We start from the raw sequence: 109,863 nt of genomic DNA, 5'->3' as shown, positions 1-109,863 counted from the left end.
CGCCATCGCCGCGGTCGCCGCGACGGGCCTCTTCGTGCTGCTCTCGCGCCTCTTCTTCCGCCGGCCCGCACCCGAGACCACCATCGGAGCGCTCGGCTCCGGGTACGTGAACGCCAACAACATCGGACTGCCCGTCGCGGTCTACGTGCTGGGGAGCGCATCCTATGTCGCCCCCGTGCTGCTGTTGCAGCTGATCGTCTTCGCGCCGATCGCACTGACGGTGCTCGACGTGACGTCGCGTGGCTCGGTCTCCGTGCGATCGATCCTCACCCAGCCGATCCGCAACCCGATGATCATCGCCTCGCTGCTCGGGATCCTCGTGGACGTGAGCGGTCTCGAGATCCCGGATGCGGTGTTCCAGCCGTTCGTGCTGCTCGGCGGCGCGGCCGTCCCCCTCGTGCTGATGGCGTTCGGGATGTCGCTGCGCGGCTCCCGGCCGCTGCGTGCCGACGAGGGACGGGCGGAGATCCTCACCGCATCCCTGCTCAAATCGGTGGTGATGCCACTCGTCGCCTACCTGGTCGCGTCCCTGGCATTCGGCCTCCACGGTCAGGCCCTCTTCGCCGCGGTCGCGCTCGCCGCCCTCCCGACCGCCCAGAACGTCTACAACTTCGCCGCCCGCTACGAGCGCGGCATCCCGATCGCCCGCGACACGGTGCTGCTCACGACCCTGCTCGCCGTACCCGCTCTGCTGCTCATCGCCGCAACCCTCGCGCCCTGACGCTCGGTCGCCGGCCGGCTGTGCGCGTCAGCGACCGGGACGCGCTGCGTCGAGGTCCCGGAGGTATTGGGCGTTGCCGCGAACGGCGGCCTCGTAGCGGAGGAGGTCCTCGGTACGGATCTCGTCGACGGCCAGCTCCATGAGGGCTGCGACCGCGGCGTCGCTGCGGCCGGCGGCGTGCAGGGAGAGGGCGTGCCACATCCGGACCGACTCCGACCGCGGGTAGAGCTCCACGGCGCGATCGAGGGCCGCCAGCGATTCGTCGTAGCGGCCGAGGTTGCGCAGGGTGCTGCCGTACTGCAGCAGGCAGCGGCGCAGGGTGTCTCCGGTGAGTCCCGCCCTCAGCGCCTGCTCGTAGTAGCCGAGAGCGGTCTCCTCCTCGCCGGCGGTGTCGTACGAGCCGCCGACGTCGTACAGGACGACGGCGTTGCCCGGATGCTCGGCGAGCACCCGCAGAAAGGCGTCGATCGTCGGCTGCATGTCGTCGCGATCGCGGCTCTCGAAGATGTCGCGCAGGCGCTGCTCGAGTTCTGGAGGCACGTGCCCGTCTTCTGACATCGTCACATTCGTCCTTTCGCCGGGAACCGCGAGGCACCACGATACCGGGGCGTACAGTCCCGGTCGACACCCGGAACACGAGAAGAGGAGCTGCCCATGTCCACGGACCAGTACCACGAGCCGCCGAACGAACTCAGCGAGGAGACCAGGACGTTCGCCCGGATGTGCGCGAGTCTCTCCGAGGAGGCCGAGGCGATCGGCTGGTACGAGCAGCGCATCGCGGTCGAGAAGGACGAGGTGGCGAAGGCGATCATGCGCGACTCGCTCGGTGAGGAGTACAAGCATTTCAGCATGGAACTCGAATTCCTGCTGCGCGCGAAGCCGCAGTGGCGCGAGACCGCGCAGGGCATCCTGTTCAAGGACGGCGACATCGTCGCGCACGGCGAAGCGGCCGAAGAGGCCGCGAGCGACTAGCGCTCGGGCTCGCCCGCGGCCCCGCTAGACCGCGGCGAGGAGCCGCCGGAGAGGGGCGGGTGCGACCGCGTCGGCTGCGGCGCGCAGCGCGAGCTCCCGACCGTACTGTTCTTTGCGCCCGGAGGTCGTGCCGAGAAAGCGGTGCAGTTGCTGCTCGGCCGGGCGCTCCCGCTGCGCGGGCTGCCGCTGGAACGTGCGGAACAGCCTCAGGTCCCCCTGCTCGTCCAGCACCTGCTCGGCCGCATCCAGCCCGAGGGCGCGGATGAGTTCGCCCTCGAGGTCGGGGTCGCAGATCTCGAAGGCGGATGCGCGCATCCCCGCCCGCTCGAAGAACCGCACCTCGCCCTGGTCGCAGAGTCCGTGCAGTTCGAGGTCCAGTCCGCGGGAACCGAGCGCTTCGACGTAGCGCCGGATGCTCATGGCCCCGCCCATCGGCAGCACGGCGACCCGCTCGTCGCCGAGGTCGCGGCCATTCGATTCGGCCAGTGCCTGGAGGGCGGCCCGGTCGCTGTCGCCCTCGACGAGAACGGCCGTCGTCACGACTCCCGCCTCGGTGAGTCCGCGTGCCTCCGCAGCGGCAGCCGTCGCCGCCGCTCCGCCGTTGAGCCAGGAGCGTGCGGCGCGCTCGAAGCGGAGCAGCGCCTCGGCCTGCTGCTCCCCGGCCCGGGTTCTGGACGTCTCCGTCACCTTGCCCATTCTGGCACCGGGATGCTCCGAGCGGCCGGTCAAGCCCTTTTGCGGCCCACGATTCACGCGTAGCGTCCGTGCCAAGCCGCACCACCGCGGATCGCACCCATCGTTAGAGGAGGATCCATGAAGCTCGTCATCTTCGTGGCCGGCGTCGCCGTCGGCTTCGTGCTCGGTTCCAAGGCCGGCCGCCAGGCCTACGACAAGTTCCGCAAACAGGTCACCGGATTCACCCAGTCGCCTCCGGTGCAGCAGGTCGCCAGCGACGTCAAGGACCTCGCCGGCAAGGCTGCTGCCGAAGCGGGCGATCGCGTCTCCGAGGTCATCGACAAGGCGAGCGACAAGCTCGACGAGGTCACCGGCAAGGGCAAGCCCGCCAGCCCGTCCTCCGCGAGCTAAGCGCCCTGCGGCGGGTCGGTCAGCAATCCGACCCGCTCCGAGAGGTACGCCGCGAAGTCGACCGTCCCTTCGGCCGTCGCACTCCACTTCACCAGTGTGCGGCCGTCGCGCAGGAGGAGCGGACCGGTCGATGCGCGCAGGCTCGCCGCATCCACGTCGATGGGTGCAGCGTCGTAGTTGACGGTCTCGCCGTGCTCGAAGTGACCCCGCTGCGCCGCCGCCCGGTACTCGCGCCGCGTTTCGGCCGAGAGCGACTGGTACGCCGGACGACCGGGCTCGGTCGCGCGGGTGATCGAGCCTGTGGCGAAGAGGTTCGACTCGCGATCGAGGAGCAGCACGCCCAGCCGCCACACGCGTCCGGCCGGCTCCAGCACCGCCTCGCGTGTGATCAGCATCCGCCGGTGCCGTGGCACGAAGACGGCGAGGGCCTCGTCACGCGCGCCCGCTGCATCCAGGCGCCGCACGGCCTCGGCCAGGGCTTCCCGGAGCTGTGCGACCGCCTGTTCATCGCCCGTTTGGTCCACGAAGCGAGAATACCCGCGCGCCGACGGGCCGCTGTGGGTGAGGATAGGAGGATGAAGACGCTGAAGCTCACGAACACCGATCTCGAAGTCTCGAACATCATCCTCGGCCTGATGAGGATCAGCCCGCTCACCGACGACGAGATCCGCGCGCTCGTCGGCGCCGCCCGCGACACGGGTATCAACTTCTTCGACCACGCCGACGTGTACGGCGAAGAGACCCACGGCTGCGAACGCCGCTTCGGTGACGCGATCACGTTCTCGCCCGCGGAACGCGAGCAGGTCGTCGTGCAGTCGAAAGTCGGACTCCGCTCGGGCTACTGGGACTTCTCGAAGGAGCACATCCTCACCTCTGTCGACGAGTCGCTCGCTGCCCTGAAGCTGGACTACCTCGACATCCTGCTCCTCCACCGTCCGGATGCGCTGGTCGAGCCCGACGAGGTCGCAGACGCCTTCGACGTCCTCTACAGCGCCGGCAAGGTGCGGCACTTCGGTGTCTCCAACCACATGCCCGCCCAGATCGAGCTGCTGAAGAAGTCGGTCACGTATCCACTCGTCGTCAACCAGGTGCAGCTCAGCATCACGCACGCACCGCTCATCGCCCAGGGAGTGGCCGCGAACATGGCCGGCCTCGGCCAGTCCGTCGACCGGGACAACGGGATCCTCGACTACAGCCGCCTGCACGACATCACTTTGCAGGCGTGGTCGCCGTTCCAGAAGGGCTTCTTCGACGGTCCCTTCCTCGGCGATCGCGAGAACTACGCCGAACTCAACGACGTCATCGACGAGCTGGCCGCCGCCTACAACGTGCCGACATCCGCGATCGCGGTCGCCTGGATCACCCGCCACCCCGCGAACATGCAGGTCGTGCTCGGCACCACGAAGGTCGAGCGCGTGCGCGAGTCGGCGGCAGGGTCGGAGGTGCCGCTGACGCGCGAGGAGTGGTACCGGCTGTTCACCGCGGCGGGCTACACGCTGCCGTAACCCGGCTTCACTGCGTCACCGGTGTCTGCTGATACAGCGCCAGGCGCCACCCCGAGTCGTCGTGGCGGTACACGCTCGACATTGTCGCGACGAACTCGGGGTCGCCGTTCCGCTGCGCCCGGGCCCGGTAGACGATCGCAGCCGCATCCGGCGCCACCCGCACCAGAGTGGGATGCTCGATCGTGAACGTGTCCCAGGTCGGAGCGGTCTTGAGGGAGTCGAGCACGGTCTGGCGGTCGAGCACGGTGCCTCCGGCGATGACCATCACCGCGTCTTCGGTCATGATGGCTCCGTAGAAGACGGCGCCGGTGCCCACGCAGAGCGTGTCCCAGCCCTCCCGTTCGAGTGCGAGCAACATCTGCAGGTCCCGTTCGCGGCTCATCTGGCGCCTCCGTCGACTCTGATCGTCTTTCCCGAGATGGTACGCCGTCGCATCCGTGCGAAAAGGGCGCGCCTGTAGACCGGTTGGAGCGATTCGGCAACCGGGTAGAGCGGCCGGTTGCCGCGGCGTAGGTTCGGGTCGTTGTCACACCGGCAACGGTGAAGCACGGTGAGAGGAGGATGCAGCCATGGGTGCATCGGACAAGATGGAGAACGCCGCGGAAGACGTCAAGGGCAAGATCAAGGAAGGCGTCGGCCGGGCGACCGGAGACGACGAGAAGGTCGCCGAAGGCAAGGCCGACCAGGCCAAGTCGGACCTCAAGCAGGCCGGCGAGAACGTCAAGGACGCCTTCAAGCACTGACGCTCGAAGCGCCGCATCAGAACATCGAGGGGTGGGACTCCACGGAGGGTCTCACCCCTTGGTCGTGCCCAGCCAGCCCCGCAGCTTCTCGAGCGGCCAGGTGGTCACGATCCGCTCATCCGGAACACCGTTGGCCACCGCGCGGGCGGCCCCGTACTGCAGAAAGTCGAGCTGTCCGGGAGCGTGAGCGTCGGTGTCGATGCTGAACAGGCATCCCGCTTCGAGCGCCAGCCCGATGAGATCGTCGGGCGGGTCCTGACGCTCCGGCCGCGAATTGATCTCGACGGCGACGTCGTTCTCGGCGCAGGCTGCGAACACGCGCTCGGCGTCGAACTCCGAGGGCGGACGTGTGCCCCGGCCGCCCTGAACCAGCCGTCCGGTGACGTGACCGAGCACGTTCGTCTGCGGGTCCCGGATGCCGCCGAGCATCCTCCGGGTCATGGTCGCGCGATCGGAGCGCAGTTTCGAGTGCACGCTGGCGACCACCACATCCAGTCTCGCCAGCAGCTCCGGCGTCTGGTCGAGGGTGCCGTCTTCGAGGATGTCGACCTCGATGCCCGTCAGCAGCTGCGGTGAGCCGTCGGTCGCGGCGTCGAGCTCGTCGATGATCCCGAGCTGCTCCGTGAGTCGTTCGGGGCTCAGCCCGTTCGCGACGCGCAGGCTCGGGGAGTGGTCGGTGATGGCCTGGTACTCGCGGCCGAGCGCCCGAGCCGCCTGTGCCATGAGCTCGATCGAGGTTCCGCCGTCCGACCAGTCGGTGTGGCTGTGGAGGTCGCCGCGCAGCTTCGCGAGCAGGGCTTCGCCGCCCTCGGCGAGGGGATTCGCACCGCGCGCACGCAGGTCGGCCAGATACTCCGGCACCTCGCCCCCGAGCGCCTGGGTGATCACGGTGTACGTGCGATCCCCGATCCCCTTGGTGCGCTTCAGACGGCCGTCGCCCGCCCGTTCGGCGAGCTCGTCCGCCGGGACCTCGCCGATGATCGCCGCGGCCCGCCGGAACGCCTGAACCTTGAAGGTCGGGGCGAGCTCCCGCTCCAGCCAGAAGGCGATCTCGTTGAGCGCGTCGACGGGGTTCATGAGCCCATCATGCCCCTCCCCTCCGGGGCCGCGAGGGTGCAGACTCGGAACATCATGAACGACATGACCGGCAAGACGGTCTTGGTCACCGGCGGCACGGGCGGCATCGGTCGCGCGACCGCACTCGGACTGAGCAGGCTGGGCGCCCGCGTCGGCATCACAGGACGCGACGACGCACGAACCCGGACGGCCGCGGAGGAGATCGCCCGCGCATCCGGCAATCCGGTCGACGCCTTCCCCGCCGACATGTCGTCGCAGGCCGAAGTGCGCCGCCTCGCTGCCGCGGTGCTCGACGCGTATCCGCGACTGGAGGTGCTGGTCAACAATGTGGGTGGATTCTGGGCGACGCGACGCCTCACCGCCGACGGCCTCGAGCACACGTTCGCCGTGAACCACCTCGCGGGATTCCTCCTCACCAACCTCCTGCTCGACCGGCTGAAGGCAAGTGCGCCCGCGCGTGTGGTGACGGTCTCATCCGGAGCGCAGCGCATGGGCGTCATCGATTTCGACGACCTCCAGGGCGAGCGGAACTGGTCGGGGCAACGGGCGTACAACCAGTCGAAGCTCGCCAACGTGGAGTTCACCTACGAGCTCGCCCGCCGACTGCAGGGTACGGGCGTCACGGCCAACACGCTTCATCCCGGTGTGGTGCGCACCTCCTTCGCCGCCGAAGACTCGTCCACGGTCTGGAAGGTCATGATCCCGCTGATGAGGCCCGTCATGAAGTCGCCCGAGAAGGGCGCGGCGACCTCGATCCACCTGGCCTCCTCGCCCGAGGTCGAGGGCGTCAGCGGGCGCTACTTCGTCAACCGCAAGCCGTCGGAGTCGAGCACGGCTTCGCGCGACGCGGCCGACGCAGCACGACTCTGGCGCGTGAGCGAAGCCCTCGTCGGGCTCGCACCCCGGAACGACGCACCCGGGGCGTAGGATGCCCAGCGTGACAGATGATCCCGCTCAGTCCTTCGACATCCTCACCACCCAGCTCCTCGAGGATCCCGACGACGACGTCGCGCTGACCAGCCGCGGCCTCCACGTGCACGGCAAGCTCTTCGCGTTCCTCGACGACGGCGACCTGGTCGTCGACCTCCCGCAGGGTCGAGCGGCCGACCTCGTCGAACGGGGGATCGCCGCACCCGCCAGCGACCCCGTGGTCGCGCCGAAGGGCGCGTGGGTCAGGATCGGCGACCCGGAGGACTGGCCCGAGCTCGCCTCCGAGTCCCATCAGTTCGTCGGCGAGCCCGCCGTCGGGCGCGAATCGTAAGCCGTAGGTCAGAGACCCGATCGCAGCAGAGCGAACGACGACGGCGCGAGCGTCAGCGTGGACGGGTCCACGATCTCGAGCCCGGGGTCGCTCGACAGTTCGAGCGTCCAGTCGGTGTGCGGCGCATCCGGCAGCTCGAAGTCGACACCGTTGTCGGCAGCGTTCAACAGGAAGGCGAACGCGGCCGAGCCTTCGAACATGAGCACGAACGCGATGGCCTTCGCGTCGGGTTCGTCCCAGTCCTCGTCGATGAACTCCTGGCCGTCCGTCCTCAGGATGCGCACCGTGCCCGGTCCGCCCACCTCCGGTGAGTGCCGGTACCAGTCGGGTCGAAGCGCGGGTTCGGCGAGACGCAGCCGGATGAGGGTCTGCGTGAAGTCGTGCAGCTCCTGGTCCGCGTGCGCCCAGTCGAACCACGAGATCTCGTTGTCCTGGGCGTAGGCATTGTTGTTGCCCCGCTGGGTGCGGCAGATCTCGTCGCCTCCCAGGATCATCGGCACGCCCGCCGAGAGCAGCACGGTCGCGAGGAAGTTCTTGCGCTGCCGGATGCGTCGCGCGAAGATCACCGGGTCGTCGGTCGGCCCCTCCAGCCCGTTGTTGCTCGACCGGTTGTCGGATTCGCCGTCGGCGTTGTCCTCGCCGTTCGCCTCGTTGTGCTTCTCGTCGTAGCTGGTGAGGTCGGCCAGGGTGAACCCGTCGTGGGCGGTGACGAAGTTCACGCTCGACAGCGGTGACCGCCGGGACTCCTCGTACACATCCGGGCTGCCGAGGATGCGCTGCGAGACCGTGCCGAGCATCCCCTCGGTGCCTCGCCAGAAGTCGCGCACATCGTCGCGGAACTTGCCGTTCCACTCCGACCAGTCGGCGGGGAAGCCACCCACCTGGTAGCCCGCCGTGTCCCAGGGCTCGGCGATCATCTTGATCGGCCCGAGCGTCGGGTCCTGCTGGATGAGCGTGAGGAACGCGCTGTGGATGCTCGCGTCGCCGCCCTGCCGAGTGAGGGTCGTCGCCAGGTCGAAGCGGAACCCGTCCACGTGCATCTCGGTCACCCAGTACCGCAGCGAGTCCATGATCAGCCCGAGCGCTGCCGGGTGGCTCACATTGACGCTGTTCCCGGTTCCGGTCGTGTCGAAGTAGTGTGCGAGGTCGTTCTCGACGAGCCGATAGTACGACTCGTTGTCGATTCCTTTGAAACTGAGGGTCGGCCCCTGGTCGTTCCCTTCAGCGGTGTGGTTGTAGACGACGTCGAGGATGACCTCGATGCCGGCTGCGTGCAGCGCCTTGACGAGACCCTTGAACTCGTCGACCTGAGATCCACGGTCGCCGGAGGCGGAGTACTCGTTGTGTGGTGCGAAGAAGCCGAGCGTGTTGTAGCCCCAGTAGTTGCGCAGCCCCTTCTCTTCGAGGTGCGCATCCTGTGCGAACTGGTGTACCGGCATGAGCTCGACCGCTGTGACACCGAGCGACGTCAAGTAGTCGATGGCGGCCGGATGCGCGAGCCCGGCATACGTGCCCCGCAGCTCCTCGGGCACTCCGGGCATCAGCTTGGTGAAGCCCTTGACGTGGGTCTCGTACACGACGGTCTCGGAGAGGCGGGTGCGAGGCGGACGGTCGTCGCCCCAGTCGAACGAGTTCGGATCGGTGACGACGCCGAGCATGACGTGACCGGCGCCGTCGGTGTCGTCGAGCGCATCCGGATCTCCGAGGTCGTGTCCGAAGACCGCCTGTCCCCAGTCGTACTCGCCGCCGATCGCTGTCGCGTGCGGGTCGAGCAGCACCTTGTTCACATTGAAGCGGAGACCGGCTGCCGGGTCCCAGGGCCCGTCGACCCGGAGGCCGTAGCGTGTACCGGGCACCATGTCCTCGACCAGCCCGTGGAAGACGTGCCCTGTGCGGTTGATGAGTTCGGTGCGGGTCTCGGTTCCGTCGTCAGCGAAGACGCTCACGAAGACTCTGTCGGCGCGCTCGGAGTAGATGGCGACGTTCGCGCCGCCTTCGACCAGGGAAACGCCGAGGGGGTACGGCTGGGACGAAGCCCACTCGCTCAGCACGGTGCCAGCAGCCGGGCCGTGGGCTCCTGGGCCGGCGACCGCCCCACCCCGGCCGACCGGCCGAGGCGGGCTCCCTCGAGTGCGACCCGGACACGTCCTGTGGTTCCCACTGCTCGTTCCCCTCTTGTTTCCCCTGATGCACCGCTTCGCCAACCTACCGAGCTCCCCATTCTCCCTCTAGCGGTTGACAGTGGGGTCATCCGTCGATATCGCGATCGTCGGTGGCCTCAGCGCAGGACGGCCGCTCCGGGTCCGTCGAGTCGCAGTGAGTCGCCCTCGAGGGTCGCGCCGAACGCCAGTACGAGTTCGCCGCCGGCAGGCACCACGTGCGTCCCCTCACCGAGCGCGGCGACCACGTGGAGACCCCCGCGGCTGAACCGGAAGACCCGGCTCCGGGCATCCGCGGACACCTCGACCGCCCGGGCGTCCGCATCGACCTCCCGGCGCACGGCGATCAGCTGCGTGTAGAAGTCGAGGATGCGCGCATTGCCCGGTCGCTCCGGCTCCGTCCAGTCGAGGTGGGAGCGCTCGAAGGTGGCCGGATCCTGCGGGTCGGGAACCGCATCCGGATCCCAGCCCATCCTCGCGAACTCGGCGATGCGGCCCCGCGCTGTCGCCTCGCCGAGCTCCTTCTCCGGATGCGAGGTGAAGAACTGCCAGGGTGTCGTCGCACCCCACTCCTCACCCATGAAGAGCATCGGCGTGAACGGTCCGAGCAGGATGATCGCGGCCGCTGCGGCCAGGGATCCGTCGCCGACGAGCGCGGACATGCGGTCGCCGGCGGCCCGGTTGCCGATCTGATCGTGGTCCTGCGCGAACGCGACCAGCCGCCGGAACGGAGTTCCGGGGTCGAGCGGCCGTCCGTGGTGGCGCTCGCGGAAGCTCGAGAACGTTCCGTCGTGGAACCAGCCGCGGTCGAACACCTTCACCAGCGACGACAGGCCCTCGAAGTCGGCGTAGTAGCCGGTGGTCTCGCCGGTCACGTTGACGTGCACCGCGTGGTGCACGTCGTCGTCCCACTGGCCGGCGAGGCCGTAGCCGTGCGTGGCGCGCGACCGGATGAGCTTCGGGTCGTTGAGGTCGCTCTCCGCGATGAGCGTGAGCGGCCGGCCGACGGCATCGCTCAGAGCGTCGACACTCTCCGCGAGCTCCTCGAGGATGTGCACGGCGCGACTGTCGTGCAGGGCGTGCACCGCATCCAGGCGCAGTCCGTCGACGTGCATATCGCGGAGCCAGAACACCGCGTTGTCGACGATGTAGCGGCGAACCTCGTCCGAGAGCGGGCCGTCGAGATTGAGCGCCTCGCCCCAGGGACCCGCCGCGAGGTCGCTCAGGTACGGACCGTACTTCGGCAGGTAGTTGCCGCTCGGGCCGAGGTGGTTGTAGACCACATCCTGGATCACCGCGAGACCGCGGGCATGGCAGGCGTCGACGAATCGCTGGTAAGCGGCCGGGCCGCCGTACGGCTCGTGCACGGCGAACCACAGCACGCCGTCGTAACCCCAGCCGTGCTCGCCGTTGAAGGCGTTGACGGGCAACGGCTCGACCGCATCCACCCCGAGGCGTACCAGCTGGTCGAGCCGCGCGATCGCCGAGTCGAGCGTGCCCTCGGGTGTGAAGGTGCCGACGTGCAGCTCGTAGATGACGGAGCCGGTCACCTCGCGTCCCGCCCAGTTCTGATCCGTCCATTCGAATGCGGTCGGGTCGTATTCGCGGCTCAGCTCGTGCACGCCGCGTGGTTGGCGCAACGAGCGGGGGTCCGGATACGGTCCGTCGCCGTCCACGAGAAAGCCGTAGTCGACCGGTGCCGTCGAATCGAGGGGCGCGGCAAGCGCCCACCAGCCGTCGGCCGCCCGGTCGAGCTCGATCTCGCGCCGCTCGGTCCGCCGGTCGGAGGTCACCAGCGTGACCCGCGACGCATTCGGTGCCCACACGGGGAAGCGGCGGTTCATCGCGCCACCAGCAGGGCGACCGGGTAGGTCTCGAAGAGGGCGGCGACGGGGATGGGGCCGCCGTCGAACACGCGGCCGGTCAGTTCGTCGCGCATCCCGCGCCCGCCGACGTCGACACTGGTGTCGCCCCAGCCGCCCGCCGCAGCCAGCCCGAGGGGGAGCCGGGTCGCCAGCGCGACGGCTCCGCCGCGGTCGAAGCCGATGAGGTGGTCGGCCCGTGCACCGGTCGCCGTGACGGGCGTGTAGCCCGTGAAGAGCCCAGGTCGATCGCGCCGCAGACGAAGCGCCCGGGAGACGACGAGCGGCTTGGCCGCACCGGATGCGTCCAGCTGCGGCTGCCAGCCGTCGTCGATCCTCCCGAGCACAGCCGCCGCTGCGGCGAAATCGACCGGCCGGCGGTTGTCGGGGTCGACGAGCGACCGGTCCCAGAGTTCGGTGCCCTGGTACACGTCGGGCGTGCCGGGAGACAGGAGCTGCAGCAGCTTGGCGCCGACGCCGTTGGACCACCCCGCCGGCTCGACCTCGGCGACCATCGCCTCGACCCGCTCGCGCACGTCGGGGTCGTCGAAGGCCGCTCCCACGAGGTCGACGAGCCGGCGTTCGAACTGCTGGTCGCCGTCGGTCCAGGCCGTCGAGTCGCCCGCTTCGCGCGCCGCTTTCAGCGCGTACTCGTTGAGCCGCACGCGCGATGCGGGCCACGCGCCGACGATCGCCTGCCACACCAGGTTCTCCAGGGGTCCGTCCCCGACGGTGATCGTCTCGCGCATCCCGGTGACGAAAGCCCTCCACCGTTCCGGGATCTCGGCCAGCGCGGAGATCCGGGCCCGTGTGTCCTCGCTGCGCTTGGTGTCGTGGGTCGTGAGAGTGGTCATGCTCTGCGGCGACCGGCGCATCCGGTCGTCTTGCACCTGGTGGAAACGCGCGGGCGTGACCGCGAACTCGCTCGGGTCGGCACCCACCTCGGTCAGGCTGGTCAGCCGCGTGTAGCGGTAGAAGGCGTTGTCCTCGACGCCTTTCGCCATGATCATCCCCGAGGTCTGCTGAAACCTCTGGGCGGCCGGATGCGCGGGATCGGCGAGTCGCTCGACCACGGCCCTCAGCGTGTCGCCCAGGTCGGGCCGTCGGTCGATCGCCGCTGCGCACGCCTCTTCCAGATACTCGCGCCCGAACGGCAGATAGCTGCGATAGACCGGCATCGCGGCGGCCAGCTCGGCCAGCGCATCCGCCGAGCCGTCGAGCTGCAGCTCGCGTTCGAGCCGTCGGATCTCGGAGTTCAGGATGCCGTCGGCCACCGCCCGCTTGCGCCGCCGCACCAGCTCGGGCCAGTGGTCTGTTTCGTCGTTCGTGTCGAGTTCCCGCGCGAGCTGCGTCAGCGACGACTCGCCGGCCGGGTCGACGAACACCCGGTCGAGCACGGCGAGCGCGTCGTACCCGGTGGTTCCGGCGACTGGCCACTCGGCGGGCATCCGTTCGTCGCCTTCGAGGATCTTCTCGACCCAGATCGGCCGGTCACCCGCCAGCTCGTGCAGCCGGATCAGGTAGGCGCCCGGGTCCTTCAGGCCGTCGGGGTGGTCGACGCGCAGCCCGTCGACGAGTCCCTGGCTCATCCAGCGGGCGATCTCGGCGTGCGAGGCGTCGAAGACCCGGCGCCGCTCCACCCGGATGGCGGCCAGGCTGCTGACGGCGAAGAACCGCCTGTAGTTGAGGTCGTGGTCGGCGCGACGCCACGAGACGAGCTCGTAGTGCTGGCGATCATGCACCTCGCGCGGGGTTCCCTCGCCCGTGCCTTCGGCGATCGGGAAGTGGTGGTCGTAGTAGTGGAGCTCACCGTCGACGGCGACGAGAGCATCCAGTTCGTCGGGTTGGTCTCCCAGCACGGGAAGGAGCACACGTCCGCCACCCGCTGCCCAGTCGATGTCGAAGAAGCCCTCGAAGCGGGAGTCGGTTCCGAGTCGGAGCACATCCCACCACCAGGCGTTGACCTTGGGGGTGGCGACACCGACATGGTTCGGCACGATGTCGACGAGCACGCCCATCCCGAGCCCCCGTGCGGCGCCGGTCAGGTCGGCGAGACCCTCGGGGCCTCCGCGCGCGGGATCGACGCGCGAGTGGTCGATGACGTCGTAGCCGTGCGCCGACCCCGGCTCGGCCTCGAGCAGCGGCGAGAGGTAGACCCAGTCGACGCCGAGACGGTGGAGGTACGGGAGCGTGCGTGCAGCATCCTGCAAGGTGAACTCTGCGGAGATCTGCAGTCGGTAGGTACTGGCGGGCACGTGACGAACCTACGAGAGCCCGGCCCGGAACGCGAGGGGTTGACACTGCCGATCCGCTCGCGGGCACCGCACCCGGCGTGGCGACGAGCCGGTCAGACGCTCGCGAGGCGCACCTTGTCTTTGCCGGAGTCCTTCGCCTCGTACATGGCGGCGTCGGCGATGCGGACGACATCGCTCGGCGTCGGTGGAACAGCGTCGTCGGGCAGGTGGACGGCGACGCCGATGCTCGCCGTGAGCACGCCGGCCGCGATCCCGGTCATGGGCGCTTTGACGGCCTCCCGGATGCGCTCCGCCACCGCAGTCGCGGCAGTCCCGTCGGTGTTCGCGCAGACGATGAGGAACTCGTCGCCGCCGAAACGGCCGACCAGGTCGTCCTGGCGCACGGACTCGCTCAGGCGGTGCGACACCTCCTGGAGCACCGCATCCCCGACCGTGTGGTCGAACTCGTCGTTGATCTCCTTGAAGCCGTCCAGGTCGACGAAGAGGACGGAGATCGGCTGCCGAAGGGATGCCGCCTCGCCGAGTGCGGTGGTGAGCCTGGTGCGAAGGAGCGCACGGTTCGCCAGCCCGGTGAGCGGGTCGTAGAGGGCGATCGCCTCCAGCTCGTTCTGCAACCGGATGCGCCGGAGCACCTGCGACGCCTGCCGGGCCAGCGCGTACTGCAACTCTGCCGCGGCCGGGTCGGGCTCCCGCGTTCGACCGAAGAAGCTGGTCACGGAACCGATCACCCGGTCGCCCTCCAGCAGCGGCACCAGCGTGAGCTCTTCGATCCGGGATGCGTCGAGGGCGGCGATCACGCGCTCGGATGCGGTCGGGTCGCTCACCGTGACACGAACCACCGTGTCGCGCAGCCGGACGCCGGCCAGCGCATCCCACACCTCGAACGGCTGCGATCCGCCGCTCAGGTGCAGCGCGCCGTCGGTCACGAGGTGCACGGCGACCTCGCTCGCCGAGAACGCGCCCTTCACGCTGTCGGCGAGCGCTTGGGCGAGCGCTTCCGGGGTCTCGCACCCCACGAACGCGGCGGATGCGGCCTGAAGCGAACGCGTGCGGGCCTCCGACGCTTCGGCCGCGCGCCGGGCTGCGAGAAGTTGACGTTCGTAGTCCTGGCGGCGGGTCGAGTCGAACACCGCGCTATCCGTGCCGATCGCCTCGCCGTCGGCGTTGCGAACGGTGGTCGAGTTGATGAGGGCCGCGAGCGGTTCGTCGTCGGCCCGGAGAAGGGTCAGCGCGATCTCGTGCACGGCGCCGTTCAGTTCGAGGGTGGGCAGGTAGCGCGTCTCGTAGAAGATCCGGCTGCCCGGGTCGAGCAGAGTCACGAACTGCCGGCCGATCAGCTCGTCGCGGGCGATGCCGGTCCAGGCGACGAAGGTGCCGTTGACGCGACTGATCCGGCCGTCGGGCGCGGTCGAGACGAGGCCGCACGGCGCTTCTTCGTAGAGCCGTTCGTGGTCTCGGCTCATCGCAGGTAGTCGAGGATCGTCGCGGCCAGTTCATCCGGCGCCGACAGGTTGGGGCAGTGTCCCGTCGCGGAGAGCTGCACGAAGTCGCTGCCGTCGATGTTCTCGTGCACGTACCGGCCGACGCCCTCGGGCGCGATGATGTCTTCGGAGCACTGGAGCACGAGGGTCGGTGTCATGACCTTCGCGAGGTCGCGGCGGTTGTCGGAGAGGAACGTCACCCTGGCGAACTGGCTCGCGATCACCGGGTCGATGCGGCAGAAGCTCGCGGTGAGCTCCTCGCCGAGTTCGGGTACTGCCGGATTGCCCATGATCTGCGGCGCCATGGCCTCCGACCAGCCCAGGTAGTTCGCGTCGAGTGCGTCGAGGAGCCCGTCGATGTCCGCCTGCGTGAAGCCGCCGCTGTAGCCGTCGTCGTCGAGGTAGCGCGGCGAGGGACCGACGAGGACGAGTGCGCCGAACAGGTCGGGGCGGCGGGCGGCCGCGAGCACGCCGATCATCGAGCTGACGGAGTGGCCCACGAAGACCGCGTCCTCGAGCCCGAGTTCTTCGAAGATCTCGATGACATCGCTCGCGTACCCGTGCAGGGAGTCGTACCGGCCCGCGTCGTACGCAGCCGGATCCGAGCCGCCTGCACCGACGTGGTCGAACAAAATGACCCGAAAATCGGATTCGAAGTGCGGCACGACCATGCGCCACATCTCCTGGCTGCAGCCGAAGCCGTGGGCGAAGACGACCGGCCGTGCATCGGCGTCGCCGCTGACGCGCACGTTGTTGCGGCGCAGAACGTCGACCTTGTCGAGGGGGGCAAGACTCATGAAGGCTCCTAGGACGGGGGTGGGCAAGCGCCCGGGGCCGGCTGATCGATTATCTCCGATCCGGCGATCCGGCGGGAGGGATAGAGACGGCGAGGCCTCCGGGTGTATACACCCGGAACGGGAAGGTTCAAGCCCCGTTGACCCCGATGCGGGTTCCGAGCACCATCGAACCCATGACTGGTGCACGAGAGCAACTTGCCGCCGATCTGCTGCAGGCAGTCCGGCGGCACGAGATCGTCCCCGTCGTGCAGCCCCAGATCGCCGTCGCGACGGGCGCCGTGGTGGGTGTCGAGTTCCTGAGCCGGTGGCGGCATCCGGAGCTCGGCCAGGTGCCGCCCGCGGTGTTCATCCCGCTCGCGGAGATGTCGGACGCCATCCATCAGCTCGGACGGCTGATGATCCGCGCGTGCTGCCGGTTCGGGGCGAGCTGGCAGAAGCGGGGGACCGACCTGGACGTCGCGGTCAACGTCGCGCCGTCACAACTCGCGACCACGTCCTTCTACGACGCTCTTCGCGACGAGATCGAGGAGTCGGGGGTCGATCCGCGCCGCCTGACGCTGGAGGTCACCGAGGCGACCGAGATCGACGACCCTGCGACCGTGGCGGCCCGGCTGGACGCCCTCAGGGAGCTGGGCATCGTCATCTCGATCGACGACTTCGGTACGGGACACTCGTCGGCCGGCCGCGCTGTCGAGCTCCACGCCACCGAGTTGAAGCTCGACCGCCGTCTCGTCGAGGCCGAGGGCGGGGACCGCGTCGTCGAGGCCGCCATCGTCTTTGCACACGAACGCGGGATGCGCACGGTCGGCGAGGGCGTCGAGACGCCCGAACAGCTGACGCGGCTGCGCGCTCTGGGCTGCGATCGCGCGCAGGGATACTTCATCGCCGAGCCCGTGTCCGAAGACGACTTCGAGCGGTGGATCGCTCAGAGGTTGTCGAGTCCGTCGAAGTCGGGGGCTGCGGGGGCTGCGGTCGACTCGCCCTCGCCGCCGACGTCGATCTGAGTCCACGCGACGGGCATCCCCGGCGAGAAGAGGATGTCGATGCCCGGGCCACCACGCAGCGGCGGGATGTTCACGTAACCCCCGCCGGCTTTCACGGCTTCGAGGATCTTCTCGCGCAACTCGGTCACGGGCTCCGGGAGGAAGTAGTCCTTGCCATCCACGGTGAGTCGGTTGACGATCATGGGATAAACGTACCCCGCCGACTGCGGGTATCCTGCATCCAGGCCGTCACTCCCGATGGCGCTCCCGAAAGGCTGATGTGGGCACTCTCTCTTACGACGGTGAGAACTTCGAACTCGACGACCGCGTGCTGACTCATCTGCAGATCGCGATCAGCACCAAGCTGCGCCGTGGCGAGAACTTCTTCCTGTCCTGGCAGGTTCCCGTCGAGCGCGGCAGCGGCCGCCACGCGATCTGGATCGACAACGGCGTGCCGATCCACTTCTACTACAGCGGCTCCCGGGCCATCTCCATCAACCGCGACTGGATCGAGTCGATGATCGTCTCGGCCGGCCGCGCCGCCGGGCTCGTGCTCACCGAGGAGGCCGAAGCCACCACGGCTTCGTGACGCTCGCACCCCTTGCCGGGAGGGCCTTCTCGACAGACGCGCGCCGAGGAAATTAGGCTTGATGGCGTGGCTGGGCGGAAAGAGCAGGGCGATTCCAAGGTGAACGCCGCCCGCTACCTCGTCGACAAGCTGACCGAGGAGCAGGGCGAGAAACCTCCGGAAGAGCCCGAAACCGACAACGCCGGCCAGAGCACGATGGAGGCGCGGGCCCAGTACGTCGAGATCACGATCCAGCAGGCCATCCGTCGCGGCGAATTCGACAACCTGCCGGGCGCCGGAAAGCCGCTCGACCTCGGCCGGCCGAACGATCCGGATTGGTGGATCCGGCGCAAGATCGAGCGCGAGCGTCTCACGGGCCTCGGCCCACCCGCCCTCACTCTGCGCACCGAAGACGCCGAGCTCGACGGCCGTCTCGATGCGATGGGCACCGAGCAACGCGTGCGTGAGATGCTCGAAGACTTCAACAGCCGTGTCATCCACGCGCGACGGCAGCTTCAGGGTGGTCCGCCGGTCGTGACACCCACGCGCGATGTCGAGCAGGAGCTGCAGAACTGGCGGGCACGCCGCGCCGAAAGGCAGCAGGCGAGAGAGGACGCGCGCCGGCGCGAAGCCGAGGAGCAGGCCTCCATGACGTGGCGCGAGCGTCGCCGCGCAAAGCGTCAGCGCTGAGTCAACCCGTTGCCCGAACGGGCGACCCCTGCGTAGCGTGTGCAGTCCGACGACGTGTGAAAGAGGACCATGAACCGTGCTGCGCTCATCTACAACCCGATCAAGGCGGACGTCGACCGGCTGAAAACGCTGGTGGCGTCGGCAGAGGACGCGCACGGGTGGTCCGAGACGCTCTGGCTCGAGACCACCGAAGAGGAGCCGGGCGGCAGCCAGGCGAGGAGCGCCGTCGACCAGGGGATCGACCTCGTCATCGCTGCGGGCGGCGATGGCACGGTGCGGGCGGTGGCCGAGACGCTGCGCGGGTCGGGCATCCCGTTGGCCCTGCTCCCCTCGGGAACCGGCAACCTGCTCGCCCGCAATCTGGATCTCACCCTCGACGACGCCGAGCACTCGATCACCACCGCGTTCACCGGCACCGACCGGCCGATCGACATGGGCGTGATCGAGACGCGCAACGGCGCGGCGAAGACCCGTCGGGCCGCCTACCTCGTGATGGCCGGACTCGGCCTCGACGCGAAGATGCTCGCCAACACCGACGACGAGCTCAAGGCCAAGGCGGGCTGGCTCGCCTACGTGAAGGCGATCGGCGCGGCGCTCCGCGACAAGAACGAGTTGCACATCCGGTACCAGCTCGACGGTGGCGCACAGCACTCGGTGCGCGCGCACACGATCATGATCGGCAATTGCGGATCGCTGCCCGCGAACATCCTGCTGCTCCCCGAGGCCTCCGTCGACGATGGGGAGTTCGACGTGGTCGTGTTGCGTCCCGAGGGCTTCTTCGGCTGGGTGCAGATCGTCGTGAAGGTGTTCTGGGAGAACGGCGTGCTGCGGCGCACGACCGCCGGCCGCAAGCTCATGGGCCTCACCAAGGAGGTGCGTGCGCTGAACTATCTGCGAGGCAGGGAACTCGTGCTGAAGCTCAGTCGCCCCGAAGCGGTCGAACTCGACGGCGACAGCTTCGGCACGGCCACCTCGATCCGAACGTGGGTCGACCCGGGGAGCCTCATCGTGCGTGTCCCCGAACTCTAGACTGTCAGCCAGGTCGTGCGGTTTCTGAGAGCAGGGAGGCAGGCAATGGGCGTCACGGGAATCGGCGGGCTCTTCGTACGCAGTCGCGATCCGGAGGCGCGGGCCGCTTGGTACCGCGAGCATCTGGGCATCGAAGCCGGCCACGATCACATCTGGCAGCAGGAGGCGGGCATGACGGTGTTCGCCCCCTTCCCTTCCGACAGTGACTATTTCGCGGCTGACCAGTCGTTCATGCTGAATCTCCGGGTCACCGAGCTGGACGCGCTCGCCGCGAAGCTGCAAGCGTCGGGCATCGCCGTGGAGCGCCGTCCCGAATGGGACACGGCCGACTACGGGCACTTCGCTCGCATCCACGACCCGGAGGGCCTGCCGATCGAGCTGTGGGAACCGCCGGTCTAACTTTGCGCCCGTCGGCGGAACGCGATCATGTTCATCCGGTTGCCGCAGCGCACACTGCAGAACCGTTTCGAGCCGTTGCGGGAGAGATCGAGCAGCAACCCGGTGCAGTCGTCGGCCTCGCAGACGCGCAGACGTCCGGTCTCGGAGGAGCGGATGACGTCGACGAGCGCCATCGACACCTCGACACGGATGCGCTCGGCGAGCGGCGCATCCTGAGCCGTCGCGTGCAGGTGCCAGTCGAACCCGTCGTGGCGGAGCAGGTAGGGGAGGGCGCCGGCCTCCCGGAGCATCGCGTTCACCTCGACGGCTGCGTCGTCCCGGTCGAGTGACCATACCCGGCGGATCCGTTCGCGCGTCTCCTGCACATCGCGTAGTTCGGCGAGATCGTGATCGACGCGCCCGGAGTAGCGCAGGTCGGCGATCATCGTGGCCAGTTGCTCCGGGGCAGCGAGTTCGTCCTCGCCGGTTCGGGATGCGCTGGGCACCGTGTTCCCGAGCGCGACGGCGAACTCCAACGCGTCCTCGGTGTCAGGGGCAAAATGCAAATTGACTCCTTACTCCCGACCAGACTAGCGTCAGGAGCAACAAGTCGAACACCCCTGACCTTGGATTCGCCATGAAGCGCAGCTCCACCACCCTCGGACTCGTCATCGCCGTGATCGCCGCGGCCACCTTCGGCATGTCGGGTGCCTTCGTGAAGCCGCTCCTCGAAGCAGGCTGGAGCCCCGCGGCCGCGGTGACGGTGCGAGCCCTCACGGGCGGTATCGTGCTCGCTCCGGTGGCGATCCTCGCGCTGCGCGGACGGTGGGCCGCCCTGTGGCGCGGACGCTGGCGCGTCGTGGGCATGGCCTTGATCGGTGTGGCGGGAACGCAGCTCGTCTACTTCGCCGCGATCGAGCGCATCCCCGTCGGCACGGGGATCCTCCTCGAGTACATGGCGCCCCTCCTGCTCGTCGCCGTGGCCTGGGTCGCCACGCGGCGCGCGCCGAAACCCGTCGTCCTCATCGGGGCGGTCGTCGCCGTCGCGGGCCTCGTCCTGGTCGTGTCACCCGGAGGCGCCGGGAGCCTCGACGCGCTCGGTCTGATCTTCGCGATCGTCGCAATGGTCGGATGCGCCGCCTACTACGTGATCGCCGCCCGCCCCAGCGACGGCCTCCCGCCGGTCGCGCTCGCCGCCTCCGGCCTGCTCATCGGCGGTCTCGTGCTCGCCGCGGTCGGCTTCACCGGACTCGTGCCGTTCCGCGTGAGCCTGAACGATGTGCAGCTCTTCGGCGACCCGGTTCCGTGGTGGATCCCCATCCTGGTGATCGGCGTCTTCGCAACCGCGATCGCCTACTCGGCGAGCATCACGGCCTCCGAGATGCTCGGTTCGCGGCTGGCCTCGTTCGCCGGTCTCCTCGAGGTCGTGGCCGCCACCTTCTACGCCTGGCTGCTGCTGGGCGAGAGCCTCACGGTTTTCCAGCTGCTGGGCGGAGCGCTCATCCTCGTCGGAATCGGTTTCGTGCGTTCGGAGAAGCGCGGGGTTCCGGATGCGCTCCCTCCGACCCGCGTGCTTGCCGGCGAGACCGTGCCCCGGGTCCCGGAGCGGGAAGCACGCTAGCTACGGCCGACCTCAGCGTTCGGAGACGGCACCCATCAGGTCGATGAAGTTCTTCGGGAGCTGAGCGGTCACGTCGTCGAAGTCGCTCCGAGGGACGGTCTCGCGGAGGGTGATCATCACCGCCCGGGAGCACGCTGCGGCCGTCTCCAGGTCTCCATCCGCGCGATCCGCGACTCGGCGAACGAATTCGTCGAGCTGGAACGACTCCGCGATCTCCTCGGCGTCGGCCAGGGGGGCCCGCAGCTCCTCGGGAAGGTTCTCGGCGAGGTCGCGCGCCTCCCGGCCGCTGATCCTCTCGGACAGCGTCAGCAACGTCGCCCGGATCAGCACCTCGACGTCTTCGCGACCGACATCGGCGCGTTGCCCGACCCGAACGACGAACAGCTCGTAGTCCATGATTGCCTCATCCCAGGGCGGGCCAGGCGCTCTGCCTATTCGACCTCGACCGTCCAGATCACGAGGCCGGTCGGCGAGATCCTGGTCGTCTCGACGTAGGTGGCGGATCGGCCGTTGTCGTCGGTGAGCTCAGCCTGCAGAGAGTATGCGCTGAGATCCCACTCACGCCCGTCGAACGGGCCTCCCTCGAGCAGCGCGATCCTGACGTCCATAGCTCAAACGGTACTCCTCGGCGCCGCTGTTCGGTGAGCGGATCTCACGGGCCAACGGTGGACAATCAGCGAAGTCGAGTTATTCTCATGATATGAGCGTCGACTATCAGAAGTCGTCGGTAGCGGCTGCCGTGGCTGTGACCGTGCTCCTGGTCGTGGGCGTCTTCCTGACCTTCGTGAGCGAGTCGCTGCCGGGCGACATGCTCGGGGCGGCGCTGTACATCGCCGGAGTCGGGATGCTCGTGGTCACAGCGATCAGTCTCCTGACGCTGGTCCTCATCCGCCGCTGACGTGCCCGGTGCCGTCGGCCGCCGGCGCTCTCGGATCCATCGCCGCGTACGGCTCCCGGATGGCCAGGAACTCGTCGAGATCGAGCGCCGCGGAGGTCTGGGCGAATGAGCGAGCGATGAGGGATCCGGGCTCGATCGAGCTGATCGCGACGACCATCGTCTGGTGGACGACCGCATCCGGGAGCGTGACGATGCCGGGAGCCGACGGACCCCCGCGCGAATAGAGCCATGAGCGCGGGACGATGCTCGCCCAGCGCCCGGTTCGCACCAGTGAATGGAGCGACGCGACGGAATCCGTCTCGACCTGTGGTTCGAGAACGATGCCGTGTTCGGCGAACGCCTGATCGATGAGCTTGCGGCTGTGCATCCGTTGATCGAGCAAGGCCAGGGGGAGACGGTGCGCTTCGACCCAGGGCATGGCCGCGTCCCCGTCGGCGACGAGCTCCTGGGGAACGATCACCACATAGTGCTCTTCGTAGAGCGGGACGGTCTCCAGTCCCCCGTGCTCTGCGGGTCCGCTCGCCATGATCGCGCCGTCGAGCTCGAAGTCGGTGAGCATCCGAGCCAGCTCATCGGAGGCCAGTCGTGTCTGGATGCGGATCCTGGCGAGGGGGTGGATGGCGGCGAACGCCTCGATCGGCAGGGATGCGGTCGTCGAGGCGGTCGGCGTCGCACCCAGCCGGAGTGTGCCGGTGATTCCCGATCTGACGGCCTTCACCTCTGCCTTGAATGCGTCGTGCTCCGAGAGGATGCGCTTCGCCCAGATCACGAGACGCTCGCCCTCGGGAGTCAGGCCCTGGAACGCGTGTCCTCGGTTGATGAGCGTGACGTTGAGTTCCTGCTCGAGCTTGTGGATCGCCGACGAGAGCGCCGGCTGGGAGACGTAGCAGGCGGCCGCGGCGCGGGCGAAGTGCTGCTCTCGGGCCAGAGCGACGAAGTACTCGAGTTGGCGGAAGAGCACCGGTGCCTCCTCTGCGCATGTCCGCTGACGAATTGTCAGCTATTTTCCCGCGGATCGCGCGCGAGGCCAAGGCATTGATCGACTCGGCTTATCGACTGGTCGAAGAGGGGTCTTGGACAGCCGGAGCCGCGGGCGCTCACCCTGGTAGACATGAACAGCACCGCTGAGACGATCACGAGCTCGCGCAAGTACGCGATCCTCGCGGTGTGCTGCATGGCGCTCCTCCTGGTTTCGATCGACAACACCATCGTGAACGTCGCGCTGCCGTCGATCGCGAAAGAACTCGACGCCTCCATCGAGACGCTGCAGTGGACCGTGGATGCGTACCTGCTCGTGCTCGCCGGCCTCCTCCTGCTCTCGGGCTCGCTCGCCGACCGGTTCGGTCGCAAGCGGATCTTCATGATCGGGCTGTCGGTCTTCGTCTTCGGCTCGGCGATGTGCGGTCTCACGGACTCGGAGGTCTGGTTGGTGGCGTTCCGGGTCGTGCAGGCGGTCGGCGGATCGATGATGACCCCGGTCGCGCTCGCCATCGTCACGAACGTGTTCACCGGGCATGCGGAGCGGGCCAAGGCGATCGGGTTCTGGTCGGCATCGAGCGGGATCGGCATCGCGCTGGGACCGCTGCTCGGCGGAATCCTCGTCGACACTCTCGGATGGCGCTCCATCTTCTGGGTGAACGTTCCGGTGGGGATCGCCGCGATCATCCTGACCGCTCGTCTGGTGCCCGAGACCCGCTCGGCGACGCCGCGCCCGTTCGACCCGATCGGACAGATCCTCGTGCTGGCGATCGTCGGGTCGGCCGCGTACGGGATCATCGAGGCGCCGGTGAACGGATGGGCGTCATCGGCCACGCTCGGCAGTGCGGCCATCACCACGGTCGGGCTCGCCGTGCTCATCCCTTACGAATTGCGCCGCGCTCAGCCGTTGGTGCAGGTGAAGCTGTTCACCGACCGTGCGTTCACGACCTCGTTCGTGACGGTGCTCCTCGCCCTCCTCGCGTTCGCGGGCCTCCTCTTCGCCGACACCCTCTACCTGCAGGACGACCGGGGTCTCAGCGCCTCGGCGGCAGGCTTGCTGACGCTGCCGCTCGCCGGCGCCACAGTGGTCGCCTCGCTGATCTCCGGGCGACTGGTCGCCCGTGGCAAGGCGCGCGCCACGCTGGTCGTCGCCGGTCTGGCGCTCACAGCGGCTCCCATCGCGCTCGCTGCCTTCGGGCCGGCGACGCCGCTCGGCTGGATCGTCATCCCGTTCATCGTCTTCGGCGCCGGGTACGGCCTGCTGAACGATCCGGTGAACGTCACCGCCGTGTCCCGGCTCCCGAACGAGCAGGCGGGTGTGGCCGCCAGTCTCGTCTCCACCTCACGGCAGCTGGGCTCGGTGCTCGGCGTCGCGATCGTGGGTTCGATCCTCGCTGGGAGCGGCTCCTCCGGAGTCGTCGCGTCGCCCAGCGGCTTCGGCGTCGCCGTGAGCGCTGTGCTCGCCTGCTGCGGTCTCGCGATCATCGGTGTCAACGCCGTCTCGACCCGTCCTCCTGCGGCGCAACATCCCGCGCGCCCAGCGCTCGTACTCACCTCGTCACAACACAAAGGGGATCTCTCATGACGACGCTGATCATCCACCGCGACCCTGAACTCGTCCGCTCGTCGAAGGCGGTCGAGAACCATCGCTCGACGAGCCACCCGCATCACCATCACGGCTGGTGGTGGAAGACCCTGCTGGCCGGGCTCGCTCTCTGGATCGTGACGATCGTGGTCACCGCGGTCACGAGCAACGTCAATCTCGTTCCGACGCTGATTCTGCTCGGCAGCTTTCTCGTCCCGTTCTGCGTCGTCCTCTTCGTGGTGGAGCGCGTTCAGGGCAACATCAGCACACTCCAACTCATCCTGGCGTTCTTCGTGGGCGGTATCTTCGGCGTACTCGGCGCATCCCTGCTCGAGGCGAGCCTGCAGCAGAGCATCTGGACCTACGGTCTGGTCGGCCTGATCGAGGAGTTCGTGAAAGGTGTGCTGCTCGTGATCATCGGGTGGCGTGTCGTGCCGAAGACCGCCGCCCAGGGCGCCCTGCTCGGTGCCACGATCGGGGCGGGCTTCGCCGCTTTCGAGTCGGCGGGATACGCGTTCAACGCCGCGATCACGGCGCACGGCATCAACCTGGTCTCTCTGCTGCAGACCGAGGTGATCCGTGCCATCCTCGCCCCGGTCGGTCACGTGCTGTGGACGGCCCTGCTCGGCGCCGTGATCTTCGGTGCGGCCAGGCTGCGCGACCGGTACCGCTGGTCGTGGTGGATCCCGGTCGCCTACCTCGGCGCCGCCCTGCTTCACGCCCTGTGGGATTCGATGAGCGGCCTCGCCTCGCTGGTCGCCGTCCTGGTGACGGGAAACGCGGTGCAGCAGCTGACACAGGACGGCTTCCTACTCGCCGGCACGGCCGCCGCGGTCGCCTCTCTCTCGACCGTGCTGTACATCGTCGGACTGGCGATCGTCTCGGTCGTCGGAATCGTCGCCCTGTGGCGCATCCTGCGGCACTACCAGCTGAAGCAGCGGGCCATCGGCGCCCACGCGTCCGCCATGAGCGGTGCCGAAACGGACTGACGGCGGTTCGGCTACGCCCGATCGAGGATGCGCCGGAGCGTGTGCACGAGTTCGCGTCCGCGGGCATCCGGCGAGGGCTGCAGATCGTTGGTGACGTATCCGAAGCCGACCTTGGCGGTCTCGTCGGCGAAGGCGACCTGGCCGCCCAGACCGTCGTGCCCGAACGAGGTGTCGGACAAGAAGGGCCGCGACTCCGAGTTCAGCATGAAGCCGGAGCCCCAGCGGTGCCACGGCCCGGGCTCGCCGAGAACGGTCATACCGCTGCTCTGCTCGGTGCGCATGTCGTGGATGATCTGTTCGTCGAGCAGGCGGACGGTCTCGTTGTCGGAGACGGTCGCACTCCAGATCGTCGCCAGCGCGCGAGCGGATGCGACACCGCCGGCGCCGGGCAGCTGACCCTGGCGGATGCGGGTCTCGTTGAAGCTGTCCTCGATGCGCGGCGAGATGGCGTTGCCCATCGTCATGCCCTGGTCGCCGTACGCGGCGAGGTCGTCGGCGTCGTCGGGCGAGACCTCGACGGGCACGGGGCCGGCGGCGTCCGGAGCGCTCGACGTGAGCTTCGCGACCCGGCCGAGCTGCGCATCCGGAACCCCGATCCAGGCGTCGGCCCCCAGAGGCCGGGCGATGCGTTCCGCGAAGAACTCGCCCACCGAGCGCCCGCTGGCGCGTCGGACGAGCTCCCCGGCCAGCCAGCCGAACGTCATCGGGTGGTAGACGTGAGCCGAACCCGGCGCGAAGAACGGCTTCTCGCGCGCCAGGAGATCGACCATCCGGTCCCAGTCGAGGATGTCGTCGGTGTCGAGGGATTCCCGGATGAGCGGAAGACCGGCGCGATGGGCGAGCAGCTGACGCACACGGAGGTCGTCCTTGCCGTGGCCGGTGAACTCCGGCCAGTACGTGCTCACCCGTTCGTCGAGGTCGAGCACGCCGTCGCGCACGAGTTCTCCGATGAGGATGCTGACGAGCCCCTTCGTGCAGGAGAAGATCACGGAGGGCGTGTCCGCCGTCCACGGTTCGCCGGTGCGCGCCCATCCGGACCACAGGTCGACGACAGGACGGCCGTCCACCCGGATGTGCAAACCGGCCCCGTGCCCGTGCGAGAGCGCCATCGTGTCGGCGAAGACGTCGGCGAGCGGCTCGAAGCCTGCTGCGACAGTTCCTTCAATGGTGGTGAGGGTCACTTCGAATCCTTTGCGGGAGTGGCGGACGGAGAGCGCTTGTCGGAGAGCGCCGGTCGGGGTGCAGCCGGCTAGATCGATTATCGGCGCTACGCCGAGAGGGTGATGTCGTCGAAGGATGCGAGTCTCACCCAGCCGGCCCGGCCCGACGCCGCGTGCGGTGCGGCAACGGGGGCGAACCGGTCCGCCGCAGCGAGCTGCTCGACGTCGAGTCCGGTGAGGGCCCCGATGTCGGCGATGGGCACCTGGTACGTCTTGTACGGGCCGAGAGGCGGCGGGTCGCCGGCGGCGAGGGCTCTTCTCGTCGCAAGGCCGACGTCGTCGAGCTCCGGCGTCTGATCCAGCACGTACCCGGTCGCCGCGAGCGCGACGGTGCCGTTCGCACGATGCTCGGTCCAGGCGGCGACCTTCCAGAACAGCCGTGGAATCCGGACGCCTCGATACGTCGGATCGTCGGCGGCCAGCACGGGCGCGGTGAACACGCTGATCTTCTGCTCGGAGGTGCGGGCGTAGCCGAGCACGTAGTCCTCGAGCCCCGCCCACAGCTCCTGCGACTGGTTGAAGACGGCGACCTGGGGCGCGCAGTTCGTGTAGACGAAGGTCGCAGCGTTGGCCGTGGCGGCGACGGCCGGATCGCCCCACACCGGGTCGCGACGACGCACTTGGTGACCGCGATCGAGATCGTTGCCGGCGTACAGCTCGGGACCGGCCTGCTCCGAGGCGGGGATTCGCGGGTCGAGGTGCCAGTCGTCCTCGCGCTCCACGTCGACCAGCGCCCCTCCGTCGATGTTCACGCCCGTCGAGACCGGGAGCCTCCGCGCCGGATCCTGCAGCACGGTGAAGTGCACGTACGGCAGCATCCGGACAGCCCGGGAATCGGTCGGTGCCGGAATCTCGACCGTGACGGGGAGGAACTCGGAGTCGAAGCCGGTGGATGCCATGCCACCCAGTGAAGCACCCGAAGGTGACGTAACGGTGACGTCGGCGGAGCGGTCTAGGCTGACCCACATCATGCGATTGCTGCTCATCCGCCACGGCCAGACCCCAGCGAATGTGCTCGGGCAACTCGACACCGACAAGCCCGGGCCGGGTCTCACCCGGCTCGGCGGGTTGCAAGCGGCTGCCGTGCCGGGCGCCCTCGACCAGGAGCACATCGGCGGGATCTACGCGACGACGCTCACCCGCACCCGGCTCACCGCCGAGCCGCTGGCGGAACGCCTCGGGCTCGACATCACCGTGCTCGACGGCCTTCGGGAGATCGAGGCGGGCGACATCGAGGACCGCTCCGACCCGGTGTCGGTGAAGACCTACGTGACGACGGCGTTGTCGTGGGCGCGAGGTGACCTCGACCCGCGCATGCCCGGCGCCTCGGACGGCCACGAGTTCTTCGACCGCTTCGACGCCTCGATCGAGGAGATCGTGGCGGCGGGCGCCGAGACGACGGCGGTGTTCAGTCACGGGATGGCGATCCGCTGCTGGGCGTCCGCCCGATCGGCGAACATCGACGGCAGCTACGCGGCGAGCCATCAGCTCGACAACACCGGCATGGTGGTCCTCGACAGCGATGAGCACGGACGCTGGCAGATGATCCAGTGGCACACTCCACCCATCGGCGGGCTCACCCTGCACGACGCCGCCGCGGTCGACCCGACCGGCGAATCGGTGCAGGCGGGCGGGCCGGATCCGTCCGAGTAGGCGATCCGGCGATCGGATGCATCCTGGCCGTCGTACCGGGCGGGTTCTGCGTCGGCGTCGCGCGGTGTAGCGTTCGGCGGGAGAGCGAGGCACCTGGCCAGCGAGGAGGGAAGCATCATGGAGGACCGCATCCCGGAGGACGGCGTCGACGACGACGATGCGATCGGTGAGGCCGACGCCGGCGAGACCCCCGGCTGGATCGACCCGGCCGACGGCGAGGTCGATTACGCCCTCAACGACCCGATCGCCGAAGCGGACTTCGCCGACGATCTCGTCACGAACGACGCGGTCGGCGGCGAGACCATCTGGCCGGGCGCCGGCGGCCCGGATGGAGCCGAGCCGCGCGAGACGTCGCCCATCCTCGACGAACACGAGCACGTGGTCGAGGACGACCCGGACGACGTGGTGCTGACGCAGGACGAAGCGGACGACGAGGGCATCTAGCCGTCTCAGTCCGCGGGTCGGTCGAGGCCGAGCTCGTTGCGCCAGTGGGCGAGGAACTCCGCCCCTGCAGTGTCGTGGATCGCATCCCCGATCGTGATCACCTCGTACGGCTTCTCGAGGATGCCGTCGGCGGGCCGCACATCCACGTGCGCCACGTCGTAACCGGCGCTGTGCACGAAGTCGGCCATCTTGTAGTCGCTGCGGGAGTCGCCGATCGAACGCCAGCGCCGGGGGAGCGGACCGCGCGCGGCGAAGTAGTCGAATGCGCGCTGCGCTCCGCGATCCTTGTCGAGCAGCACGGACTCGATATCGGTGGAGATGATGGTCGGATCGATGCGGAACGGCGTCTCGTCCGATGCGTCGAGGGCCGTTCGGTCGCCGTAGCGCAGGCCGATCCCCAGCCCGGCCAGCACGTCGAACGCGGCGTCCTGGAACCGGGTCTGCGCGTCGGAGTACGTCGCCGCATCCACGTCGGTGCGCTGCTCCACCGAGATCATCGCCTGCTTCGTCTCGTCGAAGAACATCGTGTCGGCGTACTTCTCGCGCACGAGTCTCCGGATGCTGTCGACCGCGTCATCGCCGAAGGCCACCGACTCGTCGACGGTCACCTCCCCCATCCCCTCGCCGGTGATCGGGGCCCAGGCGCCGCCCTTCTCGAACACGCCGAACATCCGCGCCCCGTGCTCGTCCAGCGCCTCACCGAGTCCGGCGTCGCAGAGCGGAGCGACCACCTGGTGACGGATGAAATCGCCGGACCGCCCGGTGATGAAAGCGATCGGGACCCCGGCCGCCGTCATCGCGACCAGGTCGGTGACGATGCTCCGGATGTTGATGGTGCGGGTGACCGGGCTGGCGATCGGCCCGTCGACGTCGAAGAGGAGTCCGAGATTGTGCACACCCCATTGTCGCGGAGTGCGGTGACCGAGTGAACCTCGGAGAGCTCTCAGCCTGACGCGCGGACTGTCAGGAAGCGCATACGAACGTGATTGAACGGGCATAGGAAGCGCCCCTAGCGTCTGCCCGGCGGCACCGCAGTTGCCGTATTCGTGAGCGTGAGGTCGGCATGAGTCTAGGAAGTTCCTTGAGGCGCGTTCGAGGGCGCACGTGGGTGATCGCGGCCGCGGTGGTCGTGGTCGTCGCGGGCGGCTCCATCTACTGGTTCGGCTTCGGGATCCACGCGGGTGCGCAGAGCGCGCAAGCCGCGACCCGGTCGGTCACCGCGAGCCTGCAGACCCTGCAGAAGACCGTGAGCGGCTCCGGCGCATTGACGCCGGCGGTGCAGGACGACGTCGACTTCGCCGCATCCGGAACAGTGACGGCGGTCGACGTCGTCGCCGGAACGACGGTCGCGGCGGGACAGACGATCGCGACACTGGACACGCTGACGGAGAACGCGAACCTGACGAGCGCGAAGGCCGCCCTCGCCTCCGCGAACGCCCAGCTCTCCTCAGCGCAGTCGGCGAGCGACGGAAGCAGTGCCGCTGTCGCCAAGATCACGGCCGACCAGGCGGCGGTCGCCGTCGCCCAGGCTTCGGTCGACGCTGCGCAGACCGCGTACAACGGAACGACCTTGACCTCCCCGATCGCGGGGCTCGTAACGGCCGTCAACCTCGCCGTCGGTGATGTGGTGACGGGCGGATCTTCGGGCGGCTCGAGCGGGTCGTCTGGCGGATCGGCATCGGCCGGCTCCGGATCGGCCGGCTCCGGATCGAGCGGGTTCGGCAGCACAGGCTCGGGCGGGTCGACGGGTTCCTCGGCCTCGACCTCCGCGGCGCAGTTCACGGTGGTCGGAACCGGTGCCTGGCAGGTCACCGTCTCGGTCGGCGCGACCGACCTGAAGAACATCGCCGTGAACCAGCAGGTGCAGCTGTCGAGCACCGAGAACCCGGCCTTCTTCGGGACGGTCGCCTCCATCGGCCTCCTGCCGACGGCGACGACCGGGGCGGCGACCTACCCGGTCGTCGTCGCCGTGACCGGGACTCCTGCCAACCTCTACGACGGCGTGACGGTCACGGCCGCCATCGTCTATCAACGCCGCACCGACGTGCTGACCGTGCCGAGTGCCGCGATCACCACGGCCGACGGGATCTCGACGGTGAACAAAGTCGTGAACGGCACGACGGTCAAGACCACGGTCACCGTCGGTGAGGTGAGCGGCAATCTCACCGAGATCACGAAGGGCCTCAGCGAAGGAGACACCGTCGCCGTCGCCACCTTCAACCCCGCCGGCGCGGGTGGAGCGACGGGCGGTACGCAGCGATTCGGGGGCGCGGGAGGCTTCCGCGGAGGCGCAGGCGGCGGCTTCGGCGGCGCAGGGGGCGGATTCGGTGGCGGCGCAGGGGGTGGCTTCGGCGGAGACGCCGGCGGCGGCTTCGGCGGAAACCGCGGAGGAACCAATGGCTGAGCCCGCGATCGAACTGGTCAACGCGCGCAAGGTCTATCGTTCCGGAAGCATCGAATTCGAAGCTCTCCGGGGGATCGACCTCTCCATCGACGTGGGCGAATACGTCGCCGTGATGGGCCCGTCCGGGTCGGGCAAGTCGACGATCATGAACATCCTCGGATGCCTCGACACGCTGACCGAAGGCCAGTACCGTCTCGGCGGCGACGACGTCGACGACCTGGACGAGATCGACCTGGCCGCCATTCGCAACGAACAGATCGGATTCGTGTTCCAGGGCTTCAACCTGATGCCGGCCCTGTCGGCGTGGCGCAACGTCGAGGTCCCCCTGATGTACGCCCGGGTGCCCAAGGAGGAACGGAGACAGCGCGCGCAGCGCGCACTCGAACGCGTGGGGCTGGGCGATCGCTTCGAGAATCGCCCCGGCGAGCTCTCGGGCGGGCAGCAGCAGCGCGTCGCCGTCGCACGAGCTCTCGTGGGCGAGCCGACGATCATCCTCGCCGACGAACCGACCGGAAACCTCGACTCCGCATCGACGTCGGATGTGCTCGCTCTGTTCGACGAACTGCATGCGGCCGGTCGCACCATCGTTCTCATCACCCACGAACTCGAGGTCGCGCAGCGAGCGAGACGGATCGTGTGGGTGCGCGACGGGGAGATCACACGCGACGAGGTGACGGCCGCGTGAACTGGTCGGAGACCTTCCGGATCAGCTGGTCGGCCGTTCGCTCCCACGGCTTGCGTTCGGCACTCACTGTTCTCGGCATCCTGATCGGCATCGCCGCGGTCATCTTGACGGTCGGCCTCGGCCTGGGGACGCAGAAGGATGTCAGCGCTCAGATCAGCTCGTTGGGAAGCAACCTGCTCATCGTGTCGCCGGGCAGCAGCACGTCGACGACGGGGGTGCGAGGGGGCTTCGGCACGAGTTCGACGCTGACGCTGGCCGACTCGCAGGCCCTCTCGTCCACCGTCAGCACGCCGGACATCAAAGCGATCGCGGCCGAGAAGTCGCAGCCGATGGCGCTCACCGCGAACACGACCAACTGGACGACGACAGTGACGGGTGTCACACCGGACTGGCTGTCGGTGCGTGCCCGAACGCTCACCTCCGGAAGCTTCGTCACCGCAGCGGACGACACCGACTCCGCATCGGTGGTCGTCCTGGGATCGCAGACCGCGACAGAGCTCTTCGGCTCCCAGAACGTCGTCGGCCAGACGGTCACCGCGAACGGCAAGACCCTGACGGTGATCGGAGTGCTCGCATCCGTCGGCTCGAACTCCTCGAGCACACTCGACGATGTCGCCCTCGTGCCGATGTCGACCGCTGCCGACGAACTGATCGGTGGCGCATCGAGTGCCAGCGTCTCGACGGTGTACATCGAGGCGAAGTCGAGCGCCCAGCTCTCCGCCGCCTACCAGGAGGCCGACTCCCTGCTGCTCAACCTGCACGGGATCTCCGACGCGGCCGACGCCGACTTCACGATCAGCAGCCAGGACGCCCTGGTGAGCACAGCCACCTCGGTCTATCGCACGCTGACCGTGCTCCTGACGGGAATCGCCGGGCTGTCGCTCCTCGTGGGCGGCATCGGAGTCATGAACATCATGCTCGTGTCCGTCACCGAGCGGACGAAGGAGATCGGTCTGCGAAAGGCACTCGGCGCCCCGCCGTGGGCCATCCGGCGACAGTTCCTCGCCGAGGCGGGCATCCTCGGCCTCACCGGCGGCGTGCTCGGTGCGCTCCTGGGCGTGGTGTCGGCCTGGGTTCTCCCGGGGCTGATCGGCAGTTCGGTGGTGATCTCTCCCGCAGCGGTCTGCGTCTCCATCGCCGTCGCGATCGCGATCGGGGTGACGTTCGGGGTCTATCCCGCCACACGCGCCGCGAGATTGGCTCCGATCGACGCGCTCCGCGCGGAGTGAGCGGGGCGGGCGGCATGAGAGCGACCCGGCGGGACAGCACAGGCATCGGGCAACGAGCAACAACGGAGAAGACCATGAAGAGAACCACATCACTCGGACGAGCGGGCGTGGTCGTCGCGGCACTGGCGGCGGGCGCGTTCCTGCTGACCGGATGCGCGGCGGCAGCAGCCCCGGCGGCCCCGGCGACCGGGTCCGCCACGTCCGCCCCGTCGCGTGGCCAGTCGGGCGCCGGAAGGGGGATCTCCGGACAGATCGCAGCGGTGGCGAACGGCACGCTTCAGGTGCAGGGCGGGTCCACACAGACGGCCGTGACGTACACCGACGCGACGAAGGTCACCCAGGCGGTCGGCGCCTCGGCCTCGGCCGTGACCGTCGGAGAGTGCGTCACCGGGATCACGCCACCGGGCTCAGCCGCCGCATCGAGCGTGCAGATCACTCCCGCGGTCAACGGAGCGTGCGCCGCGCGCGGTGGCTTCGGCGGCGGCTTCGGCGGCGGCGCGGGAGGGACCCGGGCCACCCGGGCGCCCGGCGCCACAGGCACCCGCCCCAGCGGTGGTTTCGGTGGCGGCGCCGGCAGGACGCGCCCCAGCGGTGCACCGGGCGGTGGAGCATTCACCCGTCCGGTCTCCGGCCTGGTCACCGCAGTGACGAGCACCGACGTCACTGTCTCGACGACAGCGCAGGGCGGGTCGGCGTCGACGGGCACGATCGCGCTCGACGGCAGCACGAAATTCACCGTCACCCGCCCCGCGACAGCGGCCGCTCTCGTCGTGAACGAGTGCATCTTCGCTTCCGGTACCGCGGACAGCTCCGGTGGCTTCGCCGCCACCAGCATCGCCGTGACCGACCCCGGAGCCAACGGGTGCGGGCTGGGCGGTCGTCCGGGTGCTGCGAATGGCTGAGCGCGACCGGGCCACTGGCCGCGAGCGCGAATCCCTCACCTCCAAGCAGCGTGGCAAGCGCAGACGCCGACGCAACGTGACGCTGGCGACCGCCTTGGTCGTCGCACTGTGCGCTGTCGGCGGCGGTGTCGCGTACGCGACGGCCATAGGGGCCGGCACGAACGACTTCCGAACGGCGAGAGCGACTGTCGGCGATGTCACCGAGGTGGTCGATCTCAGCGGAACGATCGCCTCGGTCAACCGTCGCGACGTGGCCTTCGAGGCCTCGGGAACGGTGGGTGCCATCGATGTCAGTGTCGGCCAGACGGTCGCTGCCGGCACCACGCTGGCGACTCTGGATCCTGCCAGCCTCGCGTCCGCTTCGGCAGCCGCCCAGGACAGGGTGACCACGGCGAAGCAGACCCTGGCGACCGATCTCGCGTCCCAGACGGCCGGAGCGACCGCCGCTTCGACCGAGTCGAGCTCGGCGTCGTCACGGTCGCAGACGTCGCCGGCCGGATCGTCGACCGCGTCCGCTGCGACCGCTGCGATTCAGGCCGCGGCCAAGGCCGTCACGGCCGCGCAGCAGAAGCTGATCGCGCAGTACGGCGTGGCATCCGGTTCGCTCACCGCCACCCAGGCGCTTGTGGCGGCATCCGATCCGACGTGCCAGCCGTTCATCAGCGCATCGTTGAGCGGCACAGCGTCCGGACCCGCTCCGACGCCGACCCCGACGCCGACCCCGACCCCGACGCCGACGCCCACCCCAACCCCGACCCCCACGTCGGATCCGCTCACTGCGGCCCAGCAAGCACTGTCCGCCTGCCAGACGGCGATCCATGGGGTCCTCGCCGGCCAGCAGGCGACGAACGCCGCGCAGCAGCAGTTGCAGACTCTCGCGACCGGCCTGAACAGTGCGGTCGCTGCCCTCAGCGGTGCACTCCAGGGTGCGACGGGCGGGTCGGCCTCGACGGGAGCAGGCGGGCCGGGCCGGTCCGGTTCGTCGGCCCCGTCAGCTCAGGCGCCGGGATCGAGCGGTTCCGCGGGCGCCGGCTCAGTCGCATCCGCCGCCACCATCGTCGCCGACGAAGCAGCGATCACCGCCGCCGATGCCCAGCTCAGTCTCGCCCAGAACGACGAGGCGCTCGGCAACCTGACGAGCCCGATCGCCGGGACCGTCGCCGCTGTCTCGATCACGCCAGGATCGAGCGTCTCGGCGGGTTCGACCAGCCAGGTGATCACGGTGATCGGCGACGGGGGCTACCTCGTGAACTCGACGGCGACCCTGACGAACGTCTCGAAATTGAAGGTGAAGCAGCCTGTTGCGATCTCGGTGGTCGGCTCCCCGAAAACGCTCACCGGCGAAGTGAGCTCGATCGGTCTGATGAACGTGTCGAGCACGACCTCGCCTGCGTACGACGTCACCGTAGCGATCACGGACACGAGCGCGAAACTGCTCAACGGCACGTCGGCCGCGCTGGCGGTCACGGCCGCCACCGCCACCTCCGTGCTGACGGTTCCGACGTCTGCGCTTCACAGCGTCGCGAGCAGGCACACCGTCGATGTTCTGAAGAACGGCAAGTCGGTGCCCACCATCGTCACGGTCGGCGCCGGCGGCGCCCAGCGAACGCAGATCACCTCGGGCCTGCGCAGCGGTGATGTCGTGATCCTCGCGGACCTCTCGTCCACGACCGGCATCACCAGCCCGACGACGTCGACGAGCACCGGCCTTTCGGGCCTCGGAGGGTCGGCCACCACCCGAGGCGGCAGAGCCGGCGGGTTCACCGGACGGTTCGGCGGGAGCGCCGGGGGCGGAGGAACACGAGGCGGCGCCGGGTAGGAGTCCACTGCCAGAAGTGATTGGATGAGCACGTGGAGCAGCCGTCGGAACCGCGTCGGGATCCCGGCTCGCCGCTGGAGCAGGAACATGGACCTGAACGGATCGCGTCGCAACCAGCATTCGACGTCGCCCATGCCATCCGGGGCGCATTCCGATCCGCAGGCCTTTCTCGCCGAGCTCGTCGACAGTGTGCAGCGTGCGATTCCGGCCGACCTCGCCGCCCGCGTTCTCACGGTCGAGCGCCGGCGTACTCTCGGTGACCGGATCGCCCGTCGGCCCGGCCAGATCGTCAGCCTGCGGCTCATGGGTGCGAGCGACGCCCTGATCTTGAGCTACGAACCGGGCATCGGGTGGACGCCCGAGGCTGCGCTCGTGCACGGCGTGGTGATCGTCTCGCCGCGGACGATGGCCCTCGGCGCCTGGCTGACGGCGTTCGCTGCGCGCATCGCATCCCTCGCCGCGCACGCCGCGCGGGACTCGGCGCAGTCCGCGCAGGCGCTGCAGGCGCTCGGGATCCTGCCCGCCGGTGCGGACATCCTGGTGCGGGAGGCGAATATCCACGGTGATCTCCGTGCGCTGGCCGCACGGCTCGGCGGTCGCCTGCCCGCGCTCGCCGTGACGTCCGTCGAACGGATCGGCGAGCTTCTCAGCGAGACGCTTCCCCGGGTGTCCGGCACCGGGGAACAGGAGGTGATCGTGCTCCGCACCGCGACCGTCTACCTGCCCGACACGATTCGCGCCTACCTGTCGATCCCTCCCGACTGGGCGGCCGCGCACGTGTTCGCCGACGGCATGGCGCCCGCGCAGGTGCTGGTGGCGCAGTTGAACGAGCTCGAACGCGCCGCTCGCCGGATGCGCGATGCGGCCGTCGAGCAGGATGCATCCGCCTTGCTGATCAACGGAAGGTTCCTCGCCGAGCGCTTTGCGACGCCGAGACTCGACCCTTCGTGACCGCGTCCTGTCAGCTCGTCTGCGACCGCGAACGATCGAGGTAGCTCGCCGACCGGGCCACCTGCTGCTCGAGGGCTTTGACCGTCGTCTCCATGCTGTCGATCGCCTTCGCACGGTAGCCGTCGATCGCATCCATCGTTGCGAAGACGTTGTCGAAGGCCCGCTGCAGCGTTTCGATGCTGACGGCGGGGGAGGTGGCCTGATCGTGCACCACGCCGGTCTGCTGCTTGAGCAGCTCACTCGTCCGGTCGATGAGGGAATTCGTCGTGTCGGTGAGCGCGCTGATCTGGTCGAGGACCAGGCGCTGGTTCTCGAGTGCCTGGGCCACGATCACGGCGGTGCGCAGGGCGGCGACCGTCGTCGTCTTCGCGCGCTGGACGCCCTTGATCAGCTCGAGATTGTTCTTGCGGATGACATCGAGCGCCAGGTAGCCCTGCACCGAGACAGCGATCTGCGTGGTGAGGTCCTGCCGGCGCTGACGGATCGGGAAGAGCGCGTCGGCGGTCAGCGCATCCGCGGCGGACGGGTCGGTCGGCCGCAGCTGATCGATGCGAGCGACGGTCGCCTCGTCGAGTGCCGCCGCGAGGGTGGCGTACTCGCCGAGCCGCTGCATCGTCGCCCAGAGGCCGGCGCGTTCCTGGTCGATCGAGGCGTTGTCCTTGAGCAGTTCGTCTTCGCCGGAGACCAGGGCGGCGATGATCGCGTCCAGTTGCTTCTGCGCCGACTGGTACCGCTCGAAGTAGTGCTTGAGCCTGCTCCCACCCGGGATGCGCGCGAGCAGGCGCTTCGGCCCGCTCAGGTTCGCTCGGCCAGGGTCCAGGTCGGTGATCGTCACCCGGAGCTCCTGCAGCGTGCGGGCGACCGTGGTCTGCGGATCCGACTGCGCCCCGCGTCCCCGTGCTGCGGCGAGGGACGATGCAGGCCGCTGCAGCATGCGGTTCGAGACCTGTGCCGCCGACCGGATCTCCTGTTCGCCCATCCGGGCGACATCGTCGACCTTTCGTGCGAACTCCGGGCTTCCCGGTTCCACGGCGGCGAGTTCGGCGACGAACTCGTTCGCCTTCTCCCGGATCTCCGCCCGCTTCTCCGGCGGAACCGCCACCATACCCACCGCCTGATCGCCCGGCACCTCCGGCACAGCGGGTGGCGGGGTGAGGACGATCTCGGTGTTCGCGGCCGAATCGGGCGGCGTCGGCGGCGGGTTCAAGTCGAGTCCGGACATCTGCATCTCCTCTCGGCGGGCGCAGCACCCTTTGGCTAAGAGTAGAACCATCGTCTCGGCAGCGCTCGTGGCACGCGTTCGCGGTGCATTTCGCGGCGGTCCCGCGCTACATTGTGTCGACCGAGTGAACGCGACGATGACGCGGAGCTGTGTGCGTCTGCGCAGAAAGGTGCGAGCGATGGTGACCCCGGCTGAGGCGGCACAGGTCTTGGCCGAGCGCGATCCGGTGATCGCGCGGCTCCTGCGCGAAGACGGCCCGCCGCACGTTCCGTTTCCGCCCGAGACCCCGTTCGCGGGACTGGTGCGCGGGATCACCTCCCAGCAGATCGGCGGGGCCGCCGCCACAGCGATCCATGGCCGCCTGATCGCGGCGCTCGGCGGGGACATCACGGCGGAACGGATGCTGACACTGTCGGACGAGACGTTGCGGACGGTCGGGCTCTCGGGCGCGAAAGTCCTGTCGCTGCGCGACCTCTCCCGCAAGGTCATCGCCGGCCAGGTCGAGCTGGCTCCGCGTGTGCTCGAGCACCAGACCGATCAGGAGATCGTGGAGCGGCTCAGCACCGTTCGCGGCATCGGACGGTGGTCGGCCGAGATGTTCCTGATCTTCCAGCTCAACCGGCTCGACGTCTGGCCGACGGGAGACCTCGCCGTCCGCAAAGGATTCGGGCTCGCCTGGGGCATCCCGACGCCGACAGCGAAGGAGCTCGAACCGCTCGGCGAGCCCTTCCGCCCGTATCGCACCGTCGCTGCGTGGTACTGCTGGGTCGCCGCGCGACTCTACGGGCGTTCCTCGGCCGGTCCGACGACAGCCTGATCGGCCGGTTGCTGCCCGGGTCTACCATGCGAGCAAGGCAAGACTTCCTCTCTTCCGGCGATCAGTGACGGGGGTGTCCGATGCCGCACGCAGTCGGCATGCAGTGGCGCAACACGGGCTGGTGGGTCGAGCCGTCCGATGCGAGGCAGGTGATGAGCCTGATCGGATGCATCGGCGCCTACAGCGCGCGCGCCCGGTTCGCGTGGCGAGGCCTGTCGAGCGCCGACTACGCCCTGCTGTCGTCCCTCCATCGCTGGGTCGGCCCGACAGCCACCGAGAGCATGATGCGGGCCGCCGAGGTCGAGTTGATCGCCGCTGCCCGGGAGTGGGGGCTCGGGCGCGGCCCGATGGGGCATGTCGACGATCTCCAGCTCCTGGCCGACCTTCAGCACTACGGCATCCGCACCCGGCTGATCGACTTCAGCAGCAATCCCATGACCGCCCTGTGGTTCGCCTGCCAGACTCCGAGCCGTGTCGGTGTCGCGAAGAGCGGCGTGCTGCTCGCCGTGAACCGCTCCGGATGGTCGGAGTACGCGACCGTCGCGAGTCCCGCCGCACTGACCCGCGGCGATGTCGATGATCCGACCGGCAACCGGCTCAAGCAGGCGTTGTCGGAGCAGCGCTGTTTCGTCGTGAACTCGTCGACGCCGAACGATCGCCTGCGCGCCCAGGAGGGCTTCTTCATCACCGGCCCGATCCCGGACGAGCCCGCTCCGCCGTTCACCGGTCTCGCGGTGGAGTACTCCGAAGGGGACCCGGCCCAGCTCAGCGCGTGGCTGAGCGACCCGCGAGGTCAGGGCAACCCGTCGAACATCCCGTTCGTCGCGGTCATCATCAGGGCGGGTCTGAAGCAGCGGCTCCGTCTCTACCTGGAGGGCACCTACAACCGGTCGGCGCGCATCCTCTTCCCCGATTTCGCCGGTTTCCGGGAGTTCGAGAACCTCGCGAGACCGCGGGAGGGCGTGGAGTGACGAAACGCCCTGCGCCATTCGCGACGCAGGGCGTTTTCGTTCTCGGAACCGGTCAGTGCGAGATGTTCACGTCCACGTCGACGTACCGCGGACGGTAGTTGTCGACATCGGCGTAGACATCGGCGGTGTCGAAGCTGTTGACGTTGTAGGTCACCAGCAGGGTGTTGCGATCGCCCAGCTCCGGATGCGCCTTCGCGTTGTAGGTGAACACGTTGCCGGAGGTCTCGGGTGTCGTGTAGAGCACCGTCTTGTTCAGGAACGGGCCGGTCAGCGCATCCGCCCGGTACATGACGACCTTCGCGCTCAGCGCCTCGGTGGTGTCACCGGTCACGAGCGTGTACTTGCCCTGGAACTTCGTGACACTGAATTCGTTTGCCACGCCGTCCATGATGCGCGCCGACGTCGACTCGTCGGTCGACCATCCGGTGCCCGTCCAGTACTGCCGCACGCCGGTCGTGAGCTGGCCGTTGCGCACGCGGGAGAGGTGGAGGTACTTGGTCGACTGCAGGTCCTCGACGCCGTAGACGTACGTGTAGCCGCCGTCTTCGTAGATGGCGGAGCCCCACTGCACGATTCCCGCCGGCCGCTGGGTGATGCCTTCGAGCCGCATGCTGGGCAGCGAGAACGAGGCGATCGCGGAGTTCTGGAACGCGAAGTCGAAGCCACCGGTTCCGGTCCTCGCGAATTCGAGCAGAGAGACCCGCAGGTGGTTGCCTTCGACGGTTCCGTCTCCGAACCAGTACCAGTTCTGGGCTTCGTCTCCACCGGGAACGCGCACCAGCGACTCCGGCGCCGTCGCTGTGCCGCCGTTGTACGTCGTCAGCGTTCCGTGGTTGTCGACGATGATCGAGTTGTGGATGAAGGGCGAGTCCGCCGGTCGCGAATGGTCGGCGTTCACCGTTCCGAGGAAGGTGTCGGAGTACAGCCAGGCCGTCTTGCCGCCGGGAAGCGCGACACTGTACGCCGAGTCGGCTCCGGTCCAGCGGCCGGCGGTGTCGCCGTAGGTGCCGAACTTCTGGGTCAGGGGCTGATCGACGGCTGCGCTGGTGGTGATGGTCTCGGCTCCGCCGTGGTGACCGTCGGGGTGGCCGGCCGGGCCCGCGGGCGCGGCGGAGGCCGCGAGAGGGGCCGTCGCGGCGAGCGCTGCGCCGAGGAGCAGGGCGGTCGCCGCGCGAACGCGGGCGCGATGGAACGTCATAGTTCTCCGATCGTGTCGAGCGGTCGTCCGGATGCCCGGACGGCGCTGTCCAAAGAGGAAATAGTGCTGATATCGTTACCAACGTGGGTCAAGCTACACCGATGTGGCCCTGCTGTACAGCAATCCGATAGCTGGATGCCGGCCGGTAGTAGGTTGAGTTCCGACCGAGTGGCCGGTCAGACGAGGAGCGAGCATGACCACGATTCCGCTGAACGGCGGCGCGGCCAGGCAGCCGACGATCAAAGAAGTGGCCGCCCTCGCAGGTGTGAGCCCCATGACCGTCTCGCGCACTCTCGCCGGCGGCAAGAACGTGCGGCCCGACGTGCAGGACCGTGTGTTCGAGGCGGTTCAGTCGCTCGGATACCACCGCAATGAGAACGCCAGAAGCCTCCGCCCCGGGCAAGCGAGCGGACTGGTCGGCGTGGCCATCACGAACCTCGGCAACCCGTACTACGGCAACTTCGCCCTGGGCGTGGAAGAGGTTGCCTCGTACTACGGCCGCCGCATCGTGCTCGGGAACACCGGGGAGGACGTCGGGCGCGAGCGTCAGCTGATCGCCGACTTCATCGGCCGGCAGGTCGAAGGACTGATCGTCGTTCCGTCCGGAGGCGACGACGCGCATCTTCAGTACGAGGCACTGCAGCACACCCCGCTGGTTCTGGCCTCGCGCACCGTGCCCGGGGTGCTGGCGGATGCGGTGGTGCTCGACGACATCGGCGGCGCCTACCGAGGTACGTCCGCCCTGCTCGACGCCGGCCACACGCGTGTGGCGTACCTGGGCAATGTGACGAGCGTCTTCACGGGGCAGCGCCGCTTCGAGGGCTACCAGCGCGCGCTGGAGGAGCGGAGCATCCCGATCGAACCCGAGCTGGTGCGCCGCGGGCAGCAGGATGCCGAGACGGCGAGTGCGGCGATGAGTGCCCTGCTCGACCTCGTCGAGCCGCCCACCGCGGTGTTCAGTGCCAACAACCGGAACTCGATCGGCGCCTTGCAGGCGATCGCCGCGCGCCTGCGAGCGGATCCGGATGCGATGCGGCCCTCGATCGTCAGCTTCGACGATTTCGAACTGGCCGAGCTGATGCCGGTGCCGGTCACCGTGGTCGACCACGACCCGCGCGAGCTCGGCAGGGAGGCCGCTCGCCTGCTTTTCGCCCGTCTGCTCAACGCTCCGGATGCTCCGCCGAACGAGGTCGAGATGCCGACGCTCCTGCGGGTCGCGCGCCCGTAGTCCCGCGCCGTCGCCATCGGGAGGCGACGCCTGAGCGATGAGCCGACTTGACGACTGGTCGCCGATGTGCGCTATGGTAACGATACCAACCACCACGATGTCGCCGACAGAAGGAGAGACGATGACCGCACTGTGCATCGACTTCGGCGGCACCGAGATCAAGCTGGGCGTGCTCGACGGGGGAGAGATCCTGGCCGCGAGCGCTCTGCCGAACACCGGGCGCGAATCCGATCTGGAGGCCGTGCGCGTCGCGGCCCAGGAGCTGGCCGACCGCGCCGCCGTCGGCTTCCACGGGGTCGGGATCGCGCTCCCCGGCGTCGTCGACCGCACGCGCGGCGCTCTCGTCGCCGCTCACGACAAGTACGACTGGGCCACCGGCCGCGATCTGCTCGCCTGGGCCACGGAGGCCTTCGGCGTGCCCGCTCTCGTCGAGAACGATGCGCGTGCCGCGCTCCTCGGCGAGACCACCTACGGCTGCGCATCCGGAGCCACCGACGCGGTGCTCGTCACCCTCGGAACCGGCATCGGAACCGCTGCGATGATCGACGGCGTGCTCCTGCGGGGCGCGCGCGACCACGCGGGCATCCTGGGCGGCCACATCACCGTCGACCTCGACGGGCCGGCATGCAACTGCGGCAACGTCGGCTGCGCTGAGGCCGTCGCGAGCACCTGGGCGTTGCAGCGCGACATCGCGGCGAACCCCGACCTGGCCGCGGCTCTGGCCGATGACGGGATCGCGGAGCGCGCCTCCCGTCCGGGTCTGAAGGAACTCTTCGAGCACGCCGACGACCCCCGCGTCGCGCCCGTCGTCGACCGCTACCTCCGTGCGTGGGCCGCCGCCATCGTCGGCCTTTGCCATGCATACGACCCGAGCGTCGTCATCGTCTCGGGAGGCGTGATGCGCTCGGCCGGCCTGGTGCTGCCGCGCCTCACCCAGCTCGTCCACGAGCACCTCTGGTCATCGTCTTACCGTCCGCCGCTGGTCACGCCGGCGGCGCCGGAGCACTCCGTGCTCCTCGGCCTGTCGGCCGCCGTCTCACGAAAGGACACTCCGTGACGTCATCCCCCTCGACCTACGACAAGCAGCCGTCCGTGCCGCTGCCACCCGGCAGCCGCGTGTGGCTGGGCGCCGAGGCGTGGCAGCAGCTCGACGAGGCCGCCCGGGCGGCAGCCGGCGACCGTGCGCCGATCGTGGCGGTCGACTGCTATCCCGGAGTGGACGTGGCGGGCGTCGTCGCGGAGCTGAGCGAGGCCCTTCCGGCGTATGCCGTCATCGACATGGAGGGCGCGGCGAAGCCGATCACGCAGATCGACCACCTCATCTGCCGCTCACTCACCGATGACCGCGTCTTCGGCGTGATGAGCCACTTCACTCTCGATGAGTTCTATGTCGAAGCCGAGCTGGACGCACTGGCCGAAGCGGTCGTGGCGACCGGACGACCGACCATCCTGGTCGGCTGGGGAGCGGCGCTCGTCCCGGTCGAGGCCGATGTGCTCGTGCTCGCCGATCTGGCGCGCTGGGAGATCCAGCAGCGGCAGCGCAAGGGTGCGACGAACTGGCACACCGACAACGGCGGCGAAGACAACCTGCGCAAGTACAAGCGCGGCTTCTTCGTCGAGTGGCGCACCGCCGACCGGCACAAGCGCACCCTGTTCGACCGCGTGGACTTCGTGCTCGACACGAACACGAGCATCCGGGAGGCCGGGCTCATCACCGGCGACGCGTTCCGGGGCGCTCTCGCCCGCGCCGCTGCGGCGCCGCTGCGTGTGGTGCCGTTCTTCGACCCCGGGGTCTGGGGTGGCCAGTGGATGAAGGAACGCCTCGACCTCGACCCTTCGGCCGACAACTACGCCTGGTGCTTCGACTGCGTGCCGGAGGAGAACTCGCTGCTGCTGGAGGCCGACGGCCGCGTCGTCGAGATCCCGGCGATGGACCTGGTGCTCACACAGCCGCGCGCCCTGCTCGGCGAGAAGACGTTCGCCCGCTTCGGGGCGGAGTTCCCCATCCGCTTCGACTTCCTCGACACGATGGAGGGCGGCAACCTCTCGCTGCAGGTGCATCCGCTCACCGATTACATCCTCGACACGTTCGGGATGCACTACACCCAGGACGAGAGCTACTACATCCTCGACGCCGAGCCGGATGCCCAGGTGTACCTCGGCCTCAAATCGGGCATCGACCCGGATGCGATGGTCGCGGCACTCGAGGCCGCGACCGACGGCGCGCATCCCTTCGTCGCCGAGGACTTCGTCAACACCTTCCCGGCGCGCAAGCACGACCACTTCTCGATTCCGGCGGGCACCGTGCACGCATCCGGTGCGAATGCGATGGTGCTGGAGATCTCGGCGACGCCGTTCATCTTCACCTTCAAGCTCTGGGACTGGGGACGGGTGGGCATCGACGGCATCCCGCGGCCGATCCATCTGGAGCACGGCCGCAAGAACATCCAGTGGAATCGCGACACCGAGTGGGTCGACGAGAATCTGATCGACCAGGTCGAGCTCGTGAGCGAGCAGAACGGTGTGCGCGAAGAGCGGACCGGCCTGCACAGCCTCGAGTTCATCGAGGTGCGGCGCCACTGGTTCGACACCGAAGCCCAGCTCGACACAGAGGGCACGGTCAACGTGCTGAATCTCGTGGAGGGCGACGTCGTGGAGGTGGTGAGCCCGACGAACGCGTTCGAGCCGTACCGCATCCACTACGCCGAGACCTTCATCGTGCCCGCATCCGTCGGGCCCTACCTGATCCGCCGCACCGCCGACTCGACCAGCGAGACATTCGCCACGGTCACCGCGTCGGTGCGGGGTACCCGCACCACCGACAACTGAACACAGTCCGCACCACAGCAGTACGAACAATCCGCGTCCTTGCAGGGCAAAAGAAATCCTGCTAGCTTTGCTGGCGGTATTGGTAACGATACCAAATCGAGCGGGGGCGCAGGTACGGTCAACCGGCCGTACCCGAACAAGGGAGTTCAGATGAACAGAAAACGCACCATCGGACTAGTCGCCTCCGTGCTCGCGACGGGTCTCCTGCTCGCCGGGTGCTCCGGCAGCGGCTCGAGCACGGCGACGACCGGGACCCTCAAGTTCTACACGGACAAGGCCGCGTGGAAGCCGCAGTTCCAGTCGCTCAACCCCACGTCGCAGAAAGACGTGAAGATCGGCCTCACCACCACCGGGTACTCGGACGAGAACCAGTACCAGGCGTTCGTGAAGCAGTCGTTCCGCACCCAGCAGAGCCCTGGCCTCTTCACCTGGGCGACAGGCGACTCGCTGAGCCAGCTGGTCGACCAGAAGCTCGTCGCCGACACCTCCTCCGTCTGGAAGCAGGCCATCGCCGACGGCAACGTGAGCAAGGATCTCGAGAAGTACTACACGTTCGACGGCAAGCAGTACTGCGTGCCGATGAACATCGCGTACTGGGTCATGTACTACAACAAGAAGATCTTCGACAAGTACGGCATCGAGAAGCCGACCACGTGGAAGGAGCTGATGGAAGACGCCGCGAAGCTCAAGAAGAACGGTGTGACGCCGTTCTACCAGACCAGCACGCTCTTCACGTTCCCGTGGTTCGAGACGCTGGTGGCCGGAACCGACCCCGCGCTCTACAACGGGCTGGCCGACGGCTCGGTCAAGTACACCGACCCGAAGATCGTGGCGATCATGAACGAGTGGCTCGACCAGGAGAAAAAGGGCTGGTTCAGCGACGCGGGCAGCAAGACCGACCCGGCGCAGATGCTGAAGCAGGGCGACATGGCCATGATCAACTTCGGCACCTTCTTCGGCGCTTCGCTCGACGGGGTCGGGATGAAGGCCGGCAGCGACTACGACTACTTCATCATCCCGTCGGTCGACCCGAGTCTCTCCAAGACTCCGGTACCCGTCGAGACCGGGCCGATGTGCGTGGCGCAGAGCTCGAAGCAGAAGGACCTCGGACTCGCTTACTCCAAGTGGTGGATGACCGCGCCCGCTCAGACCGCGTGGAACAACGCGCGCGGCGACGTGCCGTTCAACCCGAAGGCCGAGGTGAAGGACTCCGAACTCAAGAAGCTCGGCGAAGACGTCGCCGGTGGCGACTACCAGCTGGTGACGCGCTACTTCGAAGCAGCGCCGACCCCCATCCTGAATGTGGCGCTGGAGGAGTTCGGGGCGTTCTCCGCCAACCCGGGCGACCCGCTGCCGTATCTGCAGAAGATCCAGGATGCCGCTGACAAGTACTGGGCAAGCAAGAAGTAGTGAAAGCCAAGAAACAGCAGTACCGCTGGGCCGCCCGGGGTTTCGTCACCCCGGGCGTGCTCCTGGTGGCGGTCCTCCTCTACCTGCCCCTGCTCTGGACCGTGTTCCTGAGCTTCACCGACTACAACGGCCTCGGCGATCCCACGTGGGCCGGCTTCTCCAACTACCTGGAGATGTTCGAAGACCCCGACTTCCTCAACTCGCTGTTCAACACCCTGCTCTGGGTGGCCGGAACGCTGATCATCCCGGTCGGCCTCGGGCTCACGCTCGCGCTGCTCACCTGGAACCTCAAGGGCGGGGTGTGGTTGCGGCTTCCGTTCCTCATCCCGTACGCCATCTCCGGAATCGGGGTCGGCCTCATCTGGTCGTTCGTGCTGCAGAGCGACGGCGCGCTCGATCAGGCCCTGCACTTCTTCGGGATGGGCGACACACCACGGTGGCTGCTGGATGCTCCGCTGAACACGGTCGTGATGATCATCGCCGCCGCGTGGCAGGGTGTCGGGGTCAATGCGCTCCTCTTCACGATCGGGCTGCAGTCCATTCCCAAGGAGCCGCTCGAGGCCGCACGTCTCGACGGCGCACGGGGGTTCCGGCTCTTCGGCAGCATGCTCTGGCCGATGCTGCGCCCCCTGACCACCGTGGTCATCGGGTTGTCGATCGTCGCCAGCCTGAAGACCTTCGACATCGTGCTCGGCATGACGAAGGGCGGCCCGGGCCGGGTGTCCGAGACACTCGCCCTCACCATGTACAACGACACGTTCGTGAACAGCCAGTACGGGCTCGGGTCGGCGATCGCGGTGTTCCTCACCGTCGTGACGCTGCTCGCGAGCATCCTGTACCTGCGTCAGCAGCTGTCGAAGAAGAACGAGATCTAGGAGCACCCCGATGGCATCGACCGCTTCCCGCGCGTGGCGCACCGCCGTGCTCGTCTTCTTCGGGCTCATCTGGCTGGTGCCCGTCTACCTGCTCGTCATCAACGCGAGCAAGTCTCCGCAGGCGTACGACTCCCACCAGTCCTGGCTGCCGAACGGCACCGATCTCATCGGCAACATGGTGGAGGCGTGGAACCTCAGCAACCTGGGCGACAGCCTGCTCAGCACCGTGATCTACTCGATCGTCTCCCCGGTGATCGCCGTGCTCGTCGGCGCCGCCGCCGGATTCGCGATCGTCGCGCTCGGACTCAAGCACGGCTTCTGGTGGTTCGTCTTCATCTTCGGCGGAACCGTGTTCCCGCTGCAGATGGTGCTGCTGCCTCTGTTCGACGGATACTCGCGCACCGGCCTGTTCGACACCCAGCTCGGCATGGTCATCGTCTACACGGCGATCTCGATCCCGTTCTCGGCGTTCGTGATGCGCAACTTCTTCACCGGGATCGCGCACAACGTGTTCGAGGCGGCGGTGGTCGACGGCGCCTCCAGCGTGCGGATCTTCTTCCGGCTGTACCTGCCGATGGCGTCGAGTGCGCTCATCGCGGTGTTCATCCTGCAGGCGACCTTCATCTGGAACGACCTGCTGCTCGGCCTCACGCTGAGCCAGTCCGACAACGTGCGGCCGATCGTCACGACCCTGGCCGGCATGCAGAGCACCTACGGCGGCGCCCAGCTGTCCACGGTTCTCGCGGCCGGCATCCTGGTGTCGCTGCCGACGGTCGTGCTGTTCCTCTTCACGCAGAAGTTCTTCTCCCGCGGCCTGGCCCTCGGCCAGTACTGACCCAGCTAGGAGCATCAATGCCCCGCACCATCCCCACCGTCGACGACCTCGCCGCCGATGTCATCACCCACCACTACGACGACCTGATCGCACCTCCCGGACTCACGAACTTCCTCGGCACGACCGTGGTGGGGCACGATCTCGCTTCGCTGCAGGCCGTTACCTTCCCGCCGGTGTCCCAGGGACTCGCCCAGACCGGCGCCCTGTTCGTCGACGGCCGCGTCTTCGAGTCGTTCGGCATCCCGATCGCGCATGCCTGGCGCCCCGACCGGGTGGTGCGGAGCGCCTCGGTCGACGGACTCGACATCGCGACCACCACGGTGTGCGTGCCGGGCGAGACAGCTGTCGCGATCGACGTGCGCGTCACGAACCGCGGGACCGCGCGCCGCTCGGTGACGCTGACCCTGGCCGTCAACGCTCGTGTCGTTCAGGCCGATGGCGCCTGGGGAGACGCCGAGTCGCCGAGCGAGCGCAACGAGGTCGAGGTGGATGCGCGTGGCGACCGCCTCGTCTTCGCCTCTTCTGCTCAGACGGCGTGGAGCATCCAGGGCATCGACCGTCCGTCGCGGGCGGCGAAGAGCGCGGTTCCCCCGACTCCGGTCGACGAGTTCGAGGTGGGGATCGGCGGAGCCGGCCGCGGCGGTGAGCTCTCGACGGTGCTGGACCTCGAGCCCGGGGAGACCGGCCGGTTCGGTTACGTGCAGGCCGTCGCGACCACGCGCGACGAGGCGGAAGCGGTGTTCGACCGCGTCTCAACCGACGTTCCGGGGGCGGTCGCCGCAGCCGAGACGATGTGGAACGACCAGCTCGAAGCGATCTTCACCCCGGGCAACAGTGAGTACTCGGGCCACCTCCCGGCGCTCGAGACCACGTCGGACACCCTTCGGCGCCTCTACTGGTGGGGGGCGCTCGGCGTCATCTGGTTCCGCCGGGAGTTCGCCGGCAACGTGCACGGGCGCAGCTACGACACCTTGATGCCCAACTACTGGGCGACCACCACGTTCATCTGGGACTACAGCCTCAGCTCGGTCGTGCACTCGATGCTCGACCCCGATGAGATGCGCGGACAGCTCCGTCACTGGATCGCCAGCGACATCCACACCCACTTCGGCACATCCTCTCTCACCGGAGGGGCGGTCGGCCGCTGGTACTCGGTCAACGACTACGCCATGACCCGGCTGGTCGACGACTACGTGCGCCACACCGGAGACCTCGGCTTTCTCGAGGAGCTCATCGGGGCCGGCGACCGCGAGGCCACCCGGGTCGCCGACCACGTGGTCGAGTGGGCCGAGGCCTGGAAGGGGCTGCGGAGCGCGAGCGCCCTGGCCGACTACGGCGAGATCGACAACCTTCTCGAGTGCGTCAGCTCGTACACGCACGAGGTCGCGAGCCTCAACGCCGCGAACGTGTGGAACCTGCGCACGGCGGCGGGCATCCTCGAGCGGCTCGGCGACGGTGCGGGGGCCGAGCGGCTGCGCGCCGAAGCGGAGGCGTTGGTGCCCGAGGTGCTCGCGCTCTACCTCGACGGCACCGGACACTTCGCGGCCGGGCAGCCCGACGGCACGCGCATCCCGGTGAAGCACTGCTACGACTTCAACGTGGTCGGCACCACCATTGCGGCCGACCTCGACCCGCGCATCCGGGAAGAGATGGTGCGCTTCTTCGAGCACGACCTGCAGACCGACAACTGGATGCGCGCCCTCTCGCCCTGGGACCCGGACGCGAGCTTCAGCGTGCGCCCCGACCATCAGTGGAACGGCGCATACCCGGCCTGGCCGGCCGACGCCGCCCGCTCGCTGTTCGCGCTCGGCGCGGAGGACGTGGCGCTGCCCTGGCTCGACGGCCTCGTGCGCTCCACCAACCAGGGGCCGGCCGGTCAGGCGCACTTCGTGGAGGAGGCGCTTCCCGGCATCAACGGCGGCGCCCGCAAGGCCCCGCCCCAGCTGCCGTACATCAACGACTGGGCGTGCGCATCGTCGGGCGCGTGGGTGCAGCTGATCCTGGAGTCGGTGTTCGGCGCGCGCGTCGGCATCGACGGCACGGTCACGGCCGACGGAACCGCGACCCGGCTCGATCCCGACGCGACGCTGACCGGGTACCGGGCCGGCGGACGCAGCTACACGATCCACGCCGACGGGCGAGTGGAGGAGGAGTGACCGCAGGCGCGGCTCCGTCGACGGGCATTCGGCCTGCCGACGTGCCGCTGGCCGACGTGCCGCTGGCCGACGTGCCGCTTGACGGCGGACCGGTCGAGATCCGCGGCGCTGTGCGCGTCGAGCGCACCGGGCGAGGCGTGCTTCCCCGGCGGCTCGGCGCCGCCCAGTGGTCCCAGATCCCCGACGACTTCATGCTCGCCTCGGTGTCGCAGAGCGCGGGCGTCCGGCTCGCATTCCGCACGTCGGCGACCACGCTCGAACTCGACGTCCTCGCCACGAAGATGATCGAGAGCGAGACGGCGCCGATGCCGGCAGCACTCTATGAGCTCGTGGTCGACGGCGAGTTGGTGCAGACGCAACAGTCGTCGGTCGGCAACCGGTTCGTCTTCACCTTCGAACGGCCCGAGGCCTACGTGGTGCCGGGCGAGCCCGACACGGTGCGCTTCGACGGTCTGGCGGCCGGAGCGAAAGACGTCGAGCTGTGGTTGCCGTACTCCGACGAGGTCGAGCTGCTGGCTCTCCGAGCGGACGCACCGGTCGACCGTCCCGCGCCCGTCACGACCGTGCGCTGGCTGCACCACGGCTCGTCGATCAGCCACGGGTACGTCGCCACGCGCACGAGCCGCACCTGGCCGGTCGCCGCGGCACGGGCATCCGGTGTCGAGCTCACCAGCGTCGCCTTCTCCGGCAACGCCTTGCTCGACCAGCTGACGGCGCGAACGATGCGGGATGCTCCCGCCGACGTGATCAGCGTGAAGGTCGGCATCAACATCGTCAACGGCGACATGATGCGACTCCGCGTGTTCCGCACCGCCGTGCACGGGTTCATCGACACGATCCGCGACGGGCATCCGGATGCTCTGCTCCTGATGATCTCGCCGGTGTTCTGCGGTCCTGTGGAGCAGTCGGCCGGACCGACCGTGCAGGACCCGACCCGAACCGACCCGTGGACGATCTCGGCCGGCACCCCGGAGCAGGTCGCCGAGGGAAAGCTGAGCCTCTCGGTGATCCGCACCGAACTGGAGCGCATCGTTCGCGAGCGCTCGCAGACGGACCCCGCCCTGCGCTACCTCGACGGACTCGAGCTCTACGGTGCGGCCGACAACGCGCGCCTGCCGATGCCCGACAACCTGCACCCCGCCGACGACGTACAGCAGCTGATCGGCGAGCGCTTCGCGCGGATCGCCTTCGGGCCGCACGGGCTGCTGCGGGACTAGGCGACGAAGGGCGTGCGAGCATGACGACGGTGAAGCGCTATCCGGAGCCCGAGGTCGTGGTCCCGGCCCAGGCGGCGGTCGGGGAGGGCCCGGTGTTCGACGTGCGCACCGCGCGGCTGTGCTGGGTCGACATCGAGAACGGCCTCCTCTTCGAGACCGACCTGGAATCGGGCGTCACGATCTCCCACGCTGCGGGGATGACGCTCGGTGCAGCGGTCCCTCGGGCATCGCATCCGGGGTTCGCGGTCGCTGTCGACGACGGCTTCGGAATCCTCGACGCCGGCGGCCTTACGCTCGTCGATCCCGTGCTGCCCGAGCCCGATTGGCGGATGAACGATGCGGCCTGCGATTCGCAAGGACGGCTGTGGGCCGGGAGCACGCACCGTGCGTTCGAGCCCGGCGCCGGCACGCTGCACCGCTGGGACGGCGAAGGGCCGAGCGAGGTCGTGGCGACCGGATTCACCCTTCCGAACGGAATCGGCTGGAGCCCGGACGACACGCGCCTGTATCTCGCCGACAGCATGACCCACGAGCTGCTGGTCGCCGACTTCGTCGCGGAGAGCGGAGCGGTCGGGCCGTTCGAGGTCCTCTGTCGCGTCGAGGCCGGGCTGCCCGACGGGCTCTGCGTCGACAGCGACGGATGCCTGTGGGTCGCCGTCTGGGGGGCATCCGTCGTGCAGCGCTACACCTCGACCGGGGAGCTCGTCGGCGAGGTCGCGATGCCGGTGAGCCAGCCGTCGAGCTGCGCTTTCGGGCACGACGGGATGCTGTACATCACCTCCGCACGGTCGGGACTCTCCGGGCCGGAACTGTCCGCGCAACCGCTGGCCGGATCGGTCTTCGCCGTCGCCACCGAGACCAGCGGCGTGCCCGTGCACGCGTTCAGAGGGTGACGATGCCCACCGCTCCCGTTCCCGCCATCCGGTTGCGGACCGAGTCGATCCGCGCGGAGATCGACCCGGGACGAGGGAGCGACATCCTCTCACTCGTCGACGTGCGCACCGGGATCGACGTTCTCTTCCGCACGCCGTGGCGCTCCCGTGCCGATGCCGTGCGGTCCGGGCAGGCGCCATCGACCGCGGATCCGACGGCCGCCTGGCTGGAGCAGTACCGCGGCGGCTGGCAGACGCTCTGCCCCGTCGCCGGTGACCCGCGCCGGGTGCACGGCGCACCGGTCGGCTTCCACGGTGAGGCGTCGGTCGTGCCGTGGGCTGTCGACGAGGTGACCAGCAGCTCGGCGCGTCTCCATGTCGAGCTCTTCTCGGTCCCGGTTCGCATCGACAGGGTCGTCGAGCTCCAGGGAGCGACGATCACGGTCACCGACACGCTCACCAACCTCTCCGACGTGACGATCGGGCTCGACTACTCGCACCATCCGGCGCTCGGCGGGCCGCTTCTCGACGGCCCCTGCGTGATCGAGACGGGTGCGACCCGGTTCGTGAGCGACCCCGAGCGAGCGACCGCGCTCGCTGCCGGCGCGACCTTCGACTGGCCGCACGCCGCCGATGCGTCGGGCGAACCCGTGGACCTCGCCGCCGTTCCCGCGCCCGGGAGCCGTCGTGAACTCTTCGGCTGGCTCGACGGATTCGCGCAGCCGTTCGCGACGATCGTCAATCCCGGTCTCGGGCTGGGCGTCCGTCTCGACTGGGACGGAGCGCTGCTGCCGTACGCGTGGCTGTGGCAGGAGCTCAACCAGACGGACGCGTTCCCGTGGTACCGCCGAGCCCGGGTGCTCGCGATCGAACCGGCCAGCGTGCCGACGAGCGGGCCCGATCGCGCGAGTACTCTTCGCCTCGGACCGGGCGCGTCGGCGCGCATCCCCGTCAGCATCACCATCGAAGACAGGAGAACCTGATGCCCGAACAGGATGGGCGGGTCGCCCTGGTGACCGGCGGCTCGCAGGGAATCGGTCGCGGGGCCGCGCTCGCCCTCGCGCAGCACGGTTCGGCCGTCGTCGTCCATGGTCTCGACCTCGCCGGCGCCGAGCAGACGGTCGCGGAGATCACGGCCGGTGGCGGCCGCGCGGCCGCGGTGGCCGGACCGATCGACGATCCGGAGACGACCGAGTCCGCGGTGCGCGCTGCCCTGCACCACTTCGGCGCGCTCGACATACTCGTGACGTCGGCGGGCATCCAGCGGTACGGCGATGTACCCTCGACGTCGCTCCACACCTGGAACGAGGTCTTCGCGGTCAACGTGACCGGCGTCTTCCTCGCCGCCAAGGCCGCCCTGCCCGCGCTGCGTCGCAGCGGAGCGGGCGCGATCGTCATCGTCTCGTCGGTGCAGGCGACGGCGACCCAGACGCAGGTGGCCGCCTACACGGCGAGCAAGGGCGCGTTGCTGTCGCTCACGCGCTCGCTGGCGGTGGACGAAGCGGCGCACGGCGTGCGCGTCAACTCCGTCAGCCCCGGCTCCGTCGACACCCCGATGCTGCGCGCATCCGCCGCGCTGTTCGGCGACGGCACCGGGCAGGGCGTCGAGGACGTTCTCGCCGACTGGGGCACCGCGCACGCCCTCGGCCGGATCGCGCGCGCCGAGGAGATCGGCGAAGTCGTCTCGTTCCTCGCCGGCCCCCGCGCGAGCTTCGTCACCGGCGCAGAACTGCGCGTCGACGGCGGGCTCCTCGCCCGCCTGGCCGCAGCCGTTCCCCCCTCGAACAACGGAGACACACCATGATCCAACTGAGCGAGATGCTCGCACCGCGGCCCGAGCCCCTCTGGAGACTCGTCAAGCAGTGCGGCGTCGACACGGTCGTCGCGACCCTCAACGGCGCGGAACAGGACCAGCGGATGTTCGCATCCGTCGGCAAGAACGGTTTCGTCGGAGCCGCAGCCGACGACACCCCGTGGAGCGAAGCGGCGATCGCCCGCGACGTCGAGACCTTCGCGGGCTACGGACTGACGACCATCGCGATCGAGGACACCGCGCCGATGGACAAGGTGCGGCTCGCACAGGCGGGACGCGACGAGCAGATCGACAACGTGATCACCCAGGTGCGGGCAATGGGACGACTCGGCATCCCGACCCTCTGCTACAACTGGATGTCCGTCTCGAGCTGGGGGCGCACCAGCACCGACACCCGCGGTCGTGGCGGTGCGCTCGTGACCGGATTCCGCGCCTCCGACTCCGAAGCGCTGCCACCGCTCGCCGAGCCGGGCGAGGTGACGGAGGAGCAGCTGTGGGCCGGTCTGGAGTACTTCCTCGAGGCGGTCATCCCTGAAGCGGAGCAGGCAGGCGTGCGGCTGGGCATGCATCCGGACGACCCGCCACGGGCCCTCGGACGCAACGTGCCCCACATCATGCGCTCACCGGATGCGTACCGCCGGCTCATGGCGCTGAAGCCGTCGCCCAGCAACGCGATCACGTTCTGCCAGGGCAACTTCGCGCTGATGGGCGAGGACCTCCCCACACTGATCCGTGAGTTCGGAGCCCGCGACCAGATCGCTTTCGTGCACTTCCGGGATGTTCGGGGCACGGCGGACGACTTCGTCGAGACGTTCCACGACGAGGGTCAGACCGACCTCCCCGAGTGCATGCGCGCGTACGCCGAGGTCGGCTTCTCAGGCCCGATGCGACCGGACCACGTCCCCACCATGGAGGGCGAGAGCAACGACCGGCCTGCCTACGGCACGCTGGGCAGGCTGTTCGCGATCGGCTACATCCGCGGGCTGGAGCACTCCGTCTACGGAAAGCCCTCGGCATAGGGTGCTCGCCGGCGGCTACTCCGGAACGTATACCTGCCGCAGGGCACCCCTGGTCGCCCGTTCGATGTATCCGAAGTCGCGGTCGCTGTTGAGCAGAACCGCGTCGTTCGCGAGCGCGTATGCGGCGATCAAGCAGTCGAACGCGCCGGCGGCCCTCATCATCCCGCTCCGCCACAGTGCCTGCTGAAGCTCGAGGGCCTGCTCCTCGGTGGGGTGGCTGAGCGCGGGAAGGAGCTCAGCCATGTCCTGTCGGAGCTCCTGGTACTCGGCTTCGTTGCGCGCGGAGTGGCAGTATTCGAGAACCTGCGGCGGGCACGTGATGATGAGGTGTTGCGGAGACAGCTCCCGGAGTCTCGCCGTGATCCGGGCGCTGCGTCCGGCCTTCTGCCACACCGAGTTGTCGACGAGGTAGGTCGTCACTGGGCGTCAGGCGTGATGGTGGGAGCGTCGATCTGCGCGGACTCGAACCGGCGGGCGATGATGCGCTCCACGGCAGCCGGTTGCCGCCGGACCGCGATGAGCGTTCGCAGGGCCAGGTCGACGGTCTCGCGATTGCTTGCCGCACCTGTCAGTTCTTTGGCGATCCGGAGCTCATCCGGGTCGATGTCGATGGATGTGACCGTCATGACTGCCCCCTCGTCTATATAGACGACTATATAACGATCGCGCCGTGCAGTCGACCCCGGTCCCGTCACTACTCCCGCAGAAGACTCCTCAGCGTCTGGATCGTGTCGGCGTCCTCCGCCGGCTTGTCGTCGCGGTACCGCTTGACGCGCGCGAACCGCAACGCGATCCCGCCGGGGTAGCGGCTCGAGCGCTGCACCCCGTCGATCGCGATCTCGACGACCGTGGTGGGCGCCACCCATACGGTGTTGGCGGTGCGGCGCACCTCGATCTGCTGGAAGTACTCGGTCTGCCACCGCAGCAGTTCGTCGGTGAGACCCTTGAACGTCTTCCCGACCATCACGAACCCGCCGGGATCGCCGAACTCGCCCGTCGGATCGAGGGCGCCGAGGTGGAGGTTCGAGAGCCAGCCCCGGCGCCGTCCGGAGCCCCACTCGCACGCCAGCACAACGAGGTCGTAGGTGTGCACCGGCTTCACCTTGATCCAGCTGGACCCGCGTCGGCCGGCCGCGTAGGGCGAGTCGATCGCCTTGACGACGACGCCCTCCTGGCCGGCCGCGAGTGCGTCCCGCGAGACGCGCTCGGCGACCTCCGGGTCGGCGGTGACCTCACCCGGGATGCGGTGCTCCCCGGCGACGCGCTCGAGTTCGACCAGCCGCACGCCGAGCGGCTCGTCGAGGAGGTCACGGCCGTCCACGTGCAGCACATCGAAGAACCACGGATGCAGCAGGGTCTCGCGGGCCGCGTCAGCACCGAAGCGCGACATCGTCTCCTGAAAGGGCCGCGGGGCGCCGTCCTCGTCGAGGGAGAGGGTCTCGCCGTCGAGGATGACGTCGCGCACCGGTAGCCGCCGCACCACCTCGACCACTTCGGGAACGCGGTGCGTGATGTCGGCGAGATTGCGCGTGAACACCCGCACCTCATCGCCGGCACGGTGCACTTGGATGCGCGCTCCGTCGAGCTTGTACTCGACCGACGCCTCGCCGGTCACCGCGAGCGCTGCGGACGCGCTCGCCGCCGTCGCCGCGAGCATCGGAAGTACCGGTCGCCCCACGACAAGCCCCACCGCATCGAGCTCCTCGGCGGTGCCGGTCAGGGCGAGTCGAGCCGTCTCGCCGAGGTCGCCCGAGAGCATCGCGGCGCGGCGCACGGCATCGCCCGACCGGTCGGAGGCGCGCGCGATCGCATCCGTGAGCACTCCCTCGAGCGCCCCGGTACGCATCTCGCCGAGCAGTACCCGGCCCAGGAACTCCTGTTCCCGTCCGGTGGCGCGGGCGGTGAAGTCGCCGAGCTCCCGGCTCCGGTCGCCGGCCGAGCCCGCGCCGGATGCGGCGGCGAGCCTGTCGAGCAGTGCGTCGAGGTCGGCGATCGTGAGGCTGGATGCGGTCGCCGGCTCCCCCATCGCGGCGGCGACACCACGCCAGCCGACCCCCACGCGTCCCTGGCGAGGCTTGCCGACGACGAATCCGACCGCCGGCGCGATCTCGTCCGGCTCGAGCTTCGTGAGCAGACCGGCGAGCGCATCCACTTTCGCCAGTCGCGACCGGGTGGATGCGACGGCATCAGCGGTATTGACGAGCGCGTCGAGCAGCATGCTGCCAGTGTGCCACCAGCTCCGAGAAGCCCGCGCCCGAAATCTCACCTCACTTCTCACCCGACACGGTTGGGCAGAACGCGGTGTCTGCCCCTCGTGTCGTGGCAGTCTGGAAGGAGCTGGGTGGAAGGGAACATGAGACGAGTGATGGTGGCTGCACAGCCGCCCTTGCCGCTGCACCTCATCCGCAACCGCACGCTCGAGGATCGACTGCAGTATCTCGCCGAGTCCCGTCCGGTCATCTGGATCTCCGCTCCGCCGCGGAGCGGGAAGCGCACGGCCGTCAATTCGTGGCTCCAGAATCGCAATGCCTCCGTCCGCTGGCACCACCGTCGTGGGGAGCCGGTTCTCGACTCGGTTCTCGGTGAGATCTCCGCACTGGCGGGCCAGGACGAGCCCCTCGTGCTCGTGGTCGAGTCGTCCGCTCCGGTCTCGGGCTCGGACGTGCTCGAGCTGGATGATGTCGTGTCGCGGCATCCCCAGCTCCGTGTCGTCGTCGTCGACGATCAGGCCGACGGCGCGGCGTCGAACGACGATGGCCGGCTGCCCGAGCTGACGACGTCCGACGTGGCATTGACCGTGCCGGCGATCGAGGCAGCGGCGGTCGGCCTCGGCGTGCACGTGCCGGGACCGATCATGGGCGCGCTGACTGGGCGATTCGCGGGCAACCCGCCGCTCGTCGCGTCTGTGATGACGGACCGGCTGGAGACGCCACTGCACACAGCCCGGGAGAGCTTGAACCTCGCCCACGCCGGCGAACTCGTCGTGCTGGCGAGGGAGCTGCTGCACGATCGGGCCGACGACCTCTTGGCGCTGCTCGCCCTGGTCGGCGCGGTGCCGGAACGCGTCATCGTCGAACTGGCCGGTTCGGAGGAGATCGCTCACGTCCTCCGGGCGATGTGGCGCCGCGGGCTGCTGGAGATCGAGGACGAGGCCGGCACCCACGACGCGCAGTACCGGCTGCCCCGGGCCGTCAGTGAGTTGATCCGCGCGCTGACTTTGCCGCGCTACCTCGAGAAGCGGACGCAGCTGCACCGCATCGCCGCCCGCGTCTTCATCCTCAAGGACGAGCTCGCCCGTGCTGTCGGCCACCTCGCTCTGGCCGGCGACTCCGGAGCGGCCGTGGAGCTCTTCTGCGAGCACTGGGATCGCCCTGTGGGCCGGGGCGCCTGGGACGAGGCGCTGACGGCATTCGACACCCTCGACGCGGTCGAGGTCATGAAGGACATCGTCGCTGTCTCCGCCGGCTGCATCGTCGGCTCGGTCAGCGGCAGTCCGACGATGGCGCAGTTCGAGGCGCGGATCCGCACAGTCAAAGAATCAGAGCTCGAATCGCTGAACCTGCGGCAGCAGACGACCGTCCGCATCGCGCAGGCCCTTCTTCTCATGAGGGCCGGTCGCACGCGAGCTGCGCAGAGCCTGGTGACGGATGCCCTCGCAACCTATGAGCGCAGAGCGGTGGCAGAACGTCTCGAACTGCGCGGCGTCTACCTCGAACTGGTTCTCGCCGCGGCCCGGACCGCTCTTCTCCGGGGCGCGCTCCGTCAGTGCGTGACCCTGTACACGGAGGCGGTCGTTCTCGCCGAACACGAGGATGCTCCCGCCGGGCTCTACCGCGCGCTCTGTGGCAAAGCGCTCGCGCTGTCTCTGAGCGCCGAGTTCGATACGAGCCAGGCGCTCATCGATCGTGCGAAGCAGCTGCGCGCCGACCACGCGGAGGTTGCGCACCTCTCGTCGGCCGAGCTCATGTGGTCTCAGGGGATCATCTGGCTGCACAGTGGTTCCGCGCGCGAGCTGCGAGCCGCGATCGACGACATCGCCGTGAGGGACTCGCCGGAGGATTCGCTGACGTGGGTCGGCAGCCTCCTCGAGGCGCGCACCCTTCTGGCGAGGGGCAACAGCGTCGAGGCGGCGAGTGCGCTCAGGTCATGGTTGGCTTCGGTGCGATCCGCACCGCGTGACGTGCCGTTGCTCCGAGAGGCCGCGATCGTGAGCCTGGGCATGGCCCTCGTGATGTCGAACCAGGCTGGAGCCGCCCTGCAGGTGGTCGAGGCTGAATCGACCAACGAGAGCCACACGCCCTGCCTGGCTCGCGTACGGCCGTACGCGCTGATCCTGCAGGGTCTGCCGCGGGATGCGCTCGATGCTACCGACGAATGCGTCGCTCTGGGGCATGAGCACTCCCTGCTCTCCCTCACGTACGTCTACATCGCGCGTGCCCTGGCGTACGAAGCCCTGGACCTTCCGTCGTCCGCCGAGGACGCCCTGCTCTCCGCCCTGGGTCTCACGGTCAGTGCCGGGACCCACATCGACATGCGAACCTGTCTCGGCGACAACCTCTGGGACGTTCTCGCGCGAGCCCGGCTGAAATCCCCCGACCTGGTCCGTCGCGCGGAGCGGCTGTTCGACGGCTCACCAGCGCAGGAGGGCAGCAGCTCACCGCGTTTGGCGCGTCTGACGCAGAGGGAGCGTGACGTGCTGGAACGACTGGCCGGGCCCGACACCATCTCCGTAATCGCCGCCGCGATGTTTCTGAGCGACAACACCGTCAAGACGCACGTCAAGAACCTCTACGCGAAGTTGGGCGTCGTCTCGCGGCAAGAGGCCGTCGACCTCGCCGTGAGCTGGGGAACGCATGTGGGCGATCGGCGGTCTGGCGGCTAGCAGCGGGTGGGGTGAACCCGCGGGTGAGAACGGCAAGGAACCGGGCTTTCCGGTCCGTTCGCCGGGTTAGCTTGCAATGTCCTGACTCCCGGATCCTGGATCCGTTCGACAGGTTCATCCCCGTTGCCGGCGGTTCGGGTCCGCCTGCGACGCGCTGTGGAGGCTCAGGGTCTCCGCGGTGAACGGCGGGGTCCAGCAGGAGCCACCGATCTGGACCCCGCTCAACCCGCCCATCCGCCACCCTGTCGCGACACCTGGAGTCCCACTATGCGAACACTGCCGCGAAGAACCGCACGACGATCCGCATTGATCATTGTGGGGGCACTCGTGACAGGTATCGCGGGGCTGGGAGCAGTCCCGGCCGACGCCGTCCCTGCTCCGCCTACCGAGTACGTAACCGCAGCGAGTGTTTCGACGGGGGCCACGACCCCGTGGTACGCCGACCCCACGGGACAGGGTTCCTACGGATTCGCCGGAGCTCCGGACAGCACGCAGGCGCTGCACCTGACTGCACCGACCGGTGCGGACGGCATCCGGGTGCTGAAGCGCATCGCCGACGCGACCGACGTGAGCTCCCTCCTCGCCGGAGCGAGCTACACGTACCAAGGCACAGACGTGAATTTCCAGCTGGAGCTGTTCTTCACCCCGGCGGACTCCAACTACGGCCCGGAAGCCGCGGACCCGGCGAATCGGTGCACGCCGGCCATCGCCAACGGAGTCGTGAAGCCCGGGCAGTGCTACACGGTGATCAAATGGGAGCCGCTCTCCGACGCGGCAGCGTGGAAGACCGTCGACCTCACGGCTGACACCGCGGCGAACAGCGCGACCGGAACGGCGGGCTGGTTGAACACGAACCGGATCGGCCAGTACGCGAAGCCGGGTCCCCGGATCGGGAACACGCTGAGCGAATACCTCGCGGAGATGAAGAGCTACACGGTCGTCGGGGCCGGCATCGCCCTCGGCTCGGGCGCGGTGGACGGGTCCGGCTGGGTCAGAGATGCCGCCATCGGCGGCGTCGACTACCGGTTCTCGAACCCTCCGGCCGTCGCGACGACGACAGTGTTGCAGGCTCCCGCGGCCGTCGTCGCCGGATCGTCGGCACAGCTCAGCGCATCCGTCTCGCCGTCGGATGCCGTCGGCGCGGTCACATTCTTCGACGGCACCACCGAACTGGGACACAGCCCGGTCGCAGCCGGGACCTCCACGCTCACCGTGTCGGGACTCGCAGAGGGCGCACACGCGCTGCACGCCGAGTTCGTGCCGACCGACGCATCCGCTTTCGTCGCTTCGACATCTGCCGTGACCACGCTGCAGGTCAACGTCGAACAGGCCCCGGCCGCCCCACCGGCGGCGAGCGACGCGGCCCTCGACCAGCTCATCCAGAACGAGCATCTGGACGTCGCGGCCACGACGGCGAGTTTCGTCTCCGACGGCGGTAACGCTCCGGACGCCGTCGACGCCGGACTGCCCTTCTCGGGCGAACTGCCGTGGGCGTCCCCAGCCGACAGCTTCGTGGATGTGTACGCGTACTCGACACCGGTCTTCCTCGGAACGTTCCCCGTCGTGAACGGCAACGTCCAGCTCAGCGGAGTCGACCTGTCCGCCCTCGCGACGGGCGCTCACCATCTCGTCTTCGTCGGTCAGACGAGCAACACGACGGCCGCGATGGCGCTGACGGTCACGACGGCCGCGGCTTCGGCAGCCCTGAGCGGACCCGGCGTGGAGCTGCTTGCGAAGACGGGCCTGGACTCCGAACCATTGCTTCTGCTCGCGGTGCTCATGGTGCTCCTCGGGGCGGCAGCGCTCTGGATCGGCCGCCGGATGGCGACACGATAGTCCTCGGCGGCTGCTCAGCAGACGCGGGTCAGCGGCTCGATGAGGCCCTGAGCTCCCGCCCGTCGACGTCGACCCGCCCGTCGGCGATCAGCCACTGCAGTGCTTCGGCGACGGCGTCGAGTGAGGTGTACCGGGGCGCGTAGCCGAGCAGGCGCTGCGCCTTCTCGATGCTGATCGAGGGGCTCCGCGAGATGTGCTCCCAGGTCGCCTGCGCATGCTGGGGAGCAGTCGACTGGGCGAAACGCTCGAAGGGCTCGAATCGCAGATCCGCCTCGCTGCCGAACCAGCCGGCGACAGCCGTGGCGTAGCCGCGCAGGGTGAGCGCCCGGTCGGACACGAGATGGAAGCCCTCGCCGACAGAAGCGCCCGGGTTGTCGAGAGCGAGCTGGAATCCTTGCGCGACGTCGTCGGCGTGCACGTGGTGCACGGTCTCCAGTCCGAAGTTCGGAAGCACGACCTCCTCCCCGCGCGCGAGTCGGCTCCAGACCTCGAGGTCGAGGTTGCCCGCCGGGTTGATCATGTCCCAGCCGGGCCCGGTGATGTGTCCCGGATGCAGCACGGTGGAGGGCAGGCCTCCCGGCCTCCGCGCCTCGGCCAGCAGGAACTCCTCGATCTCGTGCTTGCCGACCCCGTAGTCACCGAACGGCTGCCGTGCTTCGTCTTCCGCGAGCGGTACGGCGGTCGCAGGTCCGTGGATCCAGATCGTCCCGCAGCTGAGCAGGAGCTGCACCCGGCCCCGCAGGGCATCGACGAGCTGCTCGGCGGAGGACTTGGTGAAGCAGACCATATCGATCACGGCGTCTGCGTTCAGGTCGGCGATCCGGCCGGCGAACGTGCCGTCCGCATCCCCGCGCTCGCGATCGAGCTGAACCCGTTCGACAGCGTCCCATGCGGAATCCGGATGGTAGGGCTCGCTCAGACCGCGACTGACGGCGACGACCTGATGGCCGGCCCGAACCAACCGTGGAACGAGGTAGCCGCCGACATGGCCCGTGGCCCCGATCACTACTATGCGCATGGCATCCACACTCTCATCGTCGCAGGTCCGCGATTCGCGCGGTAATGGTACGGGGTGAGCGCGACCTCGAGCGCGCCGTCGTCGACCGGCCGGTCGGGTCCGCCCACGTACGGCCAGTCGCGTGACTCGAACCCGACGGCGCGGGCGGTGACCACAGTTCGACCGTCCCGGATGCGCGGCTCGCTCGCGCTCTCGATCCGCAGCTCGTTCACGCTCATCCCCTCGGGCAGGTCGACCGATTCGACGCACAGTACGAGGGGACCGGACTCCACGGCGACGCTTTCGCGCACCGCGTCGATCCGCGGGTCGGGGTACGTGAAACGCGGGGAGACATCGAGCCGCAGTTCGACCGTGTCGCCGACGGCGAAGCGGCGTCGAACCGTCGCGGTGCCGGGTGCGACGTCGGTCGGCTCCTCGCCGTTGACCACGAGCCGAGCACCGGTCCGCGCCCATCCGGGCACCCGGATCGCGAGCTCCCATTCGGCGTCGACGCTCTCGGTCACCGTGATGCGCACGGTGCCGTCGAGCGGGTATTCGCTCTCGACACGCACGGCCACCGCGCCATCCGGTACCTCACCGCGGATCTCGCTCGTCGCGAACTGGTGGATCTGCAGCCCGTCGGGGGAGGTGGTCGCGATGTACGTTCCCAGCGAGGCGAAGGTGCGCGCCACGTTGGTGGGACAGCACGAGACCTCGAACCAGGGGGCCCGCAGACTGGACGACGCCCGGGGGCTCTGCTCGTCCGCGGGCGGGGTCGCACCGGGAACACGCTGGTGCAGGGTGTTCGTGTAGAAGAAGGATGTGCCCTCCGCTCCGGGGGAGCCGGCGACCACGTTGTACAGGGTGCGCTCGATCACGTCGGCGTAGCGCGAGTCGCCGGTCGCCAGCAGCAGGCGGAAGTTGACCATCACCGATCCGACACCCGCGCAGCTCTCCGAATACGAACGGTCCGGCGGCAGCTCGAAGTCGAGTCCGAACGACTCGCCCTCGTGGTGGGCGCCCATGCCGCCGGTGATGTAGGTGCGCTTCGCGACCGTGTTGGCCACCTGGCGTTCGAGCGCCTCGAGGAGATCGTGGTCGTGGGTCTCGACGGCGAGGTCGATGCCGCCGGCCGCCAGGTACAGAGCACGCACGGCGTGGCCGCTCATGACCTCCGTCTCGCGCAGCGGCGTCTCGTCCTGGAAGTACTGCCGGCCGAATTCGATGTCGGCGAGCGTGTGGTGGCCGCGCCGCTCGATGAAGAGGCGGGCCTGCTCGAGGTATTTCTCGTCTCCGGTGTACCGGGAGAACTCGGCCAGGGCCACCTCGATCTCGGGATGCCCGCAGACACGCTCGATCCCGCCGATCCCGAAGGTGTCCACCACGTGGTCGGCGGCGCGGGTGGCGATCTCGACGAGGAGGTCGGGGCCGGTCGTTCGACCGCGGGCGATGGCGGCCTGGATGAGGTGACCGTAGCAGTACAGCTCGTGGCCCCATTCGAGGTCGGTATAGCGCGGCGCCTGCCCGGGGCGACCGAAGAACGTGTTGAGGTATCCGTCGGGTTCCTGCACGGGTGCGATGCGTTCGACGATCGCCTGGAAGCGCTCGTTCATCGCTTCGTCGCCCGCCCGGCCGATCTCCCAGGCCATCGCCTCGAGCAGCTTGTACACGTCGGAGTCGGCGAACTCGCGACCGGTGTGGGCCTGTGGGAGCCTGCCTTCACGTGCGGCGTCGAAGTTGGCGACCCATCCCGCGCGCTCGACCCAGTATTCGCAGTGCTCGATGAGGGCCCGGGCGTTCAGGGCCTGGCGGTCGGCCCAGAACCCGCCGTCGATGCGCACGTCGTCGATGCCGAGCGGGCGCAGAACGCCCTCGGACGGAGCGACGGGTCGTCCGCGATCGAGGCGGAGGGATGTTGAGGTCATGTGGTTCTCCAAGGTCATTTCACCGCGCCGAGGGTGAGACCCTCGCGCAGGAGTCGGTAGGTGCAGGCGAAGAGCACCAGGATCGGAATGGATGTGATGACGGCCAGAGCCATGAGCCCCGGCCAGTTGATGCCGAAGGCCGACACCTGCTGCGCCAGCAGTGCGCTCAACGGGTACTTGCCCGGCGTGAGCAGGAAGTTGACGGCGTAGAGGAACTCGCCCCAGGACAGCAGGAACACGAGGGTCGCCGCGGTCGCGACGCCGTTGCGGGCGACAGGCAGCACGATCGACCGGAACGTGCGCCAGGTGGAGGCGCCGTCGATGGAGGCGGCCTCTTCGAGCGCATCCGGGACCGCGCGGAAGAACGGCCGCATCAGCAGGACGGCGAACGGGATGAGCAGGGCCGTGTCGGCGAGGATCACGCCGAACGTCGAATCGAGCAGTCCCCAGCTTCCGAAGATCTGGAAGAGCGGGATGACGTTCGCCGTCTGCGGGACCATCTGGAGCACGATCAGGAGCCCGAGGCAGATCGTCGTGATCCGGCCGCCGACCCGGGCCAGCCCGTAGCCCGCCGGGATGGCCACCGCGAGCGTCAGGATGGTCGTGCCTGCGGCGATCGTGAACGACTGGCCGAGCGCCTCGAACAGCCCGCCCGACTGGAACACGCTGGTGTACGCATCCAGGGTCGGCGTGAAGAAGAACGCGGCTTTGTCCGAGAGCACGTCTCCGGGGTTCTTGATCGACGTCAGGAGGATCCAGAGCACGGGCACGCCGTAGATGAGGAAGAGGAGGACCCGTGAGAGAACGGCGATCGGCGTGCGCTGGTGGCTGCGGCGGCGGCTGTTCCGGGTCGCCACGCGCGGCTTCGCGATGGTCTGACTCGGTGGTGTGATGGCGGTCATCAGTCCGATTCCTCCTTGCGCACGCTGCGTGCGTAGATGACGGCGAGCACGATCACGAAGAGAACGGCGATGATCGCGGTGGATGACCCGAGTCCGAAGTCGAAGCGGACGAAGGCCTGGAGGTAGCCGAGGAACGGCAGGGTGTTCGTCGTCTTTCCGGGGCCCCCGTATGTCATCACGTAGATGAAGTCGAAGCTGCGGAAGGCGTAGACGATGGTCAGCACGGCGAGCACCAGGGTGGTCGGTCGCACGGCCGCCATCATGATGTGGCGGATCTCCTGCCACGGGCTGGCCCCGTCGAGCTGGGCCGCCTCGTACACCTCGGTGGGGATGCCGAGGATCGCCGCCCGGAAGACCAGCGCATTGAACGGGATGATCGCCCACGAGTTGACGAGCGCCACCGAGAGCAGCGCGAACCGGGTGTCGTAGAGGAACGGGAAGGATTGCGCTCCGAAGAGGTGGAACACGGAATTGAACAGGCCGTTGTCGCCGAGGAGGAACTTCCACACGCTGCCGTTGACCACCGGCGGGAGCGCCCATACGAACACCATCAGGCCGAGCAGGATGGCAGATGCCTTGGTGTTGGCGCGGAGCGCGACAGCGGCCGCGAATCCGCCTCCGAGGCCGAGCACCGTGACGACCACGACGAAGATCGCCGTGTTCACGATGGCGTTCTGGGTGTCCCCCTGCTCCCAGCCGTTGGCGAAGTTCTGCAGGCCGACGAACATCCAGTCGGTGTTCAGTGTCGCCGACGTCACCGCGCTCACGCTCATGCGGATGAGCTGGATCAGGGGGAACGCCGCCAGCACCGCGAGCACGATTCCGGCGGGGACCACGTAGAGGAGGCGTCCGTGGGTCGAACGCCTCCTCCTGCGGGCGGACGGCACCGGCGACGTGGGGACGGCGGAGCGGCGGGATGATTCTTGTGCGGTAGTCATCGTCGGTACCGGTCGTTGCTACTTGGCGCTCAGGAGCTGGTCGAGCGACTGCTTGTACTTGGCGGCGGCATCGGCGGGCGACGACGATCCTCCGAGCACGGAACTCCACGCCTGTCCGCCGGCGAGCTGCTGGTTGGCAACGCTCGCGGCCGGCACCGCGTCGGCGGGGTAGTTGGCGCCCATCGAGGAGATGGATTCGGCGAAGGGCTTGATCAGCGGGTCTCCGGTGACGGCCGAGTCCGAGGCGGTGTCCGCTCGGGCGGGGATGGTCCCGGAGTCCTTCAGCGCGATCAGCTGACCTTCGCTCGAGTAGTAGGTCTCCTGCAGGTACTTCCACGCGAGATCCTGGTTCTTGCTGAACGCGCCGATGCCCTCGCCTTCGCCACCGAGGTAGACCTTGCCCGACTTCCCGAGCGGGAGGGGCACGACGCCGTAGGTGAACTTGGCCGTGGACTTGGCGGTCGCGAGCTGCCAGTTGCCGTTCTCAGCGAACGCGACGTCTCCGGCTGCGAACTTCTGGAAGGGCACCGTCTGGTCCCAGGTGGTGGCTTCCTTGGAGAGGTATCCCTTGTCGACCCAGTCGGCGACGGTCGAGAATCCCGCCGTGAGTGCGCTGGTCGAGGGCTTGGAAAGGTCGAAGCCGGCCGCGGTGAGCCACGGGTACGCCTGCCATTCGCCCTGCGAGTTGGGGAGGCCGGAGAGGGTGATGCCCGACTTGCCGGCAGCCTTGACCTTGGCCAGTGCGCTGTTCAGCTCGTCCATCGTCGTCGGTGGCGTGATGCCCAGCGAGTCGAGGATGTCCTTGTTGTACCAGAGCCCGAGGAGGTTCACGTAGCCCTGAACGGCGTACGTCTTGCCGTTGAGCTTGTGGACGACGGACTCGGGGAACTGGCCCTTGTCGGCGAACGAGGACCACTTGTCGTCGAGCGGAGCGAGCGTGCCCGCAAGCGCGAGGTTGCTGGCGTCGGCGCCGTTGAACACGACGACGTCGGGCCCGGTCTTGGCGCCGGCCGACGCGATGAGCTTCTGGTCCATCTGGTCGTACGGAACGTAGACGTTCTTGACCGTTACGCCCTTGTTGTCCTTCTGGAACAGGTCGGCGTAGTCGGTCATCACCTTCACCTGGTTCGGGTCGCTGAAGTAGTGCCAGACCGTGAGGGTGTTGGAACCGCCCGCGGTGGACGAGCCGCTCCCGGCCGAACAGCCGGAGAGGATGAGGCCCGCGGCCGCCGCGATCGCGCCGGCCATCAGGCCGAATCGGATGCGGGGGCGACTCCTGTTGTGGGTGATCGTGCGTCGTTCTTCGTTGAAATTCATCATTGATCCTTCGTTGGATGTGATTGCACACGCGCCACCGAAACTTACCGAAAACCTTTTCGTGACGAGTTGCCAGCAATTTACCTCAACCAGATCCGATCGTCAACTGCCTATGATGTACTCACTGAAACCGTTTCGGTAACGGTGCTCGGCGGGAGGATCGCTATGGACGAGGTCGACGAAGGTCGCGTGCGCAACCCGACGCTGAAAGATGTCGCCGCTCTGTCGGGCGTGTCCATCGCCACCGCATCGAAGGCTTTGAACAACCGGGGACAGGTGCACCCCGACACCCGAACCCGTGTTCTGGAAGCCGCCCACAAGATCAAATTCCGCCCCAACCCGATGGCCCAAGGTCTGCTGGCGGGACAGACCGGCACCGTCGGAATGCTCACCGACGACCTCATCGGCCGGTTCAGCATCCCGATCCTGACCGGCGCAGAGGATGCGTTCGGCACCGGCCGCATGTCCGTGTTCCTCTGCGATGCCCGCGGCGACTCCATCCGCCTGCAGTATCACCTGCAGGCGCTTCTCGGCCGTCGCGTCGACGGGCTCATCGCCCTGGGCGCCAACACCGATCCTCGACGTTCCCTCGGCCGGGACCTTCCCGTACCGGTCGTCTACGTCTACGGGCCGTCCGACGACCCCCGCGACCTCTCCCTCGTGCCCGACAACGTCGGTGCGGGCGTGCTGGCCGCACAGCATCTGATCTCCACCGGCCGCCGGCGCATCGCCCACGTCACGGGCGAACGCGGCTACGTCGCCGCCCGCGACCGCGCCGCCGGCATCAGCGAAACCCTCCTGGCGGCCGGGCTCGATCTCGTCGCGGGCGATGCGATCTACGGCAGCTGGTCGGAGTCGTGGGGCCGTACCTCGACGCTGGCGCTGCTCGATCAGCATCCGGACCTTGACGGCATCATCTGCGGCAACGACCAGATCGCGCGCGGGGCGCTGGACATCCTTCGCGAGAAGGGGATCAACGTCCCGGTGGATGTCGCCGTCATGGGATTCGACAACTGGGAGACACTCACGACCGAGTCGCGTCCCCAGCTCACCAGTGTGGACATGAACCTCGAAGAACTGGGCCGTCAGGCTGCGCAGCGCCTCTTCGCCGCGATCGACGGGGAGGAGCAGTCGGGCATCGAGTCGCTGCCCTGCCGTCTCGTGGTCCGTGCGTCCACCGCTCTCGAGTCCTGACTCCGATCCGGAGCGGGCTCGGGATGCTCCTAGTCCACCGCGACGAAGTGCTCGACCACCGGGAACGGATCGTAGAAGTGATGCAGCAGCCCGCGCCACTCGGCGTAGCCTGCCGATCCGCGGAACCCCTCGGTGTGATCCTCGATCGTCTCCCACTCGATGAGGAGGAGGTAGCTGCTGGGCGACTCGACCGAGCGGGAGAGGGATACGCTGCGGCATCCGGGCATGGCGGCGACGATCGGCCGCGCCAGGCGGAACGCGGCCTCGAAGTCCTTCTCGCGTCCGGCGACGACAGGGAGCAGCGCGTGTTCCGTGATCATGGAGTCCACTATGGCAGCCGATCCCGGAGCGGCCGGGCTCAGGCGGGCAGCAGACGCTGCCGGAAGGCCTCCGCGACCGCTGCCGCCCGATCGTTGACGCCGAGTTTGGCGTAGATGTTGAGCAGGTGACTCTTCACCGTCGCCTGGCTGATGTAGAGCTTCTCGGCGATCGACTGGTTGGTGTTGCCGTCTGCGACGAGAGACAGCACAGCGAGCTCGCGAGCGGTGAGCGTCTGTGCTGCCGGTGCACGAGTGCCCCCGAGGAGGCGGCCCGCCACGGCGGGGGCGAGAACGGTCTGGCCTCGGGCGGCGGCGCGCACGGCCCCGAGCAGGTCTCCGCGCACCGCATCCTTGAGCAGGAATCCGATCGCACCGGCCTCGAGCGCGGGCAGGACGTCGGCGTCGGTGTCGTAGGTGGTGAGCACGATCACGCGTGCCGCGCTCCCGATCGCCCTCAGCTGCGCGATCGCCTGGAGCCCGTCCATCCGGGGCATGCGGAGGTCCATGAGCACGACGTCGGCGCGTAGGTTCTGCGCGAGCTCCACGGCCTCGTAACCGTCGGCCGCCTCGCCGACGACGAGGAATTCGGGATCCGACGCGAACATCCCGGCGAGGCCGTCTCGGACGACGGGATGGTCGTCGGCGATGACGAGGCGGATGGGCGCGGTCATCGCACCATCGCCCGCGACGGGATCGAGACGGAGACCACCGTTCCGCGAGCGGGCTCCGACTCGACGGACACCGTGCCCCCGAGGGCGGCGACCCGCTGCCTCATCGCCAGGAGCCCGAACCCGCCGTCCGCATCGCCGCGTTCGCCTCCGTCGCCGTGGGCCGCGAGGTCGAAGCCGCTACCGTCATCCCGCACGTCGAGGATGACCTGGTCGGGCAGGTACGAGAGTGTCACAACGACGCGCTGCGCCGCGGCGTGCCGGGCGACATTGCTGAGGGCCTCCTGCCCGGCACGGAGCAGCCCGGTCTCCGCGTCGGGATCCAGCGGACGCTGCTCGCCGACGACGGTGGCCTCCACCGCAATGCCGTGCTCGTCCGACCACCGGTGCGCGACGTCGCGCACCGCGTCGGCCATCGAGGTCGACTCGAGAGCGGACGGACGCAGGGCCTGAACCGAGCGGCGGGCCTCCGTCAGGCTCTCGCGCGCGAGCGTCTCCGCCGCCGCGAGATGCCTGCGCTGCTCGCCGATGTTCCCGCCGGACTGGTCGGCCGCCTGAAGCTGGGTGACGATCCCGACCAATCCCTGCGCCAGCGTGTCGTGGATCTCTCGCGCCATGCGCTGACGCTCCTCCAGGATGCCCGCCTCACGCGCCTGCTCGACGAGCTGTTCGTGAAGCCGGGAGTTCTCCTCCAGCGCCTGCCGACGCTGCTCGCTGACGGCGCCGCTGCTCCAGTGGATCCAGGTGAACACACACAGCGCGATGACGTTGATCCCGATGATCGCCGCGTAGGTCACCAGGCCGCCGGCGGTGTCCTTCGGGACGCCCGACGCCTGCGCGGTCGCAGCGAGGACGGCGAACGCCGCGACCGCGAGCATCCGCCACGCCCACGGCACGACCGCGAACGAGTAGATGTATCCCACGATCGCGAGCGCGCCGAACCACGGCTCCCGAGCCACGAGAACGGTGACGATCGCGAAGACGACGACCACGAAGACGGCCATGGCGACCGGATGCGCGTGCCAGCCGGGATGCAGGGTGAACACTCCGAGCATCCACACCCCCAGCAGTGCGAGCAGGGCGAGGTCCACCGCGACGTCCGTGCCGGAGCCGCGCCCGTCGACGACGGCGAAGATCGCGACGATCGCGAGCACCAGGTACGGGCCGATCGAGACGACCAGGCGAGGCCAGCGCTCTGTGCGACCCATCCGGCCCTCCTCAGGGGTGTGTGCGGCGAAACACGAGCGCCGCCACGCCGATGAGGAGGACCCCGCACAGAACCTGCTCCAACCGCATCCACAGCGGGATCAGTCCGGGAATCGACACGATCACGGCGATGGCGACGATCATGACCGCCGCCACGATACGCCATCGCAGCAGGGCGCGCCTATGACCTCTGACCGCTTGATTGGCGAACACGAGCATGAGGATCGAGGTCGCCGCGACGATCGTCCCCCGGATCCACGCGGCCGGACCGGCGAGATCCGGGGCGACGGCCTGCAGCACGGCGATGGCGGCCACGGTCGCGATGCTGAGTGCCGCGTACACGCCGACGAGCACGCGGGCGGCCACGAGAGGCGACTGCTGAATGGTGTTTGTCATAGTGCGAGGCTGCCGGACCCCGCGGCGCGACACATCGCCCGGTCGGTTGCGCCCCGCCCAGCCGATCGGCTGAGCTTCGAGAAGCGGTCAGGAACGCCGGCGGGTTCGAGCGGCAGCGTCCTCGAGGCCCTCGTTGAGAATCATGGCGGCGTCGATGAGCGCCAGGTGCGTGAATGCCTGTGGAAAGTTGCCGAGCTGCTCGCCGTTGGGTGCGATCTCCTCGGCGAACAGGCCGAGGTGATTCGCGTAGGTCAGCATCTTCTCGAACGTGAGGCGGGCCTCATCCAATCGGCCGGCCCGCGCGAGTGCGTCCACGTAGTAGAAGGTGCAGAGCGAGAAGGTGCCTTCGGAGCCCTTCAGACCGTCGGGGGATGCGCTCGGGTCGTAGCGATAGACCAGGCTGTCCGAGACGAGCTCGGCTTGGATCGCATCCATGGTGCCCTCCCACATCGGGTCATGCGATGACACGAATCCCACCTGCGGCATCTTCAGCAGCGAGGCGTCGAGGATGGGCTCGCCGAACTGCTGCACGAACGCGTGCCGCTCCTCATTCCAGCCCTTCTCCATGATCTGGTTGTAGATCGCGTCGCGCTCCGTGAGCCAGCGGTCGAGCGGTGCAGGCCGCCCGTGCTTGGCCGCGAGCCGGATCGCACGGTCGAAGGCGACCCAGCACATGAGTCGTCCGTACGTGAACTCCTTGCGCCCGCCCCGCGTCTCCCAGATGCCCTCCTCGGGCTGATCCCAGTTGTCGGCGAGCCAGTCGAGGAGTCTGCAGATGGCGTCCCAGCCCGGCTGGCCGATCTCGACGCCCGCGAGATCAGCGTGGTAGAGGGCATCCATGGCCTCGCCGTAGATGTCGAGTTGCAGCTGGTCTGCCGCGCCGTTCCCGATCCGTACCGGATGCGAACCGCGGTAGCCCTCCCACTCCTCGATGATCTCCTCCGAGAGGTTCGGGTCCCCGTCGATTCGGTACATGATGTTCAGCGGCCCGGTGGTCGTGCCCGCCTGCTCGGCCACCCGATCGCGGAGCCACACGCCGAACGCCGTCGCCTCCTCGAGGAAGCCCATCTTCACCAGTGTGTTGACCGAGAACGACGCATCCCGCACCCAGGTGTAGCGGTAGTCCCAGTTGCGCTCGCCTCCGATCTGTTCCGGCAGACCGGCGGTCGGGGCGGCGACCAGTCCTCCGGTCGGCGCGTACGTCAGCAGCTTCAGGGTGATCGCAGACCTCTGCACTTCTTCGCGCCAGCGGCCCGTGTAGTTGGCCTGGCCCACCCAGTCCTGCCAGAAGTGCGCTGTGTCATCGAACAGGCGGCGGGCGTCGTCCGCCGGAACGGCGCGCGGCGCCTCATCCGTGCCCGTCTCGACGACGACCCCGCGCGTCTGGCCCTCGCTGAGACTGATGGAGACGTGCAGGTCCGCCGCTCCCACCCGCTCGACGATGCCCAGTCTCTCGTCATCGGGATCTCGGATGACGCTCAGGGTGAGGGTGGTGCCGCCGGCGACGAAGGTCGCTCCATCCTCGGCGATGGTCAACTGATGAGGTGTGCGCCCGTAGTCGAACCGGGGGGCCACCTCGATGTCGAACGAGATCGTTCCCCGCACGCAGCGGATCAGCCGGACCAGCCGGTGATCCTCGCTGGGGGTCCCGTTCGCCGTCGGCATGAAGTCGATAAGTTCTCCGACCCCGCCGTCGGACAGGAAACGCGTGACGAGGATGGCCGTATCCGGAAAATACAGTTGCTTCACGTCGAAGGCATCATCGTGTGGGCGGGCACTGAAGTGACCTCCGCGCTCCTCGTCGAGCAGCGAGGCGAAGATGCTCGGCGAGTCGAAGCGCGGGCTGCAGAACCAGTCGATGGTCCCGTCGGTTGCGACGAGCGCTGCGGTCTGAAGGTCGCCGATCAGACCGTGTTCGGCGATCCGGGGGTACGTGCTCATCTCATTTGCCTTCTTGCGGTTGTCGAGCCGGAACCAGTGCTGTCGCGTCGAGGTCAGGCGCCGTTCCGGGCGAAGTAGGACGGCGCCTTCCCGAGGAAGAGCAGGCCGAGGACGACGAGCGAGACGACGATGCTCACGATCGCGCCGACGACCGAGGCGCCGACGAACATCGAGTAGACGTTCGCGGCGATGGAGACCACTTGCACGATGGCGATGACGGTACGGGCCGTGCGATTGCCGCGAAGCAGGATCGACGCGACCGAGACGACGATCAGCCCGATGACGATGAGAAGGATCCCCGTCACCCACGCGCCGCCGACGGACTGCTGCACCTCGCCGACGGAGGCGAACACGACCAGCAGCACGCCGCTGATGAGGTCGAAGAATCCCTTGAGGTACGTGAGCACCCCGACGAGGGTCACACCCCCGGGCCGCTTGGACTCGATGTCGGACATGCGCAACTCCCTCCAACGGACCCGCGCCCACGCCGAGCGGCGACGAACGCCGAGTTGGCTCGACTGTATTGCGGCTCCGCGTCGTGAACGTCACCTCATTGGGATGATCTGCCTCGCGCGAGGGAGGTACTCACACGCCCTCCCATTGCAGCAGGCACGCGGCTAGCGTGGAGACATGGTCACGCAACTCACTCTCAACAACGGCGTCACGATGCCGGCCCTGGGCCTCGGGGTCTTCCAGAGTCCTCCCGAGCTGACCACCGCGGCCGTCGAGACCGCGCTGGCGACCGGATACCGCCTCATCGACACCGCGGCCGCGTACCTCAACGAACGCGAAGTGGGCGAGGGCATCCGGCGGTCGGGTCTGGATCGGTCGGAGGTGTTCATCGAGACGAAGGTCTGGGTGAGCGACTACGGATACGATGAGACGCTCCACGCCTGGGAGAAGGCGACCGGCAAGCTCGGGGTCGACCAGCTGGATCTGCTGATCCTGCATCAGCCGGCGCCTGACCGCTTCGACAAGACGATCGCCGCCTACCGCGCCTTGGAGACCCTTCTCGGCGACGGCAAAGTGCGCGCCATCGGCGTCAGCAACTTCATGCCGCACCACCTGGAGCGGCTGCTCGCGGCGACCGATGTCGTTCCGGCCGTGAATCAGGTCGAGCTGCACCCATACTTCACGCAGCCGGCCGTGCAGTCGACGGATGCGGAGAGCGGCACCCTCACGCAGGCGTGGTCCCCGATCGGCGGCATCACGTTCTACCCCGGCTGGGGTGAGCACCGCCGGAGCGTGATGGACGACCCGACGATCCTCGACATCGCCGGCGCGCACGCCAAGAGTCCCGCCCAGGTGATGCTCCGCTGGCACCTCCAGCAGGGGCGCTCGGCCATCCCGAAGTCGACCAACCCCTCCCGCATCGCCGAGAACTTCGACGTGTTCGACTTCGAGCTCAGCCCGGAGGAGCTCGCCCGTATCGACGCTCTCGACACCGGGGTGCGCAACGGCCCAGACCCGGACGTAGCGCGCGCCGAGCTGTTCGCGATGGTCATCCCCGAAGCCTGAGACAGAGACAGAGAGAAGGATCTCGCATGGACTACCGCCCACTCGGCCGCACCGGAGTCATGGTCAGCCCGTTGTGCCTCGGCGCGATGATGTTCGGCCCGTGGGGCAACGACGATCGTGCCGACTCCACCCGGATCATCCACCGAGCACTCGACGCGGGCATCAATTTCGTCGACACCGCCGACGTCTACTCGGCCGGGGTCTCCGAGGAGATCGTCGGCCAGGCGCTCGAGGGGCGGCGTGACGACGTGTTCCTCGCGACGAAGTTCTTCATGCCGATGAGCGAGGACCCCAACCAGCGCGGGGGCTCCCGCCGTTGGATCATCCGCGAGGTCGAGAATTCGCTGCGCCGGCTGAACACCGACTACATCGACCTGTACCAGGTGCACCGGCCCAGCCTCGACATGGACGTGGAGGAGACCCTCGGGGCGCTCACCGATCTCGTCCGCCAGGGCAAGGTGCGATACATCGGCTCCTCGTCGTACTCCGGATCGCAGATCGTCGAGGCACAATGGGCGTCGCGGCAGCGCAATCTCGAGCGATTCGTGACCGAGCAGCCGCCGTACTCGATTCTGGTGCGGGGCATCGAAGAGGATGTGCTTCCGACGACCCAGCGCCACGGGATGGGCACGCTCACGTATGCGCCCCTCTCCGGCGGCTGGCTGTCGGGCCGGTGGCGCAAGGATTCCCCACCGGCGCCGACGTCTGCGGCCCGCCCGAGCGCACGTTTCGATATGAGCAGTCCCGCGAATCAGCGCAAGCTCGACATCGTCGAGCAGCTCGCCCTGCTCGCCGAACAGGCCGGTCTGACGCTCATCGAACTGGCGATCGCGTTCGTGATCAACCACCCCGGTGTCACGGCGGCGATCGTCGGACCCCGCACGATGGAGCAGCTCGAGTCGTACCTGTCCGCGCCCGACGTCTCGCTCTCGGCCGATGTGCTCGACCGCATCGACGAGCTCGTTGCTCCCGGCGTGACCATCAACCCCGACGACAACAGCTACGGGATGCACGAGCTCACCGCGGTGGCGCTGCGGCGAGGCCGTTAGCGCGCGCTTCTCACGGCTGAGGCAGCGGGGCCGGCACCCCGGCTCCGATTCTCGTCAGCTCGCCCTCGACGACGGTCGACCACTCCGCATCCTCGGTCGGCCGGAACTCCTTCATCCAGCGGTAGCCGTCAGGCACCTCCGCATAGCGGGTTCTGCTGTGCCCACGAGCGGTCGAGCGAACGAGGACCAGTTCTCCTCCGATCCACGATCCTCTGGCCCGCGGGTCCGGCAGGTAGCCGACGGAGTCGAAGGAGTACAGGAAGACGTCACCGGTGGCGGCGTCGAGGGTGAAGATGTTGAGCGCCTCGAAGTCGGGCGCGCCTTCTCGCGACTGCACCTGCTCCTGGATCAGGGCGAGGGCGGTGAGCCGGCCGTCGGCGCGGCCGTGAGCGCGACCAGCCGGCGCCCACGCCGTCTCGTGCATGAGTTCCGGTCCGCCGAATCGGCCGATCAGAAATCCGAGTTGATCGAGCAGGGTCCGCTCTGCTGGTGCGTCCGGGAGCACGTTCGACACGGTGTCGCCTTTCCATTGTTGTCCGGCGCGCGCATGCCGCTTGCGCCGATGATGTGGTCAGTGTCTATTATTGACAGGTGCCTGTCAATAATCCAGATCCGGACGAACTGCTCACGCAGCTCGTCGACGAAGTGTTCAAGACCAGCGGCGCCCTGCTGCAGCAAGGCGATGCGCTCGTGAGCGAACAGGGGCTCACCGCGTCGCGATGGCTCGTGCTCGGCCGCCTTCAGGATGGTCCCACCACGGTTGCCGCCCTCGCCCGCGACCGTGGACTGCGCCGCCAGAGCGTGCAGGAGTCCATGAATCGTCTCGACGAAGACGGCTACGTGACCAGATCGGCCAATCCGGCGGACCTCCGCGCTCCGCTGTGGTCGCTCACCGCCGTCGGGCACGAAGCCCTCGAGAACGTCGAGCCGGCTCGTCAGGCCTGGGCCGACCGGAAGGCCGCCCAGTTCCCCGTCTGGAAGCTCGAGGCCGCGCTCGCGGTCCTCCGTCAGCTGCGACAGGACGACCCGGATGCGGAGACCGGCCGATGACACCCTCCACGAGCCTCCCCTCGCCCGACCGGGTCGACGCGACAGCCGACCGCGGGTTCTCCTTGCCCTCCGCCGCGCCGGCCATCGCCGGATTCGCCTACGTCGTCACGTGGGCTGTCGGGCTGAGCGTCTTCCCCGTCAACCTCGCGCTCGACGCGCCCGCCTCCGAGATCGTCGACGCGTACGCGAAGCAATCGGCCCTGGGCACTCTGCAGTTCGTGCTCGTCGAAGGCCTGGCCGGCATCCTGCTGGCGTTCGTGCTCGCGCTGCTCGCCACCACACAGCAGGCGAGGGGATACGCGCTGAGCCGGTCGGCGCTCGTGTCCGCTGCGGTCGCGGTGATGATCTCGTTGACGCAGTGCGCACTCGGGCTCTCGATGATCGCCGCCTCTCAGCAGCACACGGCGCACACAGCATTCGACCTCTACGGCGCCGTCAATCGATTGGATGGCGTCAAGATGCTCGCTCTGGCGTTCCTGGCCGCATCCCTCGCTCGACACGGGAGCGGTGCCCTCCCACTCATCCTTCGCGTGTGCAGCGTGGCGCTCGCGCTGACGCTCCTCGGCTCGGGGGTCTCCTACCTCCTGCTCTGGAACGCGCTGGCGTGGACGGTCTACGTCTCCGGCCCCGTCCTGCTCCTCTGGGTCGCCGGACTCGGGCTGTGGCTGTCGATCGTGAGGCGCCGGATGCGCCGGGAGCCCGCGTGACCGCTCCCGGCGAACAGGGGCTTGAGGGACGCGCCCGCGGGAGGTAGCCTGACTGGCTGGTCGAAGGAGGCGCGCGTGTCACACATCTATTCGCGCGGTCCCGTTCCCGCCGGGATGACGACCGCAGAGTTCGTCCTCCGTCCGATCGTCGCCGGCGACGCGGAGACCGACCACGCCGCGCTGATGGAGACCCGCGAGCACCTTCGGCTCTGGGAGCAGTCGAGCTGGCCCGAAGACGATTTCACGGTCGAGGCGAACCGAGAAGACCTGGTCGGGCTCGAAGAACGCCATGCCGAACGTCGCGCCTTCACGTACACCGTGCTGGGCCCCGATGGCGCCGAATGCCTGGGCTGCGTCTACATCTTTCCTCCGGGCGCCCCCTTTCTCGCGAAGTCCGCAGTCACTCCCGTCGGCGACGACCAGTGGGCCGACGTCGACGTCGTCGTCTACTTCTGGGCTCGTCGAGCCCGGATGGACACCGGCATGGACGAGCGGCTCCTCGCAGCCCTCCGGGTGTGGTTCGCCGAGGAGTGGATGGTCGACGCAGCCGTCTTCGTCACGAATGAGCAGTTCACCCAACAGGTGGAGCTCATCCGGCGCACCGATCTCGACCTGAAGTTCGAGCTCGTCGAGCCGGGCAAACCGGGGACGTACCTCGTCTTCGGCTGAGCCGGGTGCGAACGGCACCCGGCCGATAGCAGTACACGACCAGTGAGGGATTCCACAATGAGCATCGTCTTCAGCGACCTCTCCGTCTCGGCAGACGGGTTCGCGACCGGACTCGGCCAACGCGAGGAGGCCCCCTTCGGTGACATCGACGAGACGTGGCTCCACGGCTGGATGTTCGACACCCACGAGGAGAACAAGGCCGAAGTCGACGCAATCGTCGATGCAGGCGCCATCATCATGGGCCGCAACATGTTCGGCCCGGTCCGCGGCGAATGGGACCGCGAGTGGCGAGGCTGGTGGGGCCCCAATCCGCCGTTCCACAACCCGGTCTTCGTGCTCACCCACCACCCGCACCGGCCAATCGAGATGGAAGGCGGAACCACCTTCCACTTCATCACCGAAGGGATCGGGGCAGCGCTGGAGTCGGCGCGGGCCGTGGCCGCCGATCGGGACATCTCGATCGCCGGCGGGGCTCGCACGGTCAACCAGTTCCTCGCCGCGGGCCTCCTCGACGAACTGCGACTGCACGTCACGCCGAGCATTCTCGGCGCCGGCGAGCGCATCTTCGACGGGGTGCCCGCGCAGCAGCTCGAGCGGGTGTCGGTTCGGGTCGCCTCCCTCGTCACGCACATCACGTACCGGCCGGTGCGCTCGTGACACCGTTCACCAGTATCCGGTGAGCGCCTTCGGCGATACTCTGTGGCTGAGGCCGACGGCGGCCGGATGGGCGTGGAGAATGACCTGTTTGACGCACGGGCCGTGCACTCGTGAGAGCGCGACATGACGAGTCTGCCGCGGGATCCCGATTCGGCTCGCCGGACGCGCGCCGCCCGGGTCGACTTCATCACCGAGGAATCGGTCTACGGAACGATCCTCGTCAGTGGCATGGTCGTCGCCGTCGGCTCCTATGGCGCGTCTTCCTGGCAGGTCTTCCTCAGCGTCTTCGGCACGGTCGTGGTCTTCTGGGCTGCACACGTCTATGCGGGCACGATCGCGGGGCACGGCGTGTTCGAGGGCGACGACACGACTCTCGGGACGGCGTTCCGGCGTGCCGTGCGGCGGTCGGCCGGCTTTCTCACGTCCGCTCTTCCGCCTTCGATCATCCTGCTCATCGGAGCGCTGGAGATCGTTCCGGACCTGGTCGCGATCTGGGCCGCACTCTGGCTCGGCGTACTCATCCTCGCTATTCTGGGCTACGCAGTGTTCGCCCTTCGCGGCAAGCACTGGACGATCTGCGCTCTCGGTGCGCTGGGAACGGCCGCCTTCGGCTTGGCGATGATCTTCCTGAAGGCGGTGATCCACTGATGACGGACGAACTGCCGTCCTGGCGCACGACGGCCACCCGATCAGCGATCGTCGACTTCGTCGAACGGGTCAGCGGAAACGGACCGGATGCCGTACCGGCGGAGGAACGCGTCGCCGTCTTCGACAACGACGGCACTCTGTGGACCGAGAAGCCGATGCCCACTCAACTGCACTTCCTCGTCGAGCAGTGGGCGGCCGCGGCGAAGGCCGACCCTGCCCTCGCGGACGCGCAGCCGTACAAGGCGGCGGCATCCGGTGACCTGTCGTGGTTGGGCGATGCCGTCGACAAACACTACTCGGGCGACGAATCCGGCCTGAAGGTGTTGATCGCCGGCATCCTCGCGGCGACCTCCGGGCAGAGTGTCGACGAGTACGAGGCATCCGTCGCGGAGTTCTACCGGGTCGCCCGGCATCTCACCCTGGGCCGACCGTACAGCGGTGTCATCTACCAGCCGATGCTCGAGCTGCTCCGCTACCTCGAGGCCCACGGCTTCACCTGCTACATCGTCTCGGGAGGCGATCGCGACTTCATGCGTCCGATGACGGTGGCGAACTATGGCATCCCGCCCGAGCGTGTGATCGGCTCGGCGGTCGGCCTCTCCTACACGGACGACGGCGAGGTGCGGTACGGCTCGTCCTTCTCGTTCATGGACGACGGACCGGAGAAGCCCGTGCGGATCTGGACCAGGATCGGCCGGCGGCCCATCCTCGCCGGCGGAAACTCGAACGGCGACCTGCAGATGCTCCAGTACGTGCAGAAGCATCCGCTCAGTCTCAGCCTGCTCGTGCACCACGACGACGACACCGGTCGCGGGGATGTGCCGTACGACAAAGGTGCGGAGAACGCCCTCGCCGCGGCTTCCGACCCCGCCGGCGGCATCACCGTCGTGAGCGTGAAGGACGATTGGGCCGCTGTCTTCCCGGAGCAGGCATGACGCTGCACAGCAGGTCGAGCGCTCCCTCCCAGGCGCTGTCCGAGATGGCCGAGAAATTGACGACGAGCCCGTCGTGAACGGCGGCCGTCGCGTGCAGGGCTTCGTGGCGGAACTCCGCCATTCCGCTGACCATGAGCCCGAGCCGGGCCGCTGCCTGCACCACCGCGGCCTCTGTCCCGCGCGGAAGTTCGATCAGCGCTTGCAGTCCGGCCGCCATGCCCTTCACGCGCACCTCGGGTGAGCTCTGCGCCAGGGCTGAGATCAACTGGTCGCGACGTCGCCGGTAGTTCTGGCGTCGTGAGCGCACGTGACGGTCGAAGGCGCCCGAGGTGACGAACTCGGCGAGGGTCAACTGGTCGAGCACGCTCACCGTTTCGACGCGCCCCTTCGCCGCGAGGATCTCGGGGAGGATGCTCTCCGGAACAACCATCCAGCCCACTCGGAGGGCCGGTGCCAGCGACTTGCTCGCGGTGCCGAAATAGAGCACCCGCTCCGGGTCGAGCCCTTGAAGCGCTCCGACGGGTGTGCGGTCGTAGCGGAACTCGCCGTCGTAGTCGTCCTCGAGGATCAGGCCACCGGACGCGCGGGCCCAGTCACGCACATCCGCGCGCCGCGCCGGGGCCAGGGCGACACCCGTCGGGAACTGGTGTGCGGGCGTCAGCAGCACCGCGTCGGCGCCGAGGTCCTTCAGGTCACCCGTGCGAGCACCGTCGTCATCCACCAGCAGCGGCGGGATGCGCAGCCCCGCATCCGAGAGCAGGGCGCGGTACAGTCCGAGCCCGTACCCTTCGACGGCGACAGTGCGCGCGCCCCGAGCCGTCAGCGCCTGGGCCGTCAGCGCAAGGCCGTGGTGGAAGCCGGAACTGATGACGATCCGTTCCGGCTCGGCTCGCACCCCGCGCACCCGCGAGAGGTAGTCGGACAGAGCGACGCGCAGCTCCATCCGTCCGGCAGGGTCGCCGTAGCCGAAAGCGCTGTATGGTGCAGCAGCCAGCGCGCGGCGGGCAGCGGCGAGCCATTGCTGGCGGGGGAACTCCGCGAACTCCGCTGCGCCGGGCAGCAGGCCCTGCACCGCTTTCCCGGGATGCGCGTCGGCTGCGGGGGCAACCGACGAATCGTCGCGCGGCGGAGCGAGTCGTGCCACCCGGGTGCCGGAGCCCTGCCGGGCGGTGAGCCAACCCTCCGCGACCAATTCGGCATAGCACTCCGTCACCGTACTGCGAGCGATGCCGAGGTCGTCGGCGAGCACCCGGGATGCGGGGAGGCGGGTGCCCGCGGCCAGGCGTCCCGACCGTATCGCGTCCCGGAGCGCGTCGATCAGCCCCGCACGCAGCCGGGGGCGCTTGATCTCGAGGAGGAGATCGAGCCCGGAGCCGGTGCTGGGATCATCCGCGAAAGTGGTCTGCTGATTCGGCATACAAGTGGACCATACTCCCATACCGCTTGCTGCGTAAGGTCGAGCTATCACCTTCGATTCCACCAAGAAAGCAGGCACTTTCCATGTCCAGAATCTTCCTCGCCGGCGCATCCGGCGTCATCGGTTCGCGTCTCATCCCTCTGCTCGTCGATGCGGGCCACGCCGTCGGCGGGATGACGAGGTCGCCCGGCAAGGCCGATCTCCTGGCAGAGCTGGGCGCCGAGCCGATCGTCGTCGATGTGTTCGACCGTGCAGCCCTCATCGAGGCCGTCCGGCGGTTCGAGCCCGACGTCATCCTGAACGAACTCACCGACCTCCCGGACGATGTCACGAAGATCGGCGATCACGCCGAGCTGAACGCGCGCATTCGCACGGAGGGCAACCAGAATCTGATCGAGGCCTCCCGGCAGACGGGCACCCCGAAGATCCTGGCGCAGACGGTGGCATGGGAGCTTCCGGACGGCCCCGACGCGCTCGCGGTCGCAGAGCTCGAGCGCTCGGTGCTCGCCGAAGGCGGCGTCGTGCTGAGCTATGGCCAGTTCTACGGTCCGGGAACCTACAACGAACAGCAGATCCCGTCCGAGCCCCGTGTGCACATCGATCGCGCGGCGGAGCTGACGGTCGAACTGCTGGACAGCCCGTCCGGTGTCGTCGTCATCATCGACTGATCGCATCGGCACCAAGGAGAATCCCGTGTCCTCACACCACGCTGCAGATCCGGCGCCCGCCGGTCGCCGTTTCACGCTCTCTCGAAGGGTGGCTCTCGCCGGCACCGCACTCGCGTTCACGAGCCTCTACCTCTCGGCAGGAGTCCTGACTCCGCTGCTCGTCGTCTACCGTCAGCAGTGGGGTTTCCCGCCGTCGCTGCTGACCGTCGCCTTCGCCGCCTACGCCGCCGGCTTCCTCGCCGCAGTCCTGACGCTCGGGTCCCTCTCCGACCACCTCGGTCGACGGCCGGTCCTCGTGGCGGCCCTGGTCATCCAGATCGCGGCCAACCTGCTCTTCCTCGTCGCGCCCGACGTCGGCTGGGTGATCGCCGGCAGGATCGTGCAAGGGGTCGCGAGTGGTGCGGCGACGGCAGCGTTCACGGCCTCGCTCGTCGAACTCTCGCCGACGGGGCGCAAGTCGCTGGGAGCGATACTCGGAAGCGTCGGGCTCACCGGAGGCCTGGCGGTGGGATCGCTGGTCGCCGGCATCGCGATCCAGGTCACCCCGTCCGCCAACACGATCATCTTCGGGGCTCTGCTCGCGCTCACGATCGCCGGAGCGGTCGTTGTCGCCCTCTCGCCGGAGACGGTGTCGCGCACTCCCGGCGCCGTGCGGTCGATGATCCCCCGGATCGTGATCCCCGCGTCGGCACGCAAGGAGTTCATCGCCGCCGCACCCGTCGTCGCCGCCGTGTGGATGCTCGCAGGATTGTCCGGCGGTCTCGCCCCCAGCCTGGTGCGCAGCGTCTTCCACCTGGACAGCGGCGTGCTGAACGGCGTCGCCGGTTTCATCGCGCCGGCCGTGTCCGTCATCACCGGCTTCGCCCTCGCCCGGGTCGGCTCCCGACGAGCGATGACGATCGGCATCGTGGCGGCCGTTCTCGGCTCGCTCGGGATCATCGGGGGCGTGTTCGCCGCAAGCCTGCCACTCATGTTCATCGGGCAGGCCATCGCCGGCGTCGCATTCGGGGCTTCGTTCACGGCCGCCCTCAGCCTGATCATCCCGCTCGTCGCTCCGCACCAGCGGGCCGGCGTCGTCGCCGGGATCTACGTGGTCTCGTACACCGCTTTCGGCGTCCCGATCATCATCGAAGGCCAGCTGGCCGGCGTGATCGGTGATGTGCCGGCCGTCGTCGGGTACACGGCATTGACCGTCCTTCTCGCGGTCATCAGCTTGTTCGCCCAGGCGGGCGTGCGTGGGCGGCCGACGGTCACCGATCCCGCAGTCGCCGCTGCAGGAGCTCGGACGCACTCTGGATGAGGCGCCTTCCCGCCGACGTCACAGCTTGTCCGGATTCGCGACCCTCGTCTTCAGCGCACCCTGCGCAGCCCCGGAACCGGCCGATCCACCACCCTGGCCGCGGAGCACGAACGCCGCTCCGACCGCGATCACGGCCCCGGCGATCGGCCCCAGGGCGTAGACCCAGTACGACGTGAAGTCCAGGGAGATGAGGTCGGGTCCGAAAGTGCGTGCCGGATTCATGGATGCACCCGAGATCGGGCTCGCCCACAGCCCGGCGAGGATGATGTACGCGCCCACCCCGAACGCGCCGATGATCCCGAGGTTCTGGGCCCCCGAGGCCGTGCCGAGGATCACGCTCACCAGGCCGAAGGTGAGCACGAGCTCCATCACGAAGGCGATGCCCGCCGCGTAGCCGCTCGCGGGATAGTTCGAACCGGATGACGCCGAGACGGGGAGCACACCGGTCAGGAACCAGGCGGCGAGCGATGCCCCAGCCAGCTGCACGACGATGTACCCGGGCACCCGTGCCCACGGGAAGTCGCCGCGCAGAGCGAATGCGATGCTCACCGCGGGGTTGAGGTGCGCACCGGAGACCTTGCCCATGAACAGGATGATCGCGAACACCATGAGGCCGGGCGCGACGACCGCATCGGTGCGGGTGATCGTGTCGGGAAAGGCCTGGCCCATCATCCCGCCACCCGCAGCGACGAGCACGAGGAAGAAGGTTCCGAGGAGCTCCGAGAAGAGCCTCCGCCATTCCTGGGACGTGTCGTGGAAGTCCTCGATCGCCGCGTCGACGCTGATCGGCAGGTGCATGATGCGGCCGTGCACCAGGTCGGAAAGCACCGTGTTCGCGGGCTTGTCGAGTTCGCTCCGATCGGTCATGGCGACAACGTAGTCCTCCCGACCGCTGGGGCGATCACCCGAAGAGGATGATGTCGGTCGTGGTGCTTTACTCGGCGGGCCGAGTGACGCATGCTGGGGGCGGGACCATCGAGCGATCCTGGAGGACCAGATGGCTTACTCGGAACGCCACGCCACGCTCCCCGACTTCTCGACGGGCGCCCTGGCCGACGACGCGCCTGCGGCCGTGCATGAGGCGGTCTCGACAGGCAGCCTGCCCGATGTCGAGCGCATCACGGCGCTGCTCGAATCAGCGCACGCCCGGTACCGCGACCTCGACACGGGAAAAGTCGCCGACTACATCCCGTCGCTCGGAAACGCCGACCCGGCGCTCTTCGGTTTGAGCGTGTGCGGCGTGGTCGGGCGGTCGACGAGCGTCGGTGACGCAGCGTATCCGTTCTCGATCCAGTCGATCTCCAAGGTGTTCGTGTTCGCGCTGGTCTGCCACGCACTGGGGCACTCCGAGGTCTCCCGTCTGGTCGGCGTCAACAACACCGGTCTGCCGTTCAACTCCGTGATGGCCTTGGAACTGAGCGACGGCGATCCGCGCAACCCTCTGGTGAACGCCGGCGCGATGACGACGACGGGCCTCGTACCGGGGACGACGTCGGATGCGAAGTGGGCGTTCATCCGGGACGGGTTGTCACGCTTCGCGGGGCATCCGCTCGACGTCGACGAAGCGGTCTACGAATCGGAGGCGGCCACGAACCAGCGCAACATGGCGATCGCCCGTCTCTTGGAGAGCTACGGGCGCATGCAGTTCGATCCCATCCAGACGACGGACGTGTACACGAAGCAGTGCTCCCTGCTGGTCACGACCGCCGATCTCGCTGTGATGGCGGCGACTCTCGCGAACGGTGGCGTCAATCCGATCACCGGAGAGAAGGTGGTCGACGCGTCAGTGAGCCGGGACACTCTCGCCGTGATGGCCACGTCCGGCCTGTACGAGTTCTCGGGCGACTGGCTGTTCGAGGTCGGCGTACCGGGCAAGAGCGGCGTCTCGGGGGGCATCATCACGGTCGCACCGGGCAAGGGCGGCCTGGGCACCTTCTCGCCTCGGCTGGATGCGGCGGGCAACAGCGTCCGCGGGCAACGCGCTGCCCGCTACCTCTCCCACGCCCTCGGCTTGGATGTGTTCGCGTCGAAAGCCTTCGATCCGCAGGCAGGCTGACGCCCACCCCTCCGGCGGCCGGCGGGGCCGAGCTGCGCGGCCGGCGACGAAAGACTCGATAGCCTGAGTGACATGACGCGTCCTGAACCGACTTACACGATCGAACAGCTCCAGAACGTCCCGCCCGCCGAGGTGTCGTCGTTCACCCGGGACGACGCGGTGCGGCTCGGTGAGCTCGCTGTCGAGGTCATCCGGGAGTGGGGTCGCGATCTGGCGGTCGACGTCCACATCGGAGACGAGCTCGCGTTCCGCGCCCAGCTCGGGAGCACCGGGCAGGGCAACGCCGAGGTCATGCAGGGCAAGATCCTCGTGACGAAGAAGTTCGGGGTCAGCTCGCTGCTCGCCCGGCTGCTGAAGGAGGCCGACCCGTCTATCGCCGATGGCCTCGACGAGAGCTACAAATTCTGGGGCGGGTGCGTCCCGATCTTCGTCGACGGGCAGCTCGCCGCGACGATCACGACCTCGGGCGAGCCGGATGTCGTGGATCACGAGGCGACGGCCGAGGCCGTCGCCCGTTACCTCGCCGGCCGCTAGCCGCCGGGTCAGGCGGTGGCCGCCGCTGATCCCGGATGCTCGTCGACGATTCCCACGAAGCGGGTTCCGATCCCGTCGACCTCGCGACGGCTCAGGCCCGGTAGCGGGTCGGGAAGTTCGCTCGCCGGGTGGTGGTCGCAGCTCAGGTAGCTGAAGTCGGGCCACCACTTCTTCGGGCGTGCCGATTCGGTGTATCCGCAGATGTCGCACGTCAGCTGAACCCAGACCGGTTTCTTGCCGGTGCGGTTCGCGCGCGACTGCTGCAGCCAGGCGGGCGGGTTGTCCGTGAGCTCCGAGAACTCGTGCTCGCTCATCCGGGAGGGGAGGTCGTGGCGCCTGGCCATCTCGAGGGAGATGTCGAGGCGCAGGGCCGCTTCCCGTCTGGTGATCATCCGTTCACTGTAGGCGAAGCCGGATGCTCGTTCTCTGCATGGCGTGCACGTCTGGCCCCGCGTTCCACCTACTGCGCGACCACCGGCTCGGTCGGCTGGGGCGTCGTGCCCGCACCGCTGGACGACGCCGGCAACGGCTCGCCGAGCGTCGCGCCGACGCCGCGGCGACGGTACAGCAGAGCGGAGAGCACCGCGCCGAAGGCGAAGAAGCCGGCGCCCCACCAGTACGCGGTCGCGTAGCTGTGAACGGCGGCCTGGGCGGCGACTTCTGCCGTGGGCGGAAGGTGCGAGGCGAGGTAGCTTGTGGCGGCTGTGGCGGCCAGCGTGTTCAGCAGGGCGGTTCCGATCGACCCGCCGACCTGCTGGCTCGTGTTCACCATCGCCGAGGCGACGCCCGCGAACCGGCGGTCGACTCCGAGCGTGGCGGTCTGGATCGCCGCGGGCATGATCGAGCCCATTCCGACACCGATGATCATCAGCGGCGGGAGCACGTCGGCCGCGTAGTTCGCGGTGACTCCGAGGTGCGTGAGGTACACCATCCCGCTCGATGCGATGGTCATGCCGATCGGCACCATGACCTTGGGGCCGAACCTCGGCACGAAGATGTTCGTCGAGAGCTGCGCAGCCGTGATCAGCATGATGATCATCGGCAGGAACGCCAGGCCGGTCTGCATCGGCGTGAACTTCAGCGTGGTCTGCAGGTAGAACGTGACGAAGAGGAAGACGCCGAACAGCCCGGCGCCGGCGATCAGGATCGAGCTGTACGAGGCCGCACGATTGCGGTCGAGCACGATCGCCAGTGGCAGCAGCGGATGCGTGGCCCGGCGCTGCCAGAGCACGAACGCGACGAACAGGATGGCGGATGCCGCGAGCATCCCCCAGCACAGCGGCGAGCCCCAGCCGTCGGTCTCGGCGTTCGAGAAGCCGTAGACGAGGCTGAAGAGCGCGCCGGAGACGAGCACGGTGCCCGGAACATCGAGCTTGGGCCGTGGACCCGACCGCTTGATCGAAACGACGAAGATCGAGGCGCCGATGATCGCGATGATCGCTATGAAGACGTTGATGTAGAGGTTCCAGCGCCAGTCGAACTGCTCGGTGAGGAACCCGCCGAGCAGCAGGCCGATCGCGCCGCCGGCTCCGGCGATGGCGCCGAAGACGCCGAACGCGCGAGCGCGTTCCTTCGGAATGGTGAACGTCGTTGTCAGAACGGCCAGCGCGGTGGGGGCGAGCAGTGCGCCGAACGCTCCCTGCAGCGCTCGGGCCCCGACGAGCATCCCGAACGTCGTCGCGGCGCCACCCAGCGCGGAGGCCCCGGCGAAACCGATGAGGCCGATGATGAACGCGCGTTTGCGGCCGATGAGGTCGGACAACCGGCCGCCGAACAGCAAAAGGCTGCCGAAGGCGAGGGAGTACGCCGTGACGATCCACTGGCGCTCGCCGTCGGAGAAGCCGAGTTCGGCCTGCGCGGAGGGCAGGGCGATGTTGACGACCGTGGAGTCGAGCACGACCATCACCTGCGCGAGGGCTACGGTGACGAGCGTCCACCAACGATGCGGCGCCACGGGGATGCTGGGGGTGTCGGATGCGCCCGAGGGGGATGTGGTCTGCGACATGGATGCCAGCATATACGAAACTACTGAGTTTCGGATCTATGCAGTTCTGAAATTAACCTTACAATGGACTGGATGGACATGACAGTTACGAAGGAAGCCGCAATGACGCAGCTCGACACCACGACCGACCCGCTCGCAACCACCGCGAAGCTCGGGCGCAAGCGCGACCTCACCCGCGACCCGGAGATTCTCGCCGCCGCCCTCGAGGTGCTCGGCGAGACCGGCTACGACGGCATGACCATCGATATGGTCGCCGCCCGCGCGAAGGCCGGCAAGGCGACGGTCTACCGTCGATGGGCCTCGAAGGCCGACCTCGTCATCGACGCGGTGGCCTGCATGAAGAGGGCCGACGCCGACCTCGACTCCCTGCCGGACACCGGAACGCTGCGTGGAGACCTCCTTTCCCTGATCAAGCCGCACAGCATCGAGGAGGGCGAGAAGAAGCTGCAGATCATGGCCGGCCTCATGTCGATGCTGACGAAGGACCCCGATCTCGCCGAGGCGGTCAACGACGCGATCGTCGAGCCGCGGGCGGCGGTCTACCGGGCATTCATGCGCCGAGCCGTCGAGCGGGGTGAGATCTCGGCCGACAGCGACATCGAGACGCTCTCGCACATCACGCCGTCGATGGCGGCCTACCGCCTGCTGATCCTCCGCAAGCCGGTGGATCGCGCATTCTTGATCTCGTTGATCGACGGCGTACTGCTGCCCGCGGTCGGCCTGGCCCGCGAACCGGAGCTCGCCGCCAGCTGACCGATCGTCGCCGGGCGCCTCAGCGGCGGCCGGCCTGCAGCGCATCCAGGGCAGCCACATCCTCCGGGGTCAACTCGAAGTCGACGTCTGCGTTCTCGACGATACGGCTCGGCGTGGTCGACTTGGGCAGCGGCAGAATGTCCTTCTGCAGCAGGTACCGGATGCTCACCTGCGCCACCGACTTGCCGTACTTAGCAGCGATCTTCGCAATGTCGCGATTGCCCAGCAGGCGACCGGTGGCGAGGGGCGAGTATCCCTCGACCAGGATGTTCCGCTCGTGGCAGTACGCGGTCGTCGCCGGCTGCGTGTTGCCGACGAACCAGCGGATCTGGTCCGCGTGGGGGACGATGCTCGTCGCCGCGGTGAGGGACTCCAGATCGTCCACTTCGAAGTTGCTCACGCCGATGGAGCGAGTGCGACCTGCCTCGTAGAGCTCCTCGAACACCTTCCAGACCTCGATGTTGCCGGCGCGGTGGTCGCTGCCGATCGCGTTCCAGGGCCACGGCGCGTGGATGAGGTACAGGTCGATCGTGCCCAGATCCAGAGCAGCGGTGGAACGCTCGAACGCGTGGTGGGCGCCGGCCGCATCCTTGACCTCGGCCGGGCATTTCGTCGTGATGAAGATGTCGTCGCGAGGGATGCCGCTGTCGCGGACTGCCCGGCCGACGCTCGCCTCGTTGCCGTAGGCGCGCGCCGTGTCGATGTGTCGGTACCCGGCGTCGAGTGCCGTGCGCACCGAGTCGTACGTTGCAGGGCCGTCGGGAATCTGCCAGGTGCCGAACCCGATCTTCGGAATTCTGACGTCGTTGGAGAGTGTGAACGTGTCGGTCAGCGCGGGCATGGGGGAGTTCCTCTCGAGATGTGTGCGGTGCCGGTCATGGTAGCCCTTCGTCATGGGTCGCACACCAGCCGCCGCCGCGCGATCCCGGCCTTCCTACCGGCGGGCCCCAGGACTAGCGTCGGCTTCGGACACGGCAGCCACCCCGAGTTCTCGGTGGGCGGAGCTGTCCGTCAGGACAGGAGAGAAGTCATGAGCCTCATCGACGAGGCGCTGAGCGCGAACGCGGTCATCGCCGAAGACTACGATGCCAGCCACAGCGGTCCACCGGCGCCTCGAATCGCGATCGTCACGTGTGCGGATCCCCGCCTCTCCGGCATCACTCGGATGCTGGGGCTGGACGACGCAGACGTCGACATGATCAGGAACGTCGGCACCGTGATCGACGACGACTCCGTGCGATCCCTGGTCATCTCGACCCAGGTCCTCGGATCCCGGGAGATCATGATCATCAACCACAACGAGTGCGGGATGACCACGTTCGCCGACGCAGAGCTGGAGGAGCGCCTCCGCCGGGAGACGGGCGTGTCGCCGATCGCGCCGGCCAGGTTCTACAGCTTCACCGACGCCGAGCAGAACACGAGGGAACAGGTGCAGAAGGCCCGGTCGCATCCGTGGATCTCGCCGGACGTGCCGATCAGGGGGTTCGTCTTCGACGTCCACACCGGCCGGCTGAGCGAGGTGCTCTAGCGGTTCGCATCACGGTCGGCGCGACGGAGCGCGTCCACCGTCGCCCGGCTCAAGGCGGGGTCGCGCGGACCGTTGACGCCCACGGTCAGCGCCCCGGCCGCCATCGCGACGTCGACGGCTTCGCGCACGGAGTCGCCACCGGCCAGTGCGGCGACGAGCCCCCCGACGAAAGCATCCCCGGCTCCGACCGTGTCCACGACGTCGACCGCGAAGGCGTCGACGGTCGCGAGGAGGCCGTCGAATCCGCGGAGCAGGGAGCCGCTCCCACCGAGAGTGACGATCACCTCGCCGCCGATCGAGGCCGACCCTGCGAGCAGTTCGGCATCGAAGGCCTCGACGCCGAGGAACCCCGCCGCCTCGCCTTCGTTGACGACCACGATGTCGGCCGACCGCACGATCTCGGCGGCGCGCGCATCGTATGGGGCCGCGTTGACGACGAGACGAGCACCGGATGCACGCGCGTGCGCACCGATCTCGGCCACGACGTCGAGCGGCGTCTCCAGCTGGCAGACCACGATGTCGTCGGCGGCCAGGGGGACCGACCGCACGGACCCCGCCGGCCAGAGGTGGTTCGCCCCGGGAACGACGACGATCGTGTTCTCCCCGTCCGCGGCGACCTGGATCATCGCGAGTCCCGTCGGTGCGTCGACCGCGGTCACGTACGTCGTGTCGACGCCCGATGCGTTCAGTTCGGCCGTGAGCGACTGCCCCTCCTCATCCCGGCCGACACACGCGACGAGATGGACGACGACGTCGTCATCGGCGATCCGGGATGCGGCGAACGCCTGATTCGCGCCCTTGCCACCTCCCCGGCGCAGGAAGTCACGGCTGACCTGCGTCTCTCCCGGCCGGGGCAACGTGTCGACCGAGGCGATCAGGTCGCGGTTGATGCTGCCGAAGACGTAGATGTGCGTCATGGTCTTCCTAGTCCACACCACTCGACAAGGAAAGCTGTCCGAAGACTCGCTGGATCGTGAACACGATGGCGGCCGGGATGAGCGACAGCATGATGATTCCGGCGAAGTTCTGGCCGTAGTCCGCCGAATGCTCCCCGAACGTCATGGCGAGCGCGACCGGCGCCACCTGAAGCGAGCTGTCGCTGACGACCAGGAGCGGCCACAGATACGCGGTCCACTGGCCGAGGAAGATCAGCAGCATCGAGTTCGAGATCGCCGCACCGCTCATCGGCATGTAGATCGACCACAGGATTCTCGGCTCCGAGGAACCCTCGAGCATCGCGGCCTCGCGATACGACTGCGGAATGTTCAGGAAGTGCTGCCGGAGGTTGAAGATGGCCAGGCCGTTTCCGATACCCGGCAGGATCAGCCCGGCGAGCGAGTTGGTCAGCCCCCAGTCGCTGAAGAGCTGAGAGAGCGGAATGGCGATCGCGTCGAACGGCATCATGAAGCTGATCACGACGAACCCGAAGACCAGATTGCGCCCCCGGAACGTGAAGGCCGAGAGCGCATAGGCGGCCGGCAGCGTGAGCACCAGGCCGAGGAGCACGGAGCCGATGCAGACGAGTGCGGTGACTCCGAGGGCGTGGGCGAACCCTCCGCTGAGGAGGGCGATGTAGTTGTCGAACGACGCACGCGTCGGAATGATGAGGTTCCAGCTCAGCGGGGTCAACGACGCGAAGATGTCGTCCGTCGGACGGAACGAGCCGATCAGGATCCATAGGGCCGGGGCGACGAACACCAGACCGATGAACGCGGCCAGCGTGGTGTATCCCCAACTGGTGCGTCCCAGTCGCCGCCGGCGGTGCGCGACGTGCGTGATCGACCGCGTGCCGTCGACGCGGCTGATGCCGAGTTGTGAGGTCATGAGCGCTCGGAGTCCTCTCGAAGCAGGCGGAATTGGAGCAGCACGAAGACGAGCATGATCGCCGTGAGGATCACGACCTGGGCCGCCCCGAGGTTGCGGCTGCCGAACGCGAACGTCGTCTGCCAGGCGTTGAACATCAGCACCGTCGTGCTGTGCTGCGGGCCTCCCATGGTCAGCAGCTGCATCGGCACGAACAGCACGAAGTTCGAGACGGTGTCGGCGACCAGCACGAACAGCAGCGGGCGCTTGAGCTGCGGGATGGTGATCTGGAAGAAGGTGCGTACTGGCCCGGCTCGATCGAGGCGCGCGGCTTCGTAGAGTTCCGGTGGAATCGCCTGGACTCCGGCGATGAGGAAGATCATCCAGAACCCGATTCCGACCCACGACGCCAGCACGATGATCGACCCGAGCGCCTGCGACGGCGAGGTGAAGAACGGCTGCGGCTGCCCCCCGAGCGCCGAGATGATGGAGTTCACCGGCCCGTCGGGCTGCAGTGCCGCACCCCACGCGATGCTGGACCCGACGAGGGGGATCGTGACCGGTATGAAGACGAGCGTGCGCCAGACGCCGGACAGGTGGATGCGCTGCGTCATGACGACCGCGATCAGCAGGGCGAGGATCACCTGAAGCGGGTTGATGATCAGGTTGAATCCGATGGTCCGCCAGATCGTGGCGATGAAGTCGGGGTCGGCGAACAGCTGCTCGTAGTTCGCGAAGCCCGCGAACGTGGCCGGGATGATGCCGCCCGGGAACCCCTGGTAGAGGCTCGACCCGACGGCCGAGATCGTCGGCGCCAACCGCAGCGCGCCGATCGCGATCAGCGCCGGCGCCAGGAAGACCGTGGCCCAGAACGCCTGGCGCCGGCCGCCGAGGCGGTGCCGGCGACGTGATGTCGCCGGCACCGCTCGCAGCGCGCGAGCTTTGGAAATCGTGCTCATACGCTCTGACCTCTTACTTCTTGTACTTCGCCCAGGCCTTGACGAGCGAGTCCGAGGCCTTCTCGAGCGATGTCTTCGGATCCGCGCCGTTCCGGATATCGGCGAAGGTGGCGTTCAGAATGCTCTCGAACTCGATGTACCCGACCGTCGTCGGCCGGTTCACGGCCGTGTTCGAGGTCTCGTAGTCGACGATCTTGGCCGCTACCTGACCCTCGGGCGATGCGAAGAGATCCCTGGCGAAGTACTCCTTCTTGCCCTCGACGTTCGCAGGCAGGTCGCCCACGTACCCGTTGTCGACCGTCATCGCCTTCATGAAGATGCCGGCGGCCTCCTTCTGCTTGCTGAAGGGGTTCATGGCGACCGACCACGACCCGTCGGGCGTGACGGCCTTGCCGCTTTCGAACTTCGGCTGCAGCGCCACTCCCCAATCGACTTTCGAGGCCTTCAGCCGGTCGACGAGCCACGGTCCGTCGACGAAGTACGCCGTCTTGCCGGCGAGGAAGTCCGGAATGGTCTGCTCCACCGCGACGCCTCTGGCCGAGGCGCCGTCGGCGAAGATCTTGCCGTACCAGTTCATCGCGTCCACCCACGCCTGAGAGGTGATGTCAGGTGTCAGGTTGTCGCTGCCCTTCACTCCGGGCGAGCCACCGAGGGAGACGCCCAGCGGCTCGAGCTGGTAGTAGCGATCGACCTGCTCGAACATGAAGCCGTACTGTGCTCCCGCCGCCTTCGCCTTCACGGCGTCGGTGTCGAGCTGCTCCCACGACATCCGGTCATCCGGGTCCGCTGACGGAGGGGTGAGGCCCGCCGCCTTCAGAAGGTCCTTGTTGTAGAACAGCAGCTGCGTCGAGTTGGTCATCGGCAGCGCCCAGAGCTTGTCGTTGTAGATTCCCGACTCGTAGCTCGCCGGGTCGAACGCGCCCTTGTACTGAGAGAACTGCTTGGTCAGGTCCTCCGCCTCACCCCGCGCGGCGAGCGAGGCGATCCTGGGCTGGTCGGCCCAGTAGAGGTCGGGGCTTCCCGACTTGTTGCCGACACGCGAGTCCACGGTGTTGTTCAGCGAGTCGAACGGTACGACGTCGTACTTGACCGTGATCGTGGGGTGTTCCTTGTGGAAGGTGTCGAGGAAGTCCTTCATTCCCGTCGTGGTGTCGAGCGCGAAAGTGCTCAGCACGTGGATGGTCGCAGTCGGGTCCTTCGTCGGAAGGCTCCAGCTGCCTCCATTGGCAGCCTGGCCCCCACCCGATGAGCAGCCGGCCAGCGCCACTGCACCGAGGGACAGTGAGGCGAGAACGGCGAGACGACGGACAGAACGCCCGGGTCGCTGTGACATGGTGTTTCCCTTCACTTGTTGTGTTCTGTTTGGTGGAACGTGGTGGAACGGTGGGTGCTCCGGCTCAGAGCCGGGCGATCGTTCCGAGGAAGTGCGCTCGGAACGCTTCCGCATCGACATCGACAGCGATGCGGCAGTTGGCCGCCGGCGGGTGCTCTGAGGTCAGGAGGTCCGCGACCATCACGCCACGGGCGAGACCTTCACCGGTGACGATGTCGACATGGGCGTCCCTCCAGGTCACGAGTTCGGGCCTGGTGAGCACCGCGACGGCGAGGGGATCGTGCATGGCGCACGAGTCGGCCTGCGAGGTGTCGCCGGGATTGGCCGCTGCGAGGAAGTCGATCCAGGCGGCGGTGTACTCTCCTGCGAACGGAGCGAAGGAGCCTGTGCCTGCCGACAGAGCCCCCGCATCCTCACGGCTGAGCCGCACCCGCATGGTGACGTCGAGACCGACCCATCTGAGCTGAGCGCCGGAGTGGAGCACGGCGGATGCCGCCTCGGGGTCCACCCAGACGTTGAACTCCCCGGGCATCTCGGCCTTGTTCGTCTGACCGAGGAAGATGCCGCCCATGATGACGATCTCTTTGACCGCCGCGGCGAAGCCGGGATCGAGCGACATCGCAACGGCGATGTTCGTCAACGGCCCGATCGCCACCACGGTGATCTCGCCCGGATTGGCCATCACGAGCTCGACGATCTTCTCGGCGGCGTGGCCGGGCTGCGGCGACCGGTGCCCGTAACGCTCCCGGATCCCGCCGGGCGCTCTCCGGGCCCGATCCGGTCGCAGGAGCGGAGCCGAGGCTCCCATCACGATCGGGATCGACGTTGCCCCGAGCCTCTCGGCGAGTTCCAGGCCCAGCAGCGTCGCGCTCTCCACATCCGTGTTGCCGTTCACGGTCGTCACCAGCTCGATCCGGATGTCCGGGTCGGCGTGGGCGAGTGCGAGTGCGAAGCCGTCGTCGATGTCGGAGCCGGGGGCGCCCATCGCCAGGTCGGTGTCGAGGATGATGCGGATCATCGGGTCTTTCTCCTTCGATCGGTGTCGAAATCGTGGTCGGGCACAGCAGTGAGTTCGTCGGCGAGTGCGCGGACGATGTCGGCGTCCCCGATGAACTCGTCGAGGTCGTTCAGGGGTCGGTCTGCCGTCACGGCAGAGTGGAGCGAGCGCCAGACCGACCGGCGCGCGCTTTCGAAGACGGTCGGCATCAGGATCGAGCCGTCGCGCGTCGTGAGCGTCAGCTCGGCCGGTCTGGATGTCGACGGATCGGGGATCGACAGGTCGACCGAACCATCGCGACCGATGAACCGCAGTCGGGCCGACGTAGGCCGAGCATCGGTCTGGATGGTCACGAGCTTGACACGTGCATCCGGATTCATGGATCCCAGGATCGTGCAGCCCCGTGCGGTGGCGGCGACCAGCTTCGCGGATGTGACCGGCCCGGAGAGCGAACGAACGAGTGCGAGTTGAGCGGCCACCGTTGCGAGGACGGGCGCGCCGAGCCCGGAAACGACCTCGAGTTCGAGCAGACCGCCGCCGCCGCTCAGCCTGCGGGAGAGCTCCGCGGCCGCGGCGGGCACGGCCGGGTTGCGCGACCACGGAGAGTCGAGCGCGATGGTGGCTCCGAGGCGCTCAGCGTCGGCGAGCAGCCCGCGGGTATCCCGCGGTTCCGGATCACTGACCACGAGTGCGCGCGCACCTCCCCGCAGCGCCTCCTGGGCCCGTGCGGTCCAGTCGCCGTCTCCGTCGAGGGCGACCACGTCCGCCGGGCCGTCCGTGAGGTGGAACGACGCGGGTAACGATGCGACCATCGCGGCGACGCGGTGACGCAACGCGGGCGACCCGAGTGCCCTCGTGCCGAGCGACGGGCTCACGACGCCACCACCAGACGTGGCGCGTCGAGCAGGGCGGCGGACTCGTCTGCGACCCGCAACGCGAACGCGATGTCTCCGCCGATCGTGTCGAGCGATTGCGCGGGTGTGCCGCCGTCGGCGAGATCCGCTACGTGTCTCCATTCGTCTTCGTAGCCGTTCGCGGGCCACGGACCGAACACCTCGACGCCCGACGGTGACCGGAGCTCGGCGACGCTCGACCCGGCCTGCACGTACGACGGCGGAAAGCTGAGGCACAGCGAGACATCGTCGGCGAACGCCTCGAGACGCCAGTCCGGCTTCCAGGTGTCGGTGAAGGCGGCGCGCAGCTCGATCGTCGTCGTGCCATCGCCCAGGACGATCAGGTATCCGAAGGGCGACTCGAAGGACGCCGAGAGGACGCGGAGCGCATCCGGATCGACGAGGAACGTGCGAATGAGCGGCAGATCGTGCACGGCGACACCGAGCACAGCGTCGCGCAACAGGTCTGCGGGCGAGGTGGGAGACGCGGTTGCGGAATCGGCGAGAGGGGCCGCCCGTCCCACGAGTTCGGTGGCGAGATCCTCGAAGCGAGAGTTCGGCGGCAGAACGATCGAGGATCGGATGGTGTGCGCGACCGACCCCGAGCGTGCCCATGCGGCGCGCGCCGCGAGCCACGCGGAGTCGAAGCTGTGCATCGCACCGACGAGCAGCGGAACCCCGAACTCCGCCGACGCCGCGATGGCGTCGAGCGCGTCCTCGACACTGAGCGCGAAGGGCTTCTCGCACAGCACGGCTCGTTTGCCGGCCCGGCACGCTGCGATCACTTGCGACACGTGGTATTCCGGCGGACTGCAGATCGCCACCACATCCACCGACGGATCGGCGAGGAGGTCTTCGAGAGTGGTGGACCACGACGCGCCGGCTCGCAGGCCGACCTGCTCGGCCAGAGCGGGTGCGACATCCATGACGTGCGTCACGCGGAAGCGATCGCCGAGCTTGGCGAGGGTCGGCAGGTGGATCGCCTGGGTCACGGGGCCCGCGCCGACGATTCCGACTCCGAGGGGGATCCGTTGTTCGAGGGTCTCCGCGGACGCCAGCGGACTGTGCGCTGTGTGCCGGTTCTCGGGTCGTTCGGTCATTCGTGCCTCTCGTCATTGAGCCGGTTCCGGCGTCGTGTGAACTGTTGTCACATGTTCACGATTCGCCAACTATAAACGAGTGATAACATTTCCGCAAGGAAGCGTTCCCCGACTGCGATCTGAAAGGTGATACGTGTCGACGACCGTGCGCGGGCCCTACAAGAACGGGATCAAACGCCGGGCCGAGATTCTCCGGTCCGCGGCGAAGGTCTTCGCGCAGAAGGGCTACGCCGGGGGCTCGCTCAGACAGATCGCCGATGAGGTCGGCGTGAGCCCCGCCGCGCTCATGCGCCACTTTCCGAGCAAGGAGTCGCTCTACATCGCGGTCCTCGACTACTGGGCGAACGAGAGCGATGTCGACGTACCCGCGGGCGACGACGGCCTCGGGTACTTCCGGCGGTTCGCCCACCTGATGAAATACCACACCCAGAACCGCGGCCTGATCGAACTATTCCTCACCCTCGCGGCCGAGGCCTCCCACTCGGACCATCCCGCCCGTTCCTTCATGACCGGCCGCTACGCGGCGCTGATCGCCACGGCCACCGATCAGCTGCTGCACGCAGCGAGCCTCGGGGAGGTCCGCCCCTTCACGCGGGCCGAAGCCGCACTCGAAGTGCGCGGACTCTTCGCGATGATGGACGGGATCGAGCTCCAATGGCTGCTCGATCCCGACATGGACCTGGTGGAGGTCTTCGACTACCAGTTCGGGGCGCTCCTCGAACGGTGGACCGACGGTGCATCCGGGCCGCACCCGAGCTAATCGCGGAGGCCGGTCTCTGTTTGGTCCGTTCCCGAGATCGAGTGCCGACGAACGCGAGCTCTCGTCGCCGCGCAAGCGATCCCGGTGAGGATGACGATCGACAACAGTGTGACGAGCGACCAGAAGAAGAAATCGGAGCTCAGGTGGACGGCGATCGGAACAAAGACCGCGGCGGTCACGACGATTCCTACCGCTGCTGTTGCAGTGACAGCGGTCGTCGTGCGGCGCATCGGCAGGGCGGCAAGTAATGCCAGTGCGGCGAAGAGGGCTACGGTGCCCCAACTCGTCCCGAACCAGTCGAAGGTGTGCCCGAGTACGCCGACCGTGACTTCGACGACGACGCTCGCGAGACTCAGGATGCGAGCGAGCACGGGTCGCGAGAGCATCATGCAGAGGAAGGCTCCGACGATCAGTGCGGCGGTGACCACGCTGGGGTTGGAGAACGGTTCGGCGAATCCGGCAAGCGGGAGGCCCGGAGACCGCCTGACGCTGGAGTCGGCGAACGACACGACGGTCGCGGCGCTGAGAGCAATCACGTTCGGCAAGGCCAGATGCCGTGGACCGAGTAGGCGCTCTCGGAGGCCGCCGGTGATCAGCTCTGCGCGCTCAGCGAGAGACACGTGCGTTCGGGACTCGGCATCCGCCCGGTCGAGCAGTGTGCCGAGCATCGCGTCGCCGTGCTCGGCACGCCATTCCGGGGAATACCACGCGAGGAGACCCACATAGGCGCGGCTCAGATCCGACGTCGTCATGCGCCGAACCCCGCCTGTGGCGTGCGCGGCGCTAGGGCGAGGCGGGCGCGTGCGTCCCGGGCATTCTGTTCCATGCGTTCGATCTCTGCCGTGAGCGCGCTACGACCAGCCGGCGAGAGCCGGAAAAACCGACGAAACCGCCCGTCGATCACCTCATCGCCGTCCGGCACGACCAGATCCTGACGGCTGAGCCGATCCAGAGCCGCATAGAGCGTCGCAACTTTGAGGTCGACGCGCCCGTGCGAGAGCTGCTGTACCTCGTGGATCAGCGCGTAGCCGTGCCGTCGCCCGGTCGAGAGCGCTGTGAGTATCCAGAATGTGGGTTCGCGCATCGAAGTGTCCGCCATGCCTCAGAAGAATACTCTATTGACAAGAGCATTCCAATGAGAAGATGTCGGCCGCGGGCATCCGCTCACTGACGGGGGATTGACGAAACGACTCGAGGGGGCCACGGTGATCGGCACCTGGAGACGTCGCCGATCACCGCTGCGCCGTGATCTCGGGCGAGAGCCGCGCAGGGCAGTACGACCACCCCACAATCGAGAAGGCGTTCAAGGAGCTCCTCGGGGGCATCGACCGAAAGGACTGACAAATGAACGAAGCACGAGAGTACCCGCCCGAGTACGGTGACCCGCTGGACATCGATCCGGAGGACGACGCGATGGGCGAGAGCGGGCCGGGGCCGTACGACGCCGATGGCTTCGTCGAGCCGAAACGCGACGGCGACGACCCGGACTGACACGATCCGGCGACCCGCCTGACCGCATTGGCCGGCTGCGCCGCGGACGTTCGGCCCCCTGGTGTGGACGATCGGTCCGGTATCGATTGCGCATTCTCGAAAACATCGGAGGATGACAACCAGTGCCGCGCCCGACATCCTCGCCCCTGTTCGCTCCGAGCGCGCAGGATGGATCGGGGCGATCATCCTCATGGCCACCAGTTTCACGCTGGTGATCGCCGAATTCCTTCCGCCCAGCCTCCTGACCCCGATGGCGGCATCGCTCGGCATCACCGAGGGCCAGGCGGGTCAGGCCGTCACCGTGACCGCCTTCGTCGGGTTTCTGGTCGCCCCGGTGGTGGGCATCCTCTTTCCTCGCTTGAACCGGCGGACGCTGCTGATCTGGGTCGTGCTGGCCGCAGCGCTGTCCAACGCGCTGGTGGCTTTCGCACCCGACCTCTTGCTGCTGCTTGCAGCGCGATTGCTACTGGGCGCAGCCATCAGCGGCTTCTGGGCGATGTCGCTGGCGATCGTGTCCCAGCTGGTGCCGCCGGAGCGCCTGGGCCGCGGCCTCATGTTCGTGAACGGCGGAACGGCGGTGGCCACGGTGGCCGGTGTTCCACTGGGCGCCTACCTCGGCACCGTGTTCGACTGGCGTGTGGTCTTCGGCGGTGTGGCCGTCGTGTCGGTGCTGGTCGCCATCCTGCTTCGGCTGGCGTTGCCGTCGATCGCTCCGGTGGCGGTGTCCGGGCTCCGTGAGCTGGGAGCCACCCTCAAGATCCCTGGCCTGTCGTTGGGGCTGATCGGGCATGTGCTCACCGTGCTCGGCCATTTCGCCGCCTTCACTTTCATCCGGTTGGCATTGGAGCGGGTGCACGGCATCGACGCGGGCGGGATCGCCGCATTGCTCGCGGCGTTCGGTATCGGTGGCCTCGCCGGCAACCTCGTCGGTGGATTGCTCGTCGACCGGCATCTCAACGCGATGCGCCTTGTCGTACCGATTCTCATCGGTCTGGGCATCGCGACCGTCGCTCTGTTTCCTGGACAGTTCTGGGCCGTCGCGGTGGGCGCAACGCTGTGGGGCGTCGGGTTCGGGCCATGGCTGCTCGTCGTCAGCACGTGGATCGGGCAGCTCGCCGGCGATCGGAAGGAAGCCGCGGGCGGACTGATCGTGGCCGGATTCCAGCTCGCGATCACCCTGGGAGCCGGAATCGGCGGTCTGCTCACCGACAGTGCCGGAGTGCAGGTGGTGCTGATCTCCGCTGCGGTCGCCACTCTCGTCGGCGGGATCCTCTTCCGAGTGGCCAGGTCCGTGAGGGTTGGGCACGCGACGTCGTAGACGGTTCGTCGTCGACGGTTCTACGCAGCAGGGAGAACGTCGGACCGCTGCCGTCCGCGCCAGGTGGCGGGGGCGGCTCCGGTGTGCCGCCGGAAGGCTCGCCTGAATCCGGCCTCGGATTCGTACCCGAGCTGCTGGGCGGTCTCCGAGACGCTCATCCCGCGGGCCAGAAGCGTCTTGCCGGCCTCCATCCGAACGGCGGTCAGATACGACGACGGGGTGCGGCCGACGACCGTGGTGAAGCGTTCCGCGAAGGCTGATCGGGACATGGTCGCCACCCGTGCCAGGTCCTGCACGGTCCAGGCTTCCCCGGGGGTCTCGTGGATCGCATCGAGCGCGCGAGCGATGAACGGGTCGGACACCTGGTGCAGCCATCGTTCGGGAGCGCAACCGAGCTCCGCCCACAGCCTGATCGCGGCCGAGACGACGGTGGTGGAGATGAGGCTGCACACCACCGCGTCGCCCGCGCGAGTGTAATCGGAGTCGCCGGCTGCTCCGCAGACCATGCCCTCGATGAGCATCGCCATGTTCGGCTCCCGAGCGGAGAAGTCCCTCACCAGCAGGGTGTCGGGGAATGTGGCGAGGGTCTGCGCCGAGCCTCCGGATGGGTGGAACCAGGCGTTGACGACGCTGGCCTCACGCGTGGCGCGGATCTCCACACGGTGGGCGCGGGGCAGGATGGCGAGATCGCCGGCGGAGAGCTCGCTCCGCTCGTGGCCGGCTCGAACCGTCACGGTCCCGGCGGAGACGTAGATCAACCCGGCGGAGTCGTGCACCCGCCGCACGCGTTCACCGGATGCCAGTCGCTCACGCCGCGCGGCCTCGATCGGCCAGTCGAGCGAAGACAGCGCACGATCGAGGGCGCCCCGCTGAAGGGATCGATGCGCTGGAATCGGGAACACGCTAACTGCAACCGCGCAATCGAGTGCGGGTATTCCGGCAGACGAGCCGCCGGGACGTCGACCACGAAACACGAGAGCGGGCCGCGGGGATGTCCCGTGGCCCGCTGCTCGTGAGGCCGATCAAGCGAGGTAGTGCGTGAGGTCGGCGATGGCGTGCCGGAACGAGGTCTGCACGCCGGGCGTGGACTGGATGGGGTTCAGAAGCATCCAGTCGTGGATGAGTCCGATGTATTCGACGGCACTCGCCTCGACCCCCGCCTCGCGGAGCTTTCGGGCGTAGGCGATTCCTTCATCGCGAAGCGGGTCGTTCTCTGCGGTCATCACGACCGCCGGCGGGAGCCCCCGAAGCTGCTCGGTGGTTGCCTTCAGGGGGGCGGCGTAGATGTCGTTGCGGATCTCCTCGGTTGGGGCGTAGACGTCCCAGCCGAACTTCATGAAGTCGCGGGCGAGGAAGCGGCCCTCGGCGAAGTCCGCGTACGACTGAGTGTCGACGTTGGAGTCGGTGGCCGGGAAGAGCAGCAGCTGCAGCTTGATCTCGGGGCCGCCGTTGTCACGCGAAAAGAGGGCGAGTGCGGCGCTGAGGTTGCCGCCGACGCTGTTTCCGGCGACGGCGATCCGCGACGCGTCCAGTCCACTGGCGGCTCCTTCCTGCGCGATCCACTTCAGGGCCGCGAACGACTCGTGCAGTTGGGTGGGGAAGATCGCATCGGGAATCGGCGTGTACTCGACGAAGACGGCGGCGAAGCCGGTGCCGACCGCGAGGTCGCGGCTGAAGCCCTGATGGTTGTTGAAGTCGCCGGCGATCCACACGCCGCCATGGATGAAGAGAATCACTGGGAGCGCGCCCTCGGCGCCTTCGGGCCGCTGGATGTAGAGCTTGACGGATTGTCCGTCGACGACCACATCTTTCTCTTCTACGGTTACCCCGGTGAGGTCTCGCGGAGCGGAGGCCTGCAGCCCGGCCAATGTCGCTCGGACCTGCTCGCCGGGGAGGAGCCAGAACGGCGACGCATCCTTGTTCGCTTCAGCGAGGAACGCGCGGATCGTGGGGTCGATGCGGGGGTCGGTAGCCGCATCCGGGATCTGGTTGTCACTCATTTGTCGTGCCTTTCGGTGTCGGTTGTGGTGTTTCGATCGGTGGTTACAGCCTTCTCGCGGAGCACGCGGCCGCCCATCGAGCAGGCACCACAGTCCCGGCCGGGGTGACGTGGGGATTTCCCGACGCCGGGTGAGTGCCGCCCCTAGGGTTGAGGGGGAGGTGGCCGACGTGCGCGTACTTGTCGCCGAGGATCAAGCGCTGATCCGTGAGGGAATCGTCCGGCTGCTTGAGCGGGCCGGAATGGAGGTCGACGCCGTCGACGACGCCGACGCGCTCAGAGAGAGGGCGATCCGCGATCGGCCCGATGTCGTCGTCACCGACATTCAGATGCCACCCGGGATGGGCGACGATGGTCTCGAAGTGGCCCTGGAGCTGCGGAGTTCGCATCCGGAGATCGGCGTCGTCGTGCTGTCGCAGTACCTGGACGATCGGTACGCGCTCGACCTGGTCGCCGACCGGGCGGAGGGAGTCGGCTATCTCCTCAAGGAGAAGATCGCGCGCGGCGAACTGCTGGTCGACGCCGTGCGCCGAGTGGCCGAGGGCGGTTCAGCGCTCGACCCGGATGTCGTGGCCAGGCTCGTCGGACGGCGGCGGGTCGAGGATCCGATCGCGCGGCTCACTCCGCGGGAGAGGGAGGTGCTCGCCCTGATGGCCGAGGGGCACTCCAACGCCGGAATCGCGCAGAAACTGTTCGTCACGGTTCCGGCCGTCGAGCGGCACGTGACCGGGATCTTCCTCAAGCTCGGTCTGCCGGCGGAATCCGGACAGCATCGGCGTGTGCTCGCGGTGCTGCGCTATCTCAACGCCTGATCGATTCCCGCGACCGGGATGCGAGCCAGGATGCGCGTTCCGACCCCTTCTGACGAGGCGATCGTGAACTCGCCCTCGAATGCCTGTACGCGGTCGCGCATGCTGTGCAGCCCGGTGCCCGCCAGGCGATAGTCGACACCGCCGATACCGTCGTCGTCGACCTCGATCTCGAGCGCGTCGGCGAGGTCGAGCCGGATGCGGACCCGGGTCGCAGCAGAGTACTTGACCGCATTCGTGACCGCCTCGGCGATGAAGAAGTACACGTTCGACTCGATGAGGGGCGGCAGCCGACGGTCGCCGATGTCGCCGCTCACGATCAGGGGCAATGTGAATCGGTCCCCGAGCGAGCAGACCGCGGCGTACAGGCCGCGCGAGGTCAGAACCGGCGGATGGATGCCGGCGACCAGTTCCCGCAGTTCGCCGATAGCCGCCTGCGCATCCTCCACGAGGCCGTCGACGAGAATGAGCGCCGAGTCGTCCAGTTCGGCCGTCTGCCGGAGGAGCTGTGCAGAGAGCGCAAGCGCGACCAGGCGTTGCTGAGCGCCGTCGTGCAGGTCGCGTGCGATCTGACGGCGTGCTTCGTCCACCTCCTTCATCAGCCGGATGTGGGCGGCGCGTAGTTCTGAGCGACGCAGCTCTGCGAGTTCCCTTTCCCGTGACTCCCTCTCCAGTTCGAGACGGGTCGTCAGATTGGTGAACGAGAGGACGATCCCGCGCCCGTGCTCGAACTCGATCGGCGCGGACATCCAGGAGACGGGGAAGAACGTGCCGTCTGCGTGCTTCAGCCAGTCCTCACCGTTGACCGCCGTGCCGAACCGGGCTGCGTCCAACATGCGGCAGTCCTCGACGGGGTATGGACTTCCCTCCGGATGTGTCGGGTGGAGCACAGTGTGGCTCGGGAGACCCTCGACCGTGGCCAGGTCGTCATGGCCGAGGGCGCGCAGTGCAGCCGGATTGGCATAGAGCACGCGGCCGTCGTCGCCCACGACCCACACAGGCTGGGACGTCTTGTCCAGCACTGCGGGAATCAGTTCGTCCAGCCGTGAGGAAACAGGCTGGTCGCGATCGGCAGGCATGCGACGGCTTTCGACGGGTGATGCAAGCGTAACCGCGCATGGCGGCGAAGCGACACCCTCGGGTTAACCACATGGACATCGGGGGTGTCGACGAGGAGCCTTGAGTGATGCCTCTGACGGTCACCATCATCGACGACGACGAGCGATTCCGCTCGATCGCTGCCGCGCTGGTGCGCGCGCGTGGACTGGAGCTGGTCGGCTGCGCAGCCGATGCCGCCACCGGTCTCGACGAGGTCGCGCGCCTGCGGCCGGATGGCGTCCTCATCGATTACCACCTTCCCGACGACAACGGTCTCTCTCTTGCCCGTCGCCTGAGCCGGCTGGATCGGCCGCCGGTCATCGTTCTCACGTCCGCCGGCCTCGACGAGGTCACCAGGGCAGAGATGGACCGCGCGGACATTCGTGCTTTCGTTCCCAAGGACAGGTTGGCGGCGGCGGACCTGCCGCGTCTTTTCGCGAGCGCCGAGCGTGGCCGCGCATCGAAAACAGCCACCGACTAGTGGGTAGCGTCATGCCCGCCATGGCGTGAGTCGCGGCCACCACCCCGGCACGTTGCGGCGGTACTCGAGGTACTGCTCTCCGTAGGTCTCGGTGAGGGTCGGCTCCTCGTAGCCCTTCACGAAGGCGACGACCGCGGCCAGGGCGATCCCCGCGTACAGCACGACCCACCAGCTGCCGAACAGGAGTGCCTGACCGAGGATGATCGCGAGCACCGCGAGATACATCGGATTGCGCACGAAGCGGTAGACCCCCGTCACGACGAGCGTCTGGGTCGGAGCGACCGGAGCGGGCGTTCCGCGGTGCAGGGCGAACAGCGCGAAGGCGTGCAGGAGAAAGGTCACCCCGACAGCGATCGCGATCCAGGCGATCGGCACGACGACCCAGCTTGCGCCGCCCCAGTCGTACCAACGCCAGCCGGTGATGAGCCACGGGATGAGGCCCGCCACGATGCCGGGCGCGAGGAAGAGGAAGACGATCGTCCCGATCCACGCGCGTGCGAGGGAGGCTGCCCGGGCCATGACTCGCCTACGCGTTGCGGGGGAAGCCGAGGTTGATGCCGCCGTGGCTGGGGTCGAGCCAGCGGGAGGTGACCGCCTTCTCGCGGGTGAAGAAGTCGACGCCGTGCGTCCCGTACGCCTTGGCGTCGCCGAAGAGAGAGTCCTTCCACCCGCCGAACGAGTGGTACGCCACCGGCACCGGGATGGGCACGTTGATGCCGATCATGCCGACCTGCACTTCGCGCTGGAACCGGCGGGCGGCGCCGCCGTCGTTGGTGAAGATCGCGGTGCCGTTGCCGTAGCGGCTGGCGTTGATGATGCCCAGACCCTCGTCGTAGCCGGAGACCCGCACGATCGAGAGCACCGGGCCGAAGATCTCGTCGATGTACACCCGCGAGTCGGTCGAAACGTTGTCGATGACGGTCGGGCCGAGCCAGAATCCTTCGGCCGCTCCATCGGGCACCACATCGCGCCCGTCGACGACGACCTTGGCCCCGTCTGCGATGGCGATGTCGATGTAGCCCGCCACCTTGTCGCGGTGCACTTCGGTGATCAGCGGACCCATGTCGCAGGAGCGGCGACCGTCCCCGGTGGTCAGCCCCGCCATCCGGGTCGTGATCTTCGAAACGAGCTCATCCGCGATCGAGTCGACCGCCAGCACGACGCTGATCGCCATGCACCGTTCGCCGGCCGACCCGAACCCGGCGTTGACGGCCGAGTCCGCGACCAGGTCGAGGTCGGCATCCGGCAGCACCAGCATGTGGTTCTTCGCCCCGCCGAGCGCCTGCACCCTCTTGCCGGCCGAGGTCGCGGTCTCGTACACGTAGCGTGCGATCGGGGTCGACCCGACGAAGGAGATCGACTGCACATCGGGATGCACGAGCAGCGCGTCGACGGACTCCTTGTCGCCGTGCACGACGTTGAGCACGCCGTCGGGCAGCCCCGCCTCCTGCATCAGCTTCGCCAGCCAGATCGATGCCGACGGATCCTTCTCGCTCGGCTTCAGCACGACCGTGTTGCCGGCGGCGATCGCGATCGGGAAGAACCACATCGGCACCATCGCCGGAAAGTTGAACGGACTGATGATGCCGACCACCCCGAGCGGCTGGCGCAACGAGTAGACGTCGACCCCGGTCGACACGTTCTCCGAGTACTCGCCCTTTGCCAGGTGCGCGATCCCGGCCGCGAAGTCGACGACCTCGAGCCCGCGCGCGATCTCACCCAGCGCATCCGACAGGACCTTGCCGTGTTCGGCGGTGAGGATCTGAGCGAGCTCCTCCTTGCGGGCGTTCAGCAGCTCGCGGAAGGCGAAGATGACGGTCTGCCGCCGGGACCACGACGTGCCGCCCCACTCGCCGAAGGCGGAGAGCGCGGACGCGACTGCCGTGTCGACGTCGGCTGCGCTGCCGAGCCGCACCTCCTTCGTCGAAGTGCCGAGCGCCGGGTCGTACACCGGCTGCGTGCGGGTGGAGATGCCGGTGGCCTCGCGGCCGTCGATCCAGTGGTTGATGAAGTCGGTCATTGTCCGAACCTTTCGACGGAAGTGAGCACCGCGTCGTACGCGGCCATCGCCTCGCCGACCTCGTCAGCGGTGACGACGCACGGCGGCACGACGTGGATGCGGTTGTCCTGGATGAACGGGATGACGCCGCGTTCGAGCAGCCCGGCTTTGATCTGTCCCATCGTCGCGGCCGCCACGGGTTCGCGGGTCTCGCGATCGGCGACGAGCTCGATCGCCCAGAACACTCCCTCACCACGTACCTCGCCGACGAGGGGATGCGCGGAGGCGAGGGCAGCGAGCGCCGGCCCGATCACGTCCGACCCGATCGCCGCCGCGTGGGTCACGATCCCCTCGCTCTCCATCGCATCCAGCGCCCCGACGATCGAGGCCATGGCAAGCGGATGCCCGCTGTAGGTGAGGCCGCCCGGGAAGACCCGCTCGTCGAAGTCGCGTGCGATCGCATCGGAGATCACCACGCCCCCGACCGGAACGTAGCCGGAGTTCACGCCCTTGGCGAACGTGATGAGGTCGGGACGGATGTCGTAGCCGTCGAAGGCGAACCAGCGGCCGGTGCGACCGAAACCGGACATGACCTCATCGAGGATGACGAGGATGCCGTGCTGGTCGGCGAGCGCCCGCACTCCCGCGAGATAGCCCGGTGGCGGCACGAGGATGCCCGCGGTGCCCGGGACGGTCTCGAGCACGATAGCGGCGATCGTTGCCGGCCCTTCGCTCTCGATCACGCGGCGCAGGTGGGTGAGCGCGCGCTCGGATTCCTGTTCCGGCGTCTGCGCCCAGAACTCGCTGCGGTAGAGGTACGGCCCGAAGAAGTGGACGTGACCGCGTGCGAACTCGTTCGGTACGCGACGCCAGTCGCCGGTGGCGACGATGGCCGCGCCGGTGTTGCCGTGGTACGAGCGATACGTCGAGAGCACTTTGTCGCGCCCCGTGTGGAGGCGGGCCATGCGGATGGCGTTCTCGTTCGCATCCGCGCCGCCGTTGGTGAAGAACACCTTGTCGAAGCCGTCGGGCGCGTGCGAGACGATGCGTTTCGCCGCCTCGCCCCGGGTCAGGTTCACGGTGGCCGGTGCGATGGTGGTCAGAATCTCGGCCTGCTCGCGGATCGCAGCGACGACGGCCGGATGCTGGTGGCCGATGTTCACGTTGACGAGCTGACTGGCGAAATCCAGGTAGCGGCGCCCGTCGAAATCCCAGACCGTGGAACCGCTTCCGCCGGCGATCGCGAGACCGGCGAACGACCCTTGCGCCGACCAGGAGTGGAAGACGTGGGTGCGGTCGAGCTGCTGGGCGAGGGCTCCGTCTGCGGGGTCGAGGGGTGGGGTCATGGTCAGCCTTTCGCGGTGACGTGCTGGGAGAGCGCCGGGATGACCGTCTCGCCG

At 68.2% G+C, this 109,863-nt stretch carries 116 protein-coding genes (2 of these 116 running past the window's edge); 60 read left to right on the top strand and 56 right to left on the bottom strand.

Going from position 1 to position 109,863, the window contains the following annotated elements; genetic code table 11:
- A protein-coding gene (locus tag ACFVV0_RS00840; protein ID WP_387057107.1) for an AEC family transporter crosses the window boundary here: on the top strand, positions 1–721 show its 3' portion. Its footprint begins 203 nt before the window's first position; the window shows 721 of its 924 coding nt (coding positions 204–924); the start codon falls outside the window, past its left edge; the stop codon is at positions 719–721.
- A 27-nt stretch (positions 722–748) separates the two neighbouring features.
- Here ACFVV0_RS00840 and ACFVV0_RS00835 read toward each other — a convergent pair whose 3' ends face one another.
- Positions 749–1,279, bottom strand: a complete 531-nt coding sequence (locus ACFVV0_RS00835) for a tetratricopeptide repeat protein (protein ID WP_387059398.1) — start codon at positions 1,277–1,279, stop codon at positions 749–751.
- Positions 1,280–1,375: 96 nt separating this feature from the next.
- Between ACFVV0_RS00835 and ACFVV0_RS00830 the strand changes: the two genes are divergently transcribed.
- On the top strand, positions 1,376–1,693 hold the full coding sequence (locus ACFVV0_RS00830) for a hypothetical protein (protein WP_387057105.1): 318 nt from the start codon (positions 1,376–1,378) through the stop codon (positions 1,691–1,693).
- Between the two features lie 24 nt (positions 1,694–1,717).
- On the opposite strand, the gene ACFVV0_RS00825 is transcribed toward ACFVV0_RS00830, so the two are convergent.
- Positions 1,718–2,380: a TOPRIM nucleotidyl transferase/hydrolase domain-containing protein gene (locus tag ACFVV0_RS00825; protein ID WP_387057103.1), complete on the bottom strand. Its 663-nt coding sequence runs from the start codon at positions 2,378–2,380 to the stop codon at positions 1,718–1,720.
- 126 nt (positions 2,381–2,506) lie between these two features.
- On the opposite strand from ACFVV0_RS00825, the gene ACFVV0_RS00820 reads away from it, so the two are divergent.
- Positions 2,507–2,779: a hypothetical protein gene (locus ACFVV0_RS00820; protein WP_387057101.1), complete on the top strand. Its 273-nt coding sequence runs from the start codon at positions 2,507–2,509 to the stop codon at positions 2,777–2,779.
- On the opposite strand, the gene ACFVV0_RS00815 is transcribed toward ACFVV0_RS00820, so the two are convergent.
- Entirely contained in the window at positions 2,776–3,303 is a 528-nt protein-coding gene (locus tag ACFVV0_RS00815) for a hypothetical protein (protein WP_387057099.1), read from the bottom strand. The genes ACFVV0_RS00820 and ACFVV0_RS00815 overlap by 4 nt on opposite strands.
- A 51-nt stretch (positions 3,304–3,354) precedes the next feature.
- Here ACFVV0_RS00815 and ACFVV0_RS00810 point away from each other — a divergent pair, with 51 nt between their 5' ends.
- Positions 3,355–4,284 (top strand): aldo/keto reductase family oxidoreductase, encoded by a 930-nt coding sequence (locus tag ACFVV0_RS00810; RefSeq protein ID WP_387057097.1) that lies wholly within the window; start codon positions 3,355–3,357, stop codon positions 4,282–4,284.
- A gap of 7 nt (positions 4,285–4,291) precedes the next feature.
- Here ACFVV0_RS00810 and ACFVV0_RS00805 read toward each other — a convergent pair whose 3' ends face one another.
- Positions 4,292–4,666 carry a nuclear transport factor 2 family protein gene (locus tag ACFVV0_RS00805; RefSeq protein ID WP_387057095.1) on the bottom strand — a complete coding sequence of 125 codons (375 nt, stop codon included), beginning with the start codon at positions 4,664–4,666 and terminating at the stop codon, positions 4,292–4,294.
- A 187-nt stretch (positions 4,667–4,853) separates the two neighbouring features.
- On the opposite strand from ACFVV0_RS00805, the gene ACFVV0_RS00800 reads away from it, so the two are divergent.
- Positions 4,854–5,027 (top strand): CsbD family protein, encoded by a 174-nt coding sequence (locus ACFVV0_RS00800; RefSeq protein WP_387057093.1) that lies wholly within the window; start codon positions 4,854–4,856, stop codon positions 5,025–5,027.
- A gap of 51 nt (positions 5,028–5,078) precedes the next feature.
- Here the strand turns inward: ACFVV0_RS00800 and ACFVV0_RS00795 are convergent, their stop codons facing one another.
- Positions 5,079–6,104 (bottom strand): PHP domain-containing protein, encoded by a 1,026-nt coding sequence (locus tag ACFVV0_RS00795; RefSeq protein ID WP_387057091.1) that lies wholly within the window; start codon positions 6,102–6,104, stop codon positions 5,079–5,081.
- Between the two features lie 54 nt (positions 6,105–6,158).
- On the opposite strand from ACFVV0_RS00795, the gene ACFVV0_RS00790 reads away from it, so the two are divergent.
- Both ACFVV0_RS00790 and ACFVV0_RS00785 read left to right on the top strand, forming a co-directional pair.
- Positions 6,159–7,031, top strand: a complete 873-nt coding sequence (locus ACFVV0_RS00790; protein ID WP_387057089.1) for an SDR family oxidoreductase — start codon at positions 6,159–6,161, stop codon at positions 7,029–7,031.
- 10 nt (positions 7,032–7,041) lie between these two features.
- On the top strand, positions 7,042–7,365 hold the full coding sequence (locus tag ACFVV0_RS00785; RefSeq protein ID WP_387057087.1) for a hypothetical protein: 324 nt from the start codon (positions 7,042–7,044) through the stop codon (positions 7,363–7,365).
- 8 nt (positions 7,366–7,373) lie between these two features.
- On the opposite strand, the gene glgX is transcribed toward ACFVV0_RS00785, so the two are convergent.
- The 5 genes from glgX to ACFVV0_RS00760 form a co-directional block, all read right to left on the bottom strand.
- Positions 7,374–9,416, bottom strand: a complete 2,043-nt coding sequence (gene glgX / locus ACFVV0_RS00780; RefSeq protein WP_387057085.1) for a glycogen debranching protein GlgX — start codon at positions 9,414–9,416, stop codon at positions 7,374–7,376.
- A 227-nt stretch (positions 9,417–9,643) separates the two neighbouring features.
- Positions 9,644–11,368 carry a malto-oligosyltrehalose trehalohydrolase gene (gene treZ / locus ACFVV0_RS00775; RefSeq protein WP_387057083.1) on the bottom strand — a complete coding sequence of 575 codons (1,725 nt, stop codon included), beginning with the start codon at positions 11,366–11,368 and terminating at the stop codon, positions 9,644–9,646.
- A complete protein-coding gene (gene treY / locus ACFVV0_RS00770; protein ID WP_387057081.1) occupies positions 11,365–13,641 on the bottom strand; it encodes a malto-oligosyltrehalose synthase in 2,277 nt (758 codons plus the stop codon). The genes treZ and treY overlap by 4 nt, the downstream gene beginning before the upstream one ends.
- A 92-nt stretch (positions 13,642–13,733) precedes the next feature.
- Positions 13,734–15,104 carry a diguanylate cyclase gene (locus ACFVV0_RS00765; protein WP_387057079.1) on the bottom strand — a complete coding sequence of 457 codons (1,371 nt, stop codon included), beginning with the start codon at positions 15,102–15,104 and terminating at the stop codon, positions 13,734–13,736.
- The gene (locus ACFVV0_RS00760; protein WP_387057077.1) at positions 15,101–15,919 is read right to left on the bottom strand and encodes an alpha/beta fold hydrolase; all 819 of its coding nucleotides are present in this window, start codon (positions 15,917–15,919) and stop codon (positions 15,101–15,103) included. Before ACFVV0_RS00760 ends, ACFVV0_RS00765 begins: the two co-directional genes overlap by 4 nt.
- A gap of 173 nt (positions 15,920–16,092) precedes the next feature.
- On the opposite strand from ACFVV0_RS00760, the gene ACFVV0_RS00755 reads away from it, so the two are divergent.
- On the top strand, positions 16,093–16,923 hold the full coding sequence (locus ACFVV0_RS00755) for an EAL domain-containing protein (protein WP_387057075.1): 831 nt from the start codon (positions 16,093–16,095) through the stop codon (positions 16,921–16,923).
- Here the strand turns inward: ACFVV0_RS00755 and ACFVV0_RS00750 are convergent.
- Positions 16,845–17,105: a hypothetical protein gene (locus ACFVV0_RS00750; protein WP_387057073.1), complete on the bottom strand. Its 261-nt coding sequence runs from the start codon at positions 17,103–17,105 to the stop codon at positions 16,845–16,847. The two genes, ACFVV0_RS00755 and ACFVV0_RS00750, sit on opposite strands and share 79 nt — an antisense overlap.
- Before the next feature lie 77 nt (positions 17,106–17,182).
- Here ACFVV0_RS00750 and ACFVV0_RS00745 point away from each other — a divergent pair, with 77 nt between their 5' ends.
- The 4 genes from ACFVV0_RS00745 (at position 17,183) to ACFVV0_RS00730 (ending at position 19,588) form a co-directional block, all read left to right on the top strand.
- Positions 17,183–17,491: a hypothetical protein gene (locus tag ACFVV0_RS00745; RefSeq protein ID WP_387057071.1), complete on the top strand. Its 309-nt coding sequence runs from the start codon at positions 17,183–17,185 to the stop codon at positions 17,489–17,491.
- 66 nt (positions 17,492–17,557) lie between these two features.
- Positions 17,558–18,160: a DUF1992 domain-containing protein gene (locus tag ACFVV0_RS00740; protein WP_387057069.1), complete on the top strand. Its 603-nt coding sequence runs from the start codon at positions 17,558–17,560 to the stop codon at positions 18,158–18,160.
- Between the two features lie 69 nt (positions 18,161–18,229).
- Positions 18,230–19,189, top strand: coding sequence for a diacylglycerol/lipid kinase family protein (locus tag ACFVV0_RS00735; RefSeq protein ID WP_387057067.1), 960 nt, complete (start codon positions 18,230–18,232; stop codon positions 19,187–19,189).
- 45 nt (positions 19,190–19,234) lie between these two features.
- Positions 19,235–19,588 (top strand): VOC family protein, encoded by a 354-nt coding sequence (locus ACFVV0_RS00730; RefSeq protein WP_387057065.1) that lies wholly within the window; start codon positions 19,235–19,237, stop codon positions 19,586–19,588.
- Here the strand turns inward: ACFVV0_RS00730 and ACFVV0_RS00725 are convergent.
- Entirely contained in the window at positions 19,585–20,133 is a 549-nt protein-coding gene (locus ACFVV0_RS00725; protein ID WP_387057063.1) for a CGNR zinc finger domain-containing protein, read from the bottom strand. The two genes, ACFVV0_RS00730 and ACFVV0_RS00725, sit on opposite strands and share 4 nt — an antisense overlap.
- A gap of 71 nt (positions 20,134–20,204) precedes the next feature.
- On the opposite strand from ACFVV0_RS00725, the gene ACFVV0_RS00720 reads away from it, so the two are divergent.
- Positions 20,205–21,188, top strand: a complete 984-nt coding sequence (locus ACFVV0_RS00720; RefSeq protein WP_387057061.1) for a DMT family transporter — start codon at positions 20,205–20,207, stop codon at positions 21,186–21,188.
- A 12-nt stretch (positions 21,189–21,200) separates the two neighbouring features.
- Here ACFVV0_RS00720 and ACFVV0_RS00715 read toward each other — a convergent pair whose 3' ends face one another.
- Both ACFVV0_RS00715 and ACFVV0_RS00710 read right to left on the bottom strand, forming a co-directional pair.
- Complete coding sequence (locus tag ACFVV0_RS00715; RefSeq protein WP_387057059.1) at positions 21,201–21,584, bottom strand: DUF2267 domain-containing protein; 384 nt, start codon at positions 21,582–21,584, stop codon at positions 21,201–21,203.
- A 35-nt stretch (positions 21,585–21,619) separates the two neighbouring features.
- Positions 21,620–21,796, bottom strand: a complete 177-nt coding sequence (locus ACFVV0_RS00710; RefSeq protein WP_387057057.1) for a hypothetical protein — start codon at positions 21,794–21,796, stop codon at positions 21,620–21,622.
- Positions 21,797–21,888: 92 nt separating this feature from the next.
- Between ACFVV0_RS00710 and ACFVV0_RS00705 the strand changes: the two genes are divergently transcribed.
- A complete protein-coding gene (locus ACFVV0_RS00705) occupies positions 21,889–22,086 on the top strand; it encodes a hypothetical protein (protein ID WP_387057055.1) in 198 nt (65 codons plus the stop codon).
- Here the strand turns inward: ACFVV0_RS00705 and ACFVV0_RS00700 are convergent.
- The gene (locus ACFVV0_RS00700; protein ID WP_387057053.1) at positions 22,073–23,047 is read right to left on the bottom strand and encodes a LysR family transcriptional regulator; all 975 of its coding nucleotides are present in this window, start codon (positions 23,045–23,047) and stop codon (positions 22,073–22,075) included. The two genes, ACFVV0_RS00705 and ACFVV0_RS00700, sit on opposite strands and share 14 nt — an antisense overlap.
- A gap of 150 nt (positions 23,048–23,197) precedes the next feature.
- On the opposite strand from ACFVV0_RS00700, the gene ACFVV0_RS00695 reads away from it, so the two are divergent.
- A complete protein-coding gene (locus ACFVV0_RS00695; protein ID WP_387057051.1) occupies positions 23,198–24,649 on the top strand; it encodes an MFS transporter in 1,452 nt (483 codons plus the stop codon).
- Entirely contained in the window at positions 24,646–25,638 is a 993-nt protein-coding gene (locus tag ACFVV0_RS00690) for a PrsW family intramembrane metalloprotease (protein WP_387057049.1), read from the top strand. Before ACFVV0_RS00695 ends, ACFVV0_RS00690 begins: the two co-directional genes overlap by 4 nt.
- Positions 25,639–25,649: 11 nt before the next feature.
- Here the strand turns inward: ACFVV0_RS00690 and ACFVV0_RS00685 are convergent, their stop codons facing one another.
- Together ACFVV0_RS00685 and ACFVV0_RS00680 are read right to left on the bottom strand one after the other, a co-directional pair.
- Positions 25,650–26,819 carry a serine hydrolase domain-containing protein gene (locus tag ACFVV0_RS00685; RefSeq protein WP_387057047.1) on the bottom strand — a complete coding sequence of 390 codons (1,170 nt, stop codon included), beginning with the start codon at positions 26,817–26,819 and terminating at the stop codon, positions 25,650–25,652.
- Between the two features lie 86 nt (positions 26,820–26,905).
- A complete protein-coding gene (locus ACFVV0_RS00680; protein WP_387057045.1) occupies positions 26,906–27,757 on the bottom strand; it encodes a DNA/RNA non-specific endonuclease in 852 nt (283 codons plus the stop codon).
- Positions 27,758–27,827: 70 nt separating this feature from the next.
- Here ACFVV0_RS00680 and ACFVV0_RS00675 point away from each other — a divergent pair, with 70 nt between their 5' ends.
- Positions 27,828–28,511, top strand: coding sequence for a histidine phosphatase family protein (locus tag ACFVV0_RS00675; RefSeq protein ID WP_387057043.1), 684 nt, complete (start codon positions 27,828–27,830; stop codon positions 28,509–28,511).
- A 117-nt stretch (positions 28,512–28,628) separates the two neighbouring features.
- Positions 28,629–28,955 carry a hypothetical protein gene (locus ACFVV0_RS00670; RefSeq protein WP_387057041.1) on the top strand — a complete coding sequence of 109 codons (327 nt, stop codon included), beginning with the start codon at positions 28,629–28,631 and terminating at the stop codon, positions 28,953–28,955.
- A 5-nt stretch (positions 28,956–28,960) separates the two neighbouring features.
- On the opposite strand, the gene ACFVV0_RS00665 is transcribed toward ACFVV0_RS00670, so the two are convergent.
- The gene (locus ACFVV0_RS00665) at positions 28,961–29,851 is read right to left on the bottom strand and encodes a hypothetical protein (RefSeq protein ID WP_387057039.1); all 891 of its coding nucleotides are present in this window, start codon (positions 29,849–29,851) and stop codon (positions 28,961–28,963) included.
- A gap of 185 nt (positions 29,852–30,036) precedes the next feature.
- On the opposite strand from ACFVV0_RS00665, the gene ACFVV0_RS00660 reads away from it, so the two are divergent.
- The 6 genes from ACFVV0_RS00660 (at position 30,037) to ACFVV0_RS00635 (ending at position 36,945) form a co-directional block, all read left to right on the top strand.
- The gene (locus ACFVV0_RS00660) at positions 30,037–31,359 is read left to right on the top strand and encodes an efflux RND transporter periplasmic adaptor subunit (protein WP_387057037.1); all 1,323 of its coding nucleotides are present in this window, start codon (positions 30,037–30,039) and stop codon (positions 31,357–31,359) included.
- Positions 31,352–32,044: an ABC transporter ATP-binding protein gene (locus ACFVV0_RS00655; protein WP_387057035.1), complete on the top strand. Its 693-nt coding sequence runs from the start codon at positions 31,352–31,354 to the stop codon at positions 32,042–32,044. Before ACFVV0_RS00660 ends, ACFVV0_RS00655 begins: the two co-directional genes overlap by 8 nt.
- Complete coding sequence (locus ACFVV0_RS00650) at positions 32,041–33,273, top strand: ABC transporter permease (protein WP_387057032.1); 1,233 nt, start codon at positions 32,041–32,043, stop codon at positions 33,271–33,273. The genes ACFVV0_RS00655 and ACFVV0_RS00650 overlap by 4 nt, the downstream gene beginning before the upstream one ends.
- Before the next feature lie 74 nt (positions 33,274–33,347).
- Entirely contained in the window at positions 33,348–34,175 is an 828-nt protein-coding gene (locus tag ACFVV0_RS00645) for a hypothetical protein (protein ID WP_387057030.1), read from the top strand.
- A complete protein-coding gene (locus tag ACFVV0_RS00640) occupies positions 34,168–35,994 on the top strand; it encodes an HlyD family efflux transporter periplasmic adaptor subunit (protein WP_387057028.1) in 1,827 nt (608 codons plus the stop codon). The genes ACFVV0_RS00645 and ACFVV0_RS00640 overlap by 8 nt, the downstream gene beginning before the upstream one ends.
- Before the next feature lie 24 nt (positions 35,995–36,018).
- Positions 36,019–36,945 carry a hypothetical protein gene (locus ACFVV0_RS00635; protein ID WP_387057026.1) on the top strand — a complete coding sequence of 309 codons (927 nt, stop codon included), beginning with the start codon at positions 36,019–36,021 and terminating at the stop codon, positions 36,943–36,945.
- Between the two features lie 10 nt (positions 36,946–36,955).
- Here ACFVV0_RS00635 and ACFVV0_RS00630 read toward each other — a convergent pair whose 3' ends face one another.
- Positions 36,956–38,167, bottom strand: a complete 1,212-nt coding sequence (locus ACFVV0_RS00630) for a toxic anion resistance protein (protein WP_387057024.1) — start codon at positions 38,165–38,167, stop codon at positions 36,956–36,958.
- A 178-nt stretch (positions 38,168–38,345) separates the two neighbouring features.
- On the opposite strand from ACFVV0_RS00630, the gene ACFVV0_RS00625 reads away from it, so the two are divergent.
- Both ACFVV0_RS00625 and ACFVV0_RS00620 read left to right on the top strand, forming a co-directional pair.
- Complete coding sequence (locus tag ACFVV0_RS00625) at positions 38,346–38,984, top strand: DNA-3-methyladenine glycosylase family protein (RefSeq protein WP_387057022.1); 639 nt, start codon at positions 38,346–38,348, stop codon at positions 38,982–38,984.
- 80 nt (positions 38,985–39,064) lie between these two features.
- Positions 39,065–39,955, top strand: a complete 891-nt coding sequence (locus tag ACFVV0_RS00620) for an FRG domain-containing protein (protein WP_387057020.1) — start codon at positions 39,065–39,067, stop codon at positions 39,953–39,955.
- A gap of 52 nt (positions 39,956–40,007) precedes the next feature.
- Here the strand turns inward: ACFVV0_RS00620 and ACFVV0_RS00615 are convergent, their stop codons facing one another.
- A complete protein-coding gene (locus ACFVV0_RS00615) occupies positions 40,008–41,153 on the bottom strand; it encodes a DUF4185 domain-containing protein (RefSeq protein WP_387057018.1) in 1,146 nt (381 codons plus the stop codon).
- Between the two features lie 193 nt (positions 41,154–41,346).
- Between ACFVV0_RS00615 and ACFVV0_RS00610 the strand changes: the two genes are divergently transcribed.
- From ACFVV0_RS00610 to ACFVV0_RS00555, 12 genes are all read left to right on the top strand, one after another.
- Entirely contained in the window at positions 41,347–42,381 is a 1,035-nt protein-coding gene (locus ACFVV0_RS00610) for a LacI family DNA-binding transcriptional regulator (RefSeq protein ID WP_387057016.1), read from the top strand.
- A 121-nt stretch (positions 42,382–42,502) separates the two neighbouring features.
- Positions 42,503–43,438, top strand: a complete 936-nt coding sequence (locus tag ACFVV0_RS00605; protein ID WP_387057014.1) for an ROK family protein — start codon at positions 42,503–42,505, stop codon at positions 43,436–43,438.
- On the top strand, positions 43,435–45,210 hold the full coding sequence (locus ACFVV0_RS00600; protein ID WP_387057012.1) for a class I mannose-6-phosphate isomerase: 1,776 nt from the start codon (positions 43,435–43,437) through the stop codon (positions 45,208–45,210). The genes ACFVV0_RS00605 and ACFVV0_RS00600 overlap by 4 nt, the downstream gene beginning before the upstream one ends.
- 150 nt (positions 45,211–45,360) lie before the next feature.
- On the top strand, positions 45,361–46,620 hold the full coding sequence (locus ACFVV0_RS00595; protein ID WP_387057010.1) for an ABC transporter substrate-binding protein: 1,260 nt from the start codon (positions 45,361–45,363) through the stop codon (positions 46,618–46,620).
- Positions 46,620–47,495, top strand: a complete 876-nt coding sequence (locus ACFVV0_RS00590) for a carbohydrate ABC transporter permease (protein WP_387057008.1) — start codon at positions 46,620–46,622, stop codon at positions 47,493–47,495. Before ACFVV0_RS00595 ends, ACFVV0_RS00590 begins: the two co-directional genes overlap by 1 nt.
- A 10-nt stretch (positions 47,496–47,505) precedes the next feature.
- Positions 47,506–48,330: a carbohydrate ABC transporter permease gene (locus tag ACFVV0_RS00585; protein WP_387057006.1), complete on the top strand. Its 825-nt coding sequence runs from the start codon at positions 47,506–47,508 to the stop codon at positions 48,328–48,330.
- A gap of 17 nt (positions 48,331–48,347) precedes the next feature.
- Positions 48,348–50,486 (top strand): hypothetical protein, encoded by a 2,139-nt coding sequence (locus ACFVV0_RS00580; RefSeq protein ID WP_387057004.1) that lies wholly within the window; start codon positions 48,348–48,350, stop codon positions 50,484–50,486.
- Entirely contained in the window at positions 50,483–51,703 is a 1,221-nt protein-coding gene (locus tag ACFVV0_RS00575) for a lipase (RefSeq protein ID WP_387057002.1), read from the top strand. Before ACFVV0_RS00580 ends, ACFVV0_RS00575 begins: the two co-directional genes overlap by 4 nt.
- A 20-nt stretch (positions 51,704–51,723) precedes the next feature.
- Entirely contained in the window at positions 51,724–52,596 is an 873-nt protein-coding gene (locus ACFVV0_RS00570) for an SMP-30/gluconolactonase/LRE family protein (protein ID WP_387057000.1), read from the top strand.
- Between the two features lie 2 nt (positions 52,597–52,598).
- Entirely contained in the window at positions 52,599–53,558 is a 960-nt protein-coding gene (locus tag ACFVV0_RS00565) for a DUF4432 family protein (protein ID WP_387056998.1), read from the top strand.
- Entirely contained in the window at positions 53,558–54,379 is an 822-nt protein-coding gene (locus ACFVV0_RS00560; RefSeq protein ID WP_387056996.1) for an SDR family NAD(P)-dependent oxidoreductase, read from the top strand. Before ACFVV0_RS00565 ends, ACFVV0_RS00560 begins: the two co-directional genes overlap by 1 nt.
- Positions 54,376–55,407: a mannonate dehydratase gene (locus ACFVV0_RS00555; RefSeq protein WP_387056994.1), complete on the top strand. Its 1,032-nt coding sequence runs from the start codon at positions 54,376–54,378 to the stop codon at positions 55,405–55,407. The genes ACFVV0_RS00560 and ACFVV0_RS00555 overlap by 4 nt, the downstream gene beginning before the upstream one ends.
- Positions 55,408–55,422: 15 nt before the next feature.
- On the opposite strand, the gene ACFVV0_RS00550 is transcribed toward ACFVV0_RS00555, so the two are convergent.
- The 3 genes from ACFVV0_RS00550 to ACFVV0_RS00540 all read right to left on the bottom strand — a co-directional run bounded on the left by ACFVV0_RS00550 (position 55,423) and on the right by ACFVV0_RS00540 (position 57,625).
- Positions 55,423–55,827: a PIN domain-containing protein gene (locus ACFVV0_RS00550; RefSeq protein WP_387056992.1), complete on the bottom strand. Its 405-nt coding sequence runs from the start codon at positions 55,825–55,827 to the stop codon at positions 55,423–55,425.
- The gene (locus tag ACFVV0_RS00545; protein ID WP_387056990.1) at positions 55,824–56,033 is read right to left on the bottom strand and encodes a type II toxin-antitoxin system VapB family antitoxin; all 210 of its coding nucleotides are present in this window, start codon (positions 56,031–56,033) and stop codon (positions 55,824–55,826) included. The genes ACFVV0_RS00550 and ACFVV0_RS00545 overlap by 4 nt, the downstream gene beginning before the upstream one ends.
- Before the next feature lie 68 nt (positions 56,034–56,101).
- Entirely contained in the window at positions 56,102–57,625 is a 1,524-nt protein-coding gene (locus ACFVV0_RS00540; RefSeq protein WP_387056988.1) for an ATP-dependent DNA ligase, read from the bottom strand.
- A 135-nt stretch (positions 57,626–57,760) separates the two neighbouring features.
- On the opposite strand from ACFVV0_RS00540, the gene ACFVV0_RS00535 reads away from it, so the two are divergent.
- Both ACFVV0_RS00535 and ACFVV0_RS00530 read left to right on the top strand, forming a co-directional pair.
- Entirely contained in the window at positions 57,761–60,289 is a 2,529-nt protein-coding gene (locus tag ACFVV0_RS00535) for a LuxR C-terminal-related transcriptional regulator (RefSeq protein ID WP_387056986.1), read from the top strand.
- 327 nt (positions 60,290–60,616) lie between these two features.
- Complete coding sequence (locus ACFVV0_RS00530; RefSeq protein ID WP_387056984.1) at positions 60,617–62,125, top strand: Ig-like domain-containing protein; 1,509 nt, start codon at positions 60,617–60,619, stop codon at positions 62,123–62,125.
- Between the two features lie 28 nt (positions 62,126–62,153).
- Here the strand turns inward: ACFVV0_RS00530 and ACFVV0_RS00525 are convergent, their stop codons facing one another.
- The 5 genes from ACFVV0_RS00525 to ACFVV0_RS00505 are packed head-to-tail and all read right to left on the bottom strand — an operon-like array spanning position 62,154 to position 68,204.
- Positions 62,154–63,143, bottom strand: coding sequence for an NAD-dependent epimerase/dehydratase family protein (locus ACFVV0_RS00525; protein WP_387056982.1), 990 nt, complete (start codon positions 63,141–63,143; stop codon positions 62,154–62,156).
- Complete coding sequence (locus ACFVV0_RS00520; RefSeq protein WP_387056980.1) at positions 63,134–65,047, bottom strand: glycoside hydrolase family 127 protein; 1,914 nt, start codon at positions 65,045–65,047, stop codon at positions 63,134–63,136. The genes ACFVV0_RS00525 and ACFVV0_RS00520 overlap by 10 nt, the downstream gene beginning before the upstream one ends.
- 14 nt (positions 65,048–65,061) lie before the next feature.
- Complete coding sequence (locus ACFVV0_RS00515; RefSeq protein ID WP_387056978.1) at positions 65,062–65,949, bottom strand: carbohydrate ABC transporter permease; 888 nt, start codon at positions 65,947–65,949, stop codon at positions 65,062–65,064.
- On the bottom strand, positions 65,949–66,887 hold the full coding sequence (locus ACFVV0_RS00510; RefSeq protein WP_387056976.1) for a carbohydrate ABC transporter permease: 939 nt from the start codon (positions 66,885–66,887) through the stop codon (positions 65,949–65,951). The genes ACFVV0_RS00515 and ACFVV0_RS00510 overlap by 1 nt, the downstream gene beginning before the upstream one ends.
- An 18-nt stretch (positions 66,888–66,905) precedes the next feature.
- On the bottom strand, positions 66,906–68,204 hold the full coding sequence (locus ACFVV0_RS00505; protein ID WP_387056974.1) for an extracellular solute-binding protein: 1,299 nt from the start codon (positions 68,202–68,204) through the stop codon (positions 66,906–66,908).
- A 165-nt stretch (positions 68,205–68,369) separates the two neighbouring features.
- On the opposite strand from ACFVV0_RS00505, the gene ACFVV0_RS00500 reads away from it, so the two are divergent.
- Positions 68,370–69,398: a LacI family DNA-binding transcriptional regulator gene (locus ACFVV0_RS00500; protein ID WP_387056972.1), complete on the top strand. Its 1,029-nt coding sequence runs from the start codon at positions 68,370–68,372 to the stop codon at positions 69,396–69,398.
- A 29-nt stretch (positions 69,399–69,427) separates the two neighbouring features.
- On the opposite strand, the gene ACFVV0_RS00495 is transcribed toward ACFVV0_RS00500, so the two are convergent.
- From ACFVV0_RS00495 to ACFVV0_RS00470, 6 genes are all read right to left on the bottom strand, one after another.
- The gene (locus ACFVV0_RS00495; RefSeq protein WP_387056970.1) at positions 69,428–69,718 is read right to left on the bottom strand and encodes an antibiotic biosynthesis monooxygenase family protein; all 291 of its coding nucleotides are present in this window, start codon (positions 69,716–69,718) and stop codon (positions 69,428–69,430) included.
- A gap of 38 nt (positions 69,719–69,756) precedes the next feature.
- Complete coding sequence (locus ACFVV0_RS00490; protein ID WP_387056968.1) at positions 69,757–70,389, bottom strand: response regulator; 633 nt, start codon at positions 70,387–70,389, stop codon at positions 69,757–69,759.
- Positions 70,386–71,594 carry a sensor histidine kinase gene (locus ACFVV0_RS00485; protein WP_387056966.1) on the bottom strand — a complete coding sequence of 403 codons (1,209 nt, stop codon included), beginning with the start codon at positions 71,592–71,594 and terminating at the stop codon, positions 70,386–70,388. The genes ACFVV0_RS00490 and ACFVV0_RS00485 overlap by 4 nt, the downstream gene beginning before the upstream one ends.
- 10 nt (positions 71,595–71,604) lie before the next feature.
- The gene (locus ACFVV0_RS00480) at positions 71,605–71,988 is read right to left on the bottom strand and encodes a hypothetical protein (RefSeq protein WP_387056964.1); all 384 of its coding nucleotides are present in this window, start codon (positions 71,986–71,988) and stop codon (positions 71,605–71,607) included.
- Between the two features lie 87 nt (positions 71,989–72,075).
- The gene (locus ACFVV0_RS00475) at positions 72,076–73,929 is read right to left on the bottom strand and encodes a glycoside hydrolase family 15 protein (protein WP_387056962.1); all 1,854 of its coding nucleotides are present in this window, start codon (positions 73,927–73,929) and stop codon (positions 72,076–72,078) included.
- 53 nt (positions 73,930–73,982) lie between these two features.
- Entirely contained in the window at positions 73,983–74,384 is a 402-nt protein-coding gene (locus ACFVV0_RS00470; protein ID WP_387056960.1) for a hypothetical protein, read from the bottom strand.
- A 175-nt stretch (positions 74,385–74,559) separates the two neighbouring features.
- Here ACFVV0_RS00470 and ACFVV0_RS00465 point away from each other — a divergent pair, with 175 nt between their 5' ends.
- Together ACFVV0_RS00465 and ACFVV0_RS00460 are read left to right on the top strand one after the other, a co-directional pair.
- Positions 74,560–75,447 carry an aldo/keto reductase gene (locus ACFVV0_RS00465; protein WP_387056958.1) on the top strand — a complete coding sequence of 296 codons (888 nt, stop codon included), beginning with the start codon at positions 74,560–74,562 and terminating at the stop codon, positions 75,445–75,447.
- A gap of 26 nt (positions 75,448–75,473) precedes the next feature.
- Complete coding sequence (locus ACFVV0_RS00460; RefSeq protein WP_387056956.1) at positions 75,474–76,496, top strand: aldo/keto reductase; 1,023 nt, start codon at positions 75,474–75,476, stop codon at positions 76,494–76,496.
- Positions 76,497–76,506: 10 nt separating this feature from the next.
- On the opposite strand, the gene ACFVV0_RS00455 is transcribed toward ACFVV0_RS00460, so the two are convergent.
- The gene (locus tag ACFVV0_RS00455; protein ID WP_387056954.1) at positions 76,507–77,010 is read right to left on the bottom strand and encodes a hypothetical protein; all 504 of its coding nucleotides are present in this window, start codon (positions 77,008–77,010) and stop codon (positions 76,507–76,509) included.
- 77 nt (positions 77,011–77,087) lie between these two features.
- Between ACFVV0_RS00455 and ACFVV0_RS00450 the strand changes: the two genes are divergently transcribed.
- From ACFVV0_RS00450 to ACFVV0_RS00425, 6 genes are all read left to right on the top strand, one after another.
- Positions 77,088–77,546, top strand: a complete 459-nt coding sequence (locus ACFVV0_RS00450) for a MarR family winged helix-turn-helix transcriptional regulator (RefSeq protein ID WP_387056952.1) — start codon at positions 77,088–77,090, stop codon at positions 77,544–77,546.
- Positions 77,543–78,253: a hypothetical protein gene (locus ACFVV0_RS00445; protein WP_387056950.1), complete on the top strand. Its 711-nt coding sequence runs from the start codon at positions 77,543–77,545 to the stop codon at positions 78,251–78,253. The genes ACFVV0_RS00450 and ACFVV0_RS00445 overlap by 4 nt, the downstream gene beginning before the upstream one ends.
- Before the next feature lie 75 nt (positions 78,254–78,328).
- The gene (locus ACFVV0_RS00440; RefSeq protein WP_387056948.1) at positions 78,329–78,922 is read left to right on the top strand and encodes an N-acetyltransferase; all 594 of its coding nucleotides are present in this window, start codon (positions 78,329–78,331) and stop codon (positions 78,920–78,922) included.
- Between the two features lie 57 nt (positions 78,923–78,979).
- Positions 78,980–79,579 carry a dihydrofolate reductase family protein gene (locus ACFVV0_RS00435; RefSeq protein ID WP_387056946.1) on the top strand — a complete coding sequence of 200 codons (600 nt, stop codon included), beginning with the start codon at positions 78,980–78,982 and terminating at the stop codon, positions 79,577–79,579.
- Positions 79,580–79,702: 123 nt separating this feature from the next.
- Positions 79,703–80,227, top strand: coding sequence for a hypothetical protein (locus ACFVV0_RS00430; protein ID WP_387056944.1), 525 nt, complete (start codon positions 79,703–79,705; stop codon positions 80,225–80,227).
- The gene (locus ACFVV0_RS00425) at positions 80,227–81,162 is read left to right on the top strand and encodes an HAD family hydrolase (protein ID WP_387056942.1); all 936 of its coding nucleotides are present in this window, start codon (positions 80,227–80,229) and stop codon (positions 81,160–81,162) included. The genes ACFVV0_RS00430 and ACFVV0_RS00425 overlap by 1 nt, the downstream gene beginning before the upstream one ends.
- Here the strand turns inward: ACFVV0_RS00425 and ACFVV0_RS00420 are convergent.
- Positions 81,107–82,579, bottom strand: coding sequence for a PLP-dependent aminotransferase family protein (locus tag ACFVV0_RS00420; RefSeq protein ID WP_387056940.1), 1,473 nt, complete (start codon positions 82,577–82,579; stop codon positions 81,107–81,109). The genes ACFVV0_RS00425 and ACFVV0_RS00420 overlap by 56 nt on opposite strands.
- 83 nt (positions 82,580–82,662) lie before the next feature.
- Between ACFVV0_RS00420 and ACFVV0_RS00415 the strand changes: the two genes are divergently transcribed.
- The gene (locus tag ACFVV0_RS00415) at positions 82,663–83,247 is read left to right on the top strand and encodes an SDR family oxidoreductase (RefSeq protein WP_387056938.1); all 585 of its coding nucleotides are present in this window, start codon (positions 82,663–82,665) and stop codon (positions 83,245–83,247) included.
- A 25-nt stretch (positions 83,248–83,272) separates the two neighbouring features.
- Positions 83,273–84,547 (top strand): MFS transporter, encoded by a 1,275-nt coding sequence (locus ACFVV0_RS00410; protein WP_387056936.1) that lies wholly within the window; start codon positions 83,273–83,275, stop codon positions 84,545–84,547.
- 18 nt (positions 84,548–84,565) lie between these two features.
- Here the strand turns inward: ACFVV0_RS00410 and ACFVV0_RS00405 are convergent, their stop codons facing one another.
- The gene (locus ACFVV0_RS00405) at positions 84,566–85,414 is read right to left on the bottom strand and encodes an MIP/aquaporin family protein (protein WP_387056934.1); all 849 of its coding nucleotides are present in this window, start codon (positions 85,412–85,414) and stop codon (positions 84,566–84,568) included.
- 130 nt (positions 85,415–85,544) lie between these two features.
- On the opposite strand from ACFVV0_RS00405, the gene glsA reads away from it, so the two are divergent.
- The gene (gene glsA / locus ACFVV0_RS00400) at positions 85,545–86,603 is read left to right on the top strand and encodes a glutaminase A (protein WP_387056932.1); all 1,059 of its coding nucleotides are present in this window, start codon (positions 85,545–85,547) and stop codon (positions 86,601–86,603) included.
- A 72-nt stretch (positions 86,604–86,675) separates the two neighbouring features.
- Positions 86,676–87,137, top strand: a complete 462-nt coding sequence (locus ACFVV0_RS00395; RefSeq protein ID WP_387056930.1) for a heme-binding protein — start codon at positions 86,676–86,678, stop codon at positions 87,135–87,137.
- An 8-nt stretch (positions 87,138–87,145) separates the two neighbouring features.
- On the opposite strand, the gene ACFVV0_RS00390 is transcribed toward ACFVV0_RS00395, so the two are convergent.
- Both ACFVV0_RS00390 and ACFVV0_RS00385 read right to left on the bottom strand, forming a co-directional pair.
- Positions 87,146–87,529, bottom strand: a complete 384-nt coding sequence (locus ACFVV0_RS00390) for a hypothetical protein (RefSeq protein WP_387056928.1) — start codon at positions 87,527–87,529, stop codon at positions 87,146–87,148.
- 68 nt (positions 87,530–87,597) lie between these two features.
- Complete coding sequence (locus ACFVV0_RS00385) at positions 87,598–89,142, bottom strand: MFS transporter (RefSeq protein WP_387056926.1); 1,545 nt, start codon at positions 89,140–89,142, stop codon at positions 87,598–87,600.
- A 72-nt stretch (positions 89,143–89,214) separates the two neighbouring features.
- Here ACFVV0_RS00385 and ACFVV0_RS00380 point away from each other — a divergent pair, with 72 nt between their 5' ends.
- Entirely contained in the window at positions 89,215–89,895 is a 681-nt protein-coding gene (locus ACFVV0_RS00380) for a TetR/AcrR family transcriptional regulator (RefSeq protein WP_387056924.1), read from the top strand.
- A 19-nt stretch (positions 89,896–89,914) separates the two neighbouring features.
- Here ACFVV0_RS00380 and ACFVV0_RS00375 read toward each other — a convergent pair whose 3' ends face one another.
- Positions 89,915–90,736, bottom strand: a complete 822-nt coding sequence (locus ACFVV0_RS00375; RefSeq protein ID WP_387056922.1) for an aldo/keto reductase — start codon at positions 90,734–90,736, stop codon at positions 89,915–89,917.
- A gap of 189 nt (positions 90,737–90,925) precedes the next feature.
- Between ACFVV0_RS00375 and ACFVV0_RS00370 the strand changes: the two genes are divergently transcribed.
- Positions 90,926–91,423: a beta-class carbonic anhydrase gene (locus ACFVV0_RS00370; protein WP_387056920.1), complete on the top strand. Its 498-nt coding sequence runs from the start codon at positions 90,926–90,928 to the stop codon at positions 91,421–91,423.
- Here ACFVV0_RS00370 and ACFVV0_RS00365 read toward each other — a convergent pair.
- The 7 genes from ACFVV0_RS00365 to ACFVV0_RS00335 form a co-directional block, all read right to left on the bottom strand.
- Entirely contained in the window at positions 91,420–92,340 is a 921-nt protein-coding gene (locus tag ACFVV0_RS00365) for a ribokinase (RefSeq protein ID WP_387056918.1), read from the bottom strand. The genes ACFVV0_RS00370 and ACFVV0_RS00365 overlap by 4 nt on opposite strands.
- 7 nt (positions 92,341–92,347) lie before the next feature.
- Positions 92,348–93,247: a carbohydrate ABC transporter permease gene (locus ACFVV0_RS00360; protein ID WP_387056916.1), complete on the bottom strand. Its 900-nt coding sequence runs from the start codon at positions 93,245–93,247 to the stop codon at positions 92,348–92,350.
- Positions 93,244–94,185, bottom strand: a complete 942-nt coding sequence (locus ACFVV0_RS00355) for a carbohydrate ABC transporter permease (RefSeq protein WP_387056914.1) — start codon at positions 94,183–94,185, stop codon at positions 93,244–93,246. The genes ACFVV0_RS00360 and ACFVV0_RS00355 overlap by 4 nt, the downstream gene beginning before the upstream one ends.
- A gap of 13 nt (positions 94,186–94,198) precedes the next feature.
- A complete protein-coding gene (locus tag ACFVV0_RS00350; protein WP_387056912.1) occupies positions 94,199–95,518 on the bottom strand; it encodes an ABC transporter substrate-binding protein in 1,320 nt (439 codons plus the stop codon).
- 64 nt (positions 95,519–95,582) lie between these two features.
- Entirely contained in the window at positions 95,583–96,536 is a 954-nt protein-coding gene (locus ACFVV0_RS00345; RefSeq protein ID WP_387056910.1) for a nucleoside hydrolase, read from the bottom strand.
- Positions 96,533–97,390 carry a hypothetical protein gene (locus ACFVV0_RS00340; RefSeq protein ID WP_387056908.1) on the bottom strand — a complete coding sequence of 286 codons (858 nt, stop codon included), beginning with the start codon at positions 97,388–97,390 and terminating at the stop codon, positions 96,533–96,535. Before ACFVV0_RS00340 ends, ACFVV0_RS00345 begins: the two co-directional genes overlap by 4 nt.
- A complete protein-coding gene (locus tag ACFVV0_RS00335) occupies positions 97,387–98,508 on the bottom strand; it encodes a Gfo/Idh/MocA family protein (protein WP_387056906.1) in 1,122 nt (373 codons plus the stop codon). The genes ACFVV0_RS00340 and ACFVV0_RS00335 overlap by 4 nt, the downstream gene beginning before the upstream one ends.
- Positions 98,509–98,641: 133 nt before the next feature.
- Here ACFVV0_RS00335 and ACFVV0_RS00330 point away from each other — a divergent pair, with 133 nt between their 5' ends.
- On the top strand, positions 98,642–99,268 hold the full coding sequence (locus ACFVV0_RS00330) for a TetR/AcrR family transcriptional regulator (protein ID WP_387056904.1): 627 nt from the start codon (positions 98,642–98,644) through the stop codon (positions 99,266–99,268).
- Here the strand turns inward: ACFVV0_RS00330 and ACFVV0_RS00325 are convergent.
- Together ACFVV0_RS00325 and ACFVV0_RS00320 are read right to left on the bottom strand one after the other, a co-directional pair.
- Positions 99,265–100,020, bottom strand: a complete 756-nt coding sequence (locus ACFVV0_RS00325; protein WP_387056902.1) for a hypothetical protein — start codon at positions 100,018–100,020, stop codon at positions 99,265–99,267. The two genes, ACFVV0_RS00330 and ACFVV0_RS00325, sit on opposite strands and share 4 nt — an antisense overlap.
- Positions 100,017–100,367 (bottom strand): PadR family transcriptional regulator, encoded by a 351-nt coding sequence (locus ACFVV0_RS00320; RefSeq protein ID WP_387056900.1) that lies wholly within the window; start codon positions 100,365–100,367, stop codon positions 100,017–100,019. The genes ACFVV0_RS00325 and ACFVV0_RS00320 overlap by 4 nt, the downstream gene beginning before the upstream one ends.
- 245 nt (positions 100,368–100,612) lie before the next feature.
- On the opposite strand from ACFVV0_RS00320, the gene ACFVV0_RS00315 reads away from it, so the two are divergent.
- Both ACFVV0_RS00315 and ACFVV0_RS00310 read left to right on the top strand, forming a co-directional pair.
- Complete coding sequence (locus tag ACFVV0_RS00315; protein WP_387056898.1) at positions 100,613–100,759, top strand: hypothetical protein; 147 nt, start codon at positions 100,613–100,615, stop codon at positions 100,757–100,759.
- 112 nt (positions 100,760–100,871) lie between these two features.
- On the top strand, positions 100,872–102,077 hold the full coding sequence (locus tag ACFVV0_RS00310) for an MFS transporter (RefSeq protein ID WP_387056896.1): 1,206 nt from the start codon (positions 100,872–100,874) through the stop codon (positions 102,075–102,077).
- A 20-nt stretch (positions 102,078–102,097) separates the two neighbouring features.
- On the opposite strand, the gene ACFVV0_RS00305 is transcribed toward ACFVV0_RS00310, so the two are convergent.
- Positions 102,098–102,979 (bottom strand): helix-turn-helix domain-containing protein, encoded by an 882-nt coding sequence (locus ACFVV0_RS00305; protein WP_387056894.1) that lies wholly within the window; start codon positions 102,977–102,979, stop codon positions 102,098–102,100.
- 120 nt (positions 102,980–103,099) lie between these two features.
- Positions 103,100–104,077, bottom strand: a complete 978-nt coding sequence (locus ACFVV0_RS00300) for an alpha/beta hydrolase (protein WP_387056892.1) — start codon at positions 104,075–104,077, stop codon at positions 103,100–103,102.
- Between the two features lie 160 nt (positions 104,078–104,237).
- Between ACFVV0_RS00300 and ACFVV0_RS00295 the strand changes: the two genes are divergently transcribed.
- Positions 104,238–104,888, top strand: coding sequence for a response regulator (locus ACFVV0_RS00295; RefSeq protein ID WP_387056890.1), 651 nt, complete (start codon positions 104,238–104,240; stop codon positions 104,886–104,888).
- Here ACFVV0_RS00295 and ACFVV0_RS00290 read toward each other — a convergent pair.
- Positions 104,873–105,964, bottom strand: coding sequence for a histidine kinase (locus ACFVV0_RS00290; RefSeq protein ID WP_387056888.1), 1,092 nt, complete (start codon positions 105,962–105,964; stop codon positions 104,873–104,875). The genes ACFVV0_RS00295 and ACFVV0_RS00290 overlap by 16 nt on opposite strands.
- A gap of 107 nt (positions 105,965–106,071) precedes the next feature.
- Here ACFVV0_RS00290 and ACFVV0_RS00285 point away from each other — a divergent pair, with 107 nt between their 5' ends.
- On the top strand, positions 106,072–106,464 hold the full coding sequence (locus tag ACFVV0_RS00285) for a response regulator (protein ID WP_387059395.1): 393 nt from the start codon (positions 106,072–106,074) through the stop codon (positions 106,462–106,464).
- 9 nt (positions 106,465–106,473) lie between these two features.
- Here the strand turns inward: ACFVV0_RS00285 and ACFVV0_RS00280 are convergent, their stop codons facing one another.
- The 4 genes in view from ACFVV0_RS00280 to ACFVV0_RS00265 are tightly spaced (at most 7 nt apart) and all read right to left on the bottom strand, a layout consistent with a single transcriptional unit that may run on beyond the window.
- Positions 106,474–106,983 (bottom strand): methyltransferase family protein, encoded by a 510-nt coding sequence (locus tag ACFVV0_RS00280; RefSeq protein WP_387056886.1) that lies wholly within the window; start codon positions 106,981–106,983, stop codon positions 106,474–106,476.
- Positions 106,984–106,990: 7 nt separating this feature from the next.
- Complete coding sequence (locus ACFVV0_RS00275; RefSeq protein ID WP_387056884.1) at positions 106,991–108,484, bottom strand: CoA-acylating methylmalonate-semialdehyde dehydrogenase; 1,494 nt, start codon at positions 108,482–108,484, stop codon at positions 106,991–106,993.
- Positions 108,481–109,809: an aspartate aminotransferase family protein gene (locus tag ACFVV0_RS00270; RefSeq protein WP_387056882.1), complete on the bottom strand. Its 1,329-nt coding sequence runs from the start codon at positions 109,807–109,809 to the stop codon at positions 108,481–108,483. The genes ACFVV0_RS00275 and ACFVV0_RS00270 overlap by 4 nt, the downstream gene beginning before the upstream one ends.
- A 2-nt stretch (positions 109,810–109,811) precedes the next feature.
- On the bottom strand, positions 109,812–109,863 hold the end of the coding sequence (locus ACFVV0_RS00265) for a TIGR03842 family LLM class F420-dependent oxidoreductase (protein ID WP_387056880.1). The gene runs 965 nt beyond the window's last position; the window shows 52 of its 1,017 coding nt (coding positions 966–1,017); its start codon lies beyond the right edge, outside the window; the stop codon is at positions 109,812–109,814.

The organism is Leifsonia sp. NPDC058230 (assembly GCF_042882245.1).
GTDB lineage: Bacteria > Actinomycetota > Actinomycetes > Actinomycetales > Microbacteriaceae > Leifsonia.
Note: the sequence above shows the minus strand (reverse complement) of the source record. Positions and strands in the feature narration are given on the sequence as shown.

Bases quoted from the DNA above. Each gene is read 5' to 3' on its own strand.
- ACFVV0_RS00595 (WP_387057010.1), top strand. From the start codon at position 45,361: ATGAACAGAAAACGCACCATCGGACTAGTCGCCTCCGTGCTCGCGACG.
- ACFVV0_RS00270 (WP_387056882.1), bottom strand. From the start codon at position 109,809: ATGACCCCACCCCTCGACCCCGCAGACGGAGCCCTCGCCCAGCAGCTC.
- ACFVV0_RS00690 (WP_387057049.1), top strand. From the start codon at position 24,646: ATGACGACGCTGATCATCCACCGCGACCCTGAACTCGTCCGCTCGTCG.
- ACFVV0_RS00495 (WP_387056970.1), bottom strand. From the start codon at position 69,718: ATGATCACGGAACACGCGCTGCTCCCTGTCGTCGCCGGACGCGAGAAG.
- ACFVV0_RS00635 (WP_387057026.1), top strand. From the start codon at position 36,019: ATGAGCACGTGGAGCAGCCGTCGGAACCGCGTCGGGATCCCGGCTCGC.
- ACFVV0_RS00830 (WP_387057105.1), top strand. From the start codon at position 1,376: ATGTCCACGGACCAGTACCACGAGCCGCCGAACGAACTCAGCGAGGAG.
- ACFVV0_RS00720 (WP_387057061.1), top strand. From the start codon at position 20,205: ATGAAGCGCAGCTCCACCACCCTCGGACTCGTCATCGCCGTGATCGCC.
- ACFVV0_RS00395 (WP_387056930.1), top strand. From the start codon at position 86,676: ATGACGCGTCCTGAACCGACTTACACGATCGAACAGCTCCAGAACGTC.
- ACFVV0_RS00580 (WP_387057004.1), top strand. From the start codon at position 48,348: ATGCCCCGCACCATCCCCACCGTCGACGACCTCGCCGCCGATGTCATC.
- ACFVV0_RS00365 (WP_387056918.1), bottom strand. From the start codon at position 92,340: ATGACGCACATCTACGTCTTCGGCAGCATCAACCGCGACCTGATCGCC.
- ACFVV0_RS00360 (WP_387056916.1), bottom strand. From the start codon at position 93,247: ATGACCTCACAACTCGGCATCAGCCGCGTCGACGGCACGCGGTCGATC.
- ACFVV0_RS00605 (WP_387057014.1), top strand. From the start codon at position 42,503: ATGACCGCACTGTGCATCGACTTCGGCGGCACCGAGATCAAGCTGGGC.
- ACFVV0_RS00800 (WP_387057093.1), top strand. From the start codon at position 4,854: ATGGGTGCATCGGACAAGATGGAGAACGCCGCGGAAGACGTCAAGGGC.
- ACFVV0_RS00510 (WP_387056976.1), bottom strand. From the start codon at position 66,887: ATGACTACCGCACAAGAATCATCCCGCCGCTCCGCCGTCCCCACGTCG.
- ACFVV0_RS00805 (WP_387057095.1), bottom strand. From the start codon at position 4,666: ATGAGCCGCGAACGGGACCTGCAGATGTTGCTCGCACTCGAACGGGAG.
- ACFVV0_RS00640 (WP_387057028.1), top strand. From the start codon at position 34,168: ATGGCTGAGCGCGACCGGGCCACTGGCCGCGAGCGCGAATCCCTCACC.
- ACFVV0_RS00350 (WP_387056912.1), bottom strand. From the start codon at position 95,518: ATGTCACAGCGACCCGGGCGTTCTGTCCGTCGTCTCGCCGTTCTCGCC.
- ACFVV0_RS00820 (WP_387057101.1), top strand. From the start codon at position 2,507: ATGAAGCTCGTCATCTTCGTGGCCGGCGTCGCCGTCGGCTTCGTGCTC.
- ACFVV0_RS00670 (WP_387057041.1), top strand. From the start codon at position 28,629: ATGGAGGACCGCATCCCGGAGGACGGCGTCGACGACGACGATGCGATC.
- ACFVV0_RS00810 (WP_387057097.1), top strand. From the start codon at position 3,355: ATGAAGACGCTGAAGCTCACGAACACCGATCTCGAAGTCTCGAACATC.
- ACFVV0_RS00475 (WP_387056962.1), bottom strand. From the start codon at position 73,929: ATGAGCACGTACCCCCGGATCGCCGAACACGGTCTGATCGGCGACCTT.
- ACFVV0_RS00375 (WP_387056922.1), bottom strand. From the start codon at position 90,736: ATGCCCGCGCTGACCGACACGTTCACACTCTCCAACGACGTCAGAATT.
- ACFVV0_RS00320 (WP_387056900.1), bottom strand. From the start codon at position 100,367: ATGGCGGACACTTCGATGCGCGAACCCACATTCTGGATACTCACAGCG.
- ACFVV0_RS00405 (WP_387056934.1), bottom strand. From the start codon at position 85,414: ATGACCGATCGGAGCGAACTCGACAAGCCCGCGAACACGGTGCTTTCC.
- ACFVV0_RS00675 (WP_387057043.1), top strand. From the start codon at position 27,828: ATGCGATTGCTGCTCATCCGCCACGGCCAGACCCCAGCGAATGTGCTC.
- ACFVV0_RS00290 (WP_387056888.1), bottom strand. From the start codon at position 105,964: ATGCCTGCCGATCGCGACCAGCCTGTTTCCTCACGGCTGGACGAACTG.
- ACFVV0_RS00795 (WP_387057091.1), bottom strand. From the start codon at position 6,104: ATGAACCCCGTCGACGCGCTCAACGAGATCGCCTTCTGGCTGGAGCGG.
- ACFVV0_RS00355 (WP_387056914.1), bottom strand. From the start codon at position 94,185: ATGAGCACGATTTCCAAAGCTCGCGCGCTGCGAGCGGTGCCGGCGACA.
- glsA (WP_387056932.1), top strand. From the start codon at position 85,545: ATGGCTTACTCGGAACGCCACGCCACGCTCCCCGACTTCTCGACGGGC.
- ACFVV0_RS00545 (WP_387056990.1), bottom strand. From the start codon at position 56,033: ATGACGGTCACATCCATCGACATCGACCCGGATGAGCTCCGGATCGCC.
- ACFVV0_RS00730 (WP_387057065.1), top strand. From the start codon at position 19,235: ATGGGCGTCACGGGAATCGGCGGGCTCTTCGTACGCAGTCGCGATCCG.
- ACFVV0_RS00755 (WP_387057075.1), top strand. From the start codon at position 16,093: ATGACTGGTGCACGAGAGCAACTTGCCGCCGATCTGCTGCAGGCAGTC.
- ACFVV0_RS00490 (WP_387056968.1), bottom strand. From the start codon at position 70,389: ATGACCGCGCCCATCCGCCTCGTCATCGCCGACGACCATCCCGTCGTC.
- ACFVV0_RS00485 (WP_387056966.1), bottom strand. From the start codon at position 71,594: ATGGGTCGCACAGAGCGCTGGCCTCGCCTGGTCGTCTCGATCGGCCCG.
- ACFVV0_RS00505 (WP_387056974.1), bottom strand. From the start codon at position 68,204: ATGAATTTCAACGAAGAACGACGCACGATCACCCACAACAGGAGTCGC.
- ACFVV0_RS00480 (WP_387056964.1), bottom strand. From the start codon at position 71,988: ATGACAAACACCATTCAGCAGTCGCCTCTCGTGGCCGCCCGCGTGCTC.
- ACFVV0_RS00460 (WP_387056956.1), top strand. From the start codon at position 75,474: ATGGACTACCGCCCACTCGGCCGCACCGGAGTCATGGTCAGCCCGTTG.
- ACFVV0_RS00680 (WP_387057045.1), bottom strand. From the start codon at position 27,757: ATGGCATCCACCGGCTTCGACTCCGAGTTCCTCCCCGTCACGGTCGAG.
- ACFVV0_RS00425 (WP_387056942.1), top strand. From the start codon at position 80,227: ATGACGGACGAACTGCCGTCCTGGCGCACGACGGCCACCCGATCAGCG.
- ACFVV0_RS00540 (WP_387056988.1), bottom strand. From the start codon at position 57,625: ATGCTGCTCGACGCGCTCGTCAATACCGCTGATGCCGTCGCATCCACC.
- ACFVV0_RS00710 (WP_387057057.1), bottom strand. From the start codon at position 21,796: ATGGACGTCAGGATCGCGCTGCTCGAGGGAGGCCCGTTCGACGGGCGT.
- ACFVV0_RS00630 (WP_387057024.1), bottom strand. From the start codon at position 38,167: ATGTCCGGACTCGACTTGAACCCGCCGCCGACGCCGCCCGATTCGGCC.
- ACFVV0_RS00420 (WP_387056940.1), bottom strand. From the start codon at position 82,579: ATGCCGAATCAGCAGACCACTTTCGCGGATGATCCCAGCACCGGCTCC.
- ACFVV0_RS00470 (WP_387056960.1), bottom strand. From the start codon at position 74,384: ATGTCCGACATCGAGTCCAAGCGGCCCGGGGGTGTGACCCTCGTCGGG.
- ACFVV0_RS00515 (WP_387056978.1), bottom strand. From the start codon at position 65,949: ATGACCGCCATCACACCACCGAGTCAGACCATCGCGAAGCCGCGCGTG.
- ACFVV0_RS00735 (WP_387057067.1), top strand. From the start codon at position 18,230: ATGAACCGTGCTGCGCTCATCTACAACCCGATCAAGGCGGACGTCGAC.
- ACFVV0_RS00835 (WP_387059398.1), bottom strand. From the start codon at position 1,279: ATGTCAGAAGACGGGCACGTGCCTCCAGAACTCGAGCAGCGCCTGCGC.
- ACFVV0_RS00560 (WP_387056996.1), top strand. From the start codon at position 53,558: ATGCCCGAACAGGATGGGCGGGTCGCCCTGGTGACCGGCGGCTCGCAG.
- ACFVV0_RS00620 (WP_387057020.1), top strand. From the start codon at position 39,065: ATGCCGCACGCAGTCGGCATGCAGTGGCGCAACACGGGCTGGTGGGTC.
- ACFVV0_RS00625 (WP_387057022.1), top strand. From the start codon at position 38,346: ATGGTGACCCCGGCTGAGGCGGCACAGGTCTTGGCCGAGCGCGATCCG.
- ACFVV0_RS00380 (WP_387056924.1), top strand. From the start codon at position 89,215: ATGGACATGACAGTTACGAAGGAAGCCGCAATGACGCAGCTCGACACC.
- ACFVV0_RS00435 (WP_387056946.1), top strand. From the start codon at position 78,980: ATGAGCATCGTCTTCAGCGACCTCTCCGTCTCGGCAGACGGGTTCGCG.
- ACFVV0_RS00715 (WP_387057059.1), bottom strand. From the start codon at position 21,584: ATGGACTACGAGCTGTTCGTCGTTCGGGTCGGGCAACGCGCCGATGTC.
- ACFVV0_RS00705 (WP_387057055.1), top strand. From the start codon at position 21,889: ATGAGCGTCGACTATCAGAAGTCGTCGGTAGCGGCTGCCGTGGCTGTG.
- ACFVV0_RS00385 (WP_387056926.1), bottom strand. From the start codon at position 89,142: ATGTCGCAGACCACATCCCCCTCGGGCGCATCCGACACCCCCAGCATC.
- ACFVV0_RS00535 (WP_387056986.1), top strand. From the start codon at position 57,761: ATGAGACGAGTGATGGTGGCTGCACAGCCGCCCTTGCCGCTGCACCTC.
- ACFVV0_RS00345 (WP_387056910.1), bottom strand. From the start codon at position 96,536: ATGATCCGCATCATCCTCGACACCGACCTGGCGATGGGCGCCCCCGGC.
- ACFVV0_RS00760 (WP_387057077.1), bottom strand. From the start codon at position 15,919: ATGAGTCTTGCCCCCCTCGACAAGGTCGACGTTCTGCGCCGCAACAAC.
- ACFVV0_RS00465 (WP_387056958.1), top strand. From the start codon at position 74,560: ATGGTCACGCAACTCACTCTCAACAACGGCGTCACGATGCCGGCCCTG.
- ACFVV0_RS00695 (WP_387057051.1), top strand. From the start codon at position 23,198: ATGAACAGCACCGCTGAGACGATCACGAGCTCGCGCAAGTACGCGATC.
- ACFVV0_RS00325 (WP_387056902.1), bottom strand. From the start codon at position 100,020: ATGACGACGTCGGATCTGAGCCGCGCCTATGTGGGTCTCCTCGCGTGG.
- ACFVV0_RS00645 (WP_387057030.1), top strand. From the start codon at position 33,348: ATGAAGAGAACCACATCACTCGGACGAGCGGGCGTGGTCGTCGCGGCA.
- ACFVV0_RS00565 (WP_387056998.1), top strand. From the start codon at position 52,599: ATGCCCACCGCTCCCGTTCCCGCCATCCGGTTGCGGACCGAGTCGATC.
- ACFVV0_RS00525 (WP_387056982.1), bottom strand. From the start codon at position 63,143: ATGCGCATAGTAGTGATCGGGGCCACGGGCCATGTCGGCGGCTACCTC.
- ACFVV0_RS00370 (WP_387056920.1), top strand. From the start codon at position 90,926: ATGAGCCTCATCGACGAGGCGCTGAGCGCGAACGCGGTCATCGCCGAA.
- ACFVV0_RS00280 (WP_387056886.1), bottom strand. From the start codon at position 106,983: ATGGCCCGGGCAGCCTCCCTCGCACGCGCGTGGATCGGGACGATCGTC.
- ACFVV0_RS00445 (WP_387056950.1), top strand. From the start codon at position 77,543: ATGACACCCTCCACGAGCCTCCCCTCGCCCGACCGGGTCGACGCGACA.
- ACFVV0_RS00335 (WP_387056906.1), bottom strand. From the start codon at position 98,508: ATGACCGAACGACCCGAGAACCGGCACACAGCGCACAGTCCGCTGGCG.
- ACFVV0_RS00610 (WP_387057016.1), top strand. From the start codon at position 41,347: ATGACCACGATTCCGCTGAACGGCGGCGCGGCCAGGCAGCCGACGATC.
- ACFVV0_RS00765 (WP_387057079.1), bottom strand. From the start codon at position 15,104: ATGAGCCGAGACCACGAACGGCTCTACGAAGAAGCGCCGTGCGGCCTC.
- ACFVV0_RS00555 (WP_387056994.1), top strand. From the start codon at position 54,376: ATGATCCAACTGAGCGAGATGCTCGCACCGCGGCCCGAGCCCCTCTGG.
- ACFVV0_RS00300 (WP_387056892.1), bottom strand. From the start codon at position 104,077: ATGAGTGACAACCAGATCCCGGATGCGGCTACCGACCCCCGCATCGAC.
- ACFVV0_RS00415 (WP_387056938.1), top strand. From the start codon at position 82,663: ATGTCCAGAATCTTCCTCGCCGGCGCATCCGGCGTCATCGGTTCGCGT.
- ACFVV0_RS00520 (WP_387056980.1), bottom strand. From the start codon at position 65,047: ATGACCTCAACATCCCTCCGCCTCGATCGCGGACGACCCGTCGCTCCG.
- ACFVV0_RS00275 (WP_387056884.1), bottom strand. From the start codon at position 108,484: ATGACCGACTTCATCAACCACTGGATCGACGGCCGCGAGGCCACCGGC.
- ACFVV0_RS00615 (WP_387057018.1), bottom strand. From the start codon at position 41,153: ATGACGTTCCATCGCGCCCGCGTTCGCGCGGCGACCGCCCTGCTCCTC.
- ACFVV0_RS00570 (WP_387057000.1), top strand. From the start codon at position 51,724: ATGACGACGGTGAAGCGCTATCCGGAGCCCGAGGTCGTGGTCCCGGCC.
- ACFVV0_RS00430 (WP_387056944.1), top strand. From the start codon at position 79,703: ATGACGAGTCTGCCGCGGGATCCCGATTCGGCTCGCCGGACGCGCGCC.
- treZ (WP_387057083.1), bottom strand. From the start codon at position 11,368: ATGAACCGCCGCTTCCCCGTGTGGGCACCGAATGCGTCGCGGGTCACG.
- ACFVV0_RS00390 (WP_387056928.1), bottom strand. From the start codon at position 87,529: ATGATCACCAGACGGGAAGCGGCCCTGCGCCTCGACATCTCCCTCGAG.
- ACFVV0_RS00500 (WP_387056972.1), top strand. From the start codon at position 68,370: ATGGACGAGGTCGACGAAGGTCGCGTGCGCAACCCGACGCTGAAAGAT.
- ACFVV0_RS00285 (WP_387059395.1), top strand. From the start codon at position 106,072: ATGCCTCTGACGGTCACCATCATCGACGACGACGAGCGATTCCGCTCG.
- ACFVV0_RS00790 (WP_387057089.1), top strand. From the start codon at position 6,159: ATGAACGACATGACCGGCAAGACGGTCTTGGTCACCGGCGGCACGGGC.
- ACFVV0_RS00585 (WP_387057006.1), top strand. From the start codon at position 47,506: ATGGCATCGACCGCTTCCCGCGCGTGGCGCACCGCCGTGCTCGTCTTC.
- ACFVV0_RS00315 (WP_387056898.1), top strand. From the start codon at position 100,613: ATGAACGAAGCACGAGAGTACCCGCCCGAGTACGGTGACCCGCTGGAC.
- ACFVV0_RS00310 (WP_387056896.1), top strand. From the start codon at position 100,872: ATGACAACCAGTGCCGCGCCCGACATCCTCGCCCCTGTTCGCTCCGAG.
- ACFVV0_RS00655 (WP_387057035.1), top strand. From the start codon at position 31,352: ATGGCTGAGCCCGCGATCGAACTGGTCAACGCGCGCAAGGTCTATCGT.
- ACFVV0_RS00750 (WP_387057073.1), bottom strand. From the start codon at position 17,105: ATGATCGTCAACCGACTCACCGTGGATGGCAAGGACTACTTCCTCCCG.